The following is a 111,497-nucleotide window of genomic DNA, read 5'->3' as shown; positions in this document are numbered from 1 at the left end:
AAGCGCTCGCGCGAGCCCGGCAGTCGCGAGTTTCCCTCGCGCGACGCGCTGGCCGGCATCGTCGAGTCGCTCAAGGGCGCGCTCTTCCCGATGCGGCTCGGCCCGCCCGACCTGCGGCACGAGAGCGAGGATTTCTACGTCGGCTACACGCTGGATTCGGCATTGCAGGCGCTGCGAACACAGGCCTCGCTCGAATTGCGCTACATGGCGCGCCACGAGCCCCGGGCTGCCGACGTGATCGATGCGGAAGCCACGACAGCCGTACGCGAGTTCGCGGCGGCGCTGCCGGGCATTCGGCGCCTGCTCGACGGGGACGTGCTCGCGGCCTTCCAGGGCGACCCCGCGGCTCGCAGCGTGGACGAGGTGCTGCTGAGCTATCCCGGCATCCTCGCGATGATTCACCATCGCCTGTCGCATCGGCTCTACGGCCTCGGCCTGCCGCTGCTCGCGCGCATCGTGTCCGAGCTTGCGCACAGCCAGACCGGCATCGACATCCATCCCGGCGCGCAGATCGACGCGGGCTTCTTCATCGACCATGGCACGGGTGTCGTGATCGGCGAGACGGCGGTCATCGGCAAGCGGGTACGCATCTACCAGGCCGTGACATTGGGCGCCAAGCGCTTCCCGACCGACGTGGAAGGCAACCTGCAGAAGGGCCTGGCGCGGCATCCGGTGGTAGAGGACGACGTGGTGATCTACGCAGGTGCGACCATCCTGGGCCGTGTCACGCTGGGCAAGGGCGCCACCATCGGCGGCAACGTGTGGATCACCGATGACGTTCCACCGGGAGCCAGCGTGTCGCAGGCCAGCCTGCAGAACGCGCCGCAACGCCGGCCGGCGTGATCGGGCTTTTCTGGATAAGGTCTTGTGCGCTTCGCATAATGCGTCGCGAGTTCCTTCAACCACCGTCAAGGAGTTTTCATGGCCCAGAAAAAGATTGCCGTTGTCATCGGAAGCCTGCGCAAGGATTCGTTCAATCGGAAGCTCGCTCTCGCCGTCGCGCACCTCGCGCCCTCGGATTTCACCTTCGAGCACGTGCAGATCGATGACCTCCCGCACTACAACCAGGACGAGGACGGCAATCAGGCACCATCGGTCAAGCGTCTCAAGACGCAGATCGCAGCGGCGGATGGTGTTCTCTTCGTGACGCCCGAATACAACCGCGCGATTCCCGGCGTGTTGAAGAATGCGATCGACAACGCATCGCGCCCGTACGGGCAGAGCGCATGGGCGGGCAAGCCCGCGGGCGTCCTCGGCATTTCGGTCGGCCAGATCGGCACGGCGGTGGCCCAGCAGCAGCTGCGCACGGTGATGGCCTATCTGGACATGCCGACCCTCGGCCAGCCCGAGGTCTTCCTGCAGAACAAGGAAGGCCTTTTCGACGACAAAGGCCATGTCGCCGAAGGCCCGACCAAGCAATTTCTCCAAAGCTGGGTCGACAAGTACGTAGCCTGGATCAAGGACCACTCGAACTGAGCGCGAGGCGGAATTACGGAGGCCTGCGGCCCCAAACGCAGAACCGCTGAGACCTCGCGGTGTCAGCGGTTCTTGCGGAGCGCACCGTCGGCCGGTGCGCGAGCAGCGACGTGGATTACGCAGCCAGTGCGGCGACGTCCTGATTGGCAGCCTTGCCGGTCGCCGTAGCGATGTCCGAGCGGGCCGAGTCCAGGGCGGCGGCCTTGGGTGCATCGCCCATCGCTACGCCTTCGGCACGCACGAAGCGCACGTCGGTCACGCCGAAGAAGCCGAACACCACCTTCAGGTAGCTTTCCTGATGTTCCATCGCCTGGCCGCCTTCGCTGGTCGAGTAGATGCCGCCGCGGGTCGAGGCGACGATCAGGGTCTTGCCGGTGGCGAGGCCGACCGGGCCCTTGTCGGTGTACTTGAAGGTGCGGCCGGCCTGGGCCAGGCGGTCGATCCAGGCCTTGAGCTGGGTCGGCACCGTAAAGTTGTACAGCGGCGCGCCCACGACGATCACGTCAGCGGCGAGGAACTGGTTCACCAGGCGCTCGGAGACTTCGTTCTCGTGGCGCTGGGCCGCGGTAGGTTCGGCTTGCACGCCGACCTTGATGCCGAGCGCGTCGGCGCTGAAATGGTTGGGGGTGTCCACCGCCAGGTCGAGGTAGTCGACGGTCGTGTGGGGGTGAGCCTTGCGCCATTCGGCCACCACTTCGGCGGTCAGTTGGCGGGAAACGGAGTTGGTGCCCAGGACGCTGGAATCGACGTGCAGCAGTTTCATGATCAATGCTTTCTCTGAAAGGTGCCGGCACTGAAATCGGTCGGCGTGACGAGAATTCTATTTTTGTGGCGATTAACTGATAAGTCGGCAAAAATGGCTTAATTCGTTCCATGGATAGGACAATGAAGCGATGCAAGACCTGAACGACATGGTGTTTTTCGCGGAGGTTGCCGAACGTGGCGGGTTTGCCGCGGCAAGCCGGGCGCTGGGCATCCCGAAGTCGCGGCTCTCGCGCCGTGTGGCCGACCTGGAAGCCGAACTCGGCGTGCAGTTGATGCAGCGCAGCACCCGGCGCCTGTCCCTCACGCCCGCAGGCGAGATCTACCTGCGCCATTGCGCCGCGATGCGCGACGCGGCCCAGGCAGCGTCGGAAGCAGTAGCGCAGGTGCAGACCGAGCCGAGCGGCACCGTGCGGCTGAGCTGCCCGGTGACGCTGGCGCAGAGCAGCGTCGGGCCGCTGATGCCCCAGTTCCTGGCGCGCTATCCGGCGGTGCGTGTCGAGATGCGCGTGCTGAACCGGCCGGTCGATCCGGTCGAGGAGGGCGTCGATCTTGCGCTGCGCGTGCGGCCCGAGATCGAGGACAGCTCGACGCTGGTCGCCAGGACCTTCGGCATCAGCCGGGGCATCCTGGTCGGCAATCCCGACCAGTTGAAGCGACAGGGGCCGGTGCTGACGCCGGCCGACCTTCACAGGATCGACACGGTCTCGATGTCCACCGGCGACGGCCGCACCAACTGGCGGCTCGAGGGCCCGGCGGGCAAGGTGATCGTGCATACGCATACGCCGCGCTACGTCGCGGACGATCTGCTGACCCTCAAGTTCGCGGTCGTCCAGGGGGTCGGCGCTTCCGTGCTGCCGGACTACATGTGCCGGGGCGACCTCAAGTCGGGCGCGCTGGTGGAGGTGCTGCCTGGCTGGGGACCCGCGCCGGGCATCACCCACGTCATGTTCCCGGCGCGTCGTGCGCTGGTTCCGGCGGTCCGGCGACTGATCGATTTCCTGATCGAAAACCTCGACAGTGACGAGCCGCACGATCTGGCCGGATAGCTCCTTATGCGAAAAACGCCATATTCAAACAAGTAGATATTCGTTTGTCATTGAAGCAATGCTTCGCAGAATCGCGGGTTCTTTTCAAGATGAGCGACTCCGCGTGACGCAACCCACCATCGTGATCGTGCCCGGCTGGCGCGATTCCGGCCCCGGCCACTGGCAAAGCCTGTGGGCCGAGCGGATGCAGGGCGCGGTGCGCGTCGAGCAGGACGACTGGATCACGCCGAGCCGCGCCGCCTGGGTCGCTTCGCTCGAAAAGCGCGTGCTCGAAAGCTCGGGTCCGGTGATCATCGCCGCGCACAGCCTGGGCTGCATCGCCACCACGCATCTCTCCGAAGCCGCCGCGGCGCGCATCAGCGGCGCGTTGCTGGTCGCACCCGCCGACCCGGAACGGCGTGCCGTGCTGTCGGATTTCGCGCCCGTGCCTTACGCCAAGCTGCCGTACCGCAGCATCGTCGTCGCCAGCAGCAACGATCCCTTCTGCCCGGTGCGGCTCGCAGGCGCGTATGCCCGCGCCTGGGGAAGCGAATTCGTTCGGATGCAGAATGCCGGCCACATCAATATCGAATCCGGACACGGCGACTGGCCCCTCGGCCTGGCTCTGCTCCAATCCCTCACGGACGAGCCGACCCCTCTCATGGGCGGCTCGCGCAATTTCGAACCTTTGGCAACTCTATGACTTCCAGAATCAAAACGATCCTCGGCGCGCTGGTGCTCGCGGCTTCCGGCGCCGCCTCGGCCCAGACCAGCCTTCTCAATGTTTCCTACGACGTGGCGCGCGAGTTCTACAAGGACTACAACGCCGCGTTCGTGGCCAACTACAAGAAGACGACGGGCAAGGAAGTCAAGATCGACCAGTCGCACGCCGGTTCGAGCGCCCAGGCGCGCGCCGTGGCCGACGGCCTGGACGCCGACGTGGTGACGATGAACACCAGCACCGACATCGAATTCCTCGCGAACGCCGGCGTGGTGGCCAAAGACTGGGCCAAGCGCTTCCCCTACAACGCGTCGCCCACCACCTCGACGATGCTGTTCCTGACGCGCAACGGCAACCCGAAGGGCATCAAGGACTGGGACGACCTGATCAAGCCCGGCGTTCAGGTCGTGGTCGTGAACCCGAAGACCGGCGGCAATGGCCGCTACGCCTACCTCGCTGCCTGGGGCTACGTGAAGAAGAAGGGCGGCACCGACGCGCAGGCGGCGGAGTTCGTCGGCAAGTTGTTCAAGAACGTGCCCATCCTTGCGCGCGGCGGCCGCGACGCGACCACTGCCTTCCTGCAACGCAACATCGGCGACGTGCTGATCACCTTCGAATCCGAAGTGGTCTCCATCGATCGCGAGTTCGGCGCGGGCAAGGTCGATGCCATCTACCCCTCGATCAGCATCCTGGCCGAAAACCCCGTCGCGGTGGTTGAACGCACGGTCGCGAAGAAGGGCACCGGCGAACTCGCCAAGGCCTACCTCGACTACCTCTATTCCGACGAAGCGCAGGAGATCGCCGCCAAGCACGCACTGCGTCCACGCTCGGAAGCCGTCCTCAAGAAGTTCGCCTCGACCTTCAAGCCGGTGCAACTCTTCACCGTGCAGGAACTGTTCGGCAGCCTGAGCGAAGCGCAGAAGGTTCACTTCAATGACGGCGGGCAGTTCGACCGGCTCTACACGCCTGGCGTGAAGTAAATGAGCGCAGTGCCGAACCGCTTCGAGCAAGCGAAGGCCCCCTCGGGGGGCAGCAACGACGCGCCAGCGCGGAGCGTGGGGATCCGATGAGCGGTGCTGTTTCTTCGGCGCTGCCGTCTTCGGCGGCGCCGCTTGCGCGTGCGGGCAACACCGGGGTGTCCCGGCGCGTGCTGCCGGGTTTTCACCTGACGCTCGGCTATTCGTTGCTGTACCTCAGCCTGATCGTCCTGATCCCGCTGTCGGCGCTGGTCTTCAAGACCTTCACGATGGATTGGGAGCACTTCTGGGTGGCGGTGACAGCGCCGCGCGTCATGGCCTCGTACCGCCTGACTTTCGGCGCATCGCTGATCGCCGCGCTGGTCAACCTCGTGTTCGGCCTGCTCGTCGCCTGGGTGCTGGTGCGCTACAAGTTCCCGGGCAAGCGCATCGTCGATGCGCTGGTCGACCTGCCGTTCGCATTGCCCACCGCCGTGGCCGGCATCTCGCTCACGGCGCTGTTGGCCGGCAATGGCTGGATCGGCCAGTTCCTCGAACCGATGGGCATCAAGCTGGCGTTCACGCCGGCGGGCGTCGTCATCGCGCTGATCTTCATCGGCTTGCCCTTCGTGGTGCGCACGGTCCAGCCCGTTCTCGAAGACACCGAGAAAGAACTCGAAGAAGCCGCGACCAGCCTCGGCGCGACGCGCCTGCAGACCTTCACGAAGGTGATCCTGCCGTCGATCATGCCGGCGCTGCTGACCGGCTTCGCGATGGCCTTCGCGCGCGCGATCGGCGAATACGGTTCGGTCATCTTCATCGCCGGCAATATGCCGATGATCTCGGAGATCACGCCGCTGATCATCATCGGCAAGCTGGAGCAGTACGACTACGCGGGCGCGACGGCGGTGGCGCTGGTGATGCTGGTGATCTCCTTCGTCCTGCTGCTGGTCATCAATGGTCTTCAGGGCTGGCAGCGCCGCCGTTCGGGAGCTTCGTCATGAGCGCGAACGCCAGGACCATTCGCCGCGCCAAGGCGGGCACGACCGAAGCCGCGTGGGTCCGCTGGACCCTGATCGGCATCGCGATGGCCTTCATGCTGCTGTTCCTCGTGCTGCCGCTGGCCGCTGTCGCGGCCGAGGCATTGCGCAAGGGATTCGGCGCCTACGTCGACGCGCTGAAGGAGCCGGATGCCTGGAGCGCCATCCGCCTGACCTTGCTCACCGCGGCGATCGCCGTGCCGCTGAACCTCGTCTTCGGCATCGCGGCCGCATGGGCCATCGCGAAGTTCGAGTTCAAGGGCAAGGCCTTCCTCACGACCCTGGTGGACCTGCCCTTCGCTGTGTCGCCTGTGGTGGCGGGCCTGATCTACGTGCTGGTGTTCGGCGCGCAGGGCTGGTTCGGTCCGTGGCTCGCGGCGCACGACATCAAGATCATCTTTGCCGTGCCCGGCATCGTGCTGGCGACCGTGTTCGTGACCTTCCCGTTCATCGCGCGCGAACTGATCCCGCTCATGCAGGCGCAGGGCACCGAAGAAGAGCAGGCCGCCATCGTGCTGGGTGCGACCGGCTGGCAGACCTTCTGGCGCGTGACGCTGCCCAACATCAAGTGGGGCCTGATCTACGGCGTGATTCTCTGCAACGCGCGCGCGATGGGCGAGTTCGGTGCGGTGTCGGTCGTGTCGGGCCACATCCGCGGCCAGACCAACACCATGCCGCTGCACGTGGAAGTGCTCTACAACGAATACCAGTCCGTCGCCGCGTTCGCGGTGGCTTCGCTGCTGGCGATCCTGGCGCTGGTCACGCTGGTCATCAAGTCCCTCGTCGAATGGCGCCACGAGCGCGAGATGAAGGCGCTCGCCGACCTGCCGCCGGAACGCCCCTCGGCCGTCGCGACCTGAAAGAGAGAAATCATGAGTATCGAAATCCGCAACGTCAGCAAGCAGTTCGGTGACTTCCACGCGCTGCGCGATGTGAACCTCGACGTGTCGTCGGGCGAACTGGTCGCGTTGCTCGGCCCTTCGGGCTGCGGCAAGACCACGCTGCTTCGCATCATCGCGGGCCTGGAGACGGCGGATGCGGGGAGCATCCTGTTCTCGGGCGAGGACACCACCGATGTGCACGTGCGCGAGCGGCAGGTGGGCTTCGTGTTCCAGCACTACGCGCTGTTCCGCCACATGACGGTGTTCGAGAACGTGGCCTTCGGGCTGCGTGTGAAGCCGCGCGGCACGCGTCCGAGCGAAGCGCAGATCAAGGCCAAGGTGCACGACCTGCTCAAGCTGGTCCAACTCGACTGGCTGGCGGACCGCTACCCGTCGCAGTTGTCCGGCGGCCAGCGGCAACGCATCGCGCTGGCGCGGGCGCTCGCGGTGGAACCCAAGGTCCTGCTGCTCGACGAGCCTTTCGGCGCCCTCGACGCCAAGGTGCGCAAGGAACTGCGCCGCTGGCTGCGCCGCCTGCACGACGAGCTGCATGTGACCAGCATCTTTGTCACGCACGACCAGGAGGAGGCCCTCGAAGTGGCCGACCGCGTGGTGCTGATGAACAGCGGTCGCGTCGAACAGGTCGGTTCCCCGCAGGACGTGTGGGACCACCCCGCGAGCCCCTTCGTCTACGGTTTCCTCGGCGACGTGAACCTGTTCCATGGCCGCGCGCACGAGGGGGAGGTGCATGTCGAAGGCATCCGCATCGACACGCAGGAGCGTGCGTTCCGCGACGGCAAGGCGCTCGCCTACGTGCGGCCGCACGACCTGACCGTCGAGCGCTACACCCAGGGCGCGACCGGCATCGTCGCGACCTTGAGCCGCGCCATCGTCGTCGGTCCCATCGCGCGACTGGAACTCGAACCGGTCGAATCGAATCCTGATAATCCAGGCTCCGGAACCATCATCGAAGCGCAACTCCCTGCGCAACAGTTCCGGGACCTGGGCCTGAAGGAAGGCGACACCGTCGTCGCCACGCCCCGCAAGGCCCGGGTGTTCGTAGAAGAATGGGTTTCACCTTGATCGACTGGTATTTCGGTGCGCCGCGGCGCGCATTCGCCCTGATCGTCGCGGCTTGCGTCGCGATGCTGGCCTTCGGCATGTACCTGCAGCACGTGGTCGGCCTCGAGCCGTGCCCGATGTGCATCGTGCAGCGCTATGCACTGGTGCTGGTCGCGGTTTTCGCGGCCATCGCTGCCGCCAGCAACCGCAGGGGCCTGCAGGTGACCGGATCGCTGCTGGGTCTCATCATGGCTGTCGGTGGCGCCTACACCGCCGCGCGCCAGAGCTGGCTTCAGTGGCATCCGCCGGAAGTCGTCTCCTGCGGCCGCGACATCTACGGAATGATCGAGACCTTCCCGCTGCAGCGCGCCTTGCCGATGATCTTCCGCGGCGCCGGCGACTGCTCGCAAATCGACTGGACCTTCCTCGGCCTGTCGATCGCGAACTGGTCCTTCATCGCGTTTACCGTTTTCGCGGTATTGCTGCTGGTCCTGATCTTCCGCCGCACGCCCCGCAACGCCCCCTGACGCCTGGGAGCGACCTACAGGGGCAATGTGTCGAAGGCTGCGTAAGCCGTAGCCAGCCAGGTCTTCACCCGCTGGCGTTCGAGCAACCCCAGCGCGTGCGGACCTTCGCGGTCGTTGACCGCCTTCCAGAAGCTCGTATTGCGCGCATCGATCTTGCGCATGCTCGCGTCATGCAGCCGGGGCAGGGCGATCACGCGCGCGCCGTTGGCCGTCGCCTTGCTGAGCGACTGCGATCCGAGCAGCAGGCCGAAGTCGTTCCCGCGGCCGTAGTTCTGCACCACGATGTAGTTCGGCCGATCGCCGAAGGTGTCGATCAGGATGCCGAGCAGGTCGCTCGAATCCTTGCCGTCGTCGAGCACGTGCCAGAAGTTGACGGCCACGCCCAACTCGGCGAACACGTCGAACAGGTCGGATTCCTTGATCCATCGCGACAGCGGCGCCAGCGTCTGCGCCGCCAGGTCGACGATCACGCTCTGCTGCGGATTGGTTTCGAAGCCGTTCACGACCGTGTCGAGGCCTTCGAAGCTGTCCACCACGACCGGCGAGGCGAAACCTTCGTAGAAGCGGGTGAAGGAGCTGTGGGAGCGATCGGTGTCGAAGCCGACGAAAGGACGGCTGTGATCGATGAAGTACTGCGCCAGAACCCGTGCGGTGACCGACTTGCCGACACCGCCCTTTTCGCCGCCGATGAAGTTGATGGAGCTCATGAGGTTCCTGGTTGATTGGATTGGAATCTGGAAATCATTCTAGGGGCGGGGCCGGGCGAAGCGCTTCCTTGCAGTGGTGCTCAGCAAAGTGTGCAGATCTTGAGTTGCTCAACTTAATGGGCTAAAACGGTTGACTTTCTCCTTTGCATTGCTCAATATCATGTGCATAGCCACCCTTTGCACATCTGGATGAGCATGACCAACCTCGCCGCCATCGGCAACTTCCTGCGACAGGCGCGCAAGGATCGCGCCATGACCGCTTCCGAACTCGCCTTGCAGGCCGGCGTTTCCCGCAACACGCTCGGCGCGCTCGAAGCCGGGCGCGGCAACGTCGAACTCAACACCTTGCTCGCATTGCTCAGGACGCTGGGGCTGGAGATGCAGTTCGTGCCGCAGGTTGTCGCCGATCTGACCCGCGGTGACCTGGAAACCAAGCCCACGGGCCTTCAGGATGAAGTGAGCAGCCTCATGCCGAGGTCTCGCAGGAGCCCGCCGCCGGGACGGCTGCGATGAGTGTCGTCCGGTCATTGCGGATCCGGCGCGGAACGGCCGATGTCGGGTCGTTGTTCGGCCTCGACGACGGACGCGTCTACTTCCGGTTCGACGACGCCTACGCCAAGGATCCGGCGCGGCCCGTGCTGTCGCAGCTCTACGTGGTGGCCCCGCCTGTCTCGGGCGGCGGCGAGCGTGCGGCGCAGGCGATCGCGGAAGCCGAGGCCGCCACGGTCGCGCAGTTGCTGGACCCCGCCCTGGACGTGAATCGCGGCGACGGCAAGTTCGGCTTGCCGCCTTTCTTCCAGAACCTGCTTCCCGAAGGTCCGCTGCGCAAGCAGCTCATCGGCGACCTGGGCCTCGACGTGGACGACGAGCTCGGCCTGCTGGCGGCCTGCGGCGCCGATCTCCCCGGCGACGTCTGGGCGAATGCCGAGACGCTCGACGAGGTCGCGCTGGGGCGGCTGATCGGCCAGAGCCGAGACAGCTACGAGATGAGTTCGGGGCAGGTGCCCACGCCGCAGCAAACCTCGATCTCGGGTGTCCAGCCGAAGGTGGCGCTCGTCGACGGCGGCGAGGGACGCTACGTGATGCGTTCGAAGCAATCGGACCAACGGCACTTCATCGGCAAGCTGCCGACTTCCGAATACGACAGGCTCCCCGAAGTCGAGTACAGCTCGCTGAAGCTGGCCGCCGCGGCTGGCGTGAACACTTGCGAGTTCTCGCTGCAACCGCTGTCGGCCATTGCGGACCAGTTGCCCTACGCCCTGCAGAAAGACGAGCGTAACTTTCTGCTGGTGTCCCGCTTCGATCGCGACGTCGACACTGAGACGCGGCGCCTGCACATGGAAGACTTTGCACAAGTCACCGGTACCCCGTCCGAATACAAGTATTCGGGAACCTACGCGGCCATCGGCCTGCTGCTCAAGCGTCGCTCGGCCCGGGGCTTGGCGGACGTTGCCGAACTGCTTCGGCGCATCAAGGTGTCGGAACTGCTGGGCAACTACGACGCGCACCTGAAGAACTTCAGCCTCGTCTACCCGCCGGGGCAGATCAAGCCCGAACTCTCGAGGGCCTACGACATCGTCGCATACGGCGTCTACTTCAAGGGATCGGGGCACGGCCTGCAGTTCTTTCCGGGCCAGAAGGACCGCACCCTGCTCACGCCCGGCACGCTGCGCCAGCTCGCCAATGCCTGGGACATTCCCGAAAAGCAACTCTCCGAAGTGGTCTCGGATTGCGTCGACCGGGCGATGACGACCTGGCCCGGCTTGCTGAAGACACTGCCGCTCACGCCTGCCCACCGCACGCGCCTGGCCGAGCACATCGAGACGAACGCCAGCGTAGCGTCCTGGCGCAAGCGTCATCCCGGCGCGGCGTGGTTCTAGGGCTTCGACGCCTCCCGCATGCGCAGCATGAGCTTGTCGACCAGCTCGGGCGATCGCAGGATCGAGCCGTGGTCCTCGTCGAAGCCGTCGACGAAATCGCGTCACTGCATGCCGGGCGCCAGCACGCTTTGCAGGGAAACCGCGCCATCGTTGTTGCCTGACAGAAGCGCGAACGGCCGCCATAGCCGAACCATCGGAATCAGTTCTTCGGAACCATCGAAAAGAAGGGCCCGAGGCTACCCAGAAACCAGTTCTGGCTGAAGTCCAGCGCCGCGCGCCGGTACTTCTCGTCCGCCTGTGCGGCCAGCAGGTCGAGCCGCGCGACCACCTTCGACAGTTCGCGATCGACCAGCAGGTTGCGCCCCCGCTCGCTGATCTCCGTGGCAAGAAGCAGGGGCTGCCCGTCCGGCCCGGTCTTGGAGCCGATGAGCCACAGCGAGATCTCCACATTGCGCGCAGCGCGAAAGCTGTTCTCGGCGTTGACGCCGTCGAGCATCGTCTGGTCCCAGGTGTTACCGTTGGCCTGCTTGAGCAGCGCCGCCCAACCGACCACCAGCGCCGCGACGCGGTCGCCCTCGTAGGGCTTGGGGCCGGTGTCGAACGCGAGGCGGATGGCGTCGATGCCGGTGGCGCCATGCAACTGGGGCAGGGCGGTCTCGTGCGAGATCGAATCCCAGGTGCGCTGGATCGCATCGTCCGCGCTGGTGGCCCACTTGCGCCACTCACGCGGATTGCGCCGGTACAAGGACACCTGCACCCGGCGCACGGACTGGAGGTTGTCGCGCAGCGCCAGGTTGGCGATGCGGTTGGCGCCCGTCTGGAGCCATTCCTTGTTGCCGTAGGGCTCGGCGCGCTCGGTGCTCGTGCACGCGGTCAGGCCCATCGCCGCGACGACCGACGCAAGCAGCAAGACGCGACGGCCGATAGCAGGGAAAACGGGGGTCTCGCTCATGGCCTGCACGTTATCATCCTCGCCTCAGGTGGCGGCCGATCTTCCGGGTCCAGGCCAGCGAAATCCCCTTACAAATCAACACCTTGCCTTAGGGCTGACCCGCCGTGCGTCTCAATTCCATCAAGCTTTCCGGCTTCAAGTCGTTCGCCGAACCCACCAATTTCCTGCTGCCGGGCCAACTCGTGGGCGTGGTCGGTCCCAACGGTTGCGGCAAGTCGAACATCATGGACGCCGTGCGCTGGGTGCTCGGCGAGTCCCGCGCTTCCGAACTTCGCGGCGAGTCGATGCAGGACGTCATCTTCAACGGCACGACCACCCGCAAGCAGGCGAGCCGTTCGAGCGTGGAACTGGTGTTCGACAACGCCGACCACCGTGCCGGGGGCCAGTGGTCGCAGTTCGCGGAAATCGCGGTCAAGCGCGTGCTGACCCGCGACGGCAACTCCAGCTACTACATCAACAACCAGCCGGTGCGCCGCCGCGACGTGCAGGACGTGTTCCTCGGCACCGGCCTCGGCCCGCGCGCCTACGCCATCATCGGGCAGGGCACGATCAGCCGGATCATCGAGTCGAAGCCCGAGGAGTTGCGTCTCTTCCTCGAAGAGGCGGCCGGGGTTTCCAAGTACAAGGAACGCCGCCGCGAGACCGAGAACCGCCTCGGCGACACGCGCGAGAACCTCACGCGCGTCGAAGACATCCTGCGTGAACTCAACAGCAACCTCGAAAGGCTGGAGAAGCAGGCCGAGGTCGCCGCACGCTACAACACGCTGACCGGCGACGCCACGCGCAAGCAGCACCAGCTGTGGTTCCTGAAGCGCACCGAAAGCGAATCCGACCAGGCCCGCGTCAAGGCCGACGCCGAGAAGGCCATCAACGACCTCGAATCACGCACGGCCGACCTGCGCCACATCGAGGCCGAACTCGAAACCGTGCGGCAGGCCCACTACGCCGCCGGTGACCAGGTCAATCAGGCGCAAGGCAAGCTGTACGAAGCCAGCGCCGAAGTCGGCCGGCTCGAAGGCGAGATCCGCTTCGTGGTCGAAGGCCGCCAGCGTGTCGAACAACGCCTCGTGCAACTGCGCGAACAGATCGCGCAGTGGAGCACCCGCCGCGAAGATGCCGAAGCCGAGATCGAGACCCTCGCCGGCCAAGGCGTGAACGCGGAAGAGCAGGCCGAACTGCTGGCCGCGCAGCTCGAGGAGCACGACGCTCGCATGCCGGAACTCGAAGATGCGCAACAGCGCGCACAGGACGAGGCCAATGCCCAGCGCGCGACGGTCTCCCAGGTGCAGCAGCAGATCCAGGTGCTTGCGGCCGACCAGCGCAACATCGAGGAGCAGAGCCGCCAGCTCAACCAGCGTGCCGAGCGACTGCGCACCGACCAGAACGCACTGGCAGCGCCCGACGAAGCGCGCCTGCGCGACTTGCAGGAGCAACTCGCCGCGGCCCAGGAAGCATCCGCCGAAGCCGACGCGCGATTGCAGGATCTGCAGGAAGCCGTGCCGCAGCTCGATGACGATCGCCGCAACCGCCAGCAGGCCGTCAACACCGAGGGTGCGCGCCATGCCGAACTCTCGGCGCGACTCGAAGCGCTCAAGGCGCTCCAGGAGAAGGTCAAGACCGACGGCAAGCTCGCGCCCTGGCTCGCCAAGCATGGCCTCGAAAGCCTGCAGGGCCTCTGGAGTCGCATCCACGTCGAGCAGGGCTGGGAAAACGCCCTCGAATCCGCGCTGCGCGAGCGCCTGGGTGCCCTCGAGGTCAGCCGGCTCGACATGGTCCGCGCCTTCGGTGGCGACGCACCGCCGGCCAAGCTGGCCTTCTACTCGCCGCCCCTGGCGGGCGTGCCGCAAGGCGCGACGACGATGCCGCGCCTGTCGGACCTGCTGCGTCTGAGCGACGCGGGCCAGCAGGCCCTGCTGGCCGAGTGGCTGCATGGCTGCTTCACGGCGGAGACCCTCGAAGACGCCCTGGCGCAGCGCGACAAGCTGCAGCCGGGCGAGGCGATCTATGTCAAGAGCGGCCACGCGGTCACGGCGCACAGCGTGAGCTTTTATGCCCAGGATTCCGAGCAGGCCGGCCTGTTGGCCCGCCAGCAGGAAATGGAGAACCTGGAACGTCAGCTGCGCGCGCAGACGCTCATCGCCGACGAGTCGCGCACCGCGCTCGCCCGCGCCGAGGCTGCGTACGGCGATGCAGCCCAACGACTGGTCACCGCGCGCCGCGAAGCCGCCGATACGCAATCGCGCGCCCACGAGTTCCAGGTCGAAACCCTGCGCCTCTCGCAATTGGCCGAGCAGACGCGCGCCCGCAGCGAGCAGTTGTCCAACGACCTCGGCGAGGTCAACGCCCAGCTTGAAGAACTGCAGGAAAGGCGCGTCGCGGCCGAGTCACGTTTCGAAGAACTCGACATGCAGCTCGCCGACAGCCAGGAGCGCCATGCCCAGCTCGATGAGCGCGTGATCGAGGCCGGCCGAGCCTTGGCCGCCAGCCGAGAGCAGCACCGCAGTCTGGAGCGCCAGGCCCAGGAAGCCACCTTCGCGCAGCGCACGCTCGAAGCACGGCGTGGCGAACTCAGCCGCGCCATCGAGACGGCGACGCAGCAGACCGTGTCGCTGAACGAGGAAGACGAACGCGCCCGCGCCGAACTCGGTCGCCTTTCCGACGCGGCGGCGCAGGCCGGCCTGCAGGATGCGCTGTCGCTCAAGCTCGAACGCGAATCCGCGCTCGGCGCCTCGCGCAGCCAGTACGACGATCTCACGCTCAAGCTGCGTGCCAGCGACGAACGCCGCCTGCAGCTCGAGCGCGAACTCGACCCGCTGCGCCAGCGCATCACGGACTTCCAGCTGAAGGAACAGGCCGCGCGCCTGGGCTTCGAGCAATACCAGCAACTGCTGACCGATGCCCAGGCCGATCTCGAAGCGGTCGCGCTGTCGATCGAGACCGACAAGGTGCGGCTCACCGGCCTGCAAAGCGAAATCGATCGCCTGAACCGCGAAGTGGCGTCGCTCGGCGCCGTCAACCTCGCCGCGCTCGACGAGCTGAACGTGGCACGCGAGCGCAAGACCTTCCTCGATGCGCAGTCCGCCGACCTGAACGAAGCCATCGGCACGCTCGAAGACGCCATCCGCAAGATCGACGCCGAGACGCGCGACCTGCTGGGCGGCACCTTCAAGATCGTCAACGAGCACTTCAGTCGCATGTTCCCGGAGCTGTTCGGCGGCGGCAACGCCAGGCTCATGATGACCGGCGACGAAATCCTCGACTCCGGCGTGCAGGTGATGGCGCAGCCGCCGGGCAAGAAGAACCAGACCATCCACCTGCTGTCGGGCGGCGAAAAGGCGCTGACGGCCATCGCGCTCGTCTTCGCGATCTTCCAGCTCAACCCCGCGCCGTTTTGCCTGCTGGACGAAGTGGATGCGCCGCTGGACGACGCCAACACCGAGCGCTATGCCAAACTCGTGACCGCCATGAGCCGCGAAACCCAGTTCCTCTTCATCAGCCACAACAAGATCGCGATGGAGATGGCCGAACAGCTCATCGGCGTGACCATGCAGGAGCAGGGCGTTTCGCGCATCGTGGCCGTGGACATGGAATCGGCCGTCTCGATGGTCGAAGCGGCCTGAGCAAGCGCGGTTCATGAGCAGCCTCACCGTCGCCCTCGCCATCCTCGGCGGACTCGTCCTTGCCACCGTCGTCGGCTACAACGCCTGGACCTCCCATCGCAATGCGCCCCGGCAGCCCGATGCCAGCGACAGCGAGCCACCCGAATCCCCGCCGTCATCGCAAGGCGAGCAGGAACCCGTGCTCCATGTCGATCCGCACCAGGTGCCCGGCAACGAACGGCACGAGCCGCTGTTCGACCCCGACCTGCCGGCGCCCACCGCGCTGGCGATGCCCACGGGCGACCGCCGCGGCGGACTGGATCCGCTGATCGACGTGATCGCGCCGATCTCGCTCGACGGGCTCGCGTCGGGCGACGCGGCCATCGCCGCCATGCCGGCCACGCGCCGGGCGGGCAGCAAGCCGGTCGCGGTCGAAGGCCTCAACGAACACACCGGCGAATGGGAGCCGGCGGTGGCCGGCCAGCGCTACGGCGCCTTCCAGGTCGGCGTGCAGTTGGCGAACCGCACCGGGGCGCTCAACGAGATCGAGTACTCCGAGTTCGTCGTCAAGGCACAGGCCTTTGCCGACGCCGTCAATGGTGCGCCGGAGTTTCCCGAAATGCTCGATGAAGTGGGCCGGGCCCGCGAGCTCGACCAGTTCGCGAGTTCGCACGATGCACAGTTGAGCTTCGTGCTGCGCGCCCGGCACGCCGCGTGGAGCCCCGGCTATGTGCAGCAGAACGCGGCACGCCTCGGCTTCGTGGCCGGGATCATTCCGGGGCGCATGGTGTTGCCGGCGGGCGAAGTGGGATTGCCGCCGATCCTCGGCCTGTCGTTCGACACACAAGCGGCGCTGGCGGATGACCCGGCGCAATCGGCGATCCGCGAACTGACGCTGAGTCTCGACGTGCCGCAGGTCGATCGCATCGAGCGGCCCTTCGAGCGCATGCGTGAAGCCGCTGCCACGCTGGCGCGCGAGATGGATGGCATCGTGACCGACAGCGACGGCCAGCCGCTGCGCGACGAGACCATGGACGTGATCGGCGGCGACCTCGAACAGCTCTACGACACGCTGGATACGCGCGACCTCTCGGCGGGGTCGCCGTTGGCGCGCCGCCTGTTTAGCTAGCCCACCCCCAGGCTTGCCCACTTCGTGTGGCCGCCTACCCCCTGCGAGGGGGCGATACCGGCGGCCCGGCTAAGCCGGTTCCGCGGTATCCCTTGAATTGGGTACATTGACGGATCGACACTTTATGAAGACTACGCAGGAAGACGCAGCGCGCGAAGCGGCCGCATTGAGCGAGCAGTTGCATCGCCACGCCCATCTCTACTACGTGCTCGATGCGCCCGAGTTGCCTGACGCGGAGTACGACAAGCTCTTCCAGCGCCTGCAGGCGATCGAGGCCGAATTCCCTGAACTGCGCACGGCCGATTCGCCGACGCAGCGCGTGGGCGGCAAGCCGCTCGACGGTTTCACCAAGGTGCGCCACAAGGTGCCGATGCTGTCGATCCGTACCGAGACCGACATCACCCCCGCCGGCGCGAGCGCCTTCGATGCGCGCGTGCGCAAGGAACTCGGCCTGGCCGAGGACGCGCCGCAGGTGAAATACGTCTGCGAACTCAAGTTCGACGGACTGGCGCTGAATCTTCGCTACGAGAACGGCGTGCTGGTGCAGGCGGCGACGCGCGGCGACGGCGAAGTCGGCGAGGAGGTCACGCAGAACATCCGCACGGTCCAGCAGATCCCGCTTCGGCTGCAGGGCAAGCCGTCGGAGATTCCGCCCGTCGTTGAAGTGCGCGGCGAGGTCTACATGCGGCGCGACGACTTCGATGCGCTCAACGAGCGCCAGCGCGAGAAGATCGCGGCGGGCCAGAAGAACGAGAAGGTCTTCGTCAACCCGCGCAATGCGGCAGCCGGCGCGGTGCGCCAACTGGACCCCGCCATCGCCGCCGCGCGGCCCTTGAGCTTCTTCGCCTACGGGCTCGGCGAGGTCACGCCGCCTGACCAGGGCGGTCCGGATTGCCCGACGCAGTTCGACTGGCTCCAGCAGTTCCATGCCTGGGGTTTCCCGGTCGCGACGCAGACCACGCGCGCGCGTGGCGCGATCGAGCTGATCGCCTTCCACGAGACGATGGGACGCCAGCGCGACGCGCTGCCCTACGACATCGACGGTGTGGTCTACAAGGTCGATAGCGTCGAACTGCAACGCCAGCTCGGCTTCGTCTCGCGCGAACCGCGCTGGGCCGTGGCGCACAAGTACCCGGCACAGGAACAACTGACCGAGGTGCTGGCGATCGAGGTGCAGGTAGGCCGTACCGGCAAGCTCACGCCGGTGGCCAAGCTGGCGCCGGTGTTCGTCGGCGGCGTGACGGTGACCAACGCCACGCTGCACAACGAGGACGAGGCGCGGCGCAAGGATGTGCGCGTGGGCGACACAGTCATCGTTCGGCGCGCGGGCGACGTCATCCCCGAGGTGGTGGGCGTGCTGCCCGAGAGCGCCGCGCGACCGGACGACCAGCGCGGCCCGGTGTTCACCATGCCGCACAAGTGCCCGGTCTGCGGCTCCGACGCCGTGCGCGAGGAGGGTGAGGTCGACTACCGCTGCACGGGCGGCCTCTTTTGCGGCGCACAACGCAAGGAGGCCATCCTCCATTTCGCGGCGCGGCGTGCGCTCGACATCGAGGGTCTGGGCGACAAACTGGTCGAGCAGATGGTCGACGCCAACCTGATCCGCACCCTGCCGGATCTTTACAAGCTCGGCTTCAGCACGCTGGCCGGCCTCGATCGCATGGCGGACAAATCGGCGAAGAACATCGTCGATGCGCTGGAGGCGTCGAAGAAGACCACCTTGCCGCGCTTCCTGTTCGGCCTCGGTATCCGGCATATCGGCGAGACCACGGCGAAGGACCTGTCCAGGCACTTCGGCAAGCTCGACGCGATCATGGACGCGACCGAAGAGCAGTTGCTCGAAGTGAACGACGTGGGGCCGGTGGTCGCCACCAGCGTGCGCACCTTCTTCGACCAGCCGCACAACCGCGAAGTGGTCGAGCAGCTTCGCGCCTGTGGCGTCCACTGGGAAGAGGGCGAGCCGGCCGAGCGGGCGCCGAAGCCGCTCGCGGGGAAGACCTTCGTCATCACCGGGACGCTTCCTACATTGGGCCGCGACGAGGCCAAGGACAAACTTGAAACCGCCGGTGCCAAGGTGGCCGGCTCCGTGAGCAAGAAAACCGACTACGTGGTGGCCGGTGCCGAAGCCGGCAGCAAGCTCGACAAGGCGCGCGACCTGGGCGTGGCGGTGATCGACGAAGCGCAGATGCTCGAGATTCTCGAAAAAGGTCTACCGTAGAGCCTTCGGGAATTGCCCTGTCAACAGCGCCGCTCGCGACCCGTTGAGCAGGAAGATGACCCAGGAGGCTCGAATGAACCGGATTCGCTCTCTGTCAGCCGGCATCGCCATCGGCGCCACCGCTTTTCTCGGCGGCTGCGTGGCGCCGGGCCCTTACTACACCAGCAGCGGCTATCCGTACTACGTCGAGCCCGGCCCGGTGGTCGTGTCGCCTTCGCTCTATGTGGGCGGGGGATGCTGCTGGGGCAACTACTGGGGTTGGGGCGGCGGCTACTGGGGCGGCTACTACGGGCGCCCGGCCTACTGGGGTGGCTACTACGGCCGGCCCGGCTACTACGGCGGGTACTACGGGCACGGAGGCTATTACGGTCGCGCCGGCTACTACGGCGGCGGTGTCTATGCCCGAGGCGGCTACTACGGTGGCGGCCGCGGCGGCGGCCGGCGATAAAAGCACCAGGCCTCGCCGGACGCAGCGCCGCGATAATCCCGCGATGGCCATCCGCGAAATCCTCAAGATGGGCGACCCTCGCTTGCTGCGCATCGCACAGCCGGTCGCCGCCTTCGACACCGACGAGCTGCACCTGCTGGTGCGGGACATGTTCGAGACCATGCGAGCCGTCAACGGCGCCGGGCTGGCCGCGCCGCAGATCGGCGTCGACCAGCAACTCGTGATCTTCGGCACCGACACAGTCAATCCACGCTACCCAGACGCGCCCATCGTGCCGCGCTCCGTGCTGGTCAACCCGGTCATCACGCCCATCGGTGTCGAGGAAGAGGAAGGCTGGGAGGGCTGTCTCTCCGTGCCCGGCCTGCGCGGCGTCGTGCCGCGCTTCGCCAACATCCGCTACACCGGCTTCGACCCCTACGGCGACCCCATCGATCGCACAGTGAGCGGCTTCCACGCCCGTGTGGTGCAACACGAGGTCGACCACCTGCTAGGCAAGCTGTACCCGATGCGCATGCGCGACTTCTCGCGCTTCGGCTACACCGACATCCTCTTCCCAGGCCTCGACGCCGCCGAAGACGACTGAGTTAGCCCGAGGCAGCCAACCCAGAAATCCCACGGAACCGGCTCTGCCGGGCCGTAGGGATTGCCCCTGGAAGGGGGTGGAGAGCGACACGAAGTGCGCGAGCCTGGGGGTGGTCCCAGGAACCCCGCGGAACCGGCTCCGCCGGGCCGTAGGGATTGCCCCCTGAAAGGGGGTGGAGAGCGACACGAAGTGCGCGAGCCTGGGGGTTAGTTGTACCTTCCGCTGGTGCCTGCAACGCTGAAACGTCCGGCGCCCAGGAATGCCAGTGCCAAGGCGGCAAACAGGAACATGCCCTGCAGTTCCAGCGCCCAGCCGCCGCTCTTGCCGAGGTTCCCGATGTCCTTGAGGTGCACCAGCCAGATCGCGACCAGCATGTTGATGACCGTGATCCACGCGGCGGGCCGCGTGTAGATGCCGACGATCATCAGCACCGGCGCCACGATCTCGCCGATGTAGACGAGGTAGGCCAGCGCGCCCGGCAGACCGTGAGAGGTGATCATCCCCTCGATCCCGCCGACGCCCGTGCTGAGCTTGCTGATGCCGTGGAGCAGGATCAGGATGCCGAGCGCCAGGCGCAGGACGAGTTTGCCGGTGTCATCGGAACGGATCATGTTGAAAGCCTTTCAGTTTGAAAAAACAGGCGCGATTGTGGTCGATTGGAGCGACCCCTTTCAGAATTTGCTTCGAACCCGTGGCTCCTTGGCAGACTCCGGCGCCGGCCCGTAAACTGCCCGCTGCCTACACACCGAGAGAGAAGAGGATCCCCGAATGAACCAACGCATCCGCCCGGCGCTCGCCGCCGTCGCCGCCACGCTGGCCCTTGTCGCCGCACCCGCCTTCGCCGGCAAGACGCTCGACGCCGTCAAGCAGCGCGGCACCGTCAAGTGCGGCGTGACCAATGGCGTGGCCGGCTTCTCGGCGCCCGACACGCAGGGCAATTGGTCCGGGCTGGACGTCGACACCTGCCGCGCCATCGCCGCGGCGGTGCTGGGCGACGGCAAGAAGGTGGAGTTCGTTCCCCTCAACTCGCAGCAGCGCTTCTCGGCCCTCCAGGCCGGCGAGATCGACATCCTCGCGCGCAACACCACCTGGACCCTGACACGCGACGCATCGCTCGGCTTCAACTTCACGACCATCACTTACTACGACGGCCAGGGCTTCCTGGTGCCGAAGAAGATCAAGGTGACGAGCGCCAAGCAACTCAAGAACGCGACGATCTGCACGCAGTCGGGCACCACCAACGAGAAGAACGTCGCCGACTACTTCAAGGCACAGAACATCCCGGTCAAGACGGTTGTGTTCGAAAGCTTCGAGGCCTCGTTCAAGGCCTTCTTCGCCGGCCGTTGCCAAGCCTTCACCACGGACACCTCCGCACTTGCGGGCCTGCGCAACAAGGAAGCGCCCAATCCGGACGACTACGTGATCCTGCCCGAACTGATCTCGAAGGAGCCGCTGGCGCCGCTGGTGCGTCGCGGGGACGACGAATGGTTCGCCATCGCCAAGTGGGTGCCGAACGCGCTCATCGAGGCCGAGGAGTTCGGCATCACCCAGGCCAACATCGATGAGCTCAAGGCCAGCAGCAAGGATCCGGCGCAGCAGCGCCTGGTCGGCACCGGCGATGACCTCGGCAAGCTCCTGGGCCTGGACAAGGACTGGTCGTACCGTGCGATCAAGGCGGTGGGCAACTACGGTGAGGTCTTCGAGCGCAACGTCGGGCCGAAGTCGGTGCTCAAGCTGCCGCGTGGATCGAACAACCTCTGGAACAAGGGCGGGCTGATGTACGGATTGCCCGTTCGATGAGTTCAGGGGCGCCCGACGGGCGCCGCGCCGTCTGGCTCGCCTGGGCGGCTCAGGCGCTGTTGATTGCCGCGGTGGTCGGGGGCGCTTTCTGGCTCGTGCACCATGCACTGGAAGTCTTGCGTGCACGCGGCGTGCGTTCCGGCTTCGACTTCCTGCTGCAGCCGGCTGGTTTCGAAATCTCCGAGGGCTGGCTCGACTTCCACGCCGGCCAGCCCTACTGGCGCGCGTTCCTTGCGGGCCTGATCAACACCGTTCGCGCCGCGATCCCTGCCGCCGTGATGGCGGTCCTGCTGGGCACGCTGATCGGCATCGGCCGCCTCGCGCCCCATGTGTTGGTGCGGGGCCTGTGCGGGGCCTATGTCGAGACGATACGCAACATCCCGCTGCTGGTGCAGTTGCTGATGCTGTACTTCGCGCTCACCCAACTGCTCCCCGATTCGACCGAGCCGCTCGAACTGCTGCCCGACTTCTGGCTCAGCAAGGACGGGCTGTCGATGCCATGGCCCGTGAGGGAAGAGGGCGCCTTCTGGCCCAGCCACTTTGAATGGCCGGAGCGCGGCAGCTTCAACGTGAGCGGCGGCGCGGCGCTGAGCCCTGAATACCTCGCGGTCGTGATCGCGCTGGGGCTCTACACGGCTTCGTTCGTGGCGGAGATCGTGCGGGCGGGCATCACGTCCGTGTCGCAGGGCCAGAAGCTCGCGGCGCAGGCCTTGGGGTTGTCGCCGTGGCAGCAACTGCGCCTGGTGGTGATGCCGCAGGCGCTGCGCGTGATCGTTCCCGCGCTGACCAACCAGTTGCTGAGCCTGACCAAGAACTCCTCGCTGGCCGTGGCGGTGGGGTATCCGGAACTGGTGTCCATCGCAAATACCTCGCTCAATTCCACGGGCCGCGCCTTCGAGTGCATCGCCGTGATCATGGGGGTGTACCTCGTCCTGTCGCTGCTGATCTCAGGCGGCATGAACCGCTACAACGCGCGCGTTGCGCTGAGGGGATGGCGATGATCGGCGCGGCGCGTCCGGCCATCGCATGGCGGCAGGAACTGTGGGGATCGCCGTTGCGCATCGCGTCGACGGTCGCGCTCATCGTCCTGTTCGCCTGGGCCGGCTTTCACGCCGTGGAGTGGGCGGTCCTGCACGCGGTGTTCCGTCCCGATGCCGACGCCTGCCGCGCGGTGCAGCACGGGGCGTGCTGGGGCGTGGTCGCCGAGAAGTGGCGTCCGATCCTGTTCGGGCGGTATCCGTACGAGGACCAATGGCGGCCCGCGATCGCCGTCACCGTGCTGTCGCTGACGACCATGCTCAGCGCCTGGCCGCGCTCATGGCGGTGGTGGCTGCTGCCGCTCTGGGTGGTGGCGCTCGGGTTGTTCGTCGTGCTGATGCGTGGCGGCGTTCTCGGCCTGGATTTCGTGCCGACAAATCGATGGGGCGGACTGCCGTTGACCATCGGGCTGGCGGTCGTCGGCCTTGCGATGGCTTTTCCGCTGGCGCTTCTGCTCGCCCTCGGTCGGCGGTCGCAGTGGCCGGTCGTTCGCACGCTCTGCGCGACCTACATCGAACTCGTGCGCGGCGTGCCGCTGATCTCGGTGCTGTTCATGGCCTCGTTCCTGTTGCCGCTGCTCTGGCCCGCGGGATGGCAGCCCGACGTGCTGCTGCGCGTGCTCGCCGGCCTGTCGCTGTTCGTCGCGGCCTACCTGGCCGAGATCATCCGTGGCGGGCTGCAGGCGGTGCCACGGGGCCAGACGGAGGTCGCCATGGCGCTGGGTTTCGGCCGCTGGCCCGTGCAGCGCGACATCATCCTGCCGCAGGCGCTGCGCCTCGTGGTGCCGGCGCTGACCAACAGCGTGGTCGGCACGCTGAAAGACACCTCGCTCGTCACCGTGGTGGGCCTGTTCGAGCTGACGGGTGCGCTGGGCCTCGCCCTTGGCGGCGATCCGACCTGGCGGCCGTTCTACCTCGAGGGCTATCTCTTCATCGCGCTGGTGTACTGGGTGCTGTGCTTCGGGCTGTCGCGCTACAGCGTGTGGTTGGAGCGGCGGCTGGCGGCCGGGCGCGACTAAGCGCCGTCGGACTTGCGGATGGCCAGTTCGGGATAGCCGGTTGCCGTATCGAATTCGCGAGAGAAGCGCCATTCGGGAAGCCACGCCACCAGCAACTCGGCGGTCGTGCGAACGATGCAGCCCGGCGCGACGTGACCACCGTGAACCTGGCCTTCCGCGTCGGACACGCTCATGTGCAGGTGCGAGCCCTGGGGCGTCAGCGTGCCCGAGAGGGTGAGGATTTCCAGGTTGCCCACGAGCAAGTCGGGCGCGTCGACGCCGGCGTAGCGCAGGCGCGCGGTGCTCAGGCTACCGATTCCCGCGACGACGAATGCGGCCTCGCAGGCCTGCGAGGCGAGTGCCGCATCCAGCGCGCGGCGCAGATCGTCGCCGGGATTCAGGCGCAGCGGCGTCGCATCCAAGGCCGACTCCTCAGGCCGCCAGCGCGTCGAGCAGTTCCGTCTCGATGGCGAGTTGCGCGCGCTGCCCCTGCAGTTCCGGCCCGCTGATCAGGAACGTGTCCTCGACGCGCTCGCCCAGCGTCGTAATCTTGGCGAGCTGGAGGTTCAGATGGTGCCGCGCCAGCACGCGCGCCACCGAGTACAGCAGCCCTGCGCGGTCGCTCGCGGAGATGCTGAGCAGCCAGCGCTGCGCCTTCTCGTCGGGCAGCAGGCTGATGCGCGGCTTGATCGGAAAGCTCCGCACACGGCGCGACACGCGACCCTTGCTCGGTGGGGGTAGGGGCCCCGCTTCGCTCAGCGTCTTGGTCAGGCCGGCTTCGACCATGTTGATCAGGTCGCGGTAGTGCTCGGGGATGAAGGTGGTGACCACCTGGAAGGTATCCAGCGCGAAGCCGTTGCTCGTGGTGTGCACCTTCGCATCCAGGATGCTGAACGACGACTGGTCGAAGTAGCCGCAGATGCGCACGAACAGGTCGGGCTGGTCCGGCGTGTAGACCGCGACCTGCAGGCCTTCGCCGACCGGCGACAGCCGGGCCCGCACGAGCGGCGGCGTATGCGGGTCGATCGGCACGCCCGGATGCGGGACGTGGCGCGAGAGCTGCCTGGCATGCCATGCGATCTCGGACGCGTCGTGGCGCATGAAGTAGCCGACGTCGAGGGTCTCCCAGAGCGCCCGGTGCGAGTCCAGGGGCTCGGCGTGGAGCGCGAGCTGCACCAGGGCCTCGCGCTTGCGCGACTCGATCTCCGCGCCCGGATCGGGCATGCGGCCGCCGAAGGCGCGCAAGGTATAGCGGTAAAGGTCCTCGAGCAGCTTTCCCTTCCACGCGTTCCACACGCGCGGCGAGGTGCCCCGGATGTCGGCGATGGTGAGCAGGTAGAGGGCCGTCAGGTAGCGCTCGTTGCCGACGCGCCGGGCGAAGGCGCTGATGACTTCCGGATCGCCCAGGTCCTGCTTCTGCGCGACCTGGCTCATCACGAGGTGCTCGGAAACGAGGAACTCGATCAGCTTCGTGTCGTCGCGCGAAATCTCGTGCTGCCGGCAGAAGCGCCGCACGTCGCGCGCCCCGAGGGTCGAATGGTCGCCGCCGCGGCCCTTGGCGATGTCGTGGAACAGCGCGGCGATGTACAGGATCCACGGCTTGTCCCAGCCGGCCGCGAGCTGGGAGCAGAACGGATACTCGTGCGCATGTTCGGCGATGAAGAAGCGCCGCACATTGCGGACCACCATGAGAATGTGCTGGTCGACCGTGTAGACGTGGAACAGGTCGTGCTGCATCTGCCCCACGATGCTGCGGAACACGCGCAGGTAGCGCCCGAGCACCGACGTCTGGTTCATGAGCCGGAGCGCATGCGTGATCCCGCGCGGCTGCAGCAGCATGCGCATGAAGGTCACGTGGTTCTCGCGGTCGTTGCGGAACTTGCTGTCCATCACGTGGCGCGCGTTGTAGAGCGCGCGCAGCGTCCGGGCCGACAGGCCGTTGACGCCGATGGTCTTCTGGTAGAGCAGGAAAGTCTCGAGGATCGCGTGCGGATTCTTGATGTAGAGATCGTCGCTCGCGACTTCGATGAGCCCGCCCTTCTCGTAGAAGCGCTCGTTGATGGGCGTCGGCTCCTCGGCCTGCGGCTGCAGCCGGTCGGCGATGTTGAGCAGCAGGATCTGGTTGAGCTGCGTGACGGCCTTGGCCGCCCAGTAGTAGCGGCGCATCAGCGCCTCGCTCGCCTTGCGCTGCGATTCGCCGACATAGCCGAACGTGGCGGCCACGGCGGTCTGCAGGTCGAACACCAGCCGGTCCTCGCGTCGGTTGGCGGTCACGTGCAGGCGCGCGCGGATCAGGCTCAGCAGGGCCTCGTTGCGCTTGATCTGCTGGATCTCGAAGGTGGTGGCCAGGCCGTTCTTGGCGAGATCGTCCCAGCGGTTCCCGAAGCCGGCGGCCTTCGTCATCCAGAGGATGGTCTGGAGGTCGCGCAGGCCGCCCGGTGATTCCTTGCAGTTGGGTTCGAGCGCGTAGGGCGTGTTCTCGAACTTCTGGTGACGGTGCCGCATCTCCTGCGATTTGGCGGCGAAGAAGGCCTGCGGGTCGATGGCCGCGAGGAAGCTCTTGCGGAACGCGGCGTAGAGCTTCTTGTCGCCGACGATCAGGCGGGATTCGAGCAGCGAAGTCTGGACCGTCACGTCCTTGGCCGCCTCGGCCAGGCATTCCGAGACTGTGCGCACGCTCGATCCGATCTCCAGGCCGGCGTCCCAGCAATGGCCGATGAAGGCTTCGAGTCGGCTGGGTTCGATGTCGGTGCCATGGTCTTTGGGCAACAGCAGCAGGACGTCGACATCCGAATACGGGAAGAGCTCGCCCCGCCCGAAGCCGCCGACCGCGACCAGCGCGAGCTGGTTGCCAAAGCCGGCGTCCGCCCAGAGCGCGCTCAGCGTCTCGTCGGACAGGGCCGCGAGCTGGCGCAGCACCGTATGGACGCTGCGCGTGGGCGCACGCGCGCTGCGCAGCTGGTCGAACAGCGCCAGCTTGTGCGTGCGGTAGGCGTCACGCAACGATGGGATGTCCACCTCGAGCGCCCTGGGAGGCTGGCCCCGCGTCAAGACGCGGCGCTGACGAAAGCGGGGGGCGGCGGGCTGCCGGCCGACAGCGTGAGCACTTCGTAGCCCGTCTCGGTGACCAGCACGGTGTGCTCCCACTGCGCCGACAGCGAATGGTCGCGCGTCACGATGGTCCAGCCGTCGTACTGGCCACCCTTGGCGTCTTCCTTGATGTCCCGCTTGCCGGCGTTGATCATCGGCTCGATGGTGAAGGTCATGCCGGGCTTGAGTTCCTCGAGCGTCCCGGGCTTGCCGTAGTGCAGCACCTGCGGCTCTTCATGGAAGCCGCGGCCGATGCCGTGGCCGCAGAACTCGCGCACGACCGAGAAGCCGTTGCTTTCAGCAAAGCGCTGGATCGCGAAGCCGATGTCGCCCAGCCGGGCGCCCGGCTTGACCTTGACGATGCCGTGCCACATGGCGTCATAGGTGAAGCTGCACAGCCGCTTGGCCGCGATGGACGCGTCGCCGACGACGAACATCCGGCTGGTGTCGCCGTGCCAGCCGTCCTTGATGACCGTGATGTCGCAGTTGACGATGTCGCCCTTCTTGAGCGGCTTGTCGTTCGGGATGCCATGGCAGACGACATGGTTGACCGAGGTGCAGATCGACTTGGGGTAGGGCACCGTGCTGGCGCCCATGTAGTTCAGCGGGGCCGGGATGGCGCCCTGCACCTGCGTGATGTAGTCGTGGGCGAGCTTGTCGATTTCGTTCGTGGTCACGCCGGGCTTGATGTGGGGCGTGATGTAGTCCAGCACTTCGGAGGCGAGGCGGCATGCCACGCGCATGCCGGCCACGCCCTCGGCGTCTTTGTAGGTAATGCTCATGCCCGGAATTATCCCATCGAGGCCGCTAAAATTCAGGGTTAGCGCGGATGGCCCCAGTCAGCGGCTGCCGCCTCTTTCTCTTCATTCTCAACGCGGCCGAGCGGCCGATCCGACTGTGACGTTGCCCGTGAACCCGTCTTCCCATCCCGCACCCGTGGTGACTTTCTTCGAGGGCGGCAGCGCACTCAGCGAATTCAGGGCCCGGCAGCTCCTGCCCCGCCTTCAGGCGGTCGACCCGCGCATCGAGGGCCTGGCAGCCCGTTTCGTGCACTTGGTCGTCACCGAATCGGCGCTGGATGCGGCAGGGCGCGAGCGTTTCGCCGCGCTGCTGGGCTATGGCGAGCCTTTCGTGGCGCCGGGCAAGCCGGGCCCGACGATCGTCGTCACGCCGCGGCTGGGCACCGTGTCGCCCTGGGCCTCCAAGGCGACCGACATCGCTCACAACTGCGGCCTCGCGCTGCGCCGTGTGGAACGGGTCACCGAATACCATCTGACCCTGAAGGCGCCCCTGCTCGACAAGGCCCTGGGCAAGACCGCCACGCTGGATGGCGACAAGCTCGCCGCCATTGCCGACCTGCTGCATGACCGCATGACCGAGTCGGTCCTCGCCCAGCTCGACCAGGCCGCCAGCCTCTTCGCCGAACTCCCACCCCAGCCGATGGCGCAAGTCGACGTGCGGGGCGGCGGCCGCGCGGCGCTGGTCGAGGCCAACAAGAGTTTCGGCCTCGCGCTGGCCGAAGACGAGATCGACTACCTGGTCGACGCCTTTACCCGTCTCGGCCGCAACCCGAGCGACGTCGAACTCATGATGTTCGCGCAGGCCAACAGCGAGCACTGCCGCCACAAGATCTTCAACGCCGACTTCATCATCGACGGCCAGGCGCAGCCGCAGAGCCTGTTCTCGATGATCCGCCACACCGAGCGCCAGAGTCCGCAGCACACGGTCATCGCCTATGCCGACAACGCGTCGGTGATGGAAGGCACGGAGGTCGAACGCTTCGTAGCCGCGTCGGATTCGGGCAGCTACCGGAAGCAGGCCGCCCTGAGCCATGTGCTGATGAAGGTCGAGACGCACAACCATCCGACGGCGATCTCGCCTTTCCCCGGTGCGTCGACCGGCGCGGGCGGCGAGATCCGCGACGAAGGCGCCACCGGGCGCGGTTCCAAGCCGAAGGCGGGCCTGACCGGTTTCACGGTCTCGAAGCTCTGGCCGGAAGCGGGCAGCTACGGCAAGCCGGGCCACATCGCCAGCCCGCTGCAGATCATGACCGAGGGCCCCTTGGGCGGCGCCGCCTTCAACAACGAATTCGGCCGGCCCAACCTGCTGGGCTATTTCCGCGAATACGAGCAGGCGATCGGCAGCGACGGCGACACCGTGCAGCGCGGCTACCACAAGCCCATCATGATCGCAGGCGGCCTCGGAAGCATCGACGCCGGGCAGACGAAGAAGATCCAGTTTCCGGCCGGCGCCTTGCTGATCCAGCTCGGCGGTCCCGGCATGCGCATCGGCATGGGCGGCAGCGCCGCCAGCTCGATGGCGACCGGCGCCAACGCGGCGGAGCTCGACTTCGACTCCGTGCAACGAGGCAACCCCGAGATCGAACGTCGCGCGCAGGAGGTCATCAACCATTGCTGGCAGCAGGGCGACGCGAATCCGATCCTTGCCATCCATGACGTCGGCGCCGGCGGCCTGAGCAATGCCTTCCCGGAACTGACGAACGACGCGGGCCGCGGCGCGCGTTTCGACCTGCGCGCCGTTCCGCTCGAGGAATCGGGCATGGCGCCCAAGGAAATCTGGTGCAACGAAAGCCAGGAGCGCTACGTTCTCGCCATCGCGCCGGAATCGCTGGAACAGTTCCGCGCCTTCTGCGAGCGCGAGCGCTGCCCGTTCTCCGTCGTCGGTGTCGCGACCGAGGCGCGCCAGTTGCTCGTCGCCGACGAAGGCGCCGAGGCGCAGCCGGTCGACATGCCCATGGACGTGCTGCTGGGCAAGCCGCCCAAGATGCTGCGCGACGTGAAGTCCGTCGAGCGCCGCTTCAAGCCGCTGGACCTCACCGGCGTGGACCTGCAGAAGGCAGCGATCGACGTGCTGTCGCATCCGACGGTCGCGTCCAAGCGCTTCCTCATCACGATCGGCGACCGCACCGTGGGCGGGCTCAGCCACCGCGACCAGATGGTCGGCCCCTGGCAGGTGCCCGTGGCCGATTGCGCGGTGACGCTGGCCGACTACAAGGGCTTCGCTGGCGAGGCGATGAGCATGGGCGAACGCACGCCGCTGGCTGCCATCGACGCGCCGGCTTCCGGCCGCATGGCCGTGGGCGAGGCGATCACCAATTTGCTGGCCGCCCCCATCGAACTCTCGCGCGTCAAGCTGTCGGCCAACTGGATGGCCGCCTGCGGCGAGCCGGGCGAGGATGCGGCGCTGTACGAAACCGTCAAGGCGGTGGGCCTGGAACTGTGCCCGGCGCTCGGTATCTCGATCCCGGTCGGCAAGGATTCGCTGTCGATGCGCACGCAATGGCAGGACGGCGGCGAGCAGAAGAAGGTCACGTCGCCCGTCAGCCTGATCGTGAGCGCCTTCGCCACGCTGGCGGACGTGCGGAGCACGCTCACGCCGCAGCTCGATGCCAGCGAGGCCGACACGACGCTGGTGCTCATCGACCTCGGGCGCGGCAAGCACCGCATGGCGGGCAGCATCCTGGCGCAGACGCTGGAGCAGAGCGGCGACACCGTGCCTGATCTGGACGACCCGCAACAACTCGTCAATCTCGTCTCGGCGGTCAACGCACTGCGCGCAGAGGGCAAGATCCTCGCGATGCACGACCGCAGTGACGGCGGCCTTTTTGCCGCGGCGTGCGAGATGGCCTTCGCCGGACATGTCGGCGTGGCGCTCAATGTCGACCTGCTCGTCACCGAAGGCGACGGCATCAGCGACAGCCGCGCGGAATACGGCGATGCCAAGAACTGGGCCGGACAGGTCAGCGCCCGCCGCGAGGAACTCACGCTCAAGGCGCTCTTCAACGAGGAGCTCGGCATGCTGCTCCAGGTGCGGACCGCCGAGCGCAACGAGGTCATGCAGACCTTGCGCGCCCACGGCCTCAGCACCCACAGCCACTTCGTCGGCAAGACCCGTCCCGAAAGCTCGACCATGGACGCGGGCAAGGGCAAGGTCGAGGTGTGGCGCGATGCCAAGTCCGTCTTCAGCGCCAACCTGAGCGACCTGCACCAGGTCTGGGATTCGGTCAGCTGGAAGATCTGCCGCGAGCGCGACAACCCCGAATGCGCCGATGCAGAGCACGCAGCCGCTGGCGATCCGCAGGACCCTGGCGGGCACGTGCGCCTGGCGGATGGCGTTGCGGAGAACGTCGCAGCGCCTTTCCTGAACCTCGCGAGGCCCAAGGTCGCGATCCTGCGTGAGCAGGGCGTCAACTCGCACGTCGAGATGGCCTATGCCTTCACCGAAGCCGGCTTCGAGGCCTTCGACGTCCACATGACCGACCTCCAGACGGGCAGGGCGGACCTGGCCGACTTCAAGGGCGTGGTCGCCTGCGGCGGCTTCAGCTACGGCGACACGCTCGGCGCCGGCATCGGCTGGGCGCGCAGCATCACCTTCAATCCGAAGCTGGCGGACCAGTTCAAGGGCTTCTTCGGACGGACCGACACCTTCGGCCTCGGCGTATGCAACGGCTGCCAGATGTTCGCCGAACTGGCCGACATCATCCCCGGCGCCGAAGCCTGGCCGCGCTTCACGACCAACCAGAGCGAGCGTTTCGAGGCCCGGCTGTCGATGGTCGAAGTGCTCGATTCGCCCAGCCTGTTCTTCGCCGGCATGGCCGGTAGCCGGCTACCGATCGCAGTAGCGCATGGCGAGGGCTACGCCAACTTCAAGCACCGTGGCGACCCGGCCAAGGCGATCGCGGCGATGCGCTTCGTCGACAACCACGGACAGGCGACGGAGCGCTATCCCTTCAATCCGAACGGCAGCGCAGGCGGCCTCACCTCGGTGACCACCGCCGACGGCCGCTTCACCGCCCTGATGCCGCACCCCGAACGCGTGTTCCGCAACATCCAGATGAGCTGGACTTCAGGCGACAAGAGCGAATTCAGCCCGTGGATCCGTATCTGGCGCAATGCCAGAAAATGGGTCGGCTGAGCGCGCCGATTGAGCCATGAAAAAACGGCCCGAGGGCCGTTTTTTTCTTCGAGAAACACCGCGGGACCGGCTTCGCCGGGCCGCCGGTGTTGCCCCCGGCGAGGGGGTGGGCGGCTACACGAAGTGAGCCAACCTGGGGGAGTGCCAGTTATTCAACCTTGGCTTTGGCGCGAAGGTCTTCCTGGTACTTTTGCAACCGTTGCTGCTGCAACTGCTGCGTGATCTGCGGCTTCACTTCTTCCAGCTTCGGCAGTTGCGCCTGACGGATATCATCGACGCGGATGATGTGATAGCCGAACTGCGACTTGACCGGCGCAGCCGTGGTCTCACCCTTCTTGAGCTTGATCATCGCTTCCGAGAACTCGGGCACGAAGCTCGCGGGGGCGGCCCAGTCGAGGTCGCCGCCGTTCGCGCCCGATCCCGGGTCCTTGCTCTGCTTCTTGGCGATGTCCTCGAACTTCGCGCCCTTCTTCAGGTCGGCGAGGATCTTCTTGGCTTCGTCTTCGGTGGCGACCAGGATGTGGCGGGCCTTGAATTCCTTGCCGTTGTTGGCGGCGACGAACTTGTCGTACTCGGCCTGCACGTCGGCGTCCGAGACGGCGTTGGTCTTGCGGTAGTTGTCGAAGAGCTGGCGGATCAGGATGGCCTGGCGGGCGAGTTCGAGCTGGTTCTTGTAGTCGTCGGAGGCGTCCAGGCCTTGCTTGTGGGCTTCCTGCATGAAGACTTCACGCGCGATGATTTCCTCGCGCAGTTGGTCCTGCATTTCCGGCGTGACCGGCCGACCCGCGGCGGCGAGCTGCTGGGCCAGCACGTCCATGCGTGCCTTCGGCACCGGCTTGCCGTTGACGATGGCCGCGTTCTGCGCAAGGGCAGCGATGGGCAGGGCGCCAACGAGTACGGCGGCCGCGAAGGCCTGCAAGATCTGTTTCTTCATAGGGGGAGCCTCGGTCCTTGAGGAGAAAACGCGCAGTGTTTGAAGTAAGCGCTTGAATGAAAGTGGGGGAGTTTTTCGCCGCACGGAGCGGGCGGGAGGGGATCGAAGCCGCTTCAAAGCGTCTCGATGGCAATCGCGTGAAGACCCTGTGCGATGAAAAGTTGCAGCGCATCATACACAAGCCGATGGCGCGCCACGCGGGGCTTGCCGGCGAACAGCGGGGAAGCGATGCGCACCCTGAAGTGGGTACCGTAGCCCTCCGCATTCGCGCCGGCGTGGCCGGCATGCGAGGCGCTTTCGTCGATCACTTCGAGCACCGTGGGTTGCAGCGCTTCGCGGAGGCGCGCCTCGAGATCGCTGGTGGTGGGGAGGCTCATGCCGTGGGCTTGTCCGACTTGAGATGCGGCGAGATATAGAGTCCCTGCGCAACCAGGAAGACGATCGGGAAGACGTAACCCCACAGCTTGAAGTTGACCCATGCCTCGGTGCTGAAATAGGCGGCCACGTAGCCGTTGATCCCGGCCATGAAGAGGCAGTACGCGATCCACGCCACGTTGAGGCGGTTCCAGATCTGCGTCGGCAGTTCGAGCTGCGCGCCCAGCAGCATCTTGAGGAAGTTCTTCCTGAAACCCCAGAGCGCGACCGCCAGCGCCAGTGCCATGGCGCCGTAGAGCACCGTCGGCTTCCACTTGATGAAGCGATCGTCGTGCAGGGCCAGCGTGAGCGTTCCGAACAGCAGGATCAGCACCAGCGTGGCCTTCTGCATCGGCAGCAGCTTGCGCTCGGTGAACCAGATGATCGCCATCTGCACGACCGTCCCGGCCATCAGCACCGCGGTCGCGGTGTAGATGTCGTAGAGCTTGAACGCGCCGAAGAACAGCAGGATCGGAAAGAAGTCGAGGATGAGTTTCATTTTTTCTGGAATTCCAGGGAGGCGGAATTCATGCAGTAGCGCAGCCCCGTTTCGGTCGGACCGTCCGGAAAGACATGGCCGAGGTGGGCACCGCAGTTCGCGCAGACATTTTCGGTGCGGACCATGCCATGCGAGCGGTCGACGATGTTGCGAATGGCACCCGGCACGGCTTCCTGCGAGAAGCTCGGCCATCCGCAGCCGGCGTCGAACTTGGTCGCCGACTCGAACAGCTTCGCGCCGCAGCAGATGCAATGGTAGGTGCCGTCTTCCCAGTGGGCTTCGTACTTGCCGGTGAAGGGGCGCTCGGTGGCGGCGTGGCGGGTGACCTCGAAGGCGCCGCGTTCGGCGCCTTTCTCGGCCAGGAGGGCCTTCCATTCGGCGTCGGTCTTCTGGATCGGTGAAGTCATGATGAACAGCTGATCTCGATCGTGGAGGCCCAGTCGGGCGGGAAACCGGCGTAGTCGTCGTGCCCGGGGTGCTCCTCGAAGGGCGTTTCGAGCAGCGCGAGCAAGCTGGACACGCCGGAAAAGTCCTTCTGCTGCGCCGCTTCGATCGCTTGTTGACCCAGGTGGTTCCGCAGCACGAACTTGGGATTGGTCTTGAGCATCAGGTCCGCCGCCCGTGCTGCCGGGGTTTGCGCGCGGCGTTCCGAAAACGATTGCAGCCAGGCATCGAAGGCCGGGCGGTCGATGAACAGGTCGCGCACCGCATCCGGATTGTCGCCCGCCACGTGCCCGGAAAGGCGGCGCCAGAAGATCGTGTAGTCGACCTTTTCCTGCGCAAGCAGCTTGAGCGCGCCTTCGATCAGCACCCGGTCGGATTCCGCCGAATCAACTAGCCCGAGCTTGGCGCGCATGCGGGCCTCGAATTCATTGGGGAAGACGGTCTTGTACGACTCCAGCGCCGCCACCGCGACTTCCTGGTCGCCGATCAGCGGCAGCAGCGCCTGCGCCAGGCAGAACAGGTTCCAGTACGCGACATTGGGCTGCTGGTTGTAGGCATAGCGGCCGGACGTGTCGCTGTGGTTGCAGATGTGGCGCGGGTCGAATCCGTCGAGGAACTGGAACGGTCCGTAGTCGATGGTGAGCCCGAGGATGCTCATGTTGTCGGTGTTCATCACCCCATGGCAGAACCCGACGGCCTGCCACCGGGCGAGCAGCGCCGCGGTGCGCTCGCTCACCGCTTCGAGCAGGGCGGCATAGGCGTTGCCATTGAAGCGTTCCGTCGTGCGGCAGGCGGGGTAGTAGCGGTCGATCACGTAGTCCGCCAGGGCGCGGAGTTCGTCGTCGCGCCCGTTGGCCGCGAAGTGTTCGAAATGCCCGAAGCGGATGAAGCTGGGCGATACGCGCGTGACGACGGCAGCGGTTTCGAGCGTCTCGCGTCGCACCCTGGCGTCGGACCCGGTCACGCACAGTGCGCGCGTGGTCGGGATGCCCAGTCCGTGCATTGCCTCGCTGCACAGGAATTCCCGGATGCTGGACCGCAGCACCGCGCGCCCGTCGCCCATGCGGGAGTAGGGCGTCAGGCCGCTGCCCTTGAGCTGGATTTCCAGCCCGCCGGCCGTTTCGCCCAGCAGGATGGCCCGGCCGTCGCCGAGCTGGCCGGCCCAGACGCCGAACTGGTGGCCGCTGTAAACGCTGGCCAGCGGCCGCGTTCCCACGATCGGCACGTTGCCGGTGAAGGCGGCCAGCCCTTCGGCCGAATGGAGCAAACCCTCGTCCAGGCCGAGTTCGCGCGCCACCGCGGTGCTGCGCCCGACCCAATAGGGATCCGGCAAGGGGCGCGGGGTGATCTCGGTGAAGAATCCGGGACCCAACGCTGAAAACCCCGGGGTCCAGCCCAGGCCCAGGTCGACCACTTCCGCTTCGTCTGCAAGCATGCTCATGGGCTCGATTGTCCCGCACGGGACCCGACCCCTTGCCGCGGAGGCCATCCCGGTGAAAACGGCGGTCGCGGAGCGCCGGTTTGGTGCTACCGTGCGCCTCCATGACAGCCAGCGCCGGACCCCTGGATTCCCTCCCTGCGACATCGACGTCTCGCCCGACCCTGCGAACCACCGCGCAGGGCCAGGTGGAGGGCGTCGACGATTCGGCCCGCTCGGGCACCTGGTGGTGGAAGGGCATTCCCTTCGCCCGGCCGCCGGTCGGCGAACTCCGCTGGCGTGCGCCGGTCGTGCCGGAGCCATGGACGGGCATCCGGGACGCCAGCCAGTTCGGCCAACCTTGCATCCAGAACGGCCGCCTGTTCGGCCCCGGTGCCAACAACACCTACGACGCGACGATCGGCAGCACGCTGAATATGCCGGTCGGCAGCGAGGACTGCCTCACGCTCAACATCTGGCGCCCGGCCACCGGGGATTCGAAGCTGCCGGTGATGTTCTTCGTCCACGGCGGCAGCAACATCTCGGGCTACACCGCCGATCCGATCTACGACGGCGCCAACCTGGCGAGGAAGGCCAACGCGGTGGTCGTCACCGCGAACTACCGCCTCGGCGTGCTCGGCTTCATGCGTCTTCCTCAACTGCGCACCGGCGGCGAGGAAGGCGGCGATTCCGGCAACTTCGCGCTGCTCGACATCCTCGCGACCCTGCGCTACATCCAGGACAACATCGCCAGCTTCGGCGGCGACCCGGGTAACGTCACATTGACGGGACAGTCGGCGGGCGCCATCAACGTGCTCGCCGTGATGACTTCCCCGTTGTCGACAGGCCTCTTTCACAAGGCCATGCCGCTGAGCGGCGGCATCTCGATGGCCAGCAACCTGCCCCCCGGCAGCCTGCCCACGCTGATACCGGCCGACGCCTATCTCGCGCAGGGCCAGGCCTTGCTGCTGAACCTGCTGGTCGCCGACGGCAAGGCCGCGGACCTGGAGGCCGCCGCCACGTATGCGGCCACCCAGACCGACGCCCAGATCGCCGACTACCTGCGATCCAAGGATGCCGGAACCATCCTTTCCACGGTGCTCGCAAAGCGACTGACCGTCTCCGGCCCGATTCCGGACGGCACCGTCGTGCCCGCGGACCCGATCGCCGCCATCACCGAAGGCCGGTACGCCCGGGTGCCCATGCTGGTGGGCGTCACCCGGGACGAAGGCAAGCTCTTCGCGCCTTTCCTCTCGCTCTTCGGCGGCAAACCGGGCTTCAAGATCGACGACGCGAAGCGCTTCACCTTGATGCACGACTTCAATCCCGAGGCGCCCACCACGCTGACCCCGGCCGACATCATCGACCCGGCCTACCTGCCCGTGACGACGCCGGAAACGGGTTACGACGCGATGACCGCGCGCATCACCGACAGCTTCATGATGGCCAGCCGGGACAACCTGCTCGGGGCCTTGAAGACGCATCAGTCCGACCTCTGGCACTACGAATTCGACTGGGCGCAGGCACCCGCGCCATGGGACGAGGTCTACGGCGCGGCGCATGCCTTCGACCTGGCCTTCCTGTTCGGCAATTTCGGTCCTTCGCTCTTCTCCCGCGTGCTCTACAGCGAAGCCAACCGGCCCGGCCGCGTGGCCTTGTCGGACGCGATGATCGCGAGCGTCGCCGCCTTCCTGCACACGGGCGATCCGAACACCGGCGCGCTGGGCACGACCTGGGCGCCCTGGCCGGCAAAGCTCAGCTTCGACGCCACCCTCGACGCCGCTCGCATCTCGGTGCGCTAGCGACGCTGACACCCCCTGGGAATCCGCGCACTGCGGGTTTCTGTCATTGTGTGACGCACCGCAGTTGAGCGAACCTCACGGTCGTCAGAATTTCCGATGCCCATTTCAAGAAGGAGCCATAGATGCTGGGTTTGATGCAGGACCAACCGCTGCTGATCTCGTCGCTGATCGAGTTCGCCGAGCGCCATCACGGCGACGCCGAGATCGTGTCGCGCCGGGTCGAAGGCGACATCCACCGCTCGACGTGGCGGCAGATCGCCGCGCGGTCGCGCCAGGTTGCCAACGCGCTGGACGACGAGCAGCTGCTGTTCAGCGATCGCATCGCCACCCTGGCCTGGAACGGGTACCGCCATCTCGAGCTCTACTACGGCGTCAGCGGATCGGGCCGCGTCCTGCACACCATCAATCCGCGCCTGCACCCCGACCAGATCGCCTGGATCGCCAACCACGCCGAAGACCAGATCCTGTGCTTCGACCTGACCTTCCTGCCGCTGGTGCAGGCGGTACATGCCAAGTGCCCGACGGTCAAGAAGTGGATCGCCCTGTGCGATGCGGACAAGCTGCCGGCCGACAGCGGCATTCCGAATCTCGTGAGCTACGAGGCCTGGATGGGCCAGCGCTCGACCGAGTACGACTGGCCGAGCTTCGACGAGAACTCCGCGTCGAGCATGTGCTACACGAGCGGCACCACGGGCAACCCCAAGGCCGCCCTCTACAGCCATCGTTCGACCTTGCTCCACGCCTACGCGGCCGCGCTGCCGGACGTGATGATGCTGTCGGCACGCGACTCGGTGCTGCCGGTGGTCCCGATGTTCCACGTCAACGCCTGGGGCATCCCGTACTCGGCAGCGCTGGTCGGCGCCAAGCTGGTTTTTCCCGGCCCGGCGCTCGACGGCAAGTCCGTGTACGACCTCCTCGAATCCGAGAAAGTCAGCTTCGCGGCGGGCGTGCCGACGGTCTGGCAGATGCTGCTGGGCCACCTGCAGGCCAACGGCCTCCGCTTCTCGACGCTCAAGCGCACGGTGATCGGCGGCTCCGCCTGCCCGCCGGCCATGATCAATGCCTTCCAGCAGCAGTACGGCGTGGAAGTCCTGCATGCCTGGGGCATGACCGAGATGTCGCCGCTGGGCACGCTCTGCACCCTCAAGAACAAGCACCTCGAGATGACGCCGGAGCAGCAGACCGCCATCCGCATGAAGCAGGGGCGCGCGATCTTCGGCGTGGACATGAAGATCGTCGACGGCGACGGCAAGGACGTGCCCTGGGACGGCAAGGCCTACGGCGACCTGCTGGTCAAGGGGCCCTGGGTCGTCAAGGAATATTTCAAGGGGGAGGGCGGCGATCCGCTGATCCCGGACGAACAGGGGCGCGGCTGGTTCCCCACCGGCGACGTGGCGACCATCGACGCCGACGGCTTCCTGCAGATCACCGACCGCAGCAAGGACGTGATCAAGTCCGGCGGCGAGTGGATCAGTTCGATCGACATCGAGAACATTGCGGTGGCGCATCCTGCCATCGCGATGGCGGCGTGCATCGGCGTGGCGCACCCCAAGTGGGACGAGCGGCCGATCGTCGCGGTCGTGAAGAAGCCCGGCTCCGAAGTGTCGCGCGATGAATTGCTCGCGTTCTACCAGGGCAAGACGGCCAAGTGGCAGATCCCGGACGACGTGGTTTTCGTCGATGCAATCCCCCTCGGCGCCACGGGGAAGATCCTCAAGACCAAGCTGCGCGAGGTGCTGCGCGACTACAAGTTGCCGGGCATCTGAAGAGACGAATCCTACCGTCGGGTAGCACGGGCGGCGTGCACTCTGTCGCATGGGTGATAGAAACCGGCTCCACGGCCGATTTCTTACGGGCATTCCCTGACGGGCGAGGTTCCAAAGGCTTGTAACCTCGCCTCGCACTGACAGCATGACCAGGAGACACCGAATGAAATTCGCTCTGAAAATCGCAACCGCCGCCGTCCTCGTCGCCACCGCCACCGGCGCGCTGGCCCAGAAGGGTGAAACCGTGAAGATCGCCTGGCTCGATCCGCTGTCGGGCCTGATGGCCGCGGTCGGAACGAACCAGCTCAAGACCTACCAGTTCCTGGCCGAGGAGTTCAACAAGAAGAACGTCGCCGGTGTCAAGTTCGAGATCATCGGCATCGACAACAAGCTCAGCCCGCAGGAAACCACGAGCGCATTGCGCTCGGCGCAGGACCAGGGCGCGCGCTACGTGTTCCAGGGCAATGGCTCGGGCGCGGCGCTGGCGATCATCGACGCGCTGGAGAAGAACAATGCCCGCAACCCGGGCAAGGAAATGCTGTACATCAACTACGCTGCGGTCGACCCCGACCTGACCAACAGCAAGTGCAGCTACTGGCACTTCCGCCTCGATGCGGATACGTCGATGAAGATGGAAGCGCTGACCACCTTCATGAAGGACCAGCCCGACATCAAGAAGGTCTACATCATCGGCCAGAACTACTCGCACGGCGTGCAGGTCGCCAAATACGCCAAGGAGAACCTGGCGCGCAAGCGGCCTGACGTGCAGATCGTCGGCGAAGACCTCCACCCGCTGGCACAGGTGCGCGACTTCGCGCCGTACATTGCCAAGATCAAGGCCTCGGGCGCGGACACGGTCATCACCGGCAACTGGGGTTCCGACCTGACGCTGCTGATCAAGGCCGCCAACGACGCCGGTCTCAACAACGTCAAGTTCTACACCTACTACGGCAGCGTCAGCGGCACACCGACGGCCATGGGCGCGGCTTCCGCCGGCAAGGTGTACCAGGTGGCCTATGGCCACGCCAACATGGGCGGCGAGATCGAGCGCCTGGGCACCGCCTTCACCAAGAAGTTCAAGGAAGACCTCTACACGCAGTCGGCCTACACGGCGCTGACGATGCTGAGCGAAGCCTTCGTCAAGGCCAAGTCGACCGATCCGGTCAAGGTGGCCGCCGCGCTGGAAGGCATGCGCTTCAAGAGCTTCAATGGCGACGTCGAGATGCGCAAGGCTGACCACCAGCTGCAGCAAGGCCTCTACGTTGCCAAGTGGGAGAAGGCGGGCGGCAAGTACCCGATCGACGCCGAAGGAACGGGCTACACCTTCGTGCCGGTGAAGTACTACGAGCCCTACGTGGCCAGCACGCCCACGACGTGCGAGATGAAGCGGCCGAGCCCCTGATTCCCCGGCGGGGAGTTGACCGGTCGAGGCCCGACTTCAAAACTCGGGCCTTTTTCTTTTCCTACGTGACCTCAAGGACCGATGAACGTCGAATTCTTCGTCATCTCGCTGCTCAACGGCGTCAGCTACGGCTTGCTGTTGTTCATGCTGAGCTCTGGCCTGACGCTGATCTTCAGCATGATGGGTGTGCTCAACTTCGCGCACACCAGCTTCTACATGCTCGGGGCCTACGTGGCCTACACGCTCTCCGGCATCATCGGCTTCTGGCCGGCATTGTTCATCGCGCCGCTGCTGGTGGGCGCGTTGGGCGCGGCCTTCGAGCGCTACAGCCTGCGACGCGTGCACAAGTTCGGGCATGTGCCTGAACTGCTGGTGACCTTCGGCCTGTCCTTCCTCATCCTCGAAGTGGTGCAGCTGGTGTGGGGCCGCTCCACGGTGCCCTATGGGCTTCCGACGCAGTTGCAGGGTCCGCTCTTCACGCTGTTCGGCACGCAGTTTCCCAAATCGCGTTCGTTCATCATGCTGGTCGCGCTGCTGATGCTGCTGTCGGTCTGGTTGCTGCTCACGCGTACGCGCATCGGGTTGGTCATCCAGGCGGCGCTCAAGCATCCGGAGATGGTCGAGGCGCTGGGCCACAACGTGCCGCGCGTTTTCATGCTGGTGTTCGGCGGTGGTGCGGCGCTCGCCGGACTGGCCGGCGTGGTGGGCGGCAACACCTACGTCACCGAGCCGGCGATGGCGGCATCGGTCGGTTCGATCATCTTCGTGGTGGTTGTCGTGGGTGGCCTCGGCTCGCTCGCGGGGGCCTTCCTCGCGTCGCTGTTGATCGGGATCATCCAGACCTTCGCGGTGGCGATGGACCAATCCATGGCCACCGGACTGCGGGCGATGGGCATGGCTGTGACGGAGAGCACGTTTGGCTATCCCTTGCTCAACCTCACGATCTCGCAGGTGGCGCCGATCCTTCCTTACCTGTTCCTGGTTCTCATCCTGATCTTCAGGCCGAAGGGTCTGCTCGGGACGCGGGAAGACTGATTCATGACCACGCAGTACTACCGCATCAAGCCCAGGAACCACGGGCGCTATTTCATCTGGTCATTGTTCGCGATTGCGCTGATCGTCGCGCCGCTGATCTTCAAGACCAGCCTCGCGCTGACGATGCTCTCGCAGATGGGCTACCTCATCATCATCTGCCTGAGCTACAACATCCTGCTCGGGCAGGGTGGCATGCTGAGCTTCGGCCACGCGGTCTACACCGGCCTCGGTTCCTTCATCGCCATCCACGCGATGAACCTGGCAGGCAAGGGCGGCTGGCCGATCCCGCTGGTGCTGATCCCGGTCGTGGGCGGCCTGGCCGGCATGTTCTTCGCGATCCTGCTGGGTTTCGTCACGACCAAGAAATCGGGCACCACCTTCGCGATGATCACGCTGGGCATCGGCGAACTGGTGGCATCGATGGCGCTGATGTTCCCCGGCTTCTTCGGCGGCGAGGGCGGCGTGACCACCGACCGCGTCTACGGCAACCCCTTCTTCGGCATCACCTTCGGGCCGCAGATCCAGGTCTATTACCTGATCGCCGTGTACTGCTTCGTCTGCACCGCACTGATGTACGCCTTCACCGGCACGCCGCTGGGCCGCATCCTGAACGCGGTGCGCGACAACCCGGAGCGCGTGGAATTCATCGGCTACAACACGCAACGCGTGCGCTACTTCGCTTTCATCATCGCGGGCTTCTTCGCGGGCATCGGCGGCGGCCTGGCGGCGATCAACTTCGAGATCGTCAACGCGGCGGACAGCCTCAACGCCATCCGCTCGGGCGGCTACCTGCTCTTCACCTTCCTCGGTGGCGCGGTGTTCTTCTTCGGCCCGATCATCGGCGCGGTGCTGCTGGTGTTCGCGTCGGTGCTGCTGTCGGAGCTCTCCAAGGCCTGGCAGCTCTACTTCGGCCTGGTGTTCGTGTTCATGGTGATGTTCGCGCCCGGCGGCATCGCGAGCCTGATCATGATGAACCTGCGCGTCGCGAAGTTCGGCAAGTTCAACCGCCTCTGGAAGCTCTACATCGGCATCCTGCTGGCGCTGATTCCGGTGGTGATCGGCGCCGCCGCCCTCATCGAGATGATCTATCACATCCAGCTCAATTCGGCCCTGGGTCCTGAACTCAACTTCTTCGGCGTGGCGCTCGATACCTCCGGCTTTTCGAGCTGGGCCGGCGCGGTGGTCATTCTGATTGCCGGTCTCGCCGTGCTCGAAGTCGTGCGACGCCGCTTCGTGCGCGTCTGGGGACACGCGCAGGAAGAGATCGAGGCCGAGATCAAGCGGAGGGAACTCGCATGACCCACGCACTTGAACTCAAGGGCCTTCGGAAGAACTTCGGCAAGACCGAGATCATCCGCGGGGTCGATCTCGCGGTCGAGGCCGGTGACCGCATCGCGATCATCGGACCGAACGGCGCCGGCAAGTCGACGCTGTTCAACCTGATCAGCGGACGGCTCGCGCCCACCAGCGGCGAGGTGCTGCTCAACGGCGAGCGGATCGACGGCAAGAAGCCCTTCGAGATCAACCGCCTCGGACTGTCGCGCAGCTTCCAGATCACCAACATCTTCCCGAAGCTCAGCGTCTTCGAGAACCTGCGCTGCGGCGTGCTGTGGAGCCTGGGCTATCGCTACACCTTCCTGCGCTTCCTGTCGAGGCTCGACGACGCCAACGAGCGAACCGAGGAACTCGTCCGGCAGGTCGGCCTCGAGAAGAAGCGCGACGTGCTGGCGGTCAACCTCACCTATGCCGAGCAGCGCGCGCTGGAAATCGGCGTGACCATCGCCGGAGGCGCCAGCGTGATCCTGCTCGACGAGCCGACGGCCGGCATGAGCAAGACCGAGACGGCGCACTTCATCGCGCTGATCAAGCACGTGACCGTCGGCAAGACGCTGCTGACGGTGGAGCACGACATGGGCGTGGTGTTCGGCCTAGCCGACAAGATTGCGGTCGTGGTCTACGGCGAAGTCATCGCCTTCGACACGCCCGCCGCCGTGCGCGCCAATGCGCGCGTGCAGGAAGCCTATCTGGGTTCGTCGGTCGCCGACGCACAGGCTGGACACTAGGATGAAGCTCACCCCCAGCCTCGCCCACTTCGTGTGGCTCGGGCACCCCCTCTCCGGGGGCAACCCCGGCGGCCCGGCAAAGCCGGCTCCGCGGGATTCCTGGCCCGCGCCGGGTTGGGTTGATGCGCCTTGGGTGGCGCGATGCGCGATGGACTACTGACATGCTCAAACTTCACGATATCCACGCCTACTACGGCAAGAGCCATGTGTTGCATGGTGTTTCGTTCGACGTCGGCCCCGGCGAGATCGTCGCGCTGTTGGGGCGCAACGGGTCGGGCCGTTCCACGACGGCCAAGGCCATCATGGGCCTGGTGCATGCCGAAGGCACGCTGCGGTGGAAGGAGCAGGACATCCTTCGCCGCAAGGCCTACGAGGTCGCGCACCTGGGCATCGGCTACGTGCCCGAGAACCGCGACATCTTCCCGAAGCTCACCGTGCACCAGAACCTGCTGCTGGGCCAGAAGGGCAAGGGGAAGGGCAGCCGCTGGTCCTTCGACGACATGTACGGCATGTTCCCGCGTCTCAAGGAGCGCCAGCACACGGAGGCCGGCGTGCTGTCCGGAGGCGAACAGCAGATGCTCACGCTCTGCCGCACGCTGATGGGCGACCCCGACCTGATCATCATCGACGAGCCGACCGAGGGCCTGGCGCCCAAGATCGTGGAGCTGGTGGGGCAATACCTCCGCACGCTCAAGGACAAGGGCATCTCGGTGCTGCTGATCGAGCAGAAGCTGACCATCGCCATGCAGATCTCCGATCGGGCGCTGGTGATGGGGCATGGCAGCATCGTCTTCGACGGCACGCCGGACAGCCTGCGGGCCGACGCTTCCACGCGCAAGGAGTGGTTGGAGGTCTAGCGCTCCCCCAGGCTTCGCGCACTTCGTGTCGCTGCGCCTTCCCCCTCGCCGGGGGCAACGCCTGCGGACCGGCGGAGCCGGATCCGCGGCGTTTGACGTAACGCCGTGCGAGGGACGCGTAACGGTTTGAACTTCTTGTCCCGGTAGCGACTGGACGGCGTTGCCGGGTCACTTCAAGAGTCTAGAATCCGACAAAAAAGAACACTCGTGCTTTTTGGAGACTTCGACGGCGGCGCCGCTTGGCGCTACGCTGGACGGTCGCCCGGATCTGTATCCCGTTTTATCTTCTTCACACACCAAGGAACGCAGCATGACGGCTGAATACAAAGTGCTCGGCGATGTCGCCGTGATCACGATGACCAATCCCCCGGTCAATGGCCTCGGTTTCTCGACCCGCATCGGCATCACCGACGGTCTCTCGAAGGCCATCGACGATCCGGCCGTCAAGTCGATCGTCATCACCGGCGCGGGCAAGGCCTTTTCCGGCGGCGCCGACATCAAGGAGTTCGGCACGCCCAAGGCGCTGCAGGAACCCAACCTGCTGAGCGTGATCCTGGCGCTCGAAGCATCGTCGAAGCCCATCGTGGCGGCGATCCATTCCGTCTGCATGGGCGGCGGCCTCGAACTGGCCCTGGGTTGCCACTACCGCGTGGCCGCACCCGGCACCAGCGTCGCACTGCCCGAAGTCAAGCTGGGCCTGCTGCCCGGTGCCGGCGGCACGCAGCGCCTGCCGCGCGTGCTGGGCGTGGAGACCGCGCTCAACATGATCGTGAGCGGTGAGGCCGTCAAGAGCGAGATGCTCGCCTCCCTGCCGGGCCAGAAGCTGTTCGACAAGCTCGCCGCATCGCCTGAATCCCTGTTCGACGAGGCCGTCGAGTTCGCCAAGTCGGTCGCCGGCAAGACGGGCGAGGCGCTGCCGCTGGTGCGCAACCTGCCTTGCAAGCATCCGCAAGGCGATGCCTACTTCCAGTTCGCGAAGAACATGGTCGGCGGCATGTCGAAGAACTACCCCGCGCCCCTCAAGTGCGTCGATGCGGTGCAGGCGGCGACGAAGATGAAGTTCGACGACGGCATGGCCGAGGAGCGCCGTCTCTTCACCGCGCTGATGTTCACGCCCGAATCGATGGCGCTGCGCCATCTGTTCATGGCCGAACGCGCCGCTTCGCGCATTCCGGATGTCGCCGACGACACGCCGCAACGCCCCATCAAGTCGGTGGGCGTGATCGGTGCCGGCACCATGGGCGGCGGCATCTCGATGAACTTCCTGAACGCGGGCATCCCCGTGAAGATCCTCGAGATGAAGCAGGAAGCCCTCGACCGCGGCATCGCCACGATCAAGAAGAACTACGAAGCCCAGGTCAAGAAGGGCAAGCTCAAGCAGGACAAGTACGAGCAACGCATGGCGCTGCTGAGCACCACGCTGAGCTACGACGACCTGAAGGACGCGGACCTCATCATCGAAGCCGTGTTCGAAGAACTGGGCGTCAAGGAAAAGGTCTTCAAGGAACTGGACCGCGTCGCCAAGCCCGGCGCCATCCTGGCCTCGAACACTTCCACGCTCGACGTCGACAAGATCGCTGCTTTCACGAAGCGTCCGCAGGACGTGGTCGGGATGCACTTCTTCAGCCCGGCCAACGTGATGAAGCTGCTCGAAGTCGTGCGCGGCAAGGAAACGGCCAAGGACGTGCTTGCCACCGTCATGTCCACCGCCAAGAAGATCAAGAAGACGGCAGTCGTTTCCGGCGTGTGCGACGGCTTCATCGGCAACCGCATGATCGAGCAGTACTCGCGCCAGGCCGGCTTCCTGCTGGACGAAGGCGCGACGCCGCAGCAGGTCGACAAGGCCATCGAGAAGTTCGGCTTCGCGATGGGTCCGTTCCGCATGGGCGACCTGGCCGGCAACGACATCGGCTGGGCGATCCGCAAGCGCCGCGCCACCGAGATCGCCGACATGAAGTACAGCCGCACGGCCGACAAGCTCTGCGAACTGGGCCGCTTCGGGCAGAAGACCGGGGCAGGGTGGTACGACTACCAGGCCGGCAAGCGCGACGCGATCCCGTCCGACCTGGTCAACAAGATGATCGAGGACCACCGCAAGGAAATCGGCATCACGCCGCGCAAGATCTCCGATGAAGAGATCGTCCAGCGCCTTGTGTACGCCCTGGTCAACGAAGGCGCGCGCATCCTCGAGGACGGCATCGCCTCCAAGTCGGGCGACATCGACATGGTGTACCTGACGGGCTACGGCTTCCCGATCTGGCGCGGCGGCCCGATGCACTACGCATCGCAGGTCGGCCTCTACAACGTGGCCGAGTCGATGAAGCGCTTTGCGAAGAACCCGCGCGACGACGCGAGCTTCTGGCAGCCGGCGCCGCTCATCCAGAAGCTGGTGGCCGAAGGCAAGTCGTTCAGCTGACCGGAGGCGAGACCGCTTTATGCTGAAACGCGTTTTCCTTGCGTTGCTGCTGGTGCTCGGGGTATTGGTAGCGGCAGTGGCGGTCAACACCTGGCGCACGCCGTCGCGGCAACTTGCCGTGGCGCCCGCGCCTGCGCTGGTCATCGACAAGGAGGCCGCCGCGAAGCGGCTGTCCGGTGCGATCCAGTTCCGCACGGTGTCCAGCCTCGAAGACCCCGCCGCGAACAACGCGGAGTTCGACAAGCTGCACGCCTACCTGGCGCAGCAGTTTCCCAAGCTGCATGCCACGCTGAAGAAGGAAGTGGTCGGCCAGAAGGCGCTGCTCTACACCTGGACCGGCTCGGACCCCACGGCCCAGCCCGTGGCGCTGATGGCGCACCAGGACATGGTGCCGATCGCCTCCGGCACCGAGAAGGCCTGGACGGTCGATCCCTTCGCCGGCGAGATCAAGGACGGCTTCGTCTGGGGTCGCGGCGCGCTCGACAACAAGGGCAACCTGATGGCCCAGATGGAAGCCATCGAGATGCTGATCGGCAGCGGCTTCCAGCCCCGGCAGACGGTCTACCTTGTGATGGGCGACGACGAGGAGGTGAGCGGCCTGCGCGGCGCATTGCCCATCGCCGAACTGCTCAAGTCGCGCGGCGTGCGCCTCGACTGGGTGCTCGACGAAGGCCTGCTCGTGCTCGACGGCGTGCTGCCCGGCCTTTCGAAGCCGGCGGCGCTGATCGGCCTCGCGGAAAAGGGCTACGGCACCTTCTTCCTGTCGCTCGACACGGCACCGGGCCATTCGTCGATGCCGCCGGCGCACAGCGCCATCGGCACCATGAGCGAGGCACTGGCGCGGCTGGAAGCGACCCCGATGCCCGGCGGCATCCGTGGCGTGGCGGGCGAGATGTTCGGCACCCTCGCGCCGGAAATGAGCGGCATCAACCGCGTGATGCTCTCCAACCTGTGGCTGACCCGGCCGCTGGTCGAGGGCCAGCTCCAGAAGAGCCCGAGCAGCAACGCGATGCTGCGCACGACCACCGCGCTCACCATCGTGCGTGCCGGCAACAAGGACAATGTGCTGCCAGGGCGAATCGAAGCCGCGGTCAACTTCCGCATCCTGCCGGGCGACACCATCGACAGCGTGGAGGCGCACCTCAAGCGCGCCCTCGGTAACGATGCGATCCAGGTGAAGCGCTATCCGGGCAACTCGGAGCCCTCGCCGGTCTCGCCGACGGACGGCATCGGCTACCGCTCGATCGAGACGGCCGTGCGGCAGGTGTTTCCGGACGCCATCGTCGCACCGGGCCTGATGACGGCCGCGACGGACTCGCGGCACTTCAGCATCCTGAGCGACTCGGTCTACCGCTTCTCGCCGTTCCGGGTGCAGAGCGAGGACCTCGCGCGATTCCACGGCACCAACGAGCGCATCGCCATCGCCAACTACGGTGAGGCGATCCAGTTCTATCACCAGCTGCTGCGCAACACCGCACAGCCCCAGTAACCGTCATTCCTCTTCTTCAAAGGACCTCACCATGACCAGCGCCGTCATCGTTTCCACCGCCCGCACGCCGCTCGCCAAGAGCTGGAAGGGTGCCTTCAACATGACGCACGGCGCCACGCTCGGCGGCCATGCGGTGCAACACGCGGTGCAGCGCGCCGGCATCGATCCCGCGACAGTGGACGACGTGATCATGGGCTGCGCCACGCCCGAGGGCGCGACCGGTTCCAACATCGCGCGCCAGATCGCGCTGCGCGCCGGCCTGCCGATCACCACGTCGGGCATGACCATCAACCGCTTCTGCTCGTCGGGCCTGCAGACCATCGCGACCGCCGCGCAGCGCATCATCGCCGGCGAAGGCGAGGTCTACGTGGCCGGCGGTGTCGAAAGCATCTCCTGCGTGCAGAACGAAGCCAACAAGCACATGCTGGCCGACCCCTGGCTCGTAAAGCACAAGCCCGAGATCTACTGGAACATGCTGCAGACGGCCGAGCAGGTCGCCAAGCGCTACAACATCGGCCGCGACGCCATGGACGAGTACGGCGCTGCCAGCCAGCAGAAGGCCACCGCCGCGCTCGAAGCCGGCCGCTTCAAGGACGAGATCGCCCCGATCACGGTGCTGGCCGGCGTGGCCGATCCGGTGATGGGCCTGCGCACCAAGGAAGTCACGATCGAGAACGACGAAGGCATCCGCGCCGGCACCACCAAGGAAGGCATCAGCGGCATCCGCCCGGCCATCCCCGGCGGCCTGATCTCGGCCGGCAATGCCAGCCAGTTCTCGGACGGCGGCGGCGCCTGCGTGCTCGTCGATGAAAAGTACGCCGAGCAGAAGGGCCTGAAGCCGATGGGCCGTTTCCTCGGCTTCGCGGTCGCGGGCTGCGAGCCCGACGAAATGGGCATTGGCCCGGTTTTCGCGATCCCGAAGGTGCTGAAGCGTCTCGGCCTGAAGGTCAGCGACATCGACCTGTGGGAACTGAACGAAGCCTTCGCGGTGCAGGTGATCTATTGCCGCGACAAGCTCGGCATCCCGGGTGAACTGCTGAACGTCGACGGCGGCGCGATTGCTGTGGGCCACCCTTACGGCGTGAGCGGCCAGCGTCTCACGGGCCACGCTCTGATCGAAGGCAAGCGCCGTGGCGCCAAGAAGGTCGTCGTGACCATGTGCATCGGCGGCGGCATGGGTGCAGCCGGCGTCTTCGAAGTCCTCTGAAAATGACGTTCTCCCCCAGGCTCGCGCACTTCGTGCCGCTCTCCACCCCCTCTCCGGGGGCAACCTCGGCGGCCCGGCCAAGCCGGTTCCGCGGGGTTTCTGGATGGGGCTGCGCCGGCTTTGTCCGCGAAAGCGTGGTGGAGAACTGAAATGGCGTCTCAAGCACAGGTCTCGCCCGAGCAGTTTTTGGCCATGGGCAGGCAGGTGCTGGCGTCGCAGCCTTTCAGCGCGCTCATCGGCGCGGAAATGCACGCGCTCTCGCCGGGCTTCATCGACCTCCAGTTGCCGGTGACCGACAAGGTCCGGCAGCAGGACGGCTTCGTGCATGGCGGGGTGGTGAGCTACCTGGCCGACAACGCGCTGACCTTCGCGGGCGGCACCGCGATGCAGGTGCCGGTGGTCACCGCTGAGTACAAGATCAACTACGTCCGTCCGGCCATCGGCGAGCGCCTGATCGCGCGCGCCAAGGCGGTGCATGTGGGCCAGTCGCAGGCCGTGTGTACCTGCGAGGTCTTCGCGGTCACCGGCGGCGAGGAAAAGCTCTGCGCCCTCGCACAAGGCACCATTGCACGGTCGCCATCCCATCCATAGATCCCTCCAATTCGCGCAGCGAACAGATCCATGAGCCTTCGTTCCACCCTCGATTTCCTTCTCTACGACTGGCTCCAGGCCGAGTCGCTCAGCCAGCGGGAGCGCTTCGCCGACCATTCGCGCGAAACCTTCGACGCGGTGCTCGACACCTGCGAGCGCATCGCGCGCGACAAGTACGCGCCGTTCAACCGCACCGTCGACACGCAGGAGCCGCATTTCGACGGCGAGAAGGTCATCCTGCCGCAAGCCACGCACGACGCGCACAAGGCCTTCGTCGAATCGGGCATGCTGAGCGCGGCACAGAACTACGACATCGGCGGCATGCAACTGCCGTACACCTTGTCGGCGGCCGCGAACAGCTTCTTCGCCATGGCATCGGTCAGCATCGGCTCGAACATGCTCACCAGCGGCAACGCCAACCTGCTGATGGTGCACGGCACCGAGATGCAGAAGGAGGTCTTCGCGAAGAACGAATTCGCCGGGCGCTGGGCGGGCACCATGTGCCTGTCGGAGCCGCAGGCTGGTTCCAGCCTCAGCGACGTCGCCACCCGCGCCGTGCCCGATGGCGCGGACTTCCAGGACGACCCCCTAGGCCCGCGCTACCGGCTCACCGGCAACAAGATGTGGATCTCGTCCGGCGACCATGAGTTGACCGAGAACATCGTGCACATCGTGCTCGCGAAGATCCCCGACGAGAACGGCAAGCTGATTCCGGGCACGCGCGGGATCTCGCTCTTCATCGTGCCGAAGAAGATGGTCGACACCGAGGGCCGGCTGACCGGCGAGCGCAACGACGTGGCGCTCGCGGGCCTGAACCACAAACTCGGCTGGCGCGGCACGACCAACACGCTGCTGAACTTCGGCGAGGGCAAGTTCCCGGTCGGCGGCAAGGCCGGCGCCGTGGGCTACCTGGTCGGCCAGCCCGGCAAGGGGCTGCACTGCATGTTCCATATGATGAACGAGGCGCGCATCGGCGTCGGCACCGCGGCCACGATGCTCGGCATGGCGGGCTACCACGCTTCGCTCGACTACGCGAAGAACCGGCCGCAAGGCCGCCCGGCCGGCCCTGCGGGCAAGGACTCGGCCAAGCCGCAGGTCCGCATCATCGAGCACGCCGACGTGCGCCGCATGCTGCTTGCGCAGAAGTCGTACTGCGAAGGCGCGCTGGCGCTGGAGCTGTATTGCGCGCGCCTGGTCGACGAGCAGAAGACCGGCGACGCACAGGCCGCCGACGACGCGCGCCTGTTGCTCGAAGTGCTCACGCCGATCGCCAAGAGCTGGCCCAGCGAGTGGTGCCTCGAAGCCAACTCACTCGCGATCCAGGTGCACGGCGGCTACGGCTACACGCGCGACTTCCCGGTGGAGCAGTACTGGCGCGACAACCGCCTCAACATGATCCACGAGGGCACGCACGGCATCCAGGCCGCCGACCTGCTGGGTCGCAAGGTGCTGATGGAGGACGGCCGCGGCCTGCAACTGCTGGCCGGGCGCATCACCGACACGATGCGGCACGCCGGCGCAGTGCCTGCGCTGGCCGGCCATGCAAAGGCGCTGGGCGAAGCCCTGCAGCGCATCGCTTATGCGACGAAGGCCGCATGGTCCACCGGCAACCCGCAGGAGGCGCTGGCCAATGCCGTGCCCTACATGCAGGCCTTCGGCCACGTGGTGCTGGCCTGGATCTGGCTGGACGTCGCGCAGCATGCGCTGGCGCGCGATGCGGCGAAGGCGTCGCCTGCCACAGCAGGGCGCGTCGCGGCTGCCGACTACTTCTTCCATTACGAACTGCCGAAGATCGGCGCCTGGCTCAATGTGGTCGAGAGCCGTGATCCGACCTGTACGGCGCTGCCCGAGGAGGCGTTCTGATGGCTGGCGCCAATGCGCATGCCAGGCTGGAGAAGTGGATCTGGATCCTGATCTACGGCGGGCTTTTCATGATCATCATCGGCATCGCGACCGGACGGACCCAGGAAGCCCTCGGCTGGTCCCTGGCCGTGCCGGGTGCGGCGTTGGCCGTGGTCGGCGTCGTGCTGATCTATGTTCGTTCACGGTACAAGGACTGAAGGAATCGCCATGATCAAACACATCGTGATGTGGAAACTCAAGAAGCCCGGCGACGCCGCACAGTTCAAGGCCCGGCTCGACAGCTGCAAGGGCCTGGTGCCTGGCATGCGCGAGTTCGAGGCGGCCGTGCGTACCGAGGGCCTCGAAGCCAACTGCGATGTCGTGCTCGTCTCGTCCTTCGACGACAAGGCGGCGCTGCAGGCGTACCTGGAGCACCCCACGCATGTCGAGGTGTCCGCGGTCCTCGGCGGCCTGCGCGAGTCGCGCAGCGTGCTCGATTTCGAAACCCATTGATCCAGGAGACAACCATGACTGCACGCAGCATCCAGAAACTTTTCGACCTCACCGGCAAGGTCGCGCTCGTCACCGGCGGCTCGCGCGGCCTCGGCCTGCAGATGGCGCATGCGCTTGGCGAGGCCGGCGCGAAGATCATGCTGAGTTCGCGCAAGGCCGATGACCTGGAGCAGGCCACCGCCGAACTGCAGGCCGCCGGCATCGACGCGCGCTGGATCGCCGCCGACTGCTCGAAGGAGGAAGACACGCGCCGCCTCGCCACCGAGACACTGGAGCGCATGGGCGCGGTCGACATCCTGGTGAACAACGCCGGCGCCAGCTGGGGCGCGCCGGCCGAGGACCATCCGGTCGAGGCCTGGGACAAGGTGATGAACCTCAACGTGCGCGGCTACTTCATCCTCGCGCAGCAGATCGCGCGCGGCTACATGATCCCCAAGAAGTCGGGGCGCATCATCAACATCGCCTCCATCGCGGGCCTCAACGGCAACCCGCCCGAGATGCAGACGCTGGCGTACAACACCTCGAAGAGCGCGGTGATCGGCTTCACGCACACGCTGGCGGCCGAATGGGGCAAGTACAACATCAACGTCAACGCGATCTGCCCGGGCTTCTTCATGACCAAGATGGCCGCCGGCCTGATCAAGTTGATCGGCGAGGAGAAGATGGCCTCGCACGCGCCGCTGGGCCGTCTGGGCGACGACGAGGACCTGAAGGGCGTCACGCTGCTGTACGCGAGCGACGCGGGCAAGCACATCACCGGCCAGTGGCTGGCGATCGACGGCGGCGTGAGCGTCGTCCTTGGCGCATGACCACGCCCGACGACGCCAACCTGCGGTCGTACGTGGACCGCATTCCCTTTGCGCGCCACCTGGGCTTCGAGATCGCCAAGTTCGAAGGCGGCGAATCCGAGCTGCACTACACCGCGAAGCCCGAGCACCTGAACACCTTCGACGTGACGCACGGCGGCGCCTGCATGACGATGCTCGACATCGCCATGGCCGCCGCGGCACGGAGCGACACGCCGGAGATCGGCGTGGTGACCATCGAGATGAAGACGACCTTCATGGCGCCTTCCATCGGCCCGCTCATCGCGCGCGGCAAGCTGCTGCACCGCACGGCGACGATGGCATTCACCGAAGCGAAGATCTACGACGCGCAGGAGCGCGTCTGCGCCCATGCGACCGGCACTTTCAAGTACGTTAAGCGGCGCCTGCCCACCGGTCCGGGCAGCGCCAACGAAATGCGTCCCCCGTCCACCGACTGACCGAATTTTCCAAGCGAGAGACACCATGCCCACCAACAGACAACAGATCCTCGACAACCGCCCCGAAGGCGAAGCCGTCGCCGGCAATTTCAAGCTGGTCACCACCGAGACGCCTCCGCTCAAGGACAACCAGGTGCTGGTTCGCCACCACTACATGAGCCTGGACCCCTACATGCGCGGACGGATGAACGACGCCAAGAGCTACGCCCAGCCACAGCCCCTCGGGCAGGTGATGCAGGGCGGCACGGCCGGCGAAGTGGTCGAGAGCAAGCACCCCAAGTACGCCGTCGGCGACAAGGTCGTCGGCTTCGGCGGCTGGCAGGAATACAGCGTGGTCGATGCGTCGCAGTCCGGCGCGCTAAAGAAGGTCGACACCACGCACGTGCCGCTGTCGCACTACCTCGGCGCGGTCGGCATGCCCGGGGTCACGGCCTGGTACGGGCTGGTGAAGATCATCGATCCGAAGCCCGGCGAGACGGTCGTCGTCACGGCCGCCAGCGGCGCGGTCGGCAGCGCCTTCGGTGCGCTGGCCAAGGCGCGCGACTGCCGGGTGGTGGGCATTGCCGGCGGCCCGGACAAATGCAAGTACGTCACCGACGAGCTGGGCTTCGATGCCTGCATCGACTACCGCGAGCATCCCGACGTCAAGAGCATGAGCGCGGCGCTCAAGGAAGCCTGCCCAAAGGGCATCGACGGCTACTTCGAGAACGTCGGCGGCTACATCTTCGATGCGGTGCTGCTGCGCACCAACGCCTTCGCGCGCATCGCGCTGTGCGGGATGATCGCGGGCTACGACGGGCAGCCATTGCCGCTGGCGAATCCGGCGCTGTTCCTGGTCAATCGCCTCAAGCTCGAAGGCTTCATCGTCAGCGAGCACATGGAAGTCTGGCCCGAGGCGCTGGCCGAACTCGGCGGCTTGGTGGCGAGCGGCAAGCTGCGGCCGCGCGAGTCGGTTGCGCAAGGCATCGAATCGGCACCCGAAGCATTTCTCGGCTTGCTGAAGGGCCGGAACTTCGGCAAGCAACTCGTCAAGCTGGTCTAGGCTCGCCCCCAGGCTGCGCGCACTTCGTGTCGCTTCGCCTACCCCCTGACCGGGGGCAACACCGGCGGACCGGCGGAGCCGGGTCCGCGGTGTCTCACGATTCTTGCGAAGGGAGGCTTCTATGAGTGACGTTGCAACGCATGAGGTCTTCAACCAGCCGGCGCCGTTGACCGGCTACAACCTTTTCGAGACCAACCGTCCGTTGCGCGATGCGTTGAAGTTCAACGCGCCGCAGCTGGAACTGGCGCCGCTGCAGCATCTGGGTGCCGTGGTCGGCACTCCGGAGATGCAGACGCATGCGCGGCTTGCGAATACGCAGACGCCGGTGCTGCATACGCATGACCGGTTCGGGCGGCGGATCGACGAGGTGGAGTTTCATCCGAGCTATCACGCGCTCATGGCGGCGGCCGTGGGAGCGGGGCTGCATGGGGCGCCTTGGGGGGGCGGCCCCCACCCTAACCCTCCCCCAGGGGGGGAGGGGACACGGACATCGCCGCATGTGCAACGGGCTGCCGGCTTCATGCTCTTTACCGAGCTGGAGCCATCGATGCTCTGCCCGATCTCGATGACCTATGCGGTGACGCCCGCATTGCGCGGCAATGCGGGCCTCCATGCGGACTGGGGGCCGAAGCTCACGAGTCTCTGGTACGACCCGGCCCTCAAGCCCTGGCACGCCAAGCCCGGCGTGACGATGGGCATGGGCATGACCGAGAAGCAGGGTGGCTCGGACGTGCGCGCCAACACCACGCGGGCGGTTCGCGCCGGCAGCGACAACTGGGGCGAGCGTTACGAGATCACCGGCCACAAGTGGTTCTTCTCGGCGCCGATGTGCGATGCCTTCCTCGTGCTGGCGCAGGCGCCCGCGGGTCTGACCTGCTTCTTCCTGCCGCGCGTGCTGTCGGACGGCACACGCAATGCCATCCACATCCAGCGGCTGAAGGACAAGCTCGGCAACAAGGCCAACGCCAGCTCCGAAGTCGAGTTCCACGGCGCGAGCGCCTGGCTGGTCGGCGAAGAGGGTCGCGGTATTCCGCAGATCCTCGAAATGGGCACGATGACGCGCCTCGATTGCGCGCTCGGCACCAGCGGCCTCATGCGGCAGGCCCTGAGCCTCGCGCTCAACCACACCACGCAACGCCAGGCCTTCGGCAAGCCGCTGATCGAGCAGCCGCTCATGAAGAACGTGTTGGCCGATCTCGCGCTCGAAAGCGAGGCGGCCACCGCGCTCGCCATTCGCCTCGCGCGCGCCTTCGATCACCAGGACAGCGAACACGAACGCCTGATGGCGCGCCTGCTCACGCCGGTCGCCAAGTTCTGGATCTGCAAGCGCGGCAGCCATCTCGCGCAGGAGGCGATGGAATGCCTCGGGGGCAACGGCTACGTGGAAGAGGGCGGCGAAGGCGTGATGGCGCGGGTCTACCGCGAGATGCCGCTTAATTCCATCTGGGAAGGCGCGGGCAACATCATGGCGCTCGACCTGCTGCGCGGCTTGCGCAAGGGCGACGCCGTCGCCGCGCTGGCTCACGAACTGGCACCGGCGCGCGGCGTCGATGCGGCGCTCGACCGGCTGGCCGACGCGCTGCCCGCCCGCATCGAGGCAATGGCGACGGAGGCCGAGGCCCGCCGCCTCGCGCAGGACGTGGCGCTGGCGGTGCAGGGCGCCTTGCTCGCGCAGACCGCGCCGGCTGCCGTCACCGCCGCCTTCTGCGCATCGCGCCTCGGCGGCGACTGGGGCTACGCCTTCGGCACACTGGGTGCGGGCGTGGATTTCGATGCGATCATTGCGCGCGCGCAGCCTCGCTGACTCCGACCTCACCAAGGACTTCCATGGCAGACCTGATCCTCCACCACTACGCGACTTCGCCCTTCTCCGAAAAGATCCGTCTGATCCTGGGCTACAAGAAGCTCGCCTGGAAGTCGGTGATCATTCCGCAGATCATGCCCAAGCCCGAGCTCCTGACGCTCACGGGCGGCTACCGCAAGACGCCCGTGCTGCAGATCGGCGCTGACATCTATTGCGACACGGCGCTCATCTGCGATGTGCTGGAGCACCTGGCGCCGACGCCGTCGGTCTACCCGGAGCCGGGCAAGGGGCTCTCCCGCCTGGTCGCCCAGTGGGCCGACACCTCGCTGTTCTGGGCCTCGATGGCCTACAGCTTCAGCGGCAAGGGCGCGGCGGACGTCTTCGGCAAGGCGCCGCCCGAACTCGCCAAGGCCTTCGGCGACGATCGCAAGGCGATGAGCACGAACATGGTCCGGCTGCGCCCCGGCGATGCCGCAGCGGCCTACAAGTCCTACCTGCGGCGCCTGCCCGACATGCTGGACGACACCGACTACCTGCTGGGCGCCTACCCGACCGTGGCGGACTTCGCCAGCTACCACCCGCTGTGGTTCACCCGCAAGCGCACGCCGTCGATGGCCGGCATCCTGCAGCTCACGCCAGCCGTGGGCGACTGGCTGGACCGCATGGCCGGCATCGGCCACGGCACCATGGAAACCTTCGACGCCGCGCAGGCCATCGAGGTGGCGGCCGCCTCGGAACCGCACACCTTGCTCTCGGACAGCACCTTCCAGGACGAGCACGGCATCGCGCTCGGCTCGCGCGTCACGATCGCGGCCGAAAGCTTCGGCCCCGAGCCGACGGAAGGCGAACTGATTGCCGCCTCACGGACGCACTACACGTTGCGCCGCACGGGCGACCGCATCGGCACGGTGAACGTGCACTTTCCGCGGATCGGCTACGTCCTCAAAACCGTCGAAAGCTGATGCACCGCCGCTGCGCGGGCACCTTCGCGACTGCGTCTTTCGCCATTCCGTCATTCAATAGCGTCTCCGCAGAACAGAGACGAAAGGACACGCGCAAATGATTCAGGACTTCAAGGGCACGACAGCCGTTTTGACCGGTGCAGGATCCGGCTTCGGCCTCGAATGCGCGCGCATCGGTGCGGCGCGCGGCATGAACCTCGTGCTGGTCGACGTGCAACAGGACGCGCTCGACAAGGCGCAGGCAGAGATGGAAGCCGCCGGCGCGCAAGTGCTCGCGCGCAAGGTCGACGTGGCCAATGCCGCGCAGATGGAAGCGCTCGCGAAAGACGTGAAGGCCCGTTTCGGCGCGCCGCATTTCGTCTTCAACAATGCCGGCGTGGGCGCGGGCGGCCTCGTGTGGGAGAACACCGTCGCCGACTGGGAATGGGTGCTCGGCGTCGACCTGTGGGGCGTGGTCCACGGCGTGCGCCTGTTCACGCCGATGATGCTGGAAGCCGCCGCCAAGGACCCGGCCTACCGCGGTCACATCGTCAATACCGCCAGCATGGCAGGCCTGCTGACGCCGCCCAACATGGGCATCTACAACACGGCCAAGGCGGCGGTCGTCAGCCTGACCGAGACGCTCTACCAGGACCTGAAGCTGGTCACCGATCAGGTCGGCGCCAGCCTGCTGTGCCCGTACTTCGTGCCGACCGGCATCACGCAGAGCGAGCGCAACCGGCCGGGCTCGCTGCCGACCGGCGAACTCACCAAGAGCCAACTGATCGGCCAGGCCATGAGCAACAAGGCCGTGAGCAGCGGCAAGGTGACGGCCGCCGAGGTCGCACACAAGGTCTTCGAAGCGATCAGTGCGAACCAGTTCTATGTGTTCAGCCACCCCAAGGCGCTGGGCAACGTGAAGAGCCGCATGGAGAACATCGTCTCGATCACCAATCCCGCCGATCCTTTCCTGGAGCGGCCGGAGATCGGCGCGAACCTGCGCGCGCAGCTGCGCTCGTAATTCCCGCGCCGGCCGGCAGGGGCATGGTTGGGCCGGGGGGCAGGGCTGCCTACACTGAACTTCACGGTTCCGTGCCGTCAACCCAACCCCCCAAGGAGATCCCGTCATGGCCTACGTCGATGGATTCGTGCTCCCGCTCCCCAAGAGCAATGTCGAGAAATACCGCGAGATCGCGACCAAGGCCGGCAAGGTCTGGCGCGAGCATGGTGCGCTCGAATACCGCGAATGTGTTGCCGACGACGTGAAGTCCGGCGAGCTCACGTCCTTTCCGCAGAGCGTGAACCTGAAGGACGACGAGACCGTCGTCTTCGCATACATCGTCTTCAACTCGCGCGCCCATCGCGATGAGGTCAATGCCAAGGTCATGAGCGATCCCCGCCTCAACGAGATGATGGACATCAACAACATGCCCTTCGACGGCAAGCGGATGTTCTGGGGTGGCTTCGAGACCCTGGTCGAACTCTGAGGATTGAACGGTCTCGGCAAGTCAAGGAAGCTTCCCGAATCAATTTGACGGAATTGCCGCCCGATCGCTGCTCCCTAAGATGAATCGCTTTTTGGCCCGCTTCGTCCGGGCAGCGAAAAGGGAGCGTCATGAGCATCAAGAAGAGCGTGCGGCGGGCGCCGGCGCGAGGCCCGTCGGCGCAACTGGCGCGCCAGTTCCAGATGCATGCGCAGCGATTCTCCGAGGCGATGGCGCGTGCGGACTACGCCGCCGCCGGCGATGCGGCCGAGGCCGCGTTGAAGATGCAGCCGAACAATCTTGGCGTGATGGGCGACTACGCATTGAGCCTGATGCGGCAGAAGCGCTTCGATGAGGCGTACGAGGTCTACCTTCGCGTCTACAAGGCCAACGAAGGCCGCGTGCTGCCGGGTCAGACCTGGTTGGATGGCCTGGCGGAGGTCTGTGGTTGGCTCGATCGACCTGAAGATGCGCGGCGCTTCGGCGCGGCGTCGCTCGAGCAGGCCGATGCACGACTCGGGCAGGGGCCGGCAAATCCCATTCCGGCAACCGCCCCGCCGGTCTTCGAGGCCGACCGTCCCGATCGGAACGTCATCGCCTACACCCTGTTTGGCGACAGCCCGCGCTACTGCGAGCCGGCGGTGAAGAACGTCGAGGTCGCGTTCAACCTGTTCCCGGCCTGGCGCTGCAGGGTCTACCTCGACGACACGGTTCCGGCGGAAATCCAGCGTCGTTTGCGAGGTGCGGGCGCGCAGGTCGTGGACATGTCGGGCCAGGCGCGCGATGGCGTCCACCCATTGATGTGGCGCTTCCTCGTTGCCGACGACCCGGGCGTGTCACGCTTCCTGATCCGGGATGCGGACTCGCTGCTTTCAGAGCGCGAGCAGGCGGCGGTGGCCGAATGGATCGCGAGCCCGTTCTGGTTTCATCACATCCGCGACTACTTCACCCACACCGAACTGGTTCTCGCCGGCCTGTGGGGCGGGTGCCGGGGCGTGCTGCCGCCGCTGAAGCCCCTGATGCAGCACTGGCTGGCGAAGCAAAGCGACGTCACCCGCTTCGCCGACCAGATCTTCCTGCGCGAACGCGTGTGGCCGACCTTGCGCCAGAGCGTGCTGAACCACGACGAGGTCTTCGGCTTTCATGGTGCGCGTCCGTTTCCGGCGCATCCGCCGATCCGGTGGGGCACTTCGAAATTCCATGTCGGCAGCAACGCCAGCTACCAGGGAATCCAGGGTTCGAGCGACAAGGCCGACGGGGAGCGGCAGACCTGGACCGTGCTGGACGAGCGGGGCGAGGCGGTGTGCACGTACAGCGCACCGGTTCGGGGTCGGCGCTGGCGGGCCGACCTGCCGTTCTTCCTCGTCGAGCCGATCGCCGCCGGCCGGTGGAAGGTCGAACTGGTGTCTTAGCCCGTAGGTCAGGGCGTGCCGGTAGGCACCGGCGCCGGGCTGCGTTCCGCGAACTGGCCGTTCCAGTAGGGGTAGTAGGGGTAGGGCGGTGTCACGGCGCTGGCAGCATCGAGTCTCGCGACTTGCTCCGTCGTGAGTTGCCAGCCGAGTGCGCCGAGGTTCTGCTTCAGCTGCGCTTCGTCGCGTGCGCCGATCAGCACGCTCGACACGGTGGGACGCTGCAGCAGCCAGTTCAATGCGATCTGCGGCAGCGTCTTGCCCGTTTCCTCGGCCACCCGGTCCATGGCGTCCACCACGCGGTAGAGACGGTCGTCCTCGACCGGTGGCGCGAACCCGGCCGTGTCGCGCAGGCGGCTGCCCGCGGGCAAGGGCTGTCCCCGGCGGACCTTGCCGGTCAGGCGGCCCCAGCCGAGCGGACTCCACACGATCGCGCCGACGCCTTGGTCGATGCCGAGCGGCATCAGCTCATACTCGTAGTCGCGGCCGATGAGCGAGTAGTAGGTCTGGTTCGCCACATAGCGCGACAAGCCCAGCCGGTCAGACGCGGCAAGCGACTTCATCAACTGCCATCCCGAGAAGTTCGATGCGCCGATGTAGCGCACCTTGCCTGCACGCACCAGGTCGTCGAGCGTGCGCAGCACCTGTTCGACCGGCGTCATCGCGTCGAAGGCGTGCAACTGCAGCAGGTCGATGTAGTCCGTGCCAAGGCGCTTCAGCGCGGCATCGGTCGCCTTGACGAGGTGATGGCGCGAGGAGCCGACGTCGTTCGGGCCGTCGCCTGCGCGCAGCGAGACCTTGGTCGAGAGAATGACCTTGTCGCGCCGGCCTTCGACGGCCGCGCCGAGGATCGATTCGGAGGCGCCGCTCGAATAGACATCGGCTGTATCGAAGAGATTGACGCCCGCGTCGAGGCAGATGTCGATGATGCGGCGGGCGCCTGCGACGTCCGTGTTGCCCCAGGCACTGAAGAGAGGCCCTTCGCCGCCGAAGGTGCCGGCGCCGAAACCGAGGGCCGGCACCTTGAAGCCGGAGTTGCCGAGATAGCGTTGTTCCATGGTCGTCCCTTGAGAGTGATTGGGGTTTCGAGGCGCAGTGTTCAGGCGCTGGCCGCCGCGGGCGCGGGCAGGATGTCGCGCCGGTCGAGCGCGCGGCTCCAGAGCGCGATCGCGAGACCGACCAGCGTGAGCAAGCCGGCGACCCAGCCGAGCGCAGCGAGGCCCGGGCCACGCTCGATCACCACGCCGCCGACCCACGCGCCGAGCGCGTTGCCGAGATTGAAGGCCGCGATGTTGAGGCTGGAGGCCAGGTTCTGGCCCGCGCCGGCGGCCTTCTCCAGCACCCGCAACTGCAGCGGCGCCACGGTCGCGAAGGACGCGATCCCCAGCAGCACCACGAAGACGACTGCCGTCACGGGCGTATGGATCACCCACTGCATCGCGCCGAGCACCACGGCCAGCGCCGCCAGCGTGCCGAGCAAGGCCGGCATCAGCGAACGATCGGCCAGCTTGCCGCCCAGCAGGTTGCCCACGGCCAGACCGCCGCCGAAGAGCAGCAGGATCGGCGACACGGCCGCTTCGGACACACCGGTGACCCGGGTAAGCAGCGGCTGGATGTAGGTGAACACCACGAACAGACCCGCGAAGCCGAGCACCGTCATGGCGAGCCCCAGCAGCACCTGCGGGCGCGCCAGCACGGCGAGTTCGTCGCGCAGCGGGGATGGCCGCTCGTCGGCCTTGCCGCGCGGCACGAACACCGCCAGCACCGTGAAGGCGACCACGCCGATCAGCGCCACCGCCCAGAAGGTCGCGCGCCAGCCGTAGTGCAGGCCCAGCCAGGCGCCCGCCGGCACGCCGAGCAGCGTGGCCGCGGTGAGGCCGGTGAACATGACCGCGATGGCCGATGCCCGGCGCTCCGGTGGCACGAGGCCCGTGGCGACGACCGAGCCGACGCCGAAGAAGGTCCCATGGGCGAGCGACGTGACGACGCGCGCCGCCATCAGCATCTCGTAGTTGGCGGCGAGCGCACAGGCGATGTTGCCGAGCGTGAAGATCGCCATCAGCGCGAGCAGCACCGTCTTGCGCGGAATCCTGCGCGTGGCGATGGTGAGCACCGGCGCGCCGACCGCGACCCCGAGCGCGTAGCCCGAGATCAGCAGGCCGGCGGCCGCGATGGAGACATGAAGATCCGTCGAGACCTGCAGCAGCAGGCCCATGATGACGAACTCGGTGGTGCCGATCCCGAAGGCACCGGCGGTGAGGGCGAGTAGAGCGATGGGCATGATGTCCCGACTTTGCGGGCGCAAGCCCTCTTTGACTAGGATGCGCTCGCGACCAGGATTGGTGACTTCAAGTCAACAATGACCGGGCCGGGACTGAATCGCGGGATTCATCTAAGATGTACGGTCTGTACGGAAATTATCGCCATGACCTTGCACACCGTCGGCCTGGAGCAGGGCCGCAATACGCTGCCTCTGCTCGCATCACGCGCCCATGCCGGGGAGCCGAGCCTGCTCACGCGGCACGGCAAGCCTTATGCCGCCATCGTCTCTTCAGACGTTCTTCTCAAAGGGCGAACAGGCCCGCGTTTTCTCAGCTTGCGAGGCACCGGAAGGGGCCTTTGGGGCGAAACGCCTGCGCAGACGATCGACGACGCTCGCGCTGAGTGGGAATGAGCTCACCCCCAGGCTTGCCCACTTCGTGTGGCCGCCCACCCCCTTCCGGGGGCAACCCCGGCGGGCCGGCGAAGCCGGTCCCGCGGGGTCTCTGGCGTCGGCTCGGGTCGTTTCATGCGCTGTGAGGGCTGAGATGGCCGGTGTTCCTTCCGGGAGAACCGTGCGCAAGCCGCGGGCTCGCAAGACGGCCAAGTCGACATCGCTATGGGGTGGGCTGCACGACGGCGATCTCGTCGTCGTCGATTCGGCTCCGCTCATCTACCTGCTCGACGACCATCCGGACTTTGCCCCGGCCTTCGAAGGCGTGTTCGAGTTGCATGCGCAGGGGGTGATCCAGATCGCGATCTCCACCATCGCGATGGCGGAGGTGCTCGCAGGACCTTTCAGGCATCGGCAGGACGTCCTCGCCAAGCGGTATGAGAAAGCCTTGTCCGGCTTCGACGTGGTGCCTGTCACGCAGGAGGTTGCGGTGACCGCCGCCCGCCTTCGAGCGAGCACCGGCCTCCGGCTCCCCGATGCGCTTCAGGCGGCGACGGCGCTGGAGATCGGCGCGGTGGCGCTGGTGACGCACGATCGCGACTTTTCACGGCTGGCCGATCTGCGCGTGATCCTCGGCAACGCCGACTGGAAATAGGCGAGCACGACATGCCCCGCATCGAGGTCAACCGATCCGGCGAAATGGAAGCCTTCGTCCAGGTGGTGGACCGGGGCAGTTTCTCGGCCGGTGCCCGGATCCTGGGCATGACCCCGTCGGCCATCAGCAAACTGATCGGCCGGCTGGAAGCGCGCCTGGCAACCCAGCTCGTGCACCGATCGACCCGCAAGCTGCAACTCACCCCCGAAGGGCGCCAGTTCTACGAGCGCAGCGTGCGCGTGCTGGCCGACATGGACGAGGCCGAGCGCTGCGCCGCCGCAGGGGCCATGCCGCGCGGCCGCGTGAGCATCAACGCCAGCGTTCCCTTCGGCCAGCATGTGCTGATTCCCCTCGTGCCGCGCTTTCTGGAACTGCATCCGCAGGTGACGCTGGACATCGTTCTGACCGACCGCGTGGTCGACCTGATGGAAGAGCGTACGGACGTTGCCATCCGCTGGGGCGAATTGCCGCCATCGGACCTCGTCGCACGCCGCCTCGGCGCGACCGGGCAGGCGATCGTCGGCTCGTCCGACTACCTGCAACGCTTCGGAACCCCCCGCACACCGGAGGAGCTGGAAGCGCACAACCGGCTCGGATTCAACTACCGCCGCAGCGGACCGGACTGGCCGCTGCGCGTCGACGGCCGGGTGTTCGACATGCCCATCGCCGGCAATGTGCGCTGCGGCGACGGCGAGACGCTGCGCGCGCTGATCCTGGCGGGCGTCGGGCTGGCCCGGATGTCGCTGTACCACGTCCAGTCCGACATCGACGCGGGACGGCTGGTGCCGGTGCTGGAGGAGTTCAACCCGGGCGACCAGGCGCCCATCCACGCGGTGTACCTGGGCAAGGCCGGGCGACTACCGGCGCGGGTGCGGGCCTTGCTTGACTTCCTGGTGACCCACGTCGCCGACAATGGACGACCCAAGCCATGACAGAAGTCCCTGACGCCATCCTCTGCGAAGGTTGCGATGCCATCTACCGCCGCGTGCCGCTGCGCCGGCGCGAAGTCGCGCACTGTCCGCGCTGCGGGACCGAGCTCGACCGGCATCCGGGCGACCAGAGTGCGCGCGTGCTGCCTCTCACGGTCGCCAGCCTGATCCTGTTCGCCATCGCCAACCTGTTCCCGATCGTCGAGATCGAACTCCAGGGACTGACCAGCCAGACCACGCTGGCCGGCGCCGTGATCGCGCTCAGTTCCGAAGGCATGTCGCCCGTCGCGCTGCTCGTGCTGGCGACGACCATCCTTTTTCCGCTGATGCAGCTCTGCATCCTGTTCTACCTGCTCGTGCCCATGGCCTACGAGCGTCGGCCGGCCGGGTTCGCGATCCTGGTAAAGGCGCTGCAGGCATTGCGGCCCTGGGGCATGGTGGAGGTTTTCCTGCTTGGGGTGCTGGTGGCGATCATCAAGCTGGGCAGCATGGCGCAGGTCATCCCGGGCCCGGCGCTCTGGGCCTTCGGCGCGCTCACGGTGTTGCTGACGGCGGTGCTGTCCTTCAATCCCAAGACCTTCTGGGAAATGGCCTTCGAGCCGCGACCCGGGCAGAACCCATGACCGACAACGCCACGCCATCGACCGAGACGGGCAAGCAGCTCAGGCTCATGAGTTGCCATCACTGCGGCTCCGTGTGGAAGGATGCCGAGGAGGGCGCGAACTGCGAGCGCTGCGCCACGACGCTGCATACCCGCAAGCCCGACAGCTTCAACCGCACCTGGGCCTACCTCATCGCCGCGGCCATCCTCTACCTGCCGGCCAACATGCTGCCGGTGATGATCACCAAGAGCCTCTTCGGCACGCAGCAGGACACCATCCTGAGCGGGGTCATCTATTTCTGGGTGTCCGGCGCCTACGGGCTGGCGGCGCTCATCTTCGTCGCGAGCTTCCTGGTGCCGCTGTTCAAGCTGAGCGCGCTCACGCTCCTGAACTACACCGCACAGCGCGGCAGCGACTGGCGCCAGCTGGAGCGCGCCAAGCTCTATCGCATGCTCGAAGTGATCGGGCGGTGGTCGATGCTCGACGTGTTCGTGGTGGCGCTGCTGGCCGGCCTGGTCCGCATCCACGGCTTTGCCGAGATCACCGCCGGGGTCGGCATCGCCGCCTTCGGTGCGGTCGTGGTGCTGACCATGCTGGCCTCGCTGAGTTTCGATCCGCGACTGACGTGGGACACGCGAGCCCGAATGAAAAAGAAGAAACGGCCGGACGGCATGAAGCAAGGTGAAAGTACCGTATGAGCGACGAAGACAAGGGATCCGCCCCCCCTCCATTGACCCGGCCCAAGGTCGTGAGGCGGCGCAACTGGCTGCCATCGCTGATCTGGGTGATCCCCATCGTGGCGGCGCTGGTCGGCGTGACGCTGGTCGCCCGCATCCTGATGGAACGGGGCCCGGAGATCGTGCTGACTTTCAGGACCGCGGAGGGGCTCGAGGCCGGCAAGACGGCGGTCAAGTACAAGGACGTGCAGATCGGCACGGTGCAGAGCATCCGACTGGCGCACGACCGCTCCCACGTCCGGGTGCTGGTGCAGCTCAAGAAGGAAGCCAGCGCCTTCACCGCGAAGGACACGCGCTTCTGGGTGGTGCGTCCGCGGCTCGACACCTCGGGCATTTCGGGGCTGGGCACCTTGCTTTCAGGGGCGTACATCGGCGCCGATGCGGGGATCTCCGAGGAAACAGCAGGCGAATTCACCGGGCTGGAGGCGCCGCCCATCGTCACGCGCGATGACTCGGGACGGCAGTTTCTCCTGCACGCCCGCGATGTCGGCTCGCTGGACATCGGCTCGCCGGTGTACTTCCGCCGGATCAAGGTGGGCCAGGTCGCGGCGTACGAGCTCGACGGCGACGGGCGGGGCGTGACGCTCCGCGTCTTCATCAATGCGCCTTACACCAAGTTCGTCGGCCTCAACACACGCTTCTGGCATGCCAGCGGCGTCGACGTGGAGCTGAATGCCGGCGGCGTGAAGGTGCGTACGCAGTCGCTGGTGAGCGTGCTGCTCGGCGGCATCGCCTTCCAGTCGCCCGACGACGTGACAGGGCCGGTGGCGCAGGAAAACGCCGTCTTCGCCCTCGCGGCGGACGAGGCCGGCGCCATGAAGGAGCCCGATGGTCCTTCGCAGACGATGCTCCTGTACTTCAACCAGTCGCTGCGTGGCCTGTCGCCCGGGGCGGCGGTCGACTTCCGGGGCGTCGTGATCGGGGAGGTCAAGTCGATCGGCGTCGAATTCGATCGCGACGAACGTGAATTCAAGATGCCGGTGCTCGTGCAGATCTATCCCGACCGGATGCGGCGCAGGGTGGCGGGCGGCATGCCGACCGAATCGCGCTATTCCACGCTGGAGCGGTGGCAATTCCTCGTCAGCAAGGGCCTGCGCGCGCAACTGCGCACGGGCAATCTGCTGACCGGGCAGGTGTATGTGGCCATCGATTTCTTCCCCGAGGCCAAGCCCGCGAAGATCGACCCGGGCCGGACCCCGCTCGAACTGCCGACGACGCCCAACAGCCTCGACGAACTCCAGTCCCAGGTCGCCGACATCGCGCGCAAGCTCAACAAGGTGCCCTTCGACGAGATCAGCACCGACCTGCGAAAGACGCTGGGCACGCTCAACAAGACGCTGGTGTCGACCGAACAGCTCGCGAAGAGCCTGAACAACGACGTGACGCCGGAGATGGCCGCCGCCATGAAGGACGTGCGCCGCACGCTCAGTTCCGCGGAGAAGACGATCGCCACCGATTCGCCGCTGCAGCAGGACATGCGCCAGACCCTGCAGGAGGTCACGCGCGCGGCGGCGTCGCTGCGCATCCTGACCGACTACCTGGAGCGCCATCCAGAATCCCTCATCCGCGGCAAGCCGGAGGACAAGCAGAAATGAGAATGACGAACTTCCGCCTTGCGGCAGCCATCTTCGGTGCGGGCTGGTTGCTGGCAGGGTGCGCCAGCAACACCGGCCCGCAGTACTACAGCCTGGCCGAGACCAAGGCGCCCGCGCGCGCGCCCGGGGTGCCTGCCGCCGGCACGATGCCGATCTACATCGAGTTCGCGCCGATCGCCATGCCCGAACGCTTCGCACGGCCACAGATGGTGGTCCGCAAGAGGGCCGCGCCGGAGAGTCCGGCGGTCGACATCCTCGAAGACCATCGCTGGTCGTCCTCCTTCGAGTTCGAGCTGCGGGATGCGCTGGGCAGCGGCATCGCCAGCCGGCTGGGCGCGGTCGATGTCACCCAGTCCGGACGGCAACGCGGCCAGCCGGTGACCCGCATCGCCGTGCAGATGGGGCAGTTCGACGCCGTGGAAGGCAGCCGCGTCGATGCCAGCTTCACGTGGACCGTCCGAAAGACCGACGAAGGCTTGCCGACCGGATGCCAGTTGTCGATCTCCGAGCCGGTCGGCAGCGGGTTCGACGCTTTGGCGCAGGGTGCGCAGCGCGTGACTTCGAAATTGGCCGATGCCATTGCCGGCAGCATCTCGGCGTTGAACGCCAACCAGACGCCGCCCTGCGCGGCCTGACGCGCTGGCCCTTCCATGAGCCAGGCCGGCTACGCCTTGTTCGACACGCCCATCGGCGTGTGCAGCATCGCATGGGGTCCACGCGGCATCGTGGGCGTGCATTTGCCCGAGGCGGAAGAGGGCGTCATGCGGGCCCGCATGGCGCGTCAGTTTCCGCATATGTGGGAGGCCGATCCACCGCCGGAAGTAGCTCAGTCGATTTCGGCGATTCGCGCCTTGCTGGAGGGCGAGCCACTGGACCTCGCGGAGATCGAACTCGACCTCGAAGGCGTCAGCGACTTCCATCGGCGCGTCTACGCCATCGCGCGCCGCATCCCACCCGGCCGGACCCGCACCTACGGCGACATCGCAGCCGAACTCGGCGACAAGGGCCTGGCCCGCGCCGTGGGGCAAGCGCTCGGCCTCAACCCCTTCGCGCCGGTCGTGCCGTGCCACCGCGTGCTCGCGGCCGGCGGCAAGTGGGGCGGTTTCTCCGCACCGGGCGGCATGGCCGCGAAGCTGCGCATGCTCGCGATCGAAGGCGCCCGGCCGGACAGCGACACCGCGCCGCTTTTCTGATCGGCTAGCACAGCGCGACACATCGCGCTGCCGGCGGCCCATTGCCGCCTTGGCGACAATCGGGTGAATGACATCCTCGCGCTTCTTCCGGATCGCGATCGTGCTGGGCCTGTTGTCGGCCATTGGCCCGTTCGCGATCGACATGTACCTTCCCGCCTTGCCCGAGATCGGCAGCAGCCTGGGCGCCGGCATCGGCCCCGTGCAGATGAGCCTCACGGTTTTCTTCATCGCGCTCGGCGTGGGCCAGTTGCTCTATGGCCCCGTGTCGGACATGGTGGGGCGCAGGCCGCCGCTGTTCTTCGGGCTCGGACTGTTCGCGCTGGCCAGCATCGGCTGCGCGCTGGCGACCGACATCCAGACGCTGATCGCGCTGCGCTTCGTGCAGGGCCTGGGCGCGGCGGCAGGCATGGCGATTCCGCGTGCGGTGGTGCGTGATCTGCACACGGGCAACGACGCCGCGCGCCTGATGTCCCTGCTGATGCTGGTGTTCAGCGTGTCGCCAATCCTGGCGCCGCTGGTCGGCAGCGCGGTCATCGCCTTCACGGGCTGGCGCGGGGTGTTCTGGGCAGTGATGGTCGCGGCCGTAATCGGGCTGGCGACAGTCGCTGCCGTGCTGAAGGAAACGCGGCCTGCGGAAGAGCGCGTCGAGAGCAGCCTGGGCAGCGCGCTCAAGGCCTACGGCGTGCTGCTGCGCGACACGCACTACCTCGGCCTCGTGTTCATCGGCGCGTTCGCGATGGCGGGCTTCTTCACCTATCTCGCGAATTCGTCCTTCGTGATGATCGACCACTACGGCCTGTCGCCCACTGTCTACAGCATCGCCTTCGGCGTCAACGCAGCGGCCTTCTTCGGCGCCGCGCAGCTCAACGGACACCTGTGCGAGCGCTTCGGCATCGTGCGCGTGGTCAAGGCCGGCGTCAGCGCCTGCGGGGTCGTCATGACGGCCATGTTCGCCTACTTCCTGAGCGGCGGCGACCGACTGGCCGTGCTCATCGTGCTGTACTTCATCGCCAGCGGCCTGATGGGCTTCGTGATCCCGACCACCTCGGTGCTCGCGCTCGAGAAGCACGGCGCCATCGCCGGTACGGCCTCGGCCCTGCTCGGCACACTGCAGATGCTCACCGGCTCGGTGATGATGGCGGTGGTCGGCGCATTCACGAACGGCAAGCCGCTGCCCATGGTCGCCGGCATGGCGGCCGGTGCGCTCATCGCCGTCGTGCTCACGTGGTTCACGCTCGGCGGGCGGAAGCGGACGGCCTATGCTGCGGGCTGACATGGCCGCGACGCCGGGCTCCGCATCCGTCGTCATTGAAGGACTGCCGCAGCCGCAACGCTGGCACGCGATGCTGGTCATCATCCTCGGCATCGCCGTGGCGGTGCTCGACGGCACGATCGTCAACCTCGCGCTGCCCGGCATCGCGCGCGAACTCCAGGCGGACGCATCGCACGCGATCTGGGTGGTCAACGCCTACCAGATCGCCACGCTGGTCATGCTGCTGCCGCTGGCCTCGCTGGGGGATCTCATCGGCTACCGGCGCGTGTACCTGGTGGGCATCGGGCTGTTCGCGGCGGCGTCGCTCATCGCGACCTTCGCCGGCTCGCTCGGCATGCTGATCGCCGGACGGGCGCTGCAAGGGCTCGGCGCCGCCGGGATCATGAGCGTCAACGCGGCGCTCGTGCGGCTGATCTATCCGCGCGAGCAATTGGGCCGGGGCATGGCGATCAACTCGATGGTGGTGGCGACCGCATCGGTCGCCGGCCCGACGGTGGCGGCGGCGATCCTGTCGGTGGCTTCATGGCCCTGGCTCTTCGCGCTCAACGTGCCGCTGGGAGTGCTCGTGTTGGTCCTAGGCCTGCGGGCACTGCCGACCAACCAGGTGAAGGCCTCCTCGGATTCGCGCTTCTCGGCGTTCGACGTCCTGCTCAATGTGCTGATGTTCGCGCTGATCTTCATCGGCGCCGACCGGCTGGGCGTGCGCAGCGATGCAGGGCATGGCGCCAGTCCCTGGGCCTGGGCGCTGCTGCTGGCCGGCGTGGCCGTCGGCTTCATCTACATTCGGCGGCAACGGGCGCTGACCTTGCCCCTGTTCCCGGTCGACCTGCTGCGCATTCCGGTGTTCGCGCTCTCGATGGGCACGTCGATCGGTGCCTTCTGTGCGCAGATGCTGTCCTTCATCGCGCTGCCCTTCCTGCTACTGGAGACGTATGGACGCTCGCACTTCGAGGCAGGCCTGCTGATCACCGCATGGCCGCTGGCGATCGTCGTCATGGCGCCGATCGCCGGCCGCCTCATCGGCCGGTATCCGGACGGATTGCTGGGTGGCATCGGCCTCGCGCTCCTCGCGACCGGCCTGGTGTTGCTCGCTGCATTGCCCGCACATCCGGGCAATGCCGACATCGTGTGGCGCATGGCCCTGTGCGGCATGGGCTTCGGCCTGTTCCAGTCGCCCAACAACCACACCATCGTCACCTCGCCCCCGCCGCATCGCAGCGGCGCCGCAAGCGGCATGCTGGGCACGGCGCGGCTGACGGGGCAGACCCTGGGCGCGGTGCTGCTGGCCGCGATCTTCAGCGTCTGGGCTCCGCACGACGGAAAGGGCCAGGTCATTGCGCTCGGCTTGGCCGCGTGCTGCGCCGCCATCGCGGCCGTTTGCAGCACCTTGCGCACTAGAACTTGACTCGCGCCCCCAGGCTCGCGCACTTCGTGTCGCTCTCCACCCCCTGCCGGGGGCAATACCGGCGGACCGGCCAAGCCGGTTCCGCGGTATTCCTTGATCTGCGCGCGAAGCTTGGGACTACTTGTCCGGGATCACCTGCAGGATCCGGTCGGCCATGTACGGAAAGAAGGGATTGGAGGAAAGGCGCGTCAGGGAGTCGAGGCTGACGATGAGCGCGCCGCGCTCCCCGCGAACCGCCAGGGCGCCGAGGTTCACGCCGAAGTCTTCCTTCATGTCGGGCCGCATGCCGTAGAGCGAATCGGTGACGGGAAAGGGCAGGGCGAGGTGCGACAGTGAAAACACTTCCAGCGGAAACTCCAGGTCCAGGGTCCGCGTCTTCTCGATTACGGCGCCGGCCTCCGTCACACGCTCGACGACCTGGCGGCTGTCCGGCCCCGAGTTGGTGATCAGCGTCGAGCGGAACTGCCGCGGCGCGGGCGGCAGCACGCGTTCCGGCCGCAAGTCGCCCCCCGACCGCAGGAGCGGACCAAACTTGATGCTGCGGTTCATGTCGAACAGCACCAGCTCGCTGCCGTTGTTCGGCAGCCGTGCGTACAGGTTGGTCACGATCGCGCGCGTGCTCACCGTGAAATCGATCAGCGACTGGAAGGTCAGGATCGGCGGCAGCTTGTCGAGGCGGCCTGCGCTCTGCTCGCGCGCGATGTGGGAGCGCAAGTCGCGCGTGAGCAGCGACGACTGCCTGGCCCCGTTGACCGGGAAGGAGTTGTACTTGAAGGGATTGAACTCCGGCACGATGCCCAGCCACGCCGCCTTGGCGAACGCCGGGAAGATCGCGGGCCAGCCGAACACACCCGCGAATCGCGAAAGCTCGGTGATGCCGATCATCGGCGCGATCAGGATGATGCGGTCCGGCCGCGCAAGGCCCGGATCGTCCAGGCCATCGAGCGCGAACTTCACTGCCAATGCGCCGCCGTTGGAGAAGCCGACGATGTGCAACGGCAGCGGCGCCGCGACGCGGCGGCGCGCTTCCCTCACACCGAGGCGCGTGGCCTCCGACCAATCCTCCCACTGCACCCGCGTCAGCGCGCCCGGCACGGTGCCGTGCCCCGGCATGCGGGGCGCGACGACCAGGAAGCCGCGGTCACGGTAGAGCGTGGCGATATGGCGCAGGCTGAAAGGCGAGTCGGTCAGCCCATGCAGCAGGACGACGGCGCCGCGGGGCGGCCCTTGCGGTTCAAGCACGTATGAGCGGTTCCAGTCCTGCACGAAGCGCCCGGGATAGATCGGGCTGCCGTCGAAATAGCGATTGCCCGGGACGCGCGCCTCCGGCGGCAGCTTGTCGGTGACCTCGGCGCGCACTTCGGCGAAGGCCTTGTCCTCGGCTGCGAGATACCCGGCCCAATCGGCCTTGGCGAGTTCGGCGCGGGACAGTTCATGTGGCACCAGCGTGTGCCAGAGCTCGAGCGGCGGACCGCGCTGCACGTCGTAGGTTCGCAGCGCGATCGCGGTGACGAAGACCACGCCGATCACCAGCGCAGCGCGCTTCAGAATCCTCGCCAGCCGGGGTAGCATTTCCGTCCTCTCACTCGTGGCTCGATCAGGCGCACGACCGCGTGCCGCTCACCGGCGTGCAATCTATCACGAGGCTTCGGACGCAAGGTCGCGCAGGCACGCATTGGTAGCAATACGCCCCAGCGTCGCCACAGCCTCCTCGCTGCGCGCATCCCACGCGTGGCCGTAGTTCAGCCGCACGCAGTTCGTGAACCCGCGCTGGGCCGAGAAGATCGGCCCCGGCGCGATGCTGATGCCCTGCGAGAGCGCCTCCCGATGCAATGCCAGCGCGTCGACCTGTTTCGGCATCTCGACCCAGAGAAAGTAGCCGCCGGCCGGTCGCGTGGCCCGAGTGCCCGGCGGGAAGTGCTCGGCGATGGCCTGTGCCAGACGCGTCTGCTGTTCCGCGAGCGTGCGGCGCAGCTTGCGCAGGGGCTTGTCGAAGCCGCCCTTTTCGAGATAGGCCGCAAGCGCAGCCTGCGCGGGCGCCGATGCGCCGAGCGTGGTTGTCAGCTTTCCGCGCGCGACCGCTCGGGCGAAGCGGCCAGGTGCCGCCCAGCCGATCCGATAGCCGGGCGCCAGGCATTTCGAGAACGATGAGCAGTGCATGACGATCCCTTCGCTGTCGAAGGCCTTCGCCGGCAATGGGCGCTTGTCGCCGAAATACAGCTCGCCGTAGACATCGTCCTCGATCAGCGGCACATCGTGGCGCGTGAGAAGCTCGACCAGCGCCTGCTTCTTCGCGTCGGGCATCAGGCTGCCCAGCGGGTTCTGGAAGTTCGTCATCAGCCAGCAGGCCTTGGGGCGATGCCGCCGGATCGCGCGTTCGAGCGCATCGAGGTCCATGCCTTCGCGCGGATGGGTTGGCACTTCGATCGCCTCCAGGCCCAGCCGCTCCAGTGCCTGCAAGGCCGCGTAGAACGTCGGGGACTCGATCAGCACCGCGTCGCTGGGGCGCGTCACCGCCGACAGGCACAGGTTCAGCGCTTCGAGCGCGCCGTTGGTGACGACGATCTCGTCCGTGTGCACCTGCATGCCGTCGGCCAGGTAACGCAGCGCGATCTGCCGGCGAAGGCGCGCGTTGCCGGGCGTGAGATCGTCCACCGTGCTCCACGGATCAAGATCCTGCGCGCTCGACGCCATGAACCGGCCCAGCCTTTGGAGCGGAAAGAGCAGGGGACTCGGAAAGGCCGAACCCAGCGGCACGACGTCGCGCACCATCGACGATTCGAGGATCTCGAACACGCGCTCGCTGACGTCGAGCGATACCGCGTCATCCTCCGGCTGCGATGCGGCTTCGGGTTCGGGCGGCAAATGCCGCGCACCGTCCGCCACGTAGTAGCCCGAGCGTTCGCGCGCTCGGATGAGTCCCTGCGCTTCCAGCAGGTAGTAGGCCTGGAACACGGTGGACGGACTCACCCCACGGCTGGCGCGCGCCTGTCGGACGGAGGGAAGCCGGTCGCCCGGATGGAGCACGCCGGCCCGTATGGATTCGGCGATCTCGGCGGCGAGGGCTTCGTAGCGTGTCATGGCGCGGGATTGTCCGGCACGGGGCCGGCCCTCATACTGCCGGCATGACCCAGATCGGCAAGCCACCCGGGGACGACAACCAGATTCGCCACGGCTGCGAACAGGCGGGTTGCCCACCGGCCTCCAAGCCCTGGGTGCTGGCCGCCGCGATCATCGGGTCGAGCATGGCCTTCATCGACGGCACGGTGGTGAATGTCGCGCTGCCCGCCATCCAGGCGGATCTGCATGCGACGGCTTTCCAGGCGCAGTGGGTGGTGGAGTCGTATGCACTCTTTCTTGCGGCGCTACTGCTGGTGGGCGGATCGCTCGGCGATCACTTCGGGCGCAGGAAGATCTTCGCGCTCGGCGTCGCGCTCTTCGCGGTGTCGTCGGTGGGTTGCGCGCTGGCCGGCGACGTGCATCAACTCATCCTCGCGCGGGCAGTGCAGGGCATCGGCGGGGCGATGCTGGTGCCCGGCAGCCTGGCGCTCATCAGCGCTTCGTTTCCCGAGAAGGAACGCGGCCGCGCCATCGGCACATGGTCGGGGTGGAGCGGCATCACCGCGGCGATCGGGCCCGTGGCGGGCGGCTTCCTGGTGGACCACTACTCGTGGGTCTGGGCCTTTCTCGTCAACGTACCGATGGCGGTGATGGTGCTGCTGATCGTGTGGCGCCATGTGCCCGAGAGCAAGGGAGGCGACGCGGCCGCGGGCCTCGATCTCTGGGGCGCGGCGCTCGCGACCATTGCGCTGGGCGGCATCGTCTATGCATTCATCGAAGCGCCGACGCAGGGGTGGACTTCGCCGGCCGTCCTGGGCGCGCTCATCGCGGGCATCGTGGCGAGCGCCGCTTTCGTCGGCGTCGAACTGCGTGTGCGATCGCCGATGCTGCCGCTTTCGCTGATGCGCATCGGCAACTTCGGCGGTGCCAACCTGTTGACGCTGCTGCTGTATGCGGCGCTCGGTGGCGGGCTGTATTTCTTCCCGCTCAATCTCATCCAGGTGCAAGGCTATTCGGCGACAGCCGCGGGTGCGGCGCTGCTGCCTTTCATCTTGATCATGTTTGCGCTTTCGGGATGGGCGGGGCAATTGGTCGATCGCTTCGGCTCGCGGCTTCCGCTGGTGATCGGGCCGTGCATTGCGGCAGTGGGGTTCGTGCTGTTTGCCGTGCCGGGGGTCGGGGCCAATTACTGGACGGCCTTCTTTCCTGCGGTTGTGGTGCTGGGCCTTGGCATGGCCGTTACGGTTGCGCCGCTCACCACGACAGTGATGAATGCCGTCGGGCCTGAATCGGCGGGTATTGCATCGGGGGTGAACAACGCGGTGTCGCGGACGGCATCGGTGTTGGCGATTGCGGTGTTCGGGGTGGTGATGGCCTGGGCCTTCGATGCGCGACTGGGAGAAGGGCTGCGCGGCATCGGCGCATCTGCCGAGACGACTTCTTTCCTCGTGGCGCAGCGCAGTCAACTTGCCGGGGCGCAGTTGCCGGCGGGCGTGGATGCCGCTGCGGGTGCGGCACTCAGGCAGACGGTGAATGCGTCATTCGTTTCGGGATTCAGATGGGTGATGCTGATATGCGCCGGCTTGGCTCTGACGAGTGCCTTGAGTGCGTGGGTACTCATCGGGCGAGGGCCACGGACGGTGGCTGCTTCCGCCAGCGGCTGACCCGCCTACGCCCTTAGCCTTACCGCGCATGGCCGATAGCCAACAGCCCGCCCCCCCTCCAAACTCCACCCTCGATTGCCCGTTCACCCAGGCTTCGACGAGGAGGAATGGCAATGACCCAAGGTTGCAGGCACGCCGCGAGGCTGCTGCCGCTGCTGGCGTGCGTGGTTCTCGCTGCCTGCTCGAAGGGGCCGCAGCCCGGCGAGGTGCTCGACGAGGCCCGGCTTGCCGGTCGGGACGCGGCGTCCTTCCCGCATGCGACGGAGGACTACTTCCACGACATGGACGGCGGGGTCGCGTTGTCGCCGGAGGAGATCAAGGGTCGCAACATGTGGATCGTCTGGAGCGGTGGCAATGACCGCTTCTGGAACCAGATGACCGACTACACCTTCGGCGCCTTCGACCTGCTGAAGATCATCAGTTCCCATCCCAGCCTGGGCTATTCGCGCGCCAATCGCTGGAAGACCTTCGGGCTGGTCAACGAACCCTGCTTCGAGAATGCCGCCGGCCCGAGCAAGGATCGCCGCGGCCTCTGGCTCGACGTGCGCAGCAAGGACTGCGGGCCGGACCCCTTCGAGAACGAGGCGAAGTACCCCGGCGTCGCGATCGGCTCGCGCGGCAAGCCGCTGGGTGACGGCACGACGCAGCCGGTAGGCTCCTTCTACGGCTGGAACACGGGCATCTCCGGCCTGCGCCTGTTCCCCAATCCGGCCTTCGACGAAAAGGCCGCCAAGGAATGGGACGCAGAGAAGTACTACACCGACCCGAGCTACTACAACCGCAAGGACCTGGTGCGGCCGTACCGCGTGGGCATGTCCTGCGGCTTCTGCCACGTCGGGCCGAGCCCGGTGAAGCCGCCGGCCGATCCGAACAGTCCGAAGTTCGAGAACCTCAGCTCCTCGGTGGGCGCGCAGTACATGTGGGTGGACCGGCTGTTCATCCACAACGCGAACAAGCCGGAAGGGCGCAGGAACTACATGTACCAGCTCGCCCACACGTACCGGCCGGGGACGATGGACACCTCGCTGGTCTCGACCGACGGCATCAACAACCCGCGCACGATGAACGCGGTCTACGCCTTCATCGCCCGCATGGACATGGCCAAACGCATCGGCCAGGAGAAGCTGGCCGGCGGCGAACTGGACAACAAGCAGTTCAACGACTTCGTGAGCAGCGGGCCGCTTACCGACTTCTTCAACAAGGCCGACGGCACGGTTCGCACGCCGCGCGTGCTCAAGGACGGCGCGGATTCGGTCGGCCTGTTGGGCGCCCTGAACCGGGTGTACCTCAACATCGGGCTGTTCAGCGAGGAATGGCTGCTGCACTTCAACCCGGTGGTGGGCGGCAAGACGATCTCGCCGATCAAGATTGCGTCGGCGCAGAAGAACTCCAGCTACTGGCAGGCGACCGAGCTGGGCACGGTGAACACGGCGCTGTTCTTCCTGAAGGCCGCGCAGCCCGATCGCCTCAAGGATGCGCCCGGCGGCGACAAGTACCTCGCCGCCGACGCGGCCACGCTGGAGCGAGGCAAGAACGCCTTTGCGGACACCTGCGCCCGCTGTCATTCGAGCAAGGCACCGCCGCTGCCGGCCACGCTCGACATCAGCCCCGCGCGCTGTGCCGGCCCCGGCTATGTCGAATGCTTCAAGCGCTACTGGACCTGGACGCAGACCCCCGAATACAAGGCGCAGATGCGCAAGGTCGTGCAGACGCCGGACTTCCTGCAAGGCAACTATCTCTCCACCGATGCGCGCATTCCGGTGACGCTGTTGCGCACCAACGTCTGCAGCCCGCTCGCCACCAATGCCTTGCGCGGCAACATCTGGGACAACTTCTCCTCGCAGACCTACAAGAGCCTGCCTTCGGTCGGCACGGTGACCCTGAGCGATCCGTTCACCGGCGAGGCGAGGCCTTATGCGATGCCGGCCGGCGGGCGCGGGTACACGCGGGTGCCTTCGCTCATCAGCGTCTGGTCGACGGCACCGTTCCTGCTTAACAACACCGTCGGCGAAGCGGACCCGGACGGCAATCCCTCGGTCGAGGCGCGGATGAAGGTCTTCGACCAGTCCATCGAGCAGATGCTGTGGCCCGAGAAGCGCAAGGCCGACGCGGTGCTGGGCAACAGGGTCGGCGGCACGATCGACCGGACGACGGAACGCAGCGTGGTGACGATACCGACGGGCTACGCGCCGGACGCGATGCTTCCGATGCAGGGTTCCCTGCACCGCTGGCTGCCATGGCTGGTCAAGGAAGGCGGCGACATCGTGATCGGCCCCATCCCCGAAGGCGTGCCGGTGAACCTGCTGGCAAACCTCAAGCTGCGCGCGGAGTCCGACAGCCTCGGCGACAAGGTGGAGCATGTGAAGGACGCCGGCGAACTGCTCGTACAGCTCAAGGGTGCTCTCGCGAGTGCACCGGCCAATACCAGCGACGAAGACCTGCGCAAGCACTTCATGAACCTGCGCGAGCCGATGCTGGAGCTGAGCAAGTGCCCGGACTTCGTGGTCAACCGCGGCCACTATTTCGGCACCGCGCAGTTCAACCGGCAGGACGGCCTGAGCGCCGACGAAAGAGCCTTCGGCCGTGAGCCGGAGCTGAGCGACGATGACAAGCGGGCGCTGATCGCCTTCCTCAAGACTTTCTGACCGGTACGCGATCGCCCTCATGTCCCCCGTCGCCGAACCCACCGACTGGGACTACGTCATCGTCGGTTCGGGGGCGGGCGGTGGCACGCTGGCGGCGCGCCTGGCCGAAGCGGGCATGCGCGTTTTCCTTCTGGAAGCGGGCGGCGACCCGCGCACCAGCGCCGCGCGGCTGCCCGACGACTACGACGTGCCGGCCTTTCATGCCTTCGCCTGCGAGAACCCGGCAATGAGCTGGAACTTCCGGGTCCACCACTACGCGGACGAGGGCCAGCAGGCAAGGGACTGGAAGTACGAGGTCGGGGAGGGCGTGCTGTACCCGCGGGCTGCAGCGCTCGGCGGCTGCACCGCGCACAACGCAATGATCTTCATGCTGCCGCACGCCTCGGACTGGAATCACATCGCCCGGCTCACCGGCGACCTGTCATGGCGCGCGACCCACATGCGACGGTACGCATTGCGCGTGGAAGACTGCCGGCACCGGCCGGTCTGGCGAGCGCTGCAGCACATCGGCCTGGACCCGACGGGCCACGGCTGGCACGGCTGGCTGCGAACGGAAAAGGCCATACCGCTCACCGTGCTCGGCGATGACGGCCTGGTGCGCGTGCTGCGGGACACCGCGCGGACCTTCACGAACAGCCTGCCGACGCCGTTGCTCAGCACCCTGCGCTGGCTGCGTCGCGGCATGGGCGACCCCAACGCCTGGCACATGGCATCGGGCAGCTTCGAAGGCATCTGCTACATGCCGCTCGCGACCTCGGGCCAGCGGCGCGTCGGCGCGCGAGAGCGCGTGCTCGACGTGGCGGCGCGGCATCCCTCCCGGCTGCACATCGAACTCGATGCGCTCGCGACGCGCGTGCTGTTCGATGCCGACGGCGGCGCAAGCGGCGTCGAATATCTGAAGGGCGCCCACCTGTACCGCGCACATGCACGGCCGAGCAATGCGCCGGGCGAACGACGCGAAGTGCATGCGCGCCGCGAAGTGATCCTTTGCGGCGGCGCGTTCAACACGCCGCAACTGCTGATGCTGTCGGGCATCGGTCCCGCGGAAGAACTGGCGGAGCACGGCATCCCGGTGCGGGTCGACCTGCCTGGTGTCGGGCGCAACCTGCAGGACCGCTACGAGGTCGCGGTCACCCATCGCATGCGCGAACGCTGGGAGGTGCTGGAGGGGGCGCGCTTCGATCGCGACGACACGCTCTGGCGACGCTGGCAGCTCGGCGAGCCGGGCATGTACGCCTCCAACGGCGCAGCGCTCGGCCTGGTGCAGCGGTCGAGCGCCGCAGCCCGCAAGAAGGACGACCCGGACCTTTTCTGCATGGCGCTGCTGGCGCGCTTCGAGGGCTACTTCAGCGGATTCTCGAACTGGATCCGCGACCATCCGGACCGCCTGACCTGGGCCGTGCTGAAGGCGCACACGCGCAACCGTGCCGGGACGGTGCGTCTGCGCTCCGCGGACCCGCTCGACATGCCGCTGGTCAACTTCCACTACTTCGAGGAAGGCAGCGACGCGTCCGGCGAAGACCTGAAGGCGGTGGTCGAGGCCATCCGCGCGGTGCGCCGCATGACTGCGCCGCTGATCGAGAGCGGATGGATCGCCGAAGAACTGGCCCCCGGGCCGGCGGCGCAGAGCGACGAAGCCCTGGCCGACTACGTGCGCAGCACCGCATGGGGGCACCACGCGTCATGCTCGTGCCCGATCGGCGCCATGGATGAAGGGGGCGTGCTCGACAGCACCTTCGCCGTGCATGGCGTGAAGCGCCTGCGCGTGGTCGATGCCTCCGCGTTCCCGCGCATTCCGGGTTTCTTCGTCGCAGCGGCGATCTTCATGATTGCCGAGAAGGCCGCCGACGTCGTGTTGCAGCAGGCGAAAGGCACATCCCTTTCGGCAAATTGACGGGTCCAGATGATTGGCTGACACTTTGGGAACGATGGGGTTTCCCCAGAGGAGAAGCACATGGCGTATGACGTGCAACAACTGCTCGACATGTCGCAGCAGCAGCTCGACGACCTGTTCCGCGCCAGCCCGGCTGGCGACATCCCCAACGGCGAGGCTGAGGGCACGGCCATCATCGCGCCGGGCACGCACTACTCGCAGTCCATCGCGAAGATCATCAACCAGTTCGGGTGGCAGGGAAAAATCTTCGACGCGCAGAAGGGCGTGCTGATCAACAAGATCACCGCGGCCGGCATTCCCGCCATCATCGCCACGGTGGGCAAGGGCGAGAGTTGGCTGGACAACAAGGAATGCATCGTGCTCGACTACTCGAAGACCTCGCTCGTGGCCCAATGGATCCGCGACGAGATCCGCCTGATCGGGCCGAACTTCTACCTGGGCAAGGTGTATTGGGGCAAGGACCGGCTGATCGACTTCTGCCTGCAGTTCTGATGCGGTGACTCCCCAATCTCACTTCATGGTGGTCGCGCCGCTGGCCACAGGCCGCGAGGCCGGCCTGCGGCAGTTGCTGGACACCATGAACGTGACGCCCGGTGTGGCCGATCCCTCGAACGCGCTCGTGCCTTTCAGCGAATTCGAGCGCCTGCACTTCGCGCGCTTCGCCTTGCTACCCGACACGACGATGGGCGACTTGGAGGTCTTCGACCTGCCGCGGCCCCATGTGCCGACGTACCTGTGCTTCCTTGGCGAATGCGATGGCCCGGCCGACGATCAGCTGGCCGAGTTCGTCGAACGTGCCGGCGACGGCCTGCGCCAGCTGTTCTCACATTGCGAGACCTACGGTACCGGCGCGAATCTGCTCGGATGGCTCAGGTCGCACAGCGTGCCGGTGGCCGCGGGCTACGTGAACCGCATCGGCCGCACCGTGACGCAAATCCGCCAGGACAGCGCGTTGCAGCGCATCCTGTCGTCGCAGGTGCGACGCGACTTCGCCACCGACGTCGACCCGCAGGCGCTGCGACGCGAGTTGCTCGCTGCCGTGCAGGCCGAGATGATCGCCGGACGCCTCGTCCTCACATCGACCGAGCGGACGCCGATGGATTGGCAACTCCGCAATCTGCTGCATGCCATCGGCGTGCCCCTGGTCGGGCTGATCCTGCTGCCGCTGCTGATCGTGCTGGCGCCGTTCGTCGTCCTGCTGCTGCGCCACCACGAGAAGAACGACCCCGAGTTTTGCCCGCGGCCCGAAATCGGTGCCGTGCGGGAAATGCAGCAGCTCGAAGACCACGACCTGACCAACAGCTTCACTGCGCTCGGTCCGGTCAAGCCGGGCTTGTTCCGGCGCTGGCTGACGCAGTTCATCCTGCTGCTCATCGACTATGCGTGCCGCCATGTCTTCGGGCACGGCCATCTCGCGCGGGTGCAGACGATCCACTTCGCGCGATGGGTGTTTCTCGACGGCAAGGCGCGCGTTCTGTTCGCGAGCAGCTACGACGGCAGCCACGAGAGCTACATGGACGACTTCATCAACAAGGCCGGCTGGGGGCTCAACCTGATCTTCAGCAACGGCTTCGGCTGGCCGCGCACCGACTGGCTCGTGAAGGGCGGCGCGCGCCACGAGCTTCGCTTCAAGCACTACCAGCGCCGCCACCAGTTGCCCACGCAGGTCTGGTACAAGGCCTACCCCGGCCTGACGCTCACCGACCTGGATCGCAACCGGCGTATCCGCGAGGGGTTCGACATGTATTCGATGACGGACGAGCAGGCGCTCGCATGGCTGAGGCTGCTATGAACGCGCACCCGGCCGAGGACGACGACATCCAGGGCCTGGTGCGCTTCGGCTATCGCCGCCTGACGCAGGCCTGCTTCCTGCTGCTGCGCGTGACGGATCGCGAGGCCGCATGCGCCTGGCTCGCGCAGGCGCCCGTCACCAGCGCGACGAAGCGCGAATCGGCGCCGGAGACGGCATTGCACATTGCCATCACCAGCGCCGGCCTGCGCATGCTGGGCGTGGAAGAGGACATCGTCGAAGCCTTCTCGCCGGAATTCATCGTCGGCATGAGCGGCGATGCGAGCCGCGCGCGCCGGCTCGGCGATCTCGGGCCGAGCGACCCCGCGGGCTGGCAATGGGGCGGGTCGCCCGAGACGATGCCGCACGTGATGGTGATGCTCTACGCCATGCCCGGCGGGCTCGACGACTGGATCGGGAACGCCATGGCGCATGCCGAGGAAGGCTTCGAGCAGCTGGCCTGCCTCACGACCTCGGACCTGGACGGCGTCGAGCCTTTCGGCTTCGTGGACGGCATTTCCGAACCCGCGATCGACTGGCAGCGCGAGCGGCCGGCGCGCGACGAGGAACTGTCCGGCTACACGAATCGCTCATGCATCGGCGAATTCCTGCTCGGCTATCCGAACGAGTATGGCGAGTACACCGACAGGCCCTTGCTCGACGCGTTGCGCGACCCCGATGCCATCCTCGCGCGCGGGGAAGACGCGCCCGAGCGGGCCGACTTCGGCCGCAACGGCAGCTATCTCGTCCTGCGCCAGTTGCGGCAGGACGTCGAAGGCTTCTGGCGCTACATCGACGGGCAGGTGCAGGGCGACCCCGTGCGGCGCAAGCAACTCGCCGAAGCGATGGTCGGGCGGACCATGGAAGGCGAGCCCCTCATGGGCCGCGCCAACGAAGGCATCGAGGGCGAAGAAGACCCGCGCAACACCTTCACCTACCGCAGCGATCCCGAGGGTCTGCGCTGCCCGGTGGGTGCGCACATCCGACGCAGCAATCCCCGCAATGCCGATCTCCCGCCGGGGCCGCCGGGCTTCATCTCCTGGGCGAAGCACACCCTGGGTTTCGACGCCGATGCACTCGCGAACGATCTTGTCTCGTCGACCCGCTTCCATCGGCTGCTGCGGCGCGGGCGCGAATACGGCGTGCCGCCGCAGGAGGAGACAGGTCTCCACTTCATCTGTCTCGGTGCGAACATCGCGCGCCAGTTCGAATTCGTGCAGGGGGCGTGGCTCGCGGGCCAGCGCTTCGACGGCCTGCCGGGCGAGAGCGATCCGCTCATCGGCAACCACCTGCCGCGCGCCGATGGCACCGCGACCGACGCTTTCTCGATGCCCGTCCCGTCCGGACCTGACAGGCGGGTGTGCGGCATGCCGCAGTTCGTGACCGTGCTGGGCGGCGCCTATTTCTTCCTGCCCAGCCTGCGCGCGCTGCGGTATCTGTCCAGGGGCCAGCCATGAACTCCAACGCCAGCCGACCGACGCCGAGGGCCAACACGGGCTCCGTGGTGCGCAACTTCATCAGCGACACGGGCATGGCGTTCATCCGGCTCGAACGGCGCTTCGATCCCTTCGTCAGGCCCGCATTCGACGCCTTGCTGCGCGATCCGCTCGCACGCTTCACCACCGCCATGATCAACAGCCGGAGGTCGAACGAGGGTCTGCGCATCGCCGAGGAAAGGCTGATGCCCGACGAGGAGAGCTTCACCGACTCGATCGTCAAGAGCTTCACCCGGCAGATGAGCGACCTGTGGAAGCCCGGCGGCTTCGAGCGTGGCGGCAACACCAAGACGCAGGGCATCGTGCGCGGCGAGTTCATCGTGCATGACGACATCCCCGAGCACATGAAGCGCGGCATCTATGCAAAGCACCAGATCTTTCCCGCCTGGGTGCGGTTCTCGGGGCCGGGCCCGTACATCACGCCCGACATCGACGACGTGGGCTTCATGAGCATCAGCATCAAGCTGATGGGCGTGCCCGGGCCGAAGCTGATGGACGAGGAGCAGCACACGCTCGACATGTTCGCCGTCTCCACGCCGACCTTCGTGACGCCGGATGCCAAGTGCAATGCGGCGCTGCAGATCGAGAGCGTGAAGAACGCGCAGATCTTCTACTTCGTGAACCTGCGCGAATCGCATGTGCTCGATCTCGTCATGCAGTCGCTGTTCATCAAGACGCAGAGCAGCCCGTTCGAGGCGCCGTACTTCAGCTGCGTGCCCTACCTGATGGGGGAGGGGCAGGCGATGCAGTATTCGGTGTGGCCGACGACGACGAAGCGCACGCCCATCCCGCGCCTGCCGCTGCGTCCGCCTGACGACTACCTGCGCAACGCGATGGTTGCGTCGCTGGCCGAAGGCGATGTCGAGCTCGACATCCGCCTGCAGATGCAGACCGACCCCCACCTCATGCCGATCGAGAACGCGGGCGTGCTGTGGCCGGAGAAGCTGTCGCCGCGGGTCAGCGTCGCCACGCTGCGGCTTCCGCGCCAGACCTTCGATTCGCCGGCGCAGATGGAATTTGCCAAGCGGCTGTCCTACAACCCGTGGCACACCATCCCCGAGCATCGGCCGCTGGGCAACCAGAGCCGGGCGCGCAGGCGGATGTACTGGGAGCTGTCGAAGCTGCGGCACAACATGAATGCGGTGCCGCATTACGAGCCGACGGGGGATGAGGTGTTCGATTAGGGGCGAGCCGTCCCGGACGCGGGACAGCGTGTCCGGATGCCCAGGACGGAAGAATGAGCCGTGGCCCGGCGCGTCAGGCCGCTTGCCTGCGCCCCGCGGGCCCCTTGAAATAGTCGGCCAGTCGCATCCGTTCCCGCTCGAAGGCCGGCATCCCGGCGAGGACCGCCTGCCAGTCGCCGGTGCGACTCACGCGGTCGATGTGCTCGCATGCCGCCGCGAAATCCGCCGCCCCGACCATCTTGCTGGCGCCGGCCATGCGGTGAGCGCACAGGGTGACCTGCGCGACGTCGTCCCCGGCCACCGCCAGCCTGAGTCCGTTCGAATCGTCCTCGCACGTGCGACGGAAGGCCGCAAGAACCTCGTTCACCATCGAAGCATCGCCACCGCATTTCCCCGCGAGCAGCGCGTGGTCGATCGGGCCCGAAGGTGCGTCGGAAGCCGGCGCCGCGTCGACCGGGGCGCCGGCGGACGAGGTCGCGAGGGGCAGCGGCAACCACCGGTCGACCTTCTCGGTCAGCTGCGCCAGTTCCACCGGCTTGACCAGGAAGTCGTCCATGCCGGCGGCGAAGCAGGTCTCGGCCTCGCCCTGCAGCGCGTTGGCGGTGCACGCGATGATCGGCACGCGCCCGCGTCCCTCGGCGGCTTCCACCCGGCGGATGCAGCGCGTGAGTTCGTAGCCGTCCATGTGGGGCATGTGGCAGTCGGTGATGACCATCCCGAAGCGGCCCGACTTCCACATCTCCAGGGCCTGGACGCCGTCGTCGGCGGTCTGGGCCGCATAGCCGAGGGTTCGCACCTGGCGCAGGATCAGCATGCGGTTGACGGGGTGGTCGTCCACCAGCAGCACCAGCGTTCCCTCCGCCTCGGCCTGCGCGACGGCCGGCGCGATGCGGCGCACGGCCGTCGGTGCCGAGCGCGCTCGATAGCTATCGGCACCGCTGCCGGGCGGCGGCTCGGCGACCGGCAGCGTCAGTTCCAGCGTGACCGTGGTGCCCATGCCCGGCGAACTCTCCATGCTGATCGTGCCGCCCATCATCTGCGCCAGTTGCCGCGAGATCACCAGCCCCAACCCGGTCCCGCCCGGCCGTCGCCGCCCCGGGTCGCCGTCGACCTGGGTGAAGGGCTGGAACAGGCGCTCCTGGTCCTCCGGAGAGATGCCGATGCCCGTGTCCTTCACCTGGAAGCGCAGCTTTTCCTGTCCGTCCGTGCGGCCGAGCCATTGCACGTTGATGTCGATCCAGCCTTCGGAAGTGAACTTGATCGCATTGCTGACGAAGTTGTTGAGGATCTGGCGCAGCCGGACCGGATCGACCCGCAGGGCAGGACTGACGCGCGGATCGACCATGCGCCTCACGATGAGGCCCTTGCCGCTGGCATTGCCGAGGTAGATGCTCTGCACCTCTTCGACCAGCCGCTTGACCGAGACGACCTCGGGACGGACCTCCAGCTTGCCGGCCTCGATCTTCGAGAAGTCGAGGATGTCGTCGATGATGCGCAGCAATGACCGGCTCGACTCGCGCACGAGCCCGAGCGTCTCACGCTGCTCGGCGTCCAGTTCGGTCAGGCTCAGCAGTTCGAGCATGCCGAGCATCCCGTTCATCGGCGTCCTGATCTCGTGGCTCATCGTCGCGAGGAAGGTGCTCTTGGCGCGGTTGGCGGCTTCCACTTCGGCGCTTCGCTGCGCGAGGGCCGAATTCAGGCGCTCGATCTCGCGCTCCTTGCGCTTGCGCTCCGTCACGTCTTCCGAAATGGTCAGCAGGTAGCGTGGCTTGCCGGTGTCGTCGAGGATCGGGATCTTCTTCGCATGGAGGACGCGCACGGTGCCGTCCTGTGCATGCAGGGTCTCTTCGGGGATGTCGACTTCCCGGCCCAGTGCCAGCGCCTCCTTGTCCTTCGCTGTGAAGAAGTCGGCCTCCACCTTGGAACTGACGAAGTCGTGGATCGTCTTGCCGAGCAGCTCCTGCTGGGTGCGCCCGGTCAGTTCCTCCAGGGCGCGATTCACCCGGACGAGCTTCAGGTCGTCGGCGTTCTTGACCATGACCTGGTAGGGGATCTGGTGGATCACCGAGTTCAGGAACGCGTTCGCCGTTTCCAGTTCGGCGGTGCGCAGGTGCACGCGCGCCTCCAGGTCGGTGTTGAGGGCACGCAGGTTTTCTTCCGCCCGGCGCAGCGCCAACTTGTGCTGCTGCTCGGCGAGCGCGCGCCGCACCGAATAGCCCAGCCGCCGCAGACGCTGCTTGACGATGTAGTCGGTGGCGCCGGCCTTCAGGCAATCCACCGCCTGTTCCTCGGTCAACAGCTCGGTGGAAATCACGAACAGCAGAAGCTCCGGGTGCTGCTGTCGCACCTGCCGCACGAGGTCGAGACCGCCGGCCTCGTAGTCGCACAAGACCAGGTCGAAGGCTTGCCGTTGCAGGGCGGATGCGAAATCTTCCCTCGTCTGCACCCACGCGATGTCGCAAGCGAGGCCTTCGTCCTGCAGCCCCTGCCGGATGCGCTGCGCATCGGCCGGGTCGTCCTCGAGATGCAGCACTCGGATGGCAGCGGTCATCGGGGTCCGTCCTGCTCGCCGCGCAGCGACTCGACGACCTCCTTGAATTCCTCGCGGTTGCGTTCGCTCAGCGCGGAGAGTGCCTCGTGCGCGTGCAGGATCCGCTTGTGCAGCGCGGCCTGGTCGCCCTGCGTGCCGAGCGGGTAGAGCTCGGGCGCGGCGGGACCGTCCTCACGGATGGCCGTCAGCACTTGCGACATGCTCAGTTCCTCGAAGAGGGCGCGCACGGCCGGGGTCACGCCCGCGAGTGTCACGCCGCCGCGGGCGACCAGTTCGTGCACGGTGCCGAGGCAGGTGCTGTCCATGTATTCGCAGCCGGAGAGGTCCAGCACCAGGGGGCGTCCGCCGTCCAGCACGGCCAGGGCGGTTTCATGGAAGGCATCGCAATGCATCCAGCTGGCCCGGCCGCGCAGTCCGAGGTAGGCCGCGTGGCCGGCTTCGCCGAAGAACACCGCCTCGGCCTCGGATCGCGGCGCGCCGGACGCGACGACCGCGGGGCGTTCGGCGCCGTTGTCGAACCAGGAGGCCCCGGCGTGCGCGTCGATGAGCAGGATGGTCACGTCGTCGCGGTCCACGCCCACCGGCGCGTCGGCGTGAAGGCGCGACATCACTTCCTGCGCGCTGGAGAGCGGCGTGGCGAGCACCTCCTGCAGCAGTTCCTGCTCGCGCTCCGAGCCCGAGGGCAGCAGCCCGTCCGTGTAGAGGAGGATCCGGTCGCCCGCGAGGAGCTGCAACCGCTCCTGCTCGAAGTGCGCGTCCGGCGTCAGGCCGAGCGCGGGGCCGGTGCGGCGGATCAGGCGCGTCTCGCGCCCATCGCGTGCGTGCAGCACGGGCGGATGGCCCGCGGAAGCCAGCGTGAGGCTGGCGTCCGAGGTGTCCAGCAGGCCGAACACGGCCGTCAGGAACAGGCCGGGCGCCGCATGCGCCTCGCAGATCGAGCGGTTCACCGCGGCCATCACCTCCGCCGGTGGCAGCGCGAGGCCCGTCGCCGGATCCACCAGGACCAGTCGCTGCTTGAACAGCACAGAGAGCATCGCGGACGTCACGCCATGGCCGGTGGCGTCGGCCAGGTAGAAGGCCAGGTGCTGATCGCCCAGCCGCACCACGTCGTAGAGGTCGCCGCCCACATGCTGTCCGGGCCGGTAGAGCGCCTGGATGCAATAGCCTTCCATGGGTGGCGGGCTCCGTGGGAGCAGGGCGCGCTGGATGACTTCAGCGCGTTCGAGGTCGCGGCGCAGTACTTCGGAGGTTTGCTCGAGTTCGGTGACCTTGCGCTGCAGCGCCCGGTGCAGGTGCTCGCGTTCGGCCAGCAGTTGACGGCGCTCGAGCGCATTGCGCACCGCGACGCCCATTTCTTCGAGGTGCGGCGATTTCGACAGGAAGTCGAAGGCACCCAGGCGGATTGCGGCGACCGCCGTGTCGAAGGTCTCCAGCCCCGAGAGGACGATCCACATCGCATCCGGCACCGCCTGCCGTCCCCAGCGCAGCAGTTCGAGGCCATCCATCCTCGGCATCATGATGTCCGTCAGCACCAGCGCCACTTCCGGGTGCTCACGCAGGACCTGCTGCGCATCGATGCCGTCTGCAGCCTCCAGGACGGGCGTGCAGCCGAGCCTTACGAGCGACAGCTTGACCATCAGGCGGGCCACCGGCTCGTCGTCCACCACCAGCGCGACGGGAGGGACAGGATCGAGGTTCATCACATCCTCTGGCAGCCAGGCTGCCGTGCAACGAGGAATTCTCCGAGCCGGCGGGCGCGATGGCAAGCCAGGACCGTCCGGAGCTGCAGTTGTGGATTGCCCCGCGAGCGGACCGGTGCTTCAATGTCGGACATCACAGCGGCGAAGGAGACTCCCATGGCCTACGAAGCGCGATATGTCCTGCGACCCAACCCGGGCGCCGATCTCGGGGCCGTCATCGAAGCCGTGAAAGCAGGCGCGGCGCTGTGGAAGAAGCATGGCGCACCGGACCCGCAGCTGTGGAGCGTGGCCGCCGGCGAACTGGGCAACTACGTCCTGACCATCCAGTTCGACAACGCGATCGAGTACGCGAAGGTCACGGATCCGTTGTCGGCCGATCCCGAATTCCGCCGCTGGCAGGCGAACAACGTCGAGTCTGGTGCGTTCACGTGGGTGCGCAGCAACCTCATGCGCGAACTCGCTCTCTCTTAGATTTCATGGAGTTGCAAATGGCCCAGCACGCGATTTCTGCTGCTCACTACGAAGGCGCCGGGATCGATCTGGTCGCCATCCATCAGGTCGTGGAGAGGGAATTCGGCTCGACAGGGCTGGCCCTCGGTCCCGCACAACGGATCAGCATCCACGACTGCGCCAATCTCATCGCGGCCGGCGAGGAGGTCTGCCTCGTGCGACGCACCGAAAGCCACGAATGGGAAATCAGCTGCGACGTCGAACTCGCGCCGGGCGGGAACAGCATCACCGGCGTGGACATCGTCGGGCGGCCGAACGACGCGCTGCAGCAGTTGCCGGTCTGGCACTAGCGAGCGAAAGGGCTGACGGGCGGCCTCAGGCGGGCCGCAGCTGCGCGGGAAAGCGCACGCCGGGGTCGCCGGCACGCCATGCTGGGTACTTGTCCATCACCTGGCTGAACACGGGTGCGTTCAATCGCGCCGCGAGCCATTCGCGCAGTCGCGGCCAGGGCTGCGCGTCGAACCAGGCCGCGTCGACCTGCGCGAACTGGCGCACGAATGGCGCAATCGCGATATCCGAGAGGGCCACCTGGTCGCCATGCAGACAGCGTGAGACCTGAAGCCGTGCATCCAGCCGCCGGAGGAAGCGGGCGCCTTGCTCGCGATGCGTCACTGCGTCGCCGCCCGGCTGGCGCTCGGGATATTTGTAGCCGTCCAGATGCCGCTTGAACTCGCCATCGCATTCGGCGATGAGCGAAAGCATGTCGTCCAGCGTCCCTTGCGGCGGCTGCAGCCAGCCGTCGGGGTCGCTGCGCCGAAGCGCCCACAGCATGATGTCCAGGCTCTGGTCGATCACGCGCCCGTCGACGTCGACCAGCACCGGCACCGTGCCCTTAAGCGAGGCCGCGAGGAGATCGGCCGGCTTGTCGCGCAGCACGACCTCGCGCAGTTCGCAGCGCTGTCCGCTCGCCGCGATCGCCATGCGTGCCCGCATTGCATACGGGCAGCGGCGGAACGAGTAGAGGACCGGGACCGGCGTCAGATCAACCGGCGAATCGTCTTCTTGCGCCATACGAAGCGGTAGTAGCACGCCTGCATCGTCAGCATCGCCGTGAAGGCGACGGGGTAGGCGATCCAGATGCCGTTGAGCCCCATGCGATGGCTCATCCACCACGCGACCGGCACTTCGATCAGCCCGATGCAGAAGATCGAGATGGCCGTCGGCACCAGCACCGAGCCGCTGGCCCGCATGATCCCCGAAAGCGCGGAGCCCATGCCGAAGATCACCGTGCTCCAAAGCATGATGTGCAGCAGCGTCTGCGCCACGTCGATGACCGGCTCGCTGGTGATGAAGAAGCCCATCAGCGGCCGCGAGAAGAGGTAGCCCAGCACGACCAGCGAGCCGGTGAGCACCAGGTTCATCATCAGCGCGGTGCGGGTGATGGCGCCGAGGCGGTTCACCTGGCCAGCGCCGATGGCCTGCGCACCGAGGATGGACGCCGTGATCGCGATCGAGATCGCCGGGAACTGCACATAGGCAACGACCTGGTTGACCGCGCCGTACGCGGCCGTCGCGCTCGATCCATAGGCGTTGACGAAGGACAGCAGCGCGATTTCCGCCAGCGACACGACGATCATCTGCACGCCGGTCGGCACGCCGACTTTCAGGACGGCCTTGAGCAGTGCCGGCCGCACGCGCAGGTGCCGCATGAAGTCGGCATCCGGCGCGAGCACGCTCTTCTTGCGCCGCAGGTGAAAGCCCAGCCACACGGTCGCGACCACGAACGAGATGACGGTGGCGCAGGCGCCGCTCGCCACGCCGAGCTGCGGCAGGCCGAACCAGCCGCGGATGAGCGCGGGCGTGATGAACAGGCCCAGCAGGGTGGAGATCATCAGCGTGTAGAGCGGCGTCACCGTGTCGCCGACGCCGCGCAGCATCGCGGTCGACAGCAGGAACACGAAGAGCCCTGGCATCGCGATCAGGATGATTCGTGCATAGCGCGTGGCGTCGGCCAGGATGTCGGGTGGCGTGCCCAGCATGCGCAGCATCGGCTCGGTGAAAGCCCCGCCGAACAGCGCAACGCACAGGCCGAACAGGATGCCGACCGTCAGCGTGGTGCCCGCCACGGCGCGCGCCTTGTCGGGCTCGCGCGCACCCCAGGCCTGGCCGATCAGCACCGAGGCGCCGGCGCCCAGGCCGATGGTGAAGGCGATGAAGAAGAACATGATCGGGAAGAAGCTCGACACCGCCGCCAATGCGCCGACGCCGATCATCTGCCCGAGGTAGACGTTGTTGAGCGTGCCCGACAGCGACTGCAGGATGTTGCTGAGCAGCATGGGCGCGAGGAAGATCGCGAAGGTCTTCCACAGCGGACGCGACGCCATGGCCGCGGCGCGCGGGTTGGCGTGCGAGGCGATCTGCGGCGGCACCGGGTCGGCCACGGAGGCGGGCGGCGCAGCAATCTCGCCGGCGTGCTGGATGTCCTCCGCGTCGATGGCGGCGGAGGTGGTGACCGGCGGCTTCATGCGGCGCTCCAGGCGGCCGCGGCGAGCTTGTCGAGATGGTCGCGCAGGTCTTCCGGCCAGGGTGCGATCAACTGGTCGAAGCGTGCGTGCTCGCCGGCGAAGAGGGCGCGCGTTGCTTCCTCGAAGCCGGGCAGGTCGCCAGCGATGGCGGTCATGAAGCGGTAGGTGGCTTCGCGCGCTGCACGCTGCGCGTCGCGGTCGGCATGCACGTGCCGCGCCTCGTCGACGAGCCGGCGCAAGGCCACCGACGCACCGCCGGGCTGGCGGGCGAGCCAATCCCAATGGCGTGGCAGCAAAGTGACTTCGCGCGCCACCACGCCGAGCTTGGGCCGCCCGACGCTGCGGGTCGCCTGTTCGTCGGATGGGGCGGATTCCGCCGGCGGGACGTCGTCGCGCAGGTCGAGGTCGAGGCGTTCGCCGGTACTGTCATCGAAGACGAAAGGGAGCGCGTCGTCGCGCTGGCCGCGGTGCTTTCGCAACTCGGCGATCACCTGCGAGCGCGGACCGGACGCGATGCGCCGGAAGCCCGCGAAGACGGTGAGGGTGGATTCGGATGTGGAGGAGGGCATGGGGCGCGAATAATACCCGGACGAAAATTGATTTTCAATCTACCCGGATGAAAATTTTTGTCAGGACGGCCTGCGCACGCTGCGCCACCACCGTCGCATGCTGTTCTTCAGGGCGCGGACGGCTTTCCATGGGGCGCTCTGCCGCACGGCTGCAAGGAGCCCGTCCTTCCAGTCCTTCCATCGCGGGTACCAGCGTGCGAACACGGGGATGCGCATCAGGGCCGGCTCCAGCAACTGGAAGAGCCACGCCAGGATGGCTGTGCCGACCACCTTTGCGGCGAGCAACAGGATGACTGCGCTCTTCGCATGCCCTTCGCCCAGGAGGAACAGGCCGAAAAGCTTGACCGGCAGCAACAGCAGCATCGGCGCGAAGAAGACCAGCACGGCGGCCCACGATGGCAGGGCGCGCAACCCGTTTTCGAGATGTGCCCAGACGGCCAGCCGCGAGAGCTTGCCCAGCGCGCGGGCCAACGGCTCCCAGCCCCACTCCTCGAACAGCAGCACCGGCAAGAGCACGGTTGCGGCGATCGCGCCAAGGAGTTTCTTCAGGATACGCATCGGTGACGATTGTGGCCCGGCCCCTATGGCAAACTTCCGCGCTTTATTCGAAAGGCGCCGGATTTCGGCGCCGCCGTGCCCAGGGACGCCTTCCAGACATGCAGAAAATCATTCGCCAGCTCGCCGCCGAGATCAAGGTCGGCGAGCACCAGGTGAAGGCCGCCGTCGATCTGCTCGACGGTGGTGCCACCGTGCCCTTCATTGCGCGCTACCGCAAGGAAGCCACCGACGGCCTCGACGACATCCAGTTGCGTGAACTCGAAGCGCGCCTCGCCTACCTGCGCGAACTCGAAGACCGCCGCGCCGCGGTGCTCAAGAGCATCGAGGAGCAGGGCAAGCTCACCCCCGAACTGCGCGCCGCCATCGATGCCGCGCCGACCAAGCAGGAACTGGAAGACCTCTACCTGCCCTTCAAGCCCAAGCGCCGAACCAAGGGCCAGATGGCGCGCGAGGCCGGCATCGAGCCGCTGGCCGACAAGCTCTTCGCGGATCCGACGCTGAACCCGGCCGATGAAGCGGCTGCTTTCGTGAAGCCCGCGGCCGATGGCCTGGACTTCTCGACCGTGCAGCTCGTGCTCGACGGTGTGCGCGACATCCTCTCCGAGCGCTGGGCCGAAGACGCCGCGCTGGTGCAGCGTCTGCGCGAATGGCTGTGGACCGAAGGACTCTTCAAGTCCGGCCTGATGGCGGGCAAGGACGAGAACAACGCCGACGTCGCCAAGTTTCGCGACTACTTCGATTACGACGAGCCGATCGGCCGCGTGCCGTCGCACCGTGCGCTGGCGGTGTTCCGCGGGCGGGCGCAGGAAATCCTCGACGCCAAGCTGGTGCTGCCGGTCGAACCCGAGCCGGGCAAGCCGTCCATCGCCGAAGGCAAGATCGCGCTGCACCTGGGCTGGAGCCATGCGGGCCGTCCGGCCGATGACCTGATCCGCAAGTGCGTGGCCTGGACTTGGCGCGTCAAGCTGTCGCTGTCGACCGAGCGCGATCTGTTCACTCGACTGCGCGAAGACGCCGAGAAGGTGGCGATCAAGGTCTTCGCGGACAACCTGCGCGACCTGCTGCTCGCCGCACCCGCAGGCCAGCGCGTCGTGATGGGCCTGGACCCGGGCATCCGCACCGGCGTGAAAGTCGCGGTGGTCGATGCCACGGGCAAGCTGGTCGAGACAGCGACGGTCTTCCCGCACGAGCCGCGCAAGGACTGGGAAGGCTCGCTGCACACGCTCGGCAAGCTCTGCGCGAAGCACGGCGTGAACCTGATCGCGATCGGCAACGGCACCGCGAGCCGCGAGACCGACAAGCTGGCGGCCGACCTGATCAAGCTGCTGGCCAAGATGACGGCGCAGGCCGGCGCGCCGGCCGTGAACGTCGACAAGGTGGTGGTGAGCGAAGCCGGTGCGTCGGTCTACTCGGCCAGCGAATTCGCCTCCCAGGAAATGCCGGAAGTCGACGTGAGCCTGCGCGGCGCCGCGAGCATCGCGCGCCGCCTGCAGGACCCGCTGGCCGAACTCGTGAAGATCGACCCCAAGGCGATCGGCGTGGGCCAGTACCAGCACGACGTGAACCAGAGCGAACTCACGCGCACCCTGCACGCGGTGGTCGAAGACTGCGTGAACTCGGTCGGCGTGGACCTCAACACCGCAAGCGTGCCGCTGCTGTCGCGCGTGTCCGGCCTGTCGGCGAGCGTGGCCAAGGCGGTGGTGCGCTGGCGCGAGGCCAACGGTGCCTTCGCGAGCCGCCAGCAACTGCTGGACGTAAGCGGCTTCGGGGCCAAGACCTTCGAGCAGAGCGCGGGCTTCCTGCGCATTCGCGGCGGTGCCAACCCGCTGGACATGACGGGCGTGCATCCGGAAACCTACCCGGTGGTCGAGAAGATGATCGAGAAGACGGGCAAGCCCGTCGCCGAGCTGATGGGCCGTGCCGAGATGCTGAAGACGCTCAAGCCCGAGCTCTTCGCGAACGAGAAGTTCGGCGTCATCACCGTCAAGGACATCCTCGGCGAACTCGAGAAGCCGGGCCGCGACCCCCGCCCCGACTTCAAGGTCGCGCGCTTCAATGACGGCGTGGAGGACATCAAGGACCTGGTCGAGGGCATGGTGCTCGAAGGCACGGTGAGCAACGTGGCCCAGTTCGGCGCCTTCGTCGACCTCGGGGTGCACCAGGATGGCCTGGTGCACGTGAGCCAGCTGTCGCACAAGTTCGTCAACGACGCGCGCGAAGTGGTGAAGACCGGCGACATCGTCAAGGTGAAGGTGATGGAGGTCGACGTGGCACGCAAGCGCATCGGTCTGTCGATGAAGCTCGATGCCGCGCCTTCGCGCCGAGACGGTCCGCGCGAGAACCGCTTCGAAGGCGCAAGCCGCGGGCAGCAGGGTCCGCGCCGCGACAACTCGCCGCAGCCGGCGGGGCAGATGGCCTCGGCTTTCGCGAAGCTGCAAGGCTTGCGCAAGTAAGCGGGCCGTGGCCGGCGGCGCACGATTCTTGCCAGTGCTGGCGTCATGAAAGCGCTTCGCATCTACGCTGGCCCGGTCGCCCGCGAACACATCGCGGCGCACGGCCTGCGACCGCAGGATGTGCGCACCATCCCCGGTGCCGCCGGTGGGCCCAAGGGGCTGATCCTCGGGCCGATCGACCGTTTTCTCTTCGGCGACTGGCTGGCGCAGTCGACGCAGCCCATCGACCTGGTCGGCGCGTCGATCGGTGCGTGGCGGCTGGCCAATGCCTGCCTCGCCGATGCCCGCACCGCCTTCGAGCAGTTCGAGCACGGCTACATCCACCAGCACTTCGAAGTGCCTGCGGGCCAGAAGCGGCTGAGCGCGAAGCAGGTCAGCGCGCAGTTCGGCGAAGGGCTGCGCAGCTTCTATGGCGGCCGCACGGCGGAGGTGCTGGGGCATTCACGCTATCGGCTGCATGTGATCACGGCGCGCGGTCGTCACATCCTCGGGCGGGAAGGGCGGGCGCGCACACCGATGGGCTACCTCGGCGCCTTCATCACCAACAGCGTGCACCGCAAGAGTCTCGGCGCATGGCTGGAGCGCGTGGTGTTCTCGACACCGGGCGCGACGCTTCCCTTCGGCACGCGGGATTTCCGGACGCGGCAGGTCGATCTGCGCGAAGGCAACTTCGAGCTCGCCTTGCAGGCCTCGTGCTCGATCCCCTTCATGCTCGAAGCCGTCCACGACATCCCCGGCGCGCCGCCCGGTGCCTACTGGGACGGCGGCATCACGGACTACCACCTGCATCTGGACTACGTCAACGTTGACGGCATCGTGCTGTACCCGCATTTCCAGAAGGCCGTGGTGCCGGGCTGGCTCGACAAGGGGCTCAAGTGGCGCCACAAGGCGACCGGCTTCCTCGACCGCATGGTGGTGCTCGCGCCGAACCCGGAGTGGGTCAAGGGCTTGCCCAACGGCAAGCTGCCCGATCGCAATGACTTCGTGCGCTACGGCAACGATGTTCAGTCGCGCATCAAGGCCTGGAGCATTGCGGCGAAGGAGTCGCGGCGGCTGGCGGACGAGTTCGCCGAATGGCTGCACGGCGGCAGCGAGCGCGACATCCTGCCGCTGTAGGGTCGCGTTGCGGCTAGAGTCGAGGCAGCACGGAGACACCTCAATGAATGCGACCCGAATCATCGGATTGATCCTGATCGTGGCGGGCATCGCCGCCCTGGGCACGGGCGGGTTCAGCTTCACCAAGGAAACGCATCAGGTCAAGCTGGGGCCGGTCGAACTGTCGGTGAAGGAAAAGCAGAACGTGAACTTCCCGATCTGGGCGGGCGTGGCCGCGATCGTGGTGGGTGGCGCGTTGCTGGTGTTCGGTGGAAGGAAGGGTTGATCGCGGACGCGCGATCATCCACCCGACTGGGCCCAGTACATCTGCAGCAGTCGAAGCGCCGCCGCGATCATCGGCGTGAAGGTCAGCGCCATGCCGAGCGTGCGAAAGGCAAATCGCTCCTTGACCCGGCTGACACCGACCGCGTGCAGGATACGGCCGAGCAGCAGGCACAGGCCCAGCGCATGCACGAACCAGGCTGCCGCACCCGACGATTCGACGAAGTACATCAGCAGGAGATTCAAGGGCACGTACTCGGCGAAATTCGAGTGCACGCGCATCGCACGCAGCATGCGCTCGTCGCCCGCATCGCCGATGACGATGCGCAGGCGCCGCCGCATCCGCAGCGTGCGGAAGCTCAGGCCGACGTACATCAATGTCAGCAGGGCGGCATAGAGCCAGACGATGTGCATGATGGCCGCATGCTAGCGCGGCGCGGCGCCCAAAGGCTGTTCAGGTCGACTTGGCGAATGCGGCGCCGACCGAGGCGATCGTCGCATTGCGCGACTCCATCGAGGCGGTGCTTTCCGTGAGGTAGACCGAGGCCAGGATCGGTGCACGCCCCGGCGGACGGAGGATGGCGATGACGTTGGCGGTGCCGCGATCGCCGGAGCCGGTCTTGTCGCCGACCACCCAGTCCGACGGAACCCCGGCCCGCAATCGCTGGCCGCCGGTCTGATTGGCGTCGAGCCAGCGCAGGAGTTGGGCGCGCGAGGCCGGCGCGAGCGCGTCGCCCAAGAGAATCTTTTGCATGTTGTCGCGCATGGCGCGGGGTGAGGTGGTGTCGCGCGGGTCGCCGGGGAGGGCCTCGTTGAGCGCGGTTTCGAGGCGGTCGAGGCGCGAGACCGGGTCGCCGAGGGCGCGTGCATGGCGCGTCAGGCCTGCAGGGCCGCCGATGCTGGCGAGCATCAGGTTGCCGGCCGTGTTGTCGCTTCTCGTGATGGCTGCTTCGCAGAGCGCGGCCAGCGTCATCCCCGCGCCGCCGACATTCTTTTCGGTGATTGGCGAGTACTCGACGAGATCCCGTTGGCTGAAGACGACACGGCGGTCCAGGTGCTCCTTGTGCTGGTCGACGCGAGCGAGGATGGCCGCGGCGGCGAGGAACTTGAAGGTGCTGCACATCGGAAAGCGCTCGTCCTCGCGGTGCCCGGCGTGCAGGCCCGTGCCGGTGTCGAGCACCGAGACGCCGAGGCGTGCGCCGCTGGCCTTCTCGATGTCCGCGAAGCGCTGCGAAAGCGGAGCGTCGGTTCCGGCGAATGCCAAGGCGGGAGCGCCGGCGAGTGCTGCGAGCAAGGCGCTTGAAAACTGTCGTCGATCGATCATTCGTTCTCCTGAAAGCGGCGTACTTTCCGCGCTTTCGAGCGCCAGGACAAACGATGGTATTTTCTGGATCACAAAAGAAAATCTTGGGTCTCGAATGGCGCGTCCTCACCTTCCGCTCAATGCCTTGCGCGCGTTCGAATGCTCCGCGCGCCATGCAAGCTTCACGCTTGCCGCAGCCGAACTTCACGTGACCCAGGCCGCGGTGAGCCAGCAGGTGCGGGGTCTGGAAGGCCGCCTGGGCGTCGCCCTGTTCCGTCGGCTCCCGCGCGGGCTGGCGCTGACGGACGAAGGCCACGCGCTGCTGCCGGTGCTGGCGGATGCCTTCGGCCGCATGGAGGCGGTGATCCAGCAATTCGACAACGGGCACTTCTTCGAGGTGCTGAGCATCGGCGTCGTCGGCACTTTCGCGGTCGGTTGGCTCATGCCCCGACTGCGGCTGTTTCGCGAATGCTGCCCCTTCATCGACCTGCGACTCATGACGCACAACAACGTGGTCGACCTCGCGGCGGAAGGGCTGGATTTCGCGATCCGCTTCGGAGACGGCAACTGGCCAGGCCTTTACGCCGATCATCTGCTGTCGGCGCCGCTGACGGTGTTGTGCGCACCCGCCGTCGCGGCGCGCGTGCGCCGCGCGCAGGACCTGGTGCACGAGACGCTGCTGCGTTCCTATCGTGCCGAAGACTGGCCCGGCTGGTTCGCCGCCGCCGGCGTCGATGCGCCGACGATTCGCGGGCCGGTGTTCGATTCCTCGCGCCTGATGGTCGAGGCAGCAATGCAGGGTGCGGGCGTGGCGCTCGCACCGGCATCGATGTTCGAGCGAGAACTTCGGGAGGGACGGCTTGCGCAACCCCTTCTGATCGAAGTCGTCACCGGCGACTACTGGCTGACGCGGCTGCGCTCGCGGCCGATCACCCCGTCGATGAATTTGTTCCGTGACTGGCTGCTGGGCCAGACCGCGCGAGCAGCCTGAGCACGGTCCGCGCCGGCTACATCGACGCTTCGAGCATCTGGCGGTAGTCGTCGCGCGTGGCGAGCCGCGGATTCGTCTTGTGGCAATGGTCGGCCATCGCGCCGTCGATCACCTTTTCGAAGATGTCCGGCGTCACGCCCACTTCGGCCAGGCCCTTGGGCAGGTCGAGGCGGGCGCACATGTCGCGGATCGCATCGCCGAGGTCGCCGGCGGAATCGAGGTGCATGGCCTGCGCCATGCGTTGCAGGCGCTGGTCCTTCTGCACGGATTCGGCGCCGGCATTGAAGTGGATCACGGCGGGCAGGAAGAGGGCGTTGAGTGTGCCGTGGTGCAGGCGCGGATCGACACCGCCCAGGCTGTGGCTCAACGAGTGCACGCAGCCCAGCCCTTTCTGGAAGGCCATGGCGCCCTGCATCGAGGCGCTCATCAGGTTGAGGCGCGCCTCGCGGTCGCTGCCGTCCTTGGTCGCGCGTTCGATGTAGCCCCAGGCGCGTTCGAGTCCGTCCAGGCCGATGCCGTCGGCCGGTGGGTTGAACGCGGCCGACATGAAGGTTTCCATGCAGTGGGCGATGGCGTCCATGCCGGTTGCGGCGGTAAGGCGGGGTGGCAGGCCCAGCGTGAGTTCCGGGTCGCAGATCGCGGCCTTGGGCATCAGGAACCAGCTGTGGAAGCCGAGCTTGCGGTGGTCGTCGACGATGACGATCGCGCCGCGCGCCACCTCGCTGCCGGTGCCGCTGGTGGTGGGCACCGCGATCAGCGGTGCCACGCGGTCGGTGATCTTCGGCGAGCCGCCCTCGATGGTGGCGTAGGTCTTGAGCGGGCCTTCGTGCGTGGCGGCGATCGCAACGCCCTTGGCGCAGTCGATGGCGGAACCGCCGCCGACGGCGATCAGACCGTCGCAGCGGCCTTCGCGGTACATCGCGGCCGCGGCGCGCACGGCGGCCTCGGTCGGGTTGGAGGGCGTCTGGTCGAACACGGCGACCGGCAGATCGCCGAGCGCATCGAGTGCCTTCTGCAGGATGCCCGCGGCGCGCACGCCGGCGTCGGTCACGACCAGCGGACGCGTGATGCCGATGCGCTCGCATTCGCTGCGAAGCAACTGGATGGCGCCGAAGTCGAACTGGATCTGGGTGAGGTACTGGATGAGAGCCATGGGTGATGCGACGTTGGTGCGGACGGTACGATGCGGGCCTTCGAATCTAACAAGCACGGAGCATCTTGGACACTCATAAAACCCTTGCGCTTGACGCCGTCGGGACAACGGGCGGGCGCTGACGGGATGATCGCGCTCACCCCCAAGATGGCCAGCGTGGTCGATCGCATGGCGCGCGCGGGCCGACCACCGCTGCATTCGCTGGCGCCCGCCGAGGCCAAGGCCGCGTATGAAAAAGGCGCCGGCGTGCTCGAAGTGCCCAAGCCGCAGCTCGCTCGCGTCGAGGACTTCAGTTTGCCCGCCCGCGACGGTTACGCGCTACCTGCCCGCCTGTATGCGCCTTCCAATGAAGTCCTGCCGGTGCTGGTGTTCTTTCACGGCGGCGGTTTTACCGTCGGCAGCATCGCCACCCATGACACCCTGTGCCGCGTGCTGAGCGAAAAGAGTGGCTGCGCGGTGGTGTCCGTGGACTACCGGCTCGCGCCGGAGCACAAGTTTCCGACGGCGTCGAACGATGCGTGGGATGCCTTCGCGCACCTGGCCAGGAACGCGGCGCAGTGGGGGCTCGACGGCTCGCGCATCGCGGTCGGCGGGGACAGCGCGGGCGGGACGCTGGCGGCGGTCTGCGCCATCCTCGCGCGCGACGCAGGGATTCCGGTCGCGTTGCAGATGCTGATCTATCCCGGCACGGCCGCGCACCAGGACACGCCTTCGCACCTGAGATATGCCGAGGGTCCGCTGCTCGGCGAAGCGCTCATCACCTATTTCTTCACCCTGTACGTGAACGCCGAGTCCGACCGCGACGACTGGCGCTTCGCACCGCTCAACGCCGAGGACGTGGAGGGCGTCGCGCCCGCCTGGATCGGCCTCGCCGAATACGATCCGGTGGTGGACGAAGGCATCGCCTATGCCGACAAGCTGCGCGCGGCCGGCGTGCCGGTCGACCTGGAAATCTATCGCGGCGTGATCCACGAATTCGTCAAGATGGGCCGCGCCATCCCCGAAGCGCTGCAGGCCCATGCCGACGCGGCGCGCGCACTCAAAGAAGCCTTGCAACCATGACAGCGACCCTCAGGAAATCCGACTTTCGTTTCTTCCACCGCCTGCGCGTGCGTTGGGCCGAGGTGGACATGCAGAAGATCGTCTTCAACGCCCACTACCTCATGTACTTTGACACCGCGATCGCCGACTACTGGCGCGCGATGGCGTTGCCGTACGAGGAGGCGATGCTGGCGCTCGGCGGCGATCTGTACGTGCGCAAGGCGACGATCGAGTTCAACGCCTCCGCGCGGGTCGACGACGTGCTGGATGTCGGCATGAAGTGCAAGCGCGTGGGCAATTCGTCGATCCTCTTCCATGGGGGCCTTTTCCGTGGCGACGAACTGCTGGTGACCTGCGAACTGGTCTACGTGTATGCCGACCCCGCTACGCAGACCTCCAAGCCGGTGCCGCCGTTGCTGCGGGAGCTCCTTTCGGGCTACGAGGCTGGCGAATCGATGCGCGACGTGGTCACGGGCAGCTGGGACCAGCTCGGCGATGGCGCCGGCAAGGTGCGGCGCGAGGTCTTCATCGAGGAGCAGCGAATCCCCAAGGAACTCGAATGGGACGAGCACGACGCGACCGCGGTTCATGCGGTCGCGCGCAACCGGCTGGGCCAGGCCATCGCCACAGGGCGGCTGGTTCCCGAATCGCCGGGCGTCGGGCGGATCGGACGCATGGCGGTGCACCGCGTGCTGCGCAGCGGCGGCCATGGCGCGGCCGTGCTGCGTGCACTCGAGGCGGAGGCCGCGGCGCGTGGCGACCGCGAAGTCACCCTGCATGCGCAACGCAGCGCGGAAGCCTTCTATGCGCGCCTGGGCTATCAGCCGCACGGCGAACCTTTCGAGGAAGCCGGCATCGCCCACATCGAGATGCGCCGGAAGCTCTGACGGGCCGGATTCCAGATTCGCCGGGATAACCCGATGGCACGCGGCACAGGCGCCGCTCAAGATGGCCGTCCCCAATAGCTGGAGACACAGAAATGGCCAATTTCGTACTGGTTCATGGCGCCTGGCACGGTGGCTGGTGCTACCGGGAAACGGCGAACGCGCTGCGTGCCGCGGGGCACACGGTGTTCACGCCCACGCACACCGGTGTGGGTGAGCGTTTTCATCAGTCGAGAGAGAACGTCACGCTCGAGACGCACATCCGCGACGTCTGCGGCTGCATCGAGTGGGAAGAGCTCAACGACGTCATCCTGGTCGGCCATTCGTATGGCGGCATGGTCATCACCGGCGTCGCCGACCGCCTGAGCGACAGGATTCGCTCGCTGGTCTATCTCGATGCCTTCGTTCCGGAAAACGGCGATTCGTTGAACGGCCTGCTGTCGAAGGCGCTCGCGCCCGAAGTGGCGGCGCTGTTCCTGGGCGCATTCCGGGGCACCGCGCTGCAGGACAACTGCGGGTTGATGCAGCCGATTTCCGCGGAAATGTTCAACATCGGACCGGCCCACCGCGAGCGCGTCGATCGGCTCTGCAGGCCGCAGGCGTTGGCGACTTTCGAGATGCCTCTGCTGCTGACCGGCGCGGGCGACAGGATCAAGGAGCGGCTGTACATCCTGGCCGACAGCTGGGATCCGAGCCCCTTCCGCTATTTCGCGGCCAAGGTCGAAGGCGCTGTCGGCTGGCGTGTGATCAAGATGGCGACCAGCCACGATGTGATGGTCGACATGCCGAACGAACTGGCCGCGGAGTTGCAGAAGCTGGCCTGAAACGCTGCGGGCCGGGGGGGCGTCGAACGGGTCAGGCCGTGGCGCACTTCCTGACCGTGTCTCAGGTCCGGGTGGTCAGGTCGGTGCCGAAGGTCTTTTCGATCGGCGTCATGAAGACCGGTCCGACGTAGCGGGGCATCTAGATGTCTTCCAGCAGCGCGTAGGGCAGTGGTTCCACGGTGAGCGACGGGCCGTCGGCGGAGCCCGCATGCAGGCCGCCGGCCTCGATCGCGGCAATCTGGATCGAGATCAGCGCGGCCCAGCCGCCGTTCGGTGCCGGCGCGGCTTGCGCCACCGTCCCCACGGGCTGCTCGCGGTCGTTGGCGGCGAAGACTTCCTGGCCCGCTGCGACCTCGTCGCTGGCCTGCACGAGGTAGGTCCGGCGCTTGAGGGTGCCGCGGAACTGGCTGCGCGCGACCACCTCCTGGCCCGGATAGCAGCCCTTCTTGAAGTTCACGCCGCCTACCGATTCGTAGTTGATCATCTGCGGCACGAAAGCCTCGACCACGGGCGAGGTCAGCGTGACCACGCCGCTGCGGACTTCGCCCCATTGCCAGAGCGCGGGGTCGAGCGTGGTGCCTTGGGGTGCGGCGCTGCCGGCGGGCGCGATCCACAACGCACGGGGAATGCCGTCGGAAGGGTAGAGCGTGACGGCGCTTGCGGCACCCACGAGGGTGTGGCGGCCGGGCGGCGAACTTGCGTCGATACCGTTGGCGGTCAGTGCCGAGCCGGCCAGTCCGTAGAGGGTGAACTCGTCGCTCGCGTCGCTCAGTTTCGCCTTGGCGCGCAGGACGAACATCGAAAGACGCTTGAGCGTCGCGGCGAGGATGTCGCGGCTGCACACCAGCAGGATGCGTTCGGGCTCCGGCCGGATCCCGATGAAGGAGGCGATCGCGCGCCCCTTGGCCGTGCAAAGGGCGGCCAGGCGGGCTTCGGATGCGTCGAGCAAGGCGAAGTCCTGGGTCAACTGGCCATGCAGGAAGCTGGCAGCGTCGGGGCCATCGGCGCGAATGACACCGAGGTGGGAGAGGGCGGTCACGCCATTCAGAACGACTGAGGTCATCGCTGAATTATCATGGCCGGCCCCGTTCCGCTCGGTCCGCAGGGCTTCATTTCACCTTTTCAGTCTGCTTGCTTCGTCGGAACCCGTGCGCCGCTTCCTTCTCACGCTCTTTCTGCTGGCCGCCCTGGTCGTTCTGGGCGTCGGCGCCGCCGGCCTCTGGTGGGTCAACCAGCCGCTGAAACTGCCGGCGCCCAACGTCGACCTGTCGATCGAACCCGGTACCACGCCGCGCGGCATTGCCCAGGCGGTGGCCGATACCGGCGTGGACGTGCCGCCTCAACTTCTGTACCTGTGGTTTCGCTTCTCCGGGCAGGACCGGCAGATGCGCGCCGGCAGCTACGAACTGGAGCGCGGGATCACCCCGCGCCTCTTGCTGAACGTGCTGGTGCGCGGCGAGGAAGCGACCCGGAGCCTCGTGCTGGTCGAGGGATGGAACTTTCGCCAGGTGCGCGCCGCGCTGGCCAAGGCCGAGCAGTTGAAGCCCGACACGGTCGGGCAGACGGATGAGGAAGTGATGGCGCGACTCGGGCGGCCGGGCATGCACCCGGAGGGTCGCTTTTTCCCGGATACCTATACCTATTCCAAGGGTTCGACCGACTTTGCCTTGCTGCAACGCGCGATGCGCGCCATGGACAAGAAGCTCGAAGCCGCCTGGGCCGCCCGTGCCTCCGACCTGCCGCTCAAGACGCCCAACGAGGCGCTGATCCTCGCCAGCATCGTCGAGAAGGAAACCGGCAAGGCGCAGGACCGTGCGGAGATCGCCGCTGTCTTCATCAACCGGTTGCGCATCGGGATGCCGCTGCAGACCGACCCGACCGTCATCTACGGGATGGGAACGCGCTTCGACGGCAATCTGCGCAAGAAGGATCTGCAGACCGATTCGCCATGGAACACCTACCTGCGCAACGGCCTTCCGCCAACGCCGATCGCGATGCCGGGCAAGGCCGCCCTGCTGGCGGCGGTGCAGCCGGCGCAGAGCAAGTCGCTGTATTTCGTTTCCCGGGGCGACGGCACCAGCCAGTTCAGCAATTCGCTCGACGAGCACAACCGTGCGGTCAACCGCTATCAGCGGAACGCCGACCCGAACCAGCGGAGCGGGCAATGAAGGCACTCTTCCTGACACTCGAAGGCATCGATGGTGCCGGCAAATCGAGCCACATCGATGCGCTCGAGGCGTTGTTCAAGGCACAAGGGCGCCGGGTGACGCGGACGCGTGAACCGGGCGGCACGCCGCTGGCGGAGACCCTGCGCACGCTCATCCTCGATCAGCCGATGGACCCGTTGACAGAGTCGTTGTTGGTGTTTGCTGCGCGGCGCGACCATGTCGTGCGCGTGATCGAGCCCGCGTTGGCGCGTGGGGACGTCGTGCTCTGCGACCGCTTTACCGATGCGACCTTCGCTTACCAGGGGGCAGGGCGGGGGTTCGATCCGGCCGTGCTTTCGACGCTGGAGCAATGGGTGCAGGCCCAGCCGGGAGCGGCGCAGCCCCTGCTGCAACCCGACATCACGGTCTGGTTCGATCTGCCTGCCGAGACGGCGGCCGAGCGGCTGGCCGGTGCGCGCATCCCGGACAAGTTCGAATCTCAGCCGGTCGAGTTCTTCCGGCGCGTCGCGGAAGGCTATGCCCAACGTGCAGCCGATGCGCCGCGCTTCGCTCGCATCGATGCCAGCCAGTCGCGCGAGCAGGTCTGGCAGCAGATCGAGGCGGCGTTGGCCGAGCGCGGACTCGTGGCTACCGACAGCGGAGGTGCGCCGTGAGCACTGCGCCGAAACGCTCCGGGCAAGCTCGCACCGCAGAGGTCATGCAATGAATGCGGCGTCGCTCTCGCCGTGGTTGCGCAAACCGCTCGCGGAACTCTTGCGTCAACGCGGTCACGCGTGGCTCCTTCAGGGTCCATCGGGTCTCGGCCAGTATGAACTTGGCCTTGCGCTCGCGGCCGCCTGGCTGTGCGAGCAGCCGGACCAAGGGGGGAAGGAGGGCGCCTGCGGACACTGCCCCAGTTGCCACGCGATCCAGGTGCGCACCCATGCCGATCTGTGCGTACTCATGCCCGAAGTCGCGATGCAGGAACTGGGATGGCCGCTCGACGAGAAATCGCAGGCCGACATCGATGACAAGAAGCGCAAGCCCAGCCGCGAGATCCGTGTCGAGGCGATGCGCGACGCGGTCGGCTTTGCCCAGCGCACCAGCGCACGGGGCCGCGGCAAGGCGGTGCTGGTGTATCCGGCGGAGCGCATGAACACCGTCACCGCGAATGCGCTGCTGAAAACGCTGGAAGAGCCCGTCGGTGACGTTCGATTCGTGTTGGCGAGCGAGGCCGCATGGCAGTTGCTGCCCACGATCCGCAGTCGCTGCCTCGGCTTCACGCTGCCGTGGCCGCAAGCGGACGAAGCGCAAGCGTGGCTGGTCGGGCAAGGCGTTCCTGCCGCGGACGCGACCGCACTGTTGCGCGCCGCAGGCGGCCGACCCAGTGACGCGTTGCGGCTGGCCGGACAGGGCCAATCGCCCAAGGCATGGAGCCTGCTGCCCAAGGCGCTTTCGCGAGGCGACGTGAGCGCGCTGGCCGACCAGGCACCAGCGCAGGCCATCGGTGCACTGCAGAAGGTCTGCCACGATCTCATGGCGACGGACAGTGGCGCCGCGCCGCGGTTCTTCGAGGCGGCCGATCTTCCTCCCGCACCTCCGCGGGCTGCGCTGGCCCGGTGGTCGAGGTCGCTGGCGACTGCGGCAAAAACCGCAGAACATCCCTTCAATGCGGGCCTGATGCTGGAGGCGCTTGTGAGCGAAGCGCGAACCACCCTAAACTCGGGACGCCGTCGCCCATGAACACACCAGCAGCCCCCACCCCCTCCGCGCCTGCCAGGCCCAGCGTCATTCAACTGGCCATCAAGGAAAAAGGCGCGCTCTATGCGGCCTACATTCCGCTGTTCGCCGAGGGCGGGATCTTCATCCCCACCTCGCGCGAGTACCGGCTGGGCGACGATGTCTACGTGCTGCTCACGCTGCCCGAAGATCCTCAACGCTACCCCGTGGCCGGCAAGGTCGCCTGGATCACGCCGGCGCGTGCGGCGGGCAACCGGGCGCCGGGTGTCGGTATCCGGTTTCCGTCCGACGACAAGTCGCGCCAGCTGAAGGCCCGCATCGAAGAGGCACTGGGCGGCACAATGGCGTCCGATCGTCCGACCCAGACCATCTGAGTCCCGCCCTCCTGCGACGCGGACCGCACGCGGTGTGGATGCACCGCCATTCCGAAATTCCGCGATGTTTACAGACTCCCACTGCCACCTGACCTTTCCCGAGTTTGCGGACCGGATGCCGGAGATTCGCGCGGCAATGGCCGCCGCGCAAGTCGATCGGGCGCTCTGCATCTGCACCACGCTGGAGGAATTTGCTGACGTCCAGGCGCTTGCGTCCGGTTATGACAATTTCTGGGCCTCCGTAGGCGTCCATCCGGACAACGAAGACATCGCCGAGCCGACCGTCGAGGATCTCGTACAGCGATCGGCGCTGCCCAAAGTGGTTGCCATCGGTGAAACCGGCCTGGATTACTACCAGATGGAAGAGCGGAAGGGCGGTCGCAGCATTTCAGATCTGGAATGGCAGCGTGATCGGTTCCGCGTCCATATCCGGGCGGCGCAACAGGTCCGAAAGCCGCTCATCATCCATACACGCGAAGCGTCGGCGGACACGCTGGCAATCCTCAAGGAGGAGGGCGAGGATGGCGGGGCAAGGGCGGCCGGCGGCGTGTTCCATTGTTTTACCGAGACTGCGGAGGTGGCGCGTGCCGCCCTCGACCTCGGGTTCTACATCTCCTTCTCGGGCATCCTGACGTTCAAGAAGGCGCAGGATCTGCGCGACGTCGCCGCCTTCGTCCCGCTCGACCGCATGCTGATCGAGACCGACAGCCCCTACCTTGCCCCGGTGCCCTACCGCGGCAAGACCAACAACCCGTCGTACGTGCCCTTTGTCGCGCAGCAGATCGCCCAACTCCGCTGCATGCCGGTCGAGTCGATCGCAAAGGCGACCAGCGACAACTTCGAAGCCCTGTTTGACGGGGTAAAGACATGACAAACCACTTCAAGAAGCTGCTGTACCTGGTTGTTTTTTCAGTATCTTTCGCGGTACACGCAGGCTCTTTCGAAGACTTCTTCCGAGCAGTCCGTTCCGACAACGCAAGCGGCGTCAAAAGCCTGCTGGAGCGGGGGTTCGACCCGAACACGCGCGACGAAAAAGGGCAGACAGGCCTGCTGATCGCGTTGCGGGAGCCGTCACCCAAGGTGATTAAGGTGCTGCTGGATTCACCGAAGACCGACGTCGAGGCGCGCAATCCGAAGGATGAGAGTCCGTTGATGCTGGCGGCGATCAAGGGCCAGCAGGATCTGGTAGTCATGCTGATCGAGCGTGATGCGGACATCAACAAGCCCGGCTGGACGCCGCTGCACTACGCGGCAACCAACGGGCACACGGACATCATGAAGCTGCTGCTGGACAAGGACGCCTTCATCGATGCGCAGTCGCCGAACGGCACGACACCGTTGATGATGGCTGCCATGTACGGGTCCACCGCAGCCGTGAAGCTGCTCTTGGACGAGGGCGCGGATCCGCTCATGAAGAACGAGCAGGGGATGACGGCCACCGACTTCGCCCAGCGCGCCAATCGGACCGATGCGGTGCAACTGCTGAGCGCAGCGGTTCGGGGCAAGAAGCCCAGCGACGGGAAGTGGTGACAGGACGGGCGTGACCTGGCGCCTTTCTGATCTGACAAACGAAAGCGCTCGGAGAGATTAGGACCGATCTCATTCTCGAGAAAGCAGGCCGCTGGTCCAATAACGGAATCACACGCAGGGACTGAACTCGCTTCGGTCCGGCTCTCGCATCACGCTTGCGCGCAGCCACGCGTTCGGCCCGCAACCGCGGGACTTTCCTTTACGCCTGCTGGATCGATGTCGCCTTTGCGCGGCGTCAGCCACGTTCTTGTCTGTCTTGCACCATGTTCTCACAGCTGTTTGGGCTGGTAGGCGCCCAGTCGCCCACGTTGCTCGTATTCATCGACCTCTTTTTCACTGCGATTACCGGCGGTTCGTTGTCCAGAGTTCTGCGCCGGGAGCGGCGTCGGCGATTGCGCGCCATGACGGCCGCTTCTCACTGCACCCAGTCCGTGGAGGATTTTCCGGAACTGGCTGGAGGGTGACTCAATGGACCGGAAAGCAATATCACCCGCCCGCTTTCTCGCGGCGTTCGGCGTGAGCGTTCCTAGGCTTTGCTCGAAGGCTGGCCGGAGAAGTCAGACAGTCGAGGCAGGAAGGGCGGTAGCATCGCGGCAACTGATCTCGCCCGACAGTTGTCCGCCTTCCTCGATCACTAGCCGCTTGTACTGGATCGTTCCAGCCACGCTGCCCGTCGATTGGATGGCAAGCGTTTGATGCACAGTCAGTGCGCCGTCGAAGCGACCCCGGATCTCCACGAGTTCGATGTCGGCCGTCCCTTTGAACGCGCCATGCTCGGCAATTTGCATGACGCGCGCCTTCAACTTTGCTTCGACCACGCCTTCAATCACTAACGTATCGCAGTCCGTAATCTGGTCGCCCTTGAGCTTGATGTTGGCGCCGACAACAAGACGGCTGCCTCCGTCCATAGCGGCGCTCATCGTTGCCCTGGCGACTTGATCTGCGCTCGGATTGAAGGCAACGGGTTCTGATATGACGGGAGAAACGGGTTCTGGCTCGGGCGCATGGGCACGTCGGCCAAACAGGGGGGACTGGGCGAGCATCTCGATGCCTCCTCAAAAAAACCGATCCTAGTTGCGACAGGTTTGCGGGCGCAAACGCGCCGAATAGGCTGGCCCAAAAATAAATACAATGTATATTATGTAAAATCAAAGAAGGAGTAGCGCGAGGAGGATCGGGGTTTCTGGTCCGTCCGTATTGCCCTAGCCCGCGAGGACAGCATTTCCTTTGCAGATTGACAGCTTTTCCTTTGCAACTCGACACCAGAAGGTTGTGAATTAGCTGAAAGCCGACAGAACTTCATTGGCACGTCCGCAGAAGACCTGTTCCCATCTCCCCCCACAGATTGATTCCTGGACTTAGAAGCGAGCCGACAGAAATCCCCCTGTCCAAACGCCCGATTTCGCGACATAAATCCCCAAGCGGCGTCTTTGCGTTTTCGCTCTGCTTTTTTTGTTGTGGCTTGAAGCCAACTGGGGGCTACTACGCCATCCTCTGGCCCCAACCCGGCATTTCGCTCGGGTCTTTCTGTCTGCCGATATTCGATCCGGGCATCGTCGACCGCTGGCAAATCGACTTTCTCAGGCGTGGAGTGCACGGCCACAAAAGCTAGAAAGCGGACCGCGGCAGAAAAGACCGAGCCTTCCGACGACCTTATTCGCCCTTCCGCGAGGTGCTTTTTGTCGCTGCTCAAATTCTGTGAAGGAATGCTGCCTACGCTTGTCGCTGCGGTCGCAAAGCATGTCTTTGCGGCCCTCTCGTCGCTGCCGTGCCCCGAGCCGTGCCGTATTTCACACCGGCCCGACTTTTCGCAACCGCACACAACGGGCGCGCAAGCAACCTCCTCCCTCAAAGGTAGGCTCGGCCCTGCGCTTGGGTCCGTTGGGGACTCCGGAGCGACAGAACTAGAAATCACATGAGGGGACCGCACGCATGTCGTGGCGCTTTCGTAAGAGTTTTAGCCCGATCCCGATGCGTATTTCGGCGAACGTGACCGATGATTTCGGGAACGTGACCGATGTCGGTCGGATGCTGGGTTGCGCGGAAGAGATTGTAGGGATGAGGTTGATTTGAAGGGCTGAAGTACCTC

General features: G+C 66.5%; 101 protein-coding genes (1 of these 101 running past the window's edge). 74 read left to right on the top strand and 27 right to left on the bottom strand.

All coding sequences use genetic code 11. From position 1 onward, the window contains the following. Both epsC and ACSFBL_RS21535 read left to right on the top strand, forming a co-directional pair. Positions 1-843, top strand: partial view of a serine O-acetyltransferase EpsC gene (gene epsC, locus ACSFBL_RS21540; protein ID WP_435517860.1) — the 3' portion only. It extends 72 nt beyond the left edge of the window; 843 of the gene's 915 nt are visible here — the last part of the coding sequence; its start codon lies beyond the left edge, outside the window; its stop codon occupies positions 841-843. Positions 844-921: 78 nt separating this feature from the next. Continuing rightward, complete coding sequence (locus tag ACSFBL_RS21535; protein ID WP_435517859.1) at positions 922-1,476, top strand: NADPH-dependent FMN reductase; 555 nt, start codon at positions 922-924, stop codon at positions 1,474-1,476. A gap of 115 nt (positions 1,477-1,591) precedes the next feature. Here ACSFBL_RS21535 and ACSFBL_RS21530 read toward each other — a convergent pair whose 3' ends face one another. After that, the gene (locus tag ACSFBL_RS21530; RefSeq protein ID WP_435517858.1) at positions 1,592-2,239 is read right to left on the bottom strand and encodes an FMN-dependent NADH-azoreductase; all 648 of its coding nucleotides are present in this window, start codon (positions 2,237-2,239) and stop codon (positions 1,592-1,594) included. 130 nt (positions 2,240-2,369) lie between these two features. Here ACSFBL_RS21530 and ACSFBL_RS21525 point away from each other — a divergent pair, with 130 nt between their 5' ends. The 7 genes from ACSFBL_RS21525 to ACSFBL_RS21495 all read left to right on the top strand — a co-directional run bounded on the left by ACSFBL_RS21525 (position 2,370) and on the right by ACSFBL_RS21495 (position 8,453). After that, positions 2,370-3,287, top strand: a complete 918-nt coding sequence (locus ACSFBL_RS21525; protein ID WP_435517857.1) for a LysR family transcriptional regulator — start codon at positions 2,370-2,372, stop codon at positions 3,285-3,287. A 58-nt stretch (positions 3,288-3,345) separates the two neighbouring features. After that, positions 3,346-3,969, top strand: a complete 624-nt coding sequence (locus ACSFBL_RS21520) for an RBBP9/YdeN family alpha/beta hydrolase (RefSeq protein ID WP_435518120.1) — start codon at positions 3,346-3,348, stop codon at positions 3,967-3,969. Further along, positions 3,966-4,967, top strand: coding sequence for a sulfate ABC transporter substrate-binding protein (locus ACSFBL_RS21515; RefSeq protein ID WP_435517856.1), 1,002 nt, complete (start codon positions 3,966-3,968; stop codon positions 4,965-4,967). The genes ACSFBL_RS21520 and ACSFBL_RS21515 overlap by 4 nt, the downstream gene beginning before the upstream one ends. Positions 4,968-5,053: 86 nt before the next feature. Then, a complete protein-coding gene (gene cysT, locus ACSFBL_RS21510) occupies positions 5,054-5,947 on the top strand; it encodes a sulfate ABC transporter permease subunit CysT (RefSeq protein ID WP_435517855.1) in 894 nt (297 codons plus the stop codon). Beyond that, positions 5,944-6,843: a sulfate ABC transporter permease subunit CysW gene (gene cysW / locus ACSFBL_RS21505; RefSeq protein ID WP_435517854.1), complete on the top strand. Its 900-nt coding sequence runs from the start codon at positions 5,944-5,946 to the stop codon at positions 6,841-6,843. Before cysT ends, cysW begins: the two co-directional genes overlap by 4 nt. A gap of 12 nt (positions 6,844-6,855) precedes the next feature. Then, a complete protein-coding gene (locus ACSFBL_RS21500; RefSeq protein WP_435517853.1) occupies positions 6,856-7,947 on the top strand; it encodes a sulfate/molybdate ABC transporter ATP-binding protein in 1,092 nt (363 codons plus the stop codon). Further along, positions 7,932-8,453 (top strand): disulfide bond formation protein B, encoded by a 522-nt coding sequence (locus tag ACSFBL_RS21495; protein ID WP_435517852.1) that lies wholly within the window; start codon positions 7,932-7,934, stop codon positions 8,451-8,453. The genes ACSFBL_RS21500 and ACSFBL_RS21495 overlap by 16 nt, the downstream gene beginning before the upstream one ends. A gap of 14 nt (positions 8,454-8,467) precedes the next feature. On the opposite strand, the gene ACSFBL_RS21490 is transcribed toward ACSFBL_RS21495, so the two are convergent. Beyond that, positions 8,468-9,160, bottom strand: coding sequence for a P-loop NTPase family protein (locus ACSFBL_RS21490; protein WP_435517851.1), 693 nt, complete (start codon positions 9,158-9,160; stop codon positions 8,468-8,470). Between the two features lie 195 nt (positions 9,161-9,355). On the opposite strand from ACSFBL_RS21490, the gene ACSFBL_RS21485 reads away from it, so the two are divergent. Further along, positions 9,356-9,673 carry a helix-turn-helix transcriptional regulator gene (locus ACSFBL_RS21485; RefSeq protein ID WP_435517850.1) on the top strand — a complete coding sequence of 106 codons (318 nt, stop codon included), beginning with the start codon at positions 9,356-9,358 and terminating at the stop codon, positions 9,671-9,673. Beyond that, positions 9,670-11,040, top strand: a complete 1,371-nt coding sequence (locus ACSFBL_RS21480; protein WP_435517849.1) for a type II toxin-antitoxin system HipA family toxin — start codon at positions 9,670-9,672, stop codon at positions 11,038-11,040. The genes ACSFBL_RS21485 and ACSFBL_RS21480 overlap by 4 nt, the downstream gene beginning before the upstream one ends. 199 nt (positions 11,041-11,239) lie before the next feature. Here the strand turns inward: ACSFBL_RS21480 and ACSFBL_RS21475 are convergent, their stop codons facing one another. Further along, the gene (locus ACSFBL_RS21475) at positions 11,240-11,992 is read right to left on the bottom strand and encodes a hypothetical protein (protein WP_435517848.1); all 753 of its coding nucleotides are present in this window, start codon (positions 11,990-11,992) and stop codon (positions 11,240-11,242) included. Between the two features lie 104 nt (positions 11,993-12,096). Here ACSFBL_RS21475 and smc point away from each other — a divergent pair, with 104 nt between their 5' ends. The 5 genes from smc (at position 12,097) to def (ending at position 19,969) form a co-directional block, all read left to right on the top strand. Beyond that, positions 12,097-15,612: a chromosome segregation protein SMC gene (gene smc / locus ACSFBL_RS21470; protein ID WP_435517847.1), complete on the top strand. Its 3,516-nt coding sequence runs from the start codon at positions 12,097-12,099 to the stop codon at positions 15,610-15,612. 13 nt (positions 15,613-15,625) lie between these two features. After that, on the top strand, positions 15,626-16,720 hold the full coding sequence (locus ACSFBL_RS21465; protein WP_435517846.1) for a cell division protein ZipA C-terminal FtsZ-binding domain-containing protein: 1,095 nt from the start codon (positions 15,626-15,628) through the stop codon (positions 16,718-16,720). Between the two features lie 124 nt (positions 16,721-16,844). Then, on the top strand, positions 16,845-18,938 hold the full coding sequence (ligA, locus tag ACSFBL_RS21460) for an NAD-dependent DNA ligase LigA (protein ID WP_435517845.1): 2,094 nt from the start codon (positions 16,845-16,847) through the stop codon (positions 18,936-18,938). Between the two features lie 73 nt (positions 18,939-19,011). Continuing rightward, complete coding sequence (locus ACSFBL_RS21455; protein WP_435517844.1) at positions 19,012-19,386, top strand: hypothetical protein; 375 nt, start codon at positions 19,012-19,014, stop codon at positions 19,384-19,386. A gap of 43 nt (positions 19,387-19,429) precedes the next feature. Then, positions 19,430-19,969 (top strand): peptide deformylase, encoded by a 540-nt coding sequence (def, locus tag ACSFBL_RS21450; RefSeq protein ID WP_435517843.1) that lies wholly within the window; start codon positions 19,430-19,432, stop codon positions 19,967-19,969. A gap of 206 nt (positions 19,970-20,175) precedes the next feature. Here the strand turns inward: def and ACSFBL_RS21445 are convergent, their stop codons facing one another. Beyond that, positions 20,176-20,580 carry a DoxX family protein gene (locus ACSFBL_RS21445; RefSeq protein WP_435517842.1) on the bottom strand — a complete coding sequence of 135 codons (405 nt, stop codon included), beginning with the start codon at positions 20,578-20,580 and terminating at the stop codon, positions 20,176-20,178. Positions 20,581-20,737: 157 nt separating this feature from the next. Here ACSFBL_RS21445 and ACSFBL_RS21440 point away from each other — a divergent pair, with 157 nt between their 5' ends. The 3 genes from ACSFBL_RS21440 to ACSFBL_RS21430 are packed head-to-tail and all read left to right on the top strand — an operon-like array spanning position 20,738 to position 23,825. Then, entirely contained in the window at positions 20,738-21,769 is a 1,032-nt protein-coding gene (locus tag ACSFBL_RS21440; RefSeq protein ID WP_435517841.1) for an amino acid ABC transporter substrate-binding protein, read from the top strand. Then, on the top strand, positions 21,766-22,770 hold the full coding sequence (locus ACSFBL_RS21435; protein WP_435517840.1) for an amino acid ABC transporter permease: 1,005 nt from the start codon (positions 21,766-21,768) through the stop codon (positions 22,768-22,770). The genes ACSFBL_RS21440 and ACSFBL_RS21435 overlap by 4 nt, the downstream gene beginning before the upstream one ends. Further along, complete coding sequence (locus ACSFBL_RS21430) at positions 22,767-23,825, top strand: amino acid ABC transporter permease (protein ID WP_435517839.1); 1,059 nt, start codon at positions 22,767-22,769, stop codon at positions 23,823-23,825. Before ACSFBL_RS21435 ends, ACSFBL_RS21430 begins: the two co-directional genes overlap by 4 nt. Here ACSFBL_RS21430 and ACSFBL_RS21425 read toward each other — a convergent pair. From ACSFBL_RS21425 to map, 3 genes are read right to left on the bottom strand one after another with little or no spacing between them, the layout of a single operon-like run. Continuing rightward, positions 23,822-24,226 carry a PPC domain-containing DNA-binding protein gene (locus ACSFBL_RS21425; protein WP_435517838.1) on the bottom strand — a complete coding sequence of 135 codons (405 nt, stop codon included), beginning with the start codon at positions 24,224-24,226 and terminating at the stop codon, positions 23,822-23,824. The genes ACSFBL_RS21430 and ACSFBL_RS21425 overlap by 4 nt on opposite strands. Before the next feature lie 10 nt (positions 24,227-24,236). Continuing rightward, positions 24,237-26,822: a [protein-PII] uridylyltransferase gene (locus ACSFBL_RS21420; protein ID WP_435517837.1), complete on the bottom strand. Its 2,586-nt coding sequence runs from the start codon at positions 26,820-26,822 to the stop codon at positions 24,237-24,239. A 29-nt stretch (positions 26,823-26,851) separates the two neighbouring features. Beyond that, the gene (gene map / locus ACSFBL_RS21415) at positions 26,852-27,676 is read right to left on the bottom strand and encodes a type I methionyl aminopeptidase (protein WP_435517836.1); all 825 of its coding nucleotides are present in this window, start codon (positions 27,674-27,676) and stop codon (positions 26,852-26,854) included. A gap of 127 nt (positions 27,677-27,803) precedes the next feature. Between map and purL the strand changes: the two genes are divergently transcribed. After that, positions 27,804-31,829 carry a phosphoribosylformylglycinamidine synthase gene (gene purL / locus ACSFBL_RS21410; RefSeq protein WP_435517835.1) on the top strand — a complete coding sequence of 1,342 codons (4,026 nt, stop codon included), beginning with the start codon at positions 27,804-27,806 and terminating at the stop codon, positions 31,827-31,829. Between the two features lie 148 nt (positions 31,830-31,977). Here the strand turns inward: purL and ACSFBL_RS21405 are convergent, their stop codons facing one another. The 5 genes from ACSFBL_RS21405 to ACSFBL_RS21385 form a co-directional block, all read right to left on the bottom strand. Then, entirely contained in the window at positions 31,978-32,763 is a 786-nt protein-coding gene (locus ACSFBL_RS21405; RefSeq protein ID WP_435517834.1) for a foldase protein PrsA, read from the bottom strand. Between the two features lie 113 nt (positions 32,764-32,876). Next, entirely contained in the window at positions 32,877-33,140 is a 264-nt protein-coding gene (locus tag ACSFBL_RS21400; protein WP_435517833.1) for a BolA family protein, read from the bottom strand. Further along, positions 33,137-33,676 carry a septation protein A gene (locus ACSFBL_RS21395; protein ID WP_435517832.1) on the bottom strand — a complete coding sequence of 180 codons (540 nt, stop codon included), beginning with the start codon at positions 33,674-33,676 and terminating at the stop codon, positions 33,137-33,139. The genes ACSFBL_RS21400 and ACSFBL_RS21395 overlap by 4 nt, the downstream gene beginning before the upstream one ends. Next, positions 33,673-34,083, bottom strand: coding sequence for a peptide-methionine (R)-S-oxide reductase MsrB (gene msrB, locus ACSFBL_RS21390; RefSeq protein ID WP_435517831.1), 411 nt, complete (start codon positions 34,081-34,083; stop codon positions 33,673-33,675). Before msrB ends, ACSFBL_RS21395 begins: the two co-directional genes overlap by 4 nt. Beyond that, a complete protein-coding gene (locus ACSFBL_RS21385) occupies positions 34,080-35,561 on the bottom strand; it encodes a protein adenylyltransferase SelO (RefSeq protein WP_435517830.1) in 1,482 nt (493 codons plus the stop codon). Before ACSFBL_RS21385 ends, msrB begins: the two co-directional genes overlap by 4 nt. 101 nt (positions 35,562-35,662) lie before the next feature. Here ACSFBL_RS21385 and ACSFBL_RS21380 point away from each other — a divergent pair, with 101 nt between their 5' ends. The 22 genes from ACSFBL_RS21380 to ACSFBL_RS21275 all read left to right on the top strand — a co-directional run bounded on the left by ACSFBL_RS21380 (position 35,663) and on the right by ACSFBL_RS21275 (position 60,467). After that, positions 35,663-37,339, top strand: a complete 1,677-nt coding sequence (locus ACSFBL_RS21380) for a carboxylesterase/lipase family protein (RefSeq protein WP_435517829.1) — start codon at positions 35,663-35,665, stop codon at positions 37,337-37,339. A 122-nt stretch (positions 37,340-37,461) separates the two neighbouring features. After that, positions 37,462-39,105: a 3-(methylthio)propionyl-CoA ligase gene (locus tag ACSFBL_RS21375; protein WP_435517828.1), complete on the top strand. Its 1,644-nt coding sequence runs from the start codon at positions 37,462-37,464 to the stop codon at positions 39,103-39,105. A 163-nt stretch (positions 39,106-39,268) separates the two neighbouring features. Continuing rightward, positions 39,269-40,507: a branched-chain amino acid ABC transporter substrate-binding protein gene (locus ACSFBL_RS21370; protein WP_435517827.1), complete on the top strand. Its 1,239-nt coding sequence runs from the start codon at positions 39,269-39,271 to the stop codon at positions 40,505-40,507. A gap of 81 nt (positions 40,508-40,588) precedes the next feature. After that, on the top strand, positions 40,589-41,542 hold the full coding sequence (locus ACSFBL_RS21365) for a branched-chain amino acid ABC transporter permease (RefSeq protein ID WP_435517826.1): 954 nt from the start codon (positions 40,589-40,591) through the stop codon (positions 41,540-41,542). A gap of 3 nt (positions 41,543-41,545) precedes the next feature. Beyond that, on the top strand, positions 41,546-42,841 hold the full coding sequence (locus tag ACSFBL_RS21360; protein WP_435517825.1) for a branched-chain amino acid ABC transporter permease: 1,296 nt from the start codon (positions 41,546-41,548) through the stop codon (positions 42,839-42,841). After that, on the top strand, positions 42,838-43,605 hold the full coding sequence (locus ACSFBL_RS21355) for an ABC transporter ATP-binding protein (protein ID WP_435517824.1): 768 nt from the start codon (positions 42,838-42,840) through the stop codon (positions 43,603-43,605). The genes ACSFBL_RS21360 and ACSFBL_RS21355 overlap by 4 nt, the downstream gene beginning before the upstream one ends. Before the next feature lie 161 nt (positions 43,606-43,766). Then, complete coding sequence (locus ACSFBL_RS21350) at positions 43,767-44,462, top strand: ABC transporter ATP-binding protein (RefSeq protein WP_435517823.1); 696 nt, start codon at positions 43,767-43,769, stop codon at positions 44,460-44,462. Between the two features lie 310 nt (positions 44,463-44,772). Then, on the top strand, positions 44,773-46,878 hold the full coding sequence (locus ACSFBL_RS21345) for a 3-hydroxyacyl-CoA dehydrogenase NAD-binding domain-containing protein (RefSeq protein WP_435517822.1): 2,106 nt from the start codon (positions 44,773-44,775) through the stop codon (positions 46,876-46,878). 19 nt (positions 46,879-46,897) lie between these two features. Continuing rightward, complete coding sequence (locus tag ACSFBL_RS21340) at positions 46,898-48,367, top strand: M20 family peptidase (protein WP_435517821.1); 1,470 nt, start codon at positions 46,898-46,900, stop codon at positions 48,365-48,367. A gap of 31 nt (positions 48,368-48,398) precedes the next feature. Continuing rightward, positions 48,399-49,574, top strand: a complete 1,176-nt coding sequence (locus ACSFBL_RS21335) for an acetyl-CoA C-acyltransferase (protein ID WP_435517820.1) — start codon at positions 48,399-48,401, stop codon at positions 49,572-49,574. A gap of 150 nt (positions 49,575-49,724) precedes the next feature. Continuing rightward, on the top strand, positions 49,725-50,165 hold the full coding sequence (locus ACSFBL_RS21330; RefSeq protein ID WP_435517819.1) for a PaaI family thioesterase: 441 nt from the start codon (positions 49,725-49,727) through the stop codon (positions 50,163-50,165). A 30-nt stretch (positions 50,166-50,195) separates the two neighbouring features. Then, positions 50,196-52,028, top strand: coding sequence for an acyl-CoA dehydrogenase (locus tag ACSFBL_RS21325; protein WP_435517818.1), 1,833 nt, complete (start codon positions 50,196-50,198; stop codon positions 52,026-52,028). Beyond that, on the top strand, positions 52,028-52,225 hold the full coding sequence (locus tag ACSFBL_RS21320) for a hypothetical protein (RefSeq protein WP_435517817.1): 198 nt from the start codon (positions 52,028-52,030) through the stop codon (positions 52,223-52,225). Before ACSFBL_RS21325 ends, ACSFBL_RS21320 begins: the two co-directional genes overlap by 1 nt. 10 nt (positions 52,226-52,235) lie before the next feature. Further along, positions 52,236-52,520 (top strand): Dabb family protein, encoded by a 285-nt coding sequence (locus ACSFBL_RS21315; RefSeq protein ID WP_435517816.1) that lies wholly within the window; start codon positions 52,236-52,238, stop codon positions 52,518-52,520. A gap of 14 nt (positions 52,521-52,534) precedes the next feature. Next, positions 52,535-53,329: an SDR family oxidoreductase gene (locus ACSFBL_RS21310; RefSeq protein WP_435517815.1), complete on the top strand. Its 795-nt coding sequence runs from the start codon at positions 52,535-52,537 to the stop codon at positions 53,327-53,329. Next, complete coding sequence (locus ACSFBL_RS21305) at positions 53,326-53,784, top strand: PaaI family thioesterase (protein WP_435517814.1); 459 nt, start codon at positions 53,326-53,328, stop codon at positions 53,782-53,784. Before ACSFBL_RS21310 ends, ACSFBL_RS21305 begins: the two co-directional genes overlap by 4 nt. Positions 53,785-53,809: 25 nt before the next feature. Beyond that, complete coding sequence (locus tag ACSFBL_RS21300; protein WP_435517813.1) at positions 53,810-54,826, top strand: NADP-dependent oxidoreductase; 1,017 nt, start codon at positions 53,810-53,812, stop codon at positions 54,824-54,826. A 121-nt stretch (positions 54,827-54,947) separates the two neighbouring features. Continuing rightward, the gene (locus ACSFBL_RS21295; protein WP_435517812.1) at positions 54,948-56,630 is read left to right on the top strand and encodes an isovaleryl-CoA dehydrogenase; all 1,683 of its coding nucleotides are present in this window, start codon (positions 54,948-54,950) and stop codon (positions 56,628-56,630) included. A 23-nt stretch (positions 56,631-56,653) separates the two neighbouring features. Continuing rightward, positions 56,654-57,592 (top strand): glutathione S-transferase family protein, encoded by a 939-nt coding sequence (locus ACSFBL_RS21290; protein WP_435517811.1) that lies wholly within the window; start codon positions 56,654-56,656, stop codon positions 57,590-57,592. Positions 57,593-57,689: 97 nt separating this feature from the next. After that, the gene (locus ACSFBL_RS21285; RefSeq protein WP_435517810.1) at positions 57,690-58,592 is read left to right on the top strand and encodes an SDR family oxidoreductase; all 903 of its coding nucleotides are present in this window, start codon (positions 57,690-57,692) and stop codon (positions 58,590-58,592) included. A 106-nt stretch (positions 58,593-58,698) separates the two neighbouring features. Next, a complete protein-coding gene (locus ACSFBL_RS21280; RefSeq protein WP_435517809.1) occupies positions 58,699-59,058 on the top strand; it encodes a DUF1428 domain-containing protein in 360 nt (119 codons plus the stop codon). Positions 59,059-59,186: 128 nt separating this feature from the next. Further along, positions 59,187-60,467: a tetratricopeptide repeat protein gene (locus ACSFBL_RS21275; RefSeq protein ID WP_435517808.1), complete on the top strand. Its 1,281-nt coding sequence runs from the start codon at positions 59,187-59,189 to the stop codon at positions 60,465-60,467. Between the two features lie 8 nt (positions 60,468-60,475). On the opposite strand, the gene ACSFBL_RS21270 is transcribed toward ACSFBL_RS21275, so the two are convergent. After that, positions 60,476-61,522 carry an aldo/keto reductase gene (locus ACSFBL_RS21270; protein ID WP_435517807.1) on the bottom strand — a complete coding sequence of 349 codons (1,047 nt, stop codon included), beginning with the start codon at positions 61,520-61,522 and terminating at the stop codon, positions 60,476-60,478. 41 nt (positions 61,523-61,563) lie between these two features. Next, positions 61,564-62,745 carry an MFS transporter gene (locus tag ACSFBL_RS21265; protein WP_435517806.1) on the bottom strand — a complete coding sequence of 394 codons (1,182 nt, stop codon included), beginning with the start codon at positions 62,743-62,745 and terminating at the stop codon, positions 61,564-61,566. A 144-nt stretch (positions 62,746-62,889) separates the two neighbouring features. Here ACSFBL_RS21265 and ACSFBL_RS21260 point away from each other — a divergent pair, with 144 nt between their 5' ends. From ACSFBL_RS21260 to ACSFBL_RS21215, 10 genes are all read left to right on the top strand, one after another. Next, entirely contained in the window at positions 62,890-63,138 is a 249-nt protein-coding gene (locus ACSFBL_RS21260) for a type II toxin-antitoxin system Phd/YefM family antitoxin (RefSeq protein ID WP_435517805.1), read from the top strand. Between the two features lie 160 nt (positions 63,139-63,298). Further along, entirely contained in the window at positions 63,299-63,772 is a 474-nt protein-coding gene (locus tag ACSFBL_RS21255; RefSeq protein WP_435517804.1) for a type II toxin-antitoxin system VapC family toxin, read from the top strand. Between the two features lie 11 nt (positions 63,773-63,783). Further along, the gene (locus ACSFBL_RS21250) at positions 63,784-64,704 is read left to right on the top strand and encodes a LysR substrate-binding domain-containing protein (RefSeq protein ID WP_435517803.1); all 921 of its coding nucleotides are present in this window, start codon (positions 63,784-63,786) and stop codon (positions 64,702-64,704) included. Next, a complete protein-coding gene (locus ACSFBL_RS21245; RefSeq protein WP_435517802.1) occupies positions 64,701-65,324 on the top strand; it encodes a paraquat-inducible protein A in 624 nt (207 codons plus the stop codon). Before ACSFBL_RS21250 ends, ACSFBL_RS21245 begins: the two co-directional genes overlap by 4 nt. Continuing rightward, positions 65,321-66,001, top strand: a complete 681-nt coding sequence (locus ACSFBL_RS21240) for a paraquat-inducible protein A (protein ID WP_435517801.1) — start codon at positions 65,321-65,323, stop codon at positions 65,999-66,001. The genes ACSFBL_RS21245 and ACSFBL_RS21240 overlap by 4 nt, the downstream gene beginning before the upstream one ends. Further along, a complete protein-coding gene (locus ACSFBL_RS21235) occupies positions 65,998-67,635 on the top strand; it encodes a PqiB family protein (protein WP_435517800.1) in 1,638 nt (545 codons plus the stop codon). Before ACSFBL_RS21240 ends, ACSFBL_RS21235 begins: the two co-directional genes overlap by 4 nt. Positions 67,636-67,637: 2 nt before the next feature. Then, positions 67,638-68,270, top strand: a complete 633-nt coding sequence (locus ACSFBL_RS21230; protein ID WP_435517799.1) for a PqiC family protein — start codon at positions 67,638-67,640, stop codon at positions 68,268-68,270. Between the two features lie 15 nt (positions 68,271-68,285). Next, complete coding sequence (locus ACSFBL_RS21225; protein ID WP_435517798.1) at positions 68,286-68,828, top strand: methylated-DNA--[protein]-cysteine S-methyltransferase; 543 nt, start codon at positions 68,286-68,288, stop codon at positions 68,826-68,828. 67 nt (positions 68,829-68,895) lie between these two features. Beyond that, entirely contained in the window at positions 68,896-70,101 is a 1,206-nt protein-coding gene (locus ACSFBL_RS21220) for a multidrug effflux MFS transporter (RefSeq protein ID WP_435517797.1), read from the top strand. A gap of 1 nt (position 70,102) precedes the next feature. After that, entirely contained in the window at positions 70,103-71,506 is a 1,404-nt protein-coding gene (locus ACSFBL_RS21215; RefSeq protein ID WP_435518119.1) for an MFS transporter, read from the top strand. A gap of 117 nt (positions 71,507-71,623) precedes the next feature. Here ACSFBL_RS21215 and ACSFBL_RS21210 read toward each other — a convergent pair whose 3' ends face one another. Both ACSFBL_RS21210 and ACSFBL_RS21205 read right to left on the bottom strand, forming a co-directional pair. Further along, positions 71,624-73,078 (bottom strand): alpha/beta hydrolase, encoded by a 1,455-nt coding sequence (locus ACSFBL_RS21210; RefSeq protein ID WP_435517796.1) that lies wholly within the window; start codon positions 73,076-73,078, stop codon positions 71,624-71,626. A gap of 66 nt (positions 73,079-73,144) precedes the next feature. After that, positions 73,145-74,587 carry an aminotransferase-like domain-containing protein gene (locus ACSFBL_RS21205; protein WP_435517795.1) on the bottom strand — a complete coding sequence of 481 codons (1,443 nt, stop codon included), beginning with the start codon at positions 74,585-74,587 and terminating at the stop codon, positions 73,145-73,147. Positions 74,588-74,631: 44 nt separating this feature from the next. Here ACSFBL_RS21205 and ACSFBL_RS21200 point away from each other — a divergent pair, with 44 nt between their 5' ends. The 7 genes from ACSFBL_RS21200 to ACSFBL_RS21170 all read left to right on the top strand — a co-directional run bounded on the left by ACSFBL_RS21200 (position 74,632) and on the right by ACSFBL_RS21170 (position 85,238). Beyond that, positions 74,632-76,230, top strand: coding sequence for an MFS transporter (locus tag ACSFBL_RS21200; RefSeq protein ID WP_435517794.1), 1,599 nt, complete (start codon positions 74,632-74,634; stop codon positions 76,228-76,230). A 107-nt stretch (positions 76,231-76,337) separates the two neighbouring features. Beyond that, complete coding sequence (locus ACSFBL_RS21195; protein ID WP_435517793.1) at positions 76,338-78,875, top strand: hypothetical protein; 2,538 nt, start codon at positions 76,338-76,340, stop codon at positions 78,873-78,875. 19 nt (positions 78,876-78,894) lie between these two features. Further along, entirely contained in the window at positions 78,895-80,769 is a 1,875-nt protein-coding gene (locus ACSFBL_RS21190; protein WP_435517792.1) for a GMC family oxidoreductase, read from the top strand. A gap of 60 nt (positions 80,770-80,829) precedes the next feature. Beyond that, positions 80,830-81,261 carry a hypothetical protein gene (locus tag ACSFBL_RS21185; RefSeq protein ID WP_435517791.1) on the top strand — a complete coding sequence of 144 codons (432 nt, stop codon included), beginning with the start codon at positions 80,830-80,832 and terminating at the stop codon, positions 81,259-81,261. Positions 81,262-81,265: 4 nt separating this feature from the next. Further along, entirely contained in the window at positions 81,266-82,561 is a 1,296-nt protein-coding gene (locus ACSFBL_RS21180; RefSeq protein ID WP_435517790.1) for a hypothetical protein, read from the top strand. Then, complete coding sequence (locus ACSFBL_RS21175) at positions 82,543-84,015, top strand: Dyp-type peroxidase (RefSeq protein WP_435517789.1); 1,473 nt, start codon at positions 82,543-82,545, stop codon at positions 84,013-84,015. Before ACSFBL_RS21180 ends, ACSFBL_RS21175 begins: the two co-directional genes overlap by 19 nt. Beyond that, the gene (locus ACSFBL_RS21170) at positions 84,012-85,238 is read left to right on the top strand and encodes a catalase family protein (protein ID WP_435517788.1); all 1,227 of its coding nucleotides are present in this window, start codon (positions 84,012-84,014) and stop codon (positions 85,236-85,238) included. Before ACSFBL_RS21175 ends, ACSFBL_RS21170 begins: the two co-directional genes overlap by 4 nt. A gap of 73 nt (positions 85,239-85,311) precedes the next feature. Here ACSFBL_RS21170 and ACSFBL_RS21165 read toward each other — a convergent pair whose 3' ends face one another. Both ACSFBL_RS21165 and ACSFBL_RS21160 read right to left on the bottom strand, forming a co-directional pair. Beyond that, a complete protein-coding gene (locus tag ACSFBL_RS21165; protein ID WP_435517787.1) occupies positions 85,312-87,789 on the bottom strand; it encodes a PAS domain-containing hybrid sensor histidine kinase/response regulator in 2,478 nt (825 codons plus the stop codon). Then, on the bottom strand, positions 87,786-89,489 hold the full coding sequence (locus ACSFBL_RS21160; RefSeq protein WP_435517786.1) for a SpoIIE family protein phosphatase: 1,704 nt from the start codon (positions 89,487-89,489) through the stop codon (positions 87,786-87,788). The genes ACSFBL_RS21165 and ACSFBL_RS21160 overlap by 4 nt, the downstream gene beginning before the upstream one ends. 156 nt (positions 89,490-89,645) lie before the next feature. Between ACSFBL_RS21160 and ACSFBL_RS21155 the strand changes: the two genes are divergently transcribed. After that, positions 89,646-89,960, top strand: coding sequence for an NIPSNAP family protein (locus ACSFBL_RS21155; protein WP_435517785.1), 315 nt, complete (start codon positions 89,646-89,648; stop codon positions 89,958-89,960). A gap of 17 nt (positions 89,961-89,977) precedes the next feature. Further along, on the top strand, positions 89,978-90,289 hold the full coding sequence (locus ACSFBL_RS21150; protein ID WP_435517784.1) for a hypothetical protein: 312 nt from the start codon (positions 89,978-89,980) through the stop codon (positions 90,287-90,289). Positions 90,290-90,314: 25 nt separating this feature from the next. On the opposite strand, the gene ACSFBL_RS21145 is transcribed toward ACSFBL_RS21150, so the two are convergent. The 4 genes from ACSFBL_RS21145 to ACSFBL_RS21130 form a co-directional block, all read right to left on the bottom strand. After that, a complete protein-coding gene (locus ACSFBL_RS21145) occupies positions 90,315-91,010 on the bottom strand; it encodes a glutathione S-transferase (protein WP_435517783.1) in 696 nt (231 codons plus the stop codon). Further along, positions 90,977-92,323 (bottom strand): MATE family efflux transporter, encoded by a 1,347-nt coding sequence (locus ACSFBL_RS21140; protein WP_435518118.1) that lies wholly within the window; start codon positions 92,321-92,323, stop codon positions 90,977-90,979. Before ACSFBL_RS21140 ends, ACSFBL_RS21145 begins: the two co-directional genes overlap by 34 nt. Positions 92,324-92,460: 137 nt before the next feature. Next, a complete protein-coding gene (locus tag ACSFBL_RS21135; protein ID WP_435517782.1) occupies positions 92,461-93,033 on the bottom strand; it encodes a DUF2239 family protein in 573 nt (190 codons plus the stop codon). A gap of 60 nt (positions 93,034-93,093) precedes the next feature. Beyond that, positions 93,094-93,591 carry a hypothetical protein gene (locus ACSFBL_RS21130; RefSeq protein WP_435517781.1) on the bottom strand — a complete coding sequence of 166 codons (498 nt, stop codon included), beginning with the start codon at positions 93,589-93,591 and terminating at the stop codon, positions 93,094-93,096. Positions 93,592-93,689: 98 nt separating this feature from the next. Between ACSFBL_RS21130 and ACSFBL_RS21125 the strand changes: the two genes are divergently transcribed. From ACSFBL_RS21125 to ACSFBL_RS21115, 3 genes are read left to right on the top strand one after another with little or no spacing between them, the layout of a single operon-like run. Continuing rightward, on the top strand, positions 93,690-96,044 hold the full coding sequence (locus ACSFBL_RS21125; RefSeq protein WP_435517780.1) for a Tex family protein: 2,355 nt from the start codon (positions 93,690-93,692) through the stop codon (positions 96,042-96,044). Positions 96,045-96,089: 45 nt separating this feature from the next. Then, positions 96,090-97,160, top strand: a complete 1,071-nt coding sequence (locus ACSFBL_RS21120) for a patatin-like phospholipase domain-containing protein (protein ID WP_435517779.1) — start codon at positions 96,090-96,092, stop codon at positions 97,158-97,160. Between the two features lie 43 nt (positions 97,161-97,203). After that, complete coding sequence (locus tag ACSFBL_RS21115) at positions 97,204-97,425, top strand: hypothetical protein (protein WP_435517778.1); 222 nt, start codon at positions 97,204-97,206, stop codon at positions 97,423-97,425. A gap of 14 nt (positions 97,426-97,439) precedes the next feature. Here ACSFBL_RS21115 and ACSFBL_RS21110 read toward each other — a convergent pair whose 3' ends face one another. Then, positions 97,440-97,835, bottom strand: a complete 396-nt coding sequence (locus ACSFBL_RS21110; protein WP_435517777.1) for an MAPEG family protein — start codon at positions 97,833-97,835, stop codon at positions 97,440-97,442. A gap of 40 nt (positions 97,836-97,875) precedes the next feature. Then, positions 97,876-98,745 (bottom strand): class A beta-lactamase, encoded by an 870-nt coding sequence (bla, locus tag ACSFBL_RS21105; protein ID WP_435517776.1) that lies wholly within the window; start codon positions 98,743-98,745, stop codon positions 97,876-97,878. A gap of 94 nt (positions 98,746-98,839) precedes the next feature. On the opposite strand from bla, the gene ACSFBL_RS21100 reads away from it, so the two are divergent. Beyond that, positions 98,840-99,715: a LysR substrate-binding domain-containing protein gene (locus ACSFBL_RS21100; protein WP_435517775.1), complete on the top strand. Its 876-nt coding sequence runs from the start codon at positions 98,840-98,842 to the stop codon at positions 99,713-99,715. Between the two features lie 16 nt (positions 99,716-99,731). Here ACSFBL_RS21100 and ACSFBL_RS21095 read toward each other — a convergent pair whose 3' ends face one another. Beyond that, positions 99,732-100,868: an iron-containing alcohol dehydrogenase gene (locus tag ACSFBL_RS21095; RefSeq protein WP_435517774.1), complete on the bottom strand. Its 1,137-nt coding sequence runs from the start codon at positions 100,866-100,868 to the stop codon at positions 99,732-99,734. Between the two features lie 126 nt (positions 100,869-100,994). Here ACSFBL_RS21095 and ACSFBL_RS21090 point away from each other — a divergent pair, with 126 nt between their 5' ends. The 3 genes from ACSFBL_RS21090 (at position 100,995) to ACSFBL_RS21080 (ending at position 103,617) form a co-directional block, all read left to right on the top strand. Continuing rightward, positions 100,995-101,930, top strand: coding sequence for an alpha/beta hydrolase (locus tag ACSFBL_RS21090; protein WP_435517773.1), 936 nt, complete (start codon positions 100,995-100,997; stop codon positions 101,928-101,930). After that, the gene (locus tag ACSFBL_RS21085) at positions 101,927-102,796 is read left to right on the top strand and encodes a YbgC/FadM family acyl-CoA thioesterase (protein ID WP_435517772.1); all 870 of its coding nucleotides are present in this window, start codon (positions 101,927-101,929) and stop codon (positions 102,794-102,796) included. The genes ACSFBL_RS21090 and ACSFBL_RS21085 overlap by 4 nt, the downstream gene beginning before the upstream one ends. Positions 102,797-102,888: 92 nt before the next feature. Then, complete coding sequence (locus tag ACSFBL_RS21080) at positions 102,889-103,617, top strand: alpha/beta fold hydrolase (protein ID WP_435517771.1); 729 nt, start codon at positions 102,889-102,891, stop codon at positions 103,615-103,617. A 139-nt stretch (positions 103,618-103,756) separates the two neighbouring features. Here the strand turns inward: ACSFBL_RS21080 and ygfZ are convergent, their stop codons facing one another. Beyond that, the gene (gene ygfZ / locus ACSFBL_RS21075) at positions 103,757-104,680 is read right to left on the bottom strand and encodes a CAF17-like 4Fe-4S cluster assembly/insertion protein YgfZ (protein ID WP_435517770.1); all 924 of its coding nucleotides are present in this window, start codon (positions 104,678-104,680) and stop codon (positions 103,757-103,759) included. Positions 104,681-104,765: 85 nt separating this feature from the next. Between ygfZ and mltG the strand changes: the two genes are divergently transcribed. The 6 genes from mltG (at position 104,766) to ACSFBL_RS21045 (ending at position 109,408) form a co-directional block, all read left to right on the top strand. Continuing rightward, positions 104,766-105,785, top strand: coding sequence for an endolytic transglycosylase MltG (gene mltG, locus ACSFBL_RS21070; RefSeq protein WP_435517769.1), 1,020 nt, complete (start codon positions 104,766-104,768; stop codon positions 105,783-105,785). Next, positions 105,782-106,438 (top strand): dTMP kinase, encoded by a 657-nt coding sequence (tmk, locus tag ACSFBL_RS21065; protein ID WP_435517768.1) that lies wholly within the window; start codon positions 105,782-105,784, stop codon positions 106,436-106,438. The genes mltG and tmk overlap by 4 nt, the downstream gene beginning before the upstream one ends. Positions 106,439-106,487: 49 nt before the next feature. Continuing rightward, positions 106,488-107,507 (top strand): DNA polymerase III subunit delta', encoded by a 1,020-nt coding sequence (locus ACSFBL_RS21060; RefSeq protein ID WP_435517767.1) that lies wholly within the window; start codon positions 106,488-106,490, stop codon positions 107,505-107,507. Beyond that, positions 107,504-107,878, top strand: a complete 375-nt coding sequence (locus tag ACSFBL_RS21055) for a PilZ domain-containing protein (RefSeq protein WP_214685382.1) — start codon at positions 107,504-107,506, stop codon at positions 107,876-107,878. Before ACSFBL_RS21060 ends, ACSFBL_RS21055 begins: the two co-directional genes overlap by 4 nt. A gap of 64 nt (positions 107,879-107,942) precedes the next feature. Next, the gene (locus tag ACSFBL_RS21050) at positions 107,943-108,749 is read left to right on the top strand and encodes a TatD family hydrolase (protein WP_435517766.1); all 807 of its coding nucleotides are present in this window, start codon (positions 107,943-107,945) and stop codon (positions 108,747-108,749) included. Then, positions 108,746-109,408 carry an ankyrin repeat domain-containing protein gene (locus tag ACSFBL_RS21045; protein WP_435517765.1) on the top strand — a complete coding sequence of 221 codons (663 nt, stop codon included), beginning with the start codon at positions 108,746-108,748 and terminating at the stop codon, positions 109,406-109,408. The genes ACSFBL_RS21050 and ACSFBL_RS21045 overlap by 4 nt, the downstream gene beginning before the upstream one ends. Before the next feature lie 557 nt (positions 109,409-109,965). Here ACSFBL_RS21045 and ACSFBL_RS21040 read toward each other — a convergent pair. Then, positions 109,966-110,451 (bottom strand): bactofilin family protein, encoded by a 486-nt coding sequence (locus ACSFBL_RS21040; protein WP_435517764.1) that lies wholly within the window; start codon positions 110,449-110,451, stop codon positions 109,966-109,968. Positions 110,452-111,497 lie beyond the last annotated feature (1,046 nt).

It is taken from the genome of Variovorax glacialis (assembly GCF_051216375.1).
Classification (GTDB): domain Bacteria; phylum Pseudomonadota; class Gammaproteobacteria; order Burkholderiales; family Burkholderiaceae_C; genus Variovorax.
Note: the sequence above shows the minus strand (reverse complement) of the source record. Positions and strands in the feature narration are given on the sequence as shown.

What these genes read in the sequence shown, in the direction of transcription:
- ACSFBL_RS21535 (WP_435517859.1), top strand. Translation starts at nt 922, where the DNA reads ATGGCCCAGAAAAAGATTGCCGTTGTCATCGGAAGCCTGCGCAAGGAT.
- ACSFBL_RS21530 (WP_435517858.1), bottom strand. Translation starts at nt 2,239, where the DNA reads ATGAAACTGCTGCACGTCGATTCCAGCGTCCTGGGCACCAACTCCGTT.
- ACSFBL_RS21525 (WP_435517857.1), top strand. Translation starts at nt 2,370, where the DNA reads ATGCAAGACCTGAACGACATGGTGTTTTTCGCGGAGGTTGCCGAACGT.
- ACSFBL_RS21520 (WP_435518120.1), top strand. Translation starts at nt 3,346, where the DNA reads ATGCTTCGCAGAATCGCGGGTTCTTTTCAAGATGAGCGACTCCGCGTG.
- ACSFBL_RS21515 (WP_435517856.1), top strand. Translation starts at nt 3,966, where the DNA reads ATGACTTCCAGAATCAAAACGATCCTCGGCGCGCTGGTGCTCGCGGCT.
- cysT (WP_435517855.1), top strand. Translation starts at nt 5,054, where the DNA reads ATGAGCGGTGCTGTTTCTTCGGCGCTGCCGTCTTCGGCGGCGCCGCTT.
- cysW (WP_435517854.1), top strand. Translation starts at nt 5,944, where the DNA reads ATGAGCGCGAACGCCAGGACCATTCGCCGCGCCAAGGCGGGCACGACC.
- ACSFBL_RS21500 (WP_435517853.1), top strand. Translation starts at nt 6,856, where the DNA reads ATGAGTATCGAAATCCGCAACGTCAGCAAGCAGTTCGGTGACTTCCAC.
- ACSFBL_RS21495 (WP_435517852.1), top strand. Translation starts at nt 7,932, where the DNA reads ATGGGTTTCACCTTGATCGACTGGTATTTCGGTGCGCCGCGGCGCGCA.
- ACSFBL_RS21490 (WP_435517851.1), bottom strand. Translation starts at nt 9,160, where the DNA reads ATGAGCTCCATCAACTTCATCGGCGGCGAAAAGGGCGGTGTCGGCAAG.
- ACSFBL_RS21485 (WP_435517850.1), top strand. Translation starts at nt 9,356, where the DNA reads ATGACCAACCTCGCCGCCATCGGCAACTTCCTGCGACAGGCGCGCAAG.
- ACSFBL_RS21480 (WP_435517849.1), top strand. Translation starts at nt 9,670, where the DNA reads ATGAGTGTCGTCCGGTCATTGCGGATCCGGCGCGGAACGGCCGATGTC.
- ACSFBL_RS21475 (WP_435517848.1), bottom strand. Translation starts at nt 11,992, where the DNA reads ATGAGCGAGACCCCCGTTTTCCCTGCTATCGGCCGTCGCGTCTTGCTG.
- ACSFBL_RS21465 (WP_435517846.1), top strand. Translation starts at nt 15,626, where the DNA reads ATGAGCAGCCTCACCGTCGCCCTCGCCATCCTCGGCGGACTCGTCCTT.
- ligA (WP_435517845.1), top strand. Translation starts at nt 16,845, where the DNA reads ATGAAGACTACGCAGGAAGACGCAGCGCGCGAAGCGGCCGCATTGAGC.
- ACSFBL_RS21455 (WP_435517844.1), top strand. Translation starts at nt 19,012, where the DNA reads ATGAACCGGATTCGCTCTCTGTCAGCCGGCATCGCCATCGGCGCCACC.
- def (WP_435517843.1), top strand. Translation starts at nt 19,430, where the DNA reads ATGGCCATCCGCGAAATCCTCAAGATGGGCGACCCTCGCTTGCTGCGC.
- ACSFBL_RS21445 (WP_435517842.1), bottom strand. Translation starts at nt 20,580, where the DNA reads ATGATCCGTTCCGATGACACCGGCAAACTCGTCCTGCGCCTGGCGCTC.
- ACSFBL_RS21440 (WP_435517841.1), top strand. Translation starts at nt 20,738, where the DNA reads ATGAACCAACGCATCCGCCCGGCGCTCGCCGCCGTCGCCGCCACGCTG.
- ACSFBL_RS21435 (WP_435517840.1), top strand. Translation starts at nt 21,766, where the DNA reads ATGAGTTCAGGGGCGCCCGACGGGCGCCGCGCCGTCTGGCTCGCCTGG.
- ACSFBL_RS21430 (WP_435517839.1), top strand. Translation starts at nt 22,767, where the DNA reads ATGATCGGCGCGGCGCGTCCGGCCATCGCATGGCGGCAGGAACTGTGG.
- map (WP_435517836.1), bottom strand. Translation starts at nt 27,676, where the DNA reads ATGAGCATTACCTACAAAGACGCCGAGGGCGTGGCCGGCATGCGCGTG.
- ACSFBL_RS21405 (WP_435517834.1), bottom strand. Translation starts at nt 32,763, where the DNA reads ATGAAGAAACAGATCTTGCAGGCCTTCGCGGCCGCCGTACTCGTTGGC.
- ACSFBL_RS21400 (WP_435517833.1), bottom strand. Translation starts at nt 33,140, where the DNA reads ATGAGCCTCCCCACCACCAGCGATCTCGAGGCGCGCCTCCGCGAAGCG.
- ACSFBL_RS21395 (WP_435517832.1), bottom strand. Translation starts at nt 33,676, where the DNA reads ATGAAACTCATCCTCGACTTCTTTCCGATCCTGCTGTTCTTCGGCGCG.
- msrB (WP_435517831.1), bottom strand. Translation starts at nt 34,083, where the DNA reads ATGACTTCACCGATCCAGAAGACCGACGCCGAATGGAAGGCCCTCCTG.
- ACSFBL_RS21385 (WP_435517830.1), bottom strand. Translation starts at nt 35,561, where the DNA reads ATGAGCATGCTTGCAGACGAAGCGGAAGTGGTCGACCTGGGCCTGGGC.
- ACSFBL_RS21380 (WP_435517829.1), top strand. Translation starts at nt 35,663, where the DNA reads ATGACAGCCAGCGCCGGACCCCTGGATTCCCTCCCTGCGACATCGACG.
- ACSFBL_RS21375 (WP_435517828.1), top strand. Translation starts at nt 37,462, where the DNA reads ATGCTGGGTTTGATGCAGGACCAACCGCTGCTGATCTCGTCGCTGATC.
- ACSFBL_RS21370 (WP_435517827.1), top strand. Translation starts at nt 39,269, where the DNA reads ATGAAATTCGCTCTGAAAATCGCAACCGCCGCCGTCCTCGTCGCCACC.
- ACSFBL_RS21365 (WP_435517826.1), top strand. Translation starts at nt 40,589, where the DNA reads ATGAACGTCGAATTCTTCGTCATCTCGCTGCTCAACGGCGTCAGCTAC.
- ACSFBL_RS21360 (WP_435517825.1), top strand. Translation starts at nt 41,546, where the DNA reads ATGACCACGCAGTACTACCGCATCAAGCCCAGGAACCACGGGCGCTAT.
- ACSFBL_RS21355 (WP_435517824.1), top strand. Translation starts at nt 42,838, where the DNA reads ATGACCCACGCACTTGAACTCAAGGGCCTTCGGAAGAACTTCGGCAAG.
- ACSFBL_RS21350 (WP_435517823.1), top strand. Translation starts at nt 43,767, where the DNA reads ATGCTCAAACTTCACGATATCCACGCCTACTACGGCAAGAGCCATGTG.
- ACSFBL_RS21345 (WP_435517822.1), top strand. Translation starts at nt 44,773, where the DNA reads ATGACGGCTGAATACAAAGTGCTCGGCGATGTCGCCGTGATCACGATG.
- ACSFBL_RS21340 (WP_435517821.1), top strand. Translation starts at nt 46,898, where the DNA reads ATGCTGAAACGCGTTTTCCTTGCGTTGCTGCTGGTGCTCGGGGTATTG.
- ACSFBL_RS21335 (WP_435517820.1), top strand. Translation starts at nt 48,399, where the DNA reads ATGACCAGCGCCGTCATCGTTTCCACCGCCCGCACGCCGCTCGCCAAG.
- ACSFBL_RS21330 (WP_435517819.1), top strand. Translation starts at nt 49,725, where the DNA reads ATGGCGTCTCAAGCACAGGTCTCGCCCGAGCAGTTTTTGGCCATGGGC.
- ACSFBL_RS21325 (WP_435517818.1), top strand. Translation starts at nt 50,196, where the DNA reads ATGAGCCTTCGTTCCACCCTCGATTTCCTTCTCTACGACTGGCTCCAG.
- ACSFBL_RS21320 (WP_435517817.1), top strand. Translation starts at nt 52,028, where the DNA reads ATGGCTGGCGCCAATGCGCATGCCAGGCTGGAGAAGTGGATCTGGATC.
- ACSFBL_RS21315 (WP_435517816.1), top strand. Translation starts at nt 52,236, where the DNA reads ATGATCAAACACATCGTGATGTGGAAACTCAAGAAGCCCGGCGACGCC.
- ACSFBL_RS21310 (WP_435517815.1), top strand. Translation starts at nt 52,535, where the DNA reads ATGACTGCACGCAGCATCCAGAAACTTTTCGACCTCACCGGCAAGGTC.
- ACSFBL_RS21305 (WP_435517814.1), top strand. Translation starts at nt 53,326, where the DNA reads ATGACCACGCCCGACGACGCCAACCTGCGGTCGTACGTGGACCGCATT.
- ACSFBL_RS21300 (WP_435517813.1), top strand. Translation starts at nt 53,810, where the DNA reads ATGCCCACCAACAGACAACAGATCCTCGACAACCGCCCCGAAGGCGAA.
- ACSFBL_RS21295 (WP_435517812.1), top strand. Translation starts at nt 54,948, where the DNA reads ATGAGTGACGTTGCAACGCATGAGGTCTTCAACCAGCCGGCGCCGTTG.
- ACSFBL_RS21290 (WP_435517811.1), top strand. Translation starts at nt 56,654, where the DNA reads ATGGCAGACCTGATCCTCCACCACTACGCGACTTCGCCCTTCTCCGAA.
- ACSFBL_RS21285 (WP_435517810.1), top strand. Translation starts at nt 57,690, where the DNA reads ATGATTCAGGACTTCAAGGGCACGACAGCCGTTTTGACCGGTGCAGGA.
- ACSFBL_RS21280 (WP_435517809.1), top strand. Translation starts at nt 58,699, where the DNA reads ATGGCCTACGTCGATGGATTCGTGCTCCCGCTCCCCAAGAGCAATGTC.
- ACSFBL_RS21275 (WP_435517808.1), top strand. Translation starts at nt 59,187, where the DNA reads ATGAGCATCAAGAAGAGCGTGCGGCGGGCGCCGGCGCGAGGCCCGTCG.
- ACSFBL_RS21270 (WP_435517807.1), bottom strand. Translation starts at nt 61,522, where the DNA reads ATGGAACAACGCTATCTCGGCAACTCCGGCTTCAAGGTGCCGGCCCTC.
- ACSFBL_RS21265 (WP_435517806.1), bottom strand. Translation starts at nt 62,745, where the DNA reads ATGCCCATCGCTCTACTCGCCCTCACCGCCGGTGCCTTCGGGATCGGC.
- ACSFBL_RS21260 (WP_435517805.1), top strand. Translation starts at nt 62,890, where the DNA reads ATGACCTTGCACACCGTCGGCCTGGAGCAGGGCCGCAATACGCTGCCT.
- ACSFBL_RS21250 (WP_435517803.1), top strand. Translation starts at nt 63,784, where the DNA reads ATGCCCCGCATCGAGGTCAACCGATCCGGCGAAATGGAAGCCTTCGTC.
- ACSFBL_RS21245 (WP_435517802.1), top strand. Translation starts at nt 64,701, where the DNA reads ATGACAGAAGTCCCTGACGCCATCCTCTGCGAAGGTTGCGATGCCATC.
- ACSFBL_RS21240 (WP_435517801.1), top strand. Translation starts at nt 65,321, where the DNA reads ATGACCGACAACGCCACGCCATCGACCGAGACGGGCAAGCAGCTCAGG.
- ACSFBL_RS21235 (WP_435517800.1), top strand. Translation starts at nt 65,998, where the DNA reads ATGAGCGACGAAGACAAGGGATCCGCCCCCCCTCCATTGACCCGGCCC.
- ACSFBL_RS21230 (WP_435517799.1), top strand. Translation starts at nt 67,638, where the DNA reads ATGACGAACTTCCGCCTTGCGGCAGCCATCTTCGGTGCGGGCTGGTTG.
- ACSFBL_RS21225 (WP_435517798.1), top strand. Translation starts at nt 68,286, where the DNA reads ATGAGCCAGGCCGGCTACGCCTTGTTCGACACGCCCATCGGCGTGTGC.
- ACSFBL_RS21220 (WP_435517797.1), top strand. Translation starts at nt 68,896, where the DNA reads ATGACATCCTCGCGCTTCTTCCGGATCGCGATCGTGCTGGGCCTGTTG.
- ACSFBL_RS21215 (WP_435518119.1), top strand. Translation starts at nt 70,103, where the DNA reads ATGGCCGCGACGCCGGGCTCCGCATCCGTCGTCATTGAAGGACTGCCG.
- ACSFBL_RS21210 (WP_435517796.1), bottom strand. Translation starts at nt 73,078, where the DNA reads ATGCTACCCCGGCTGGCGAGGATTCTGAAGCGCGCTGCGCTGGTGATC.
- ACSFBL_RS21205 (WP_435517795.1), bottom strand. Translation starts at nt 74,587, where the DNA reads ATGACACGCTACGAAGCCCTCGCCGCCGAGATCGCCGAATCCATACGG.
- ACSFBL_RS21200 (WP_435517794.1), top strand. Translation starts at nt 74,632, where the DNA reads ATGACCCAGATCGGCAAGCCACCCGGGGACGACAACCAGATTCGCCAC.
- ACSFBL_RS21195 (WP_435517793.1), top strand. Translation starts at nt 76,338, where the DNA reads ATGGCAATGACCCAAGGTTGCAGGCACGCCGCGAGGCTGCTGCCGCTG.
- ACSFBL_RS21190 (WP_435517792.1), top strand. Translation starts at nt 78,895, where the DNA reads ATGTCCCCCGTCGCCGAACCCACCGACTGGGACTACGTCATCGTCGGT.
- ACSFBL_RS21185 (WP_435517791.1), top strand. Translation starts at nt 80,830, where the DNA reads ATGGCGTATGACGTGCAACAACTGCTCGACATGTCGCAGCAGCAGCTC.
- ACSFBL_RS21175 (WP_435517789.1), top strand. Translation starts at nt 82,543, where the DNA reads ATGGCTGAGGCTGCTATGAACGCGCACCCGGCCGAGGACGACGACATC.
- ACSFBL_RS21170 (WP_435517788.1), top strand. Translation starts at nt 84,012, where the DNA reads ATGAACTCCAACGCCAGCCGACCGACGCCGAGGGCCAACACGGGCTCC.
- ACSFBL_RS21165 (WP_435517787.1), bottom strand. Translation starts at nt 87,789, where the DNA reads ATGACCGCTGCCATCCGAGTGCTGCATCTCGAGGACGACCCGGCCGAT.
- ACSFBL_RS21160 (WP_435517786.1), bottom strand. Translation starts at nt 89,489, where the DNA reads ATGAACCTCGATCCTGTCCCTCCCGTCGCGCTGGTGGTGGACGACGAG.
- ACSFBL_RS21155 (WP_435517785.1), top strand. Translation starts at nt 89,646, where the DNA reads ATGGCCTACGAAGCGCGATATGTCCTGCGACCCAACCCGGGCGCCGAT.
- ACSFBL_RS21150 (WP_435517784.1), top strand. Translation starts at nt 89,978, where the DNA reads ATGGCCCAGCACGCGATTTCTGCTGCTCACTACGAAGGCGCCGGGATC.
- ACSFBL_RS21145 (WP_435517783.1), bottom strand. Translation starts at nt 91,010, where the DNA reads ATGGCGCAAGAAGACGATTCGCCGGTTGATCTGACGCCGGTCCCGGTC.
- ACSFBL_RS21140 (WP_435518118.1), bottom strand. Translation starts at nt 92,323, where the DNA reads ATGGCGTCGCGTCCGCTGTGGAAGACCTTCGCGATCTTCCTCGCGCCC.
- ACSFBL_RS21135 (WP_435517782.1), bottom strand. Translation starts at nt 93,033, where the DNA reads ATGCCCTCCTCCACATCCGAATCCACCCTCACCGTCTTCGCGGGCTTC.
- ACSFBL_RS21130 (WP_435517781.1), bottom strand. Translation starts at nt 93,591, where the DNA reads ATGCGTATCCTGAAGAAACTCCTTGGCGCGATCGCCGCAACCGTGCTC.
- ACSFBL_RS21125 (WP_435517780.1), top strand. Translation starts at nt 93,690, where the DNA reads ATGCAGAAAATCATTCGCCAGCTCGCCGCCGAGATCAAGGTCGGCGAG.
- ACSFBL_RS21120 (WP_435517779.1), top strand. Translation starts at nt 96,090, where the DNA reads ATGAAAGCGCTTCGCATCTACGCTGGCCCGGTCGCCCGCGAACACATC.
- ACSFBL_RS21115 (WP_435517778.1), top strand. Translation starts at nt 97,204, where the DNA reads ATGAATGCGACCCGAATCATCGGATTGATCCTGATCGTGGCGGGCATC.
- ACSFBL_RS21110 (WP_435517777.1), bottom strand. Translation starts at nt 97,835, where the DNA reads ATGCACATCGTCTGGCTCTATGCCGCCCTGCTGACATTGATGTACGTC.
- bla (WP_435517776.1), bottom strand. Translation starts at nt 98,745, where the DNA reads ATGATCGATCGACGACAGTTTTCAAGCGCCTTGCTCGCAGCACTCGCC.
- ACSFBL_RS21100 (WP_435517775.1), top strand. Translation starts at nt 98,840, where the DNA reads ATGGCGCGTCCTCACCTTCCGCTCAATGCCTTGCGCGCGTTCGAATGC.
- ACSFBL_RS21095 (WP_435517774.1), bottom strand. Translation starts at nt 100,868, where the DNA reads ATGGCTCTCATCCAGTACCTCACCCAGATCCAGTTCGACTTCGGCGCC.
- ACSFBL_RS21090 (WP_435517773.1), top strand. Translation starts at nt 100,995, where the DNA reads ATGATCGCGCTCACCCCCAAGATGGCCAGCGTGGTCGATCGCATGGCG.
- ACSFBL_RS21085 (WP_435517772.1), top strand. Translation starts at nt 101,927, where the DNA reads ATGACAGCGACCCTCAGGAAATCCGACTTTCGTTTCTTCCACCGCCTG.
- ACSFBL_RS21080 (WP_435517771.1), top strand. Translation starts at nt 102,889, where the DNA reads ATGGCCAATTTCGTACTGGTTCATGGCGCCTGGCACGGTGGCTGGTGC.
- ygfZ (WP_435517770.1), bottom strand. Translation starts at nt 104,680, where the DNA reads ATGACCTCAGTCGTTCTGAATGGCGTGACCGCCCTCTCCCACCTCGGT.
- tmk (WP_435517768.1), top strand. Translation starts at nt 105,782, where the DNA reads ATGAAGGCACTCTTCCTGACACTCGAAGGCATCGATGGTGCCGGCAAA.
- ACSFBL_RS21060 (WP_435517767.1), top strand. Translation starts at nt 106,488, where the DNA reads ATGAATGCGGCGTCGCTCTCGCCGTGGTTGCGCAAACCGCTCGCGGAA.
- ACSFBL_RS21055 (WP_214685382.1), top strand. Translation starts at nt 107,504, where the DNA reads ATGAACACACCAGCAGCCCCCACCCCCTCCGCGCCTGCCAGGCCCAGC.
- ACSFBL_RS21050 (WP_435517766.1), top strand. Translation starts at nt 107,943, where the DNA reads ATGTTTACAGACTCCCACTGCCACCTGACCTTTCCCGAGTTTGCGGAC.
- ACSFBL_RS21045 (WP_435517765.1), top strand. Translation starts at nt 108,746, where the DNA reads ATGACAAACCACTTCAAGAAGCTGCTGTACCTGGTTGTTTTTTCAGTA.
- ACSFBL_RS21040 (WP_435517764.1), bottom strand. Translation starts at nt 110,451, where the DNA reads ATGCTCGCCCAGTCCCCCCTGTTTGGCCGACGTGCCCATGCGCCCGAG.